Annotated in this window: 102 protein-coding genes, 1 tRNA gene and 1 pseudogene (2 of these 104 cut by a window edge); 48 read left to right on the top strand and 56 right to left on the bottom strand. The window is 70.1% G+C overall.

The features are described 5' to 3' along the window. The 4 genes from recF to dnaA form a co-directional block, all read right to left on the bottom strand. Positions 1–545, bottom strand: partial view of a DNA replication/repair protein RecF gene (gene recF, locus ACWC94_RS06320; RefSeq protein WP_450795213.1) — the beginning only. Its footprint begins 577 nt before the window's first position; the window shows 545 of its 1,122 coding nt (coding positions 1–545); it begins with the start codon at positions 543–545; its stop codon lies beyond the left edge, outside the window. A 92-nt stretch (positions 546–637) separates the two neighbouring features. Beyond that, positions 638–1,513, bottom strand: a complete 876-nt coding sequence (gnd, locus tag ACWC94_RS06315; RefSeq protein WP_450795212.1) for a phosphogluconate dehydrogenase (NAD(+)-dependent, decarboxylating) — start codon at positions 1,511–1,513, stop codon at positions 638–640. Between the two features lie 277 nt (positions 1,514–1,790). Beyond that, positions 1,791–2,921 (bottom strand): DNA polymerase III subunit beta, encoded by a 1,131-nt coding sequence (gene dnaN, locus ACWC94_RS06310; RefSeq protein WP_450795211.1) that lies wholly within the window; start codon positions 2,919–2,921, stop codon positions 1,791–1,793. Between the two features lie 975 nt (positions 2,922–3,896). Beyond that, entirely contained in the window at positions 3,897–5,894 is a 1,998-nt protein-coding gene (dnaA, locus tag ACWC94_RS06305) for a chromosomal replication initiator protein DnaA (protein WP_450795210.1), read from the bottom strand. A 395-nt stretch (positions 5,895–6,289) separates the two neighbouring features. Here dnaA and rpmH point away from each other — a divergent pair, with 395 nt between their 5' ends. From rpmH to ACWC94_RS06260, 9 genes are all read left to right on the top strand, one after another. Beyond that, positions 6,290–6,427: a 50S ribosomal protein L34 gene (gene rpmH / locus ACWC94_RS06300; protein ID WP_015659252.1), complete on the top strand. Its 138-nt coding sequence runs from the start codon at positions 6,290–6,292 to the stop codon at positions 6,425–6,427. Positions 6,428–6,448: 21 nt separating this feature from the next. Next, on the top strand, positions 6,449–6,820 hold the full coding sequence (gene rnpA / locus ACWC94_RS06295) for a ribonuclease P protein component (protein ID WP_078992730.1): 372 nt from the start codon (positions 6,449–6,451) through the stop codon (positions 6,818–6,820). Further along, positions 6,817–7,182 carry a membrane protein insertion efficiency factor YidD gene (gene yidD / locus ACWC94_RS06290; RefSeq protein WP_363214132.1) on the top strand — a complete coding sequence of 122 codons (366 nt, stop codon included), beginning with the start codon at positions 6,817–6,819 and terminating at the stop codon, positions 7,180–7,182. The genes rnpA and yidD overlap by 4 nt, the downstream gene beginning before the upstream one ends. 3 nt (positions 7,183–7,185) lie before the next feature. Beyond that, positions 7,186–8,463, top strand: coding sequence for a membrane protein insertase YidC (yidC, locus tag ACWC94_RS06285; RefSeq protein ID WP_450795209.1), 1,278 nt, complete (start codon positions 7,186–7,188; stop codon positions 8,461–8,463). A gap of 15 nt (positions 8,464–8,478) precedes the next feature. Beyond that, positions 8,479–8,991, top strand: a complete 513-nt coding sequence (locus ACWC94_RS06280; protein WP_450795208.1) for a Jag family protein — start codon at positions 8,479–8,481, stop codon at positions 8,989–8,991. Between the two features lie 117 nt (positions 8,992–9,108). Beyond that, the gene (gene rsmG, locus ACWC94_RS06275) at positions 9,109–9,825 is read left to right on the top strand and encodes a 16S rRNA (guanine(527)-N(7))-methyltransferase RsmG (protein ID WP_450795207.1); all 717 of its coding nucleotides are present in this window, start codon (positions 9,109–9,111) and stop codon (positions 9,823–9,825) included. 343 nt (positions 9,826–10,168) lie between these two features. Next, positions 10,169–11,242 carry a ParA family protein gene (locus ACWC94_RS06270; protein WP_450795347.1) on the top strand — a complete coding sequence of 358 codons (1,074 nt, stop codon included), beginning with the start codon at positions 10,169–10,171 and terminating at the stop codon, positions 11,240–11,242. After that, positions 11,239–12,339, top strand: a complete 1,101-nt coding sequence (locus tag ACWC94_RS06265; RefSeq protein ID WP_450795206.1) for a ParB/RepB/Spo0J family partition protein — start codon at positions 11,239–11,241, stop codon at positions 12,337–12,339. Before ACWC94_RS06270 ends, ACWC94_RS06265 begins: the two co-directional genes overlap by 4 nt. A 320-nt stretch (positions 12,340–12,659) precedes the next feature. After that, positions 12,660–13,277: an N-acetyltransferase family protein gene (locus tag ACWC94_RS06260; protein WP_450795205.1), complete on the top strand. Its 618-nt coding sequence runs from the start codon at positions 12,660–12,662 to the stop codon at positions 13,275–13,277. Positions 13,278–13,351: 74 nt separating this feature from the next. Here ACWC94_RS06260 and trxA read toward each other — a convergent pair whose 3' ends face one another. The 7 genes from trxA to ACWC94_RS06225 all read right to left on the bottom strand — a co-directional run bounded on the left by trxA (position 13,352) and on the right by ACWC94_RS06225 (position 23,303). Next, positions 13,352–13,684, bottom strand: coding sequence for a thioredoxin (trxA, locus tag ACWC94_RS06255; RefSeq protein WP_450795204.1), 333 nt, complete (start codon positions 13,682–13,684; stop codon positions 13,352–13,354). Positions 13,685–13,742: 58 nt separating this feature from the next. Continuing rightward, positions 13,743–14,714: a thioredoxin-disulfide reductase gene (gene trxB, locus ACWC94_RS06250; protein WP_450795203.1), complete on the bottom strand. Its 972-nt coding sequence runs from the start codon at positions 14,712–14,714 to the stop codon at positions 13,743–13,745. Between the two features lie 352 nt (positions 14,715–15,066). Further along, a complete protein-coding gene (locus ACWC94_RS06245; protein WP_450795202.1) occupies positions 15,067–15,936 on the bottom strand; it encodes an anti-sigma factor family protein in 870 nt (289 codons plus the stop codon). After that, complete coding sequence (sigM, locus tag ACWC94_RS06240; protein ID WP_450795201.1) at positions 15,933–16,658, bottom strand: RNA polymerase sigma factor SigM; 726 nt, start codon at positions 16,656–16,658, stop codon at positions 15,933–15,935. Before sigM ends, ACWC94_RS06245 begins: the two co-directional genes overlap by 4 nt. A 26-nt stretch (positions 16,659–16,684) precedes the next feature. Next, positions 16,685–18,406 carry a protein kinase family protein gene (locus ACWC94_RS06235; RefSeq protein WP_450795200.1) on the bottom strand — a complete coding sequence of 574 codons (1,722 nt, stop codon included), beginning with the start codon at positions 18,404–18,406 and terminating at the stop codon, positions 16,685–16,687. Positions 18,407–18,524: 118 nt separating this feature from the next. Beyond that, positions 18,525–20,879, bottom strand: coding sequence for a murein biosynthesis integral membrane protein MurJ (gene murJ / locus ACWC94_RS06230; RefSeq protein WP_450795199.1), 2,355 nt, complete (start codon positions 20,877–20,879; stop codon positions 18,525–18,527). A 45-nt stretch (positions 20,880–20,924) separates the two neighbouring features. Beyond that, positions 20,925–23,303 (bottom strand): DUF6049 family protein, encoded by a 2,379-nt coding sequence (locus tag ACWC94_RS06225; protein WP_450795198.1) that lies wholly within the window; start codon positions 23,301–23,303, stop codon positions 20,925–20,927. 277 nt (positions 23,304–23,580) lie between these two features. Here ACWC94_RS06225 and ACWC94_RS06220 point away from each other — a divergent pair, with 277 nt between their 5' ends. Beyond that, positions 23,581–25,047, top strand: a complete 1,467-nt coding sequence (locus ACWC94_RS06220) for a CCA tRNA nucleotidyltransferase (protein WP_450795197.1) — start codon at positions 23,581–23,583, stop codon at positions 25,045–25,047. Between the two features lie 113 nt (positions 25,048–25,160). On the opposite strand, the gene ACWC94_RS06215 is transcribed toward ACWC94_RS06220, so the two are convergent. From ACWC94_RS06215 to ACWC94_RS06205, 3 genes are all read right to left on the bottom strand, one after another. Further along, a complete protein-coding gene (locus ACWC94_RS06215; protein WP_450795196.1) occupies positions 25,161–26,423 on the bottom strand; it encodes an MFS transporter in 1,263 nt (420 codons plus the stop codon). A gap of 103 nt (positions 26,424–26,526) precedes the next feature. Continuing rightward, on the bottom strand, positions 26,527–27,609 hold the full coding sequence (locus tag ACWC94_RS06210; RefSeq protein ID WP_450795195.1) for an inositol-3-phosphate synthase: 1,083 nt from the start codon (positions 27,607–27,609) through the stop codon (positions 26,527–26,529). A 43-nt stretch (positions 27,610–27,652) separates the two neighbouring features. Then, the gene (locus ACWC94_RS06205) at positions 27,653–28,336 is read right to left on the bottom strand and encodes a helix-turn-helix transcriptional regulator (protein ID WP_450795193.1); all 684 of its coding nucleotides are present in this window, start codon (positions 28,334–28,336) and stop codon (positions 27,653–27,655) included. Between the two features lie 396 nt (positions 28,337–28,732). Between ACWC94_RS06205 and ACWC94_RS06200 the strand changes: the two genes are divergently transcribed. Together ACWC94_RS06200 and ACWC94_RS06195 are read left to right on the top strand one after the other, a co-directional pair. Then, a complete protein-coding gene (locus ACWC94_RS06200) occupies positions 28,733–31,408 on the top strand; it encodes a transglycosylase domain-containing protein (protein ID WP_450795192.1) in 2,676 nt (891 codons plus the stop codon). Between the two features lie 129 nt (positions 31,409–31,537). Further along, complete coding sequence (locus tag ACWC94_RS06195; protein WP_450795191.1) at positions 31,538–33,070, top strand: glycosyltransferase family 87 protein; 1,533 nt, start codon at positions 31,538–31,540, stop codon at positions 33,068–33,070. A gap of 78 nt (positions 33,071–33,148) precedes the next feature. Here ACWC94_RS06195 and ACWC94_RS06190 read toward each other — a convergent pair whose 3' ends face one another. The 3 genes from ACWC94_RS06190 to ACWC94_RS06180 form a co-directional block, all read right to left on the bottom strand. Continuing rightward, on the bottom strand, positions 33,149–34,180 hold the full coding sequence (locus ACWC94_RS06190; RefSeq protein ID WP_450795190.1) for an alanine racemase: 1,032 nt from the start codon (positions 34,178–34,180) through the stop codon (positions 33,149–33,151). Between the two features lie 82 nt (positions 34,181–34,262). Beyond that, complete coding sequence (gene femX, locus ACWC94_RS06185) at positions 34,263–35,384, bottom strand: peptidoglycan bridge formation glycyltransferase FemX (protein WP_031164375.1); 1,122 nt, start codon at positions 35,382–35,384, stop codon at positions 34,263–34,265. Between the two features lie 179 nt (positions 35,385–35,563). Continuing rightward, the gene (locus ACWC94_RS06180; protein ID WP_450795189.1) at positions 35,564–35,881 is read right to left on the bottom strand and encodes a hypothetical protein; all 318 of its coding nucleotides are present in this window, start codon (positions 35,879–35,881) and stop codon (positions 35,564–35,566) included. A 271-nt stretch (positions 35,882–36,152) separates the two neighbouring features. Here ACWC94_RS06180 and rpsF point away from each other — a divergent pair, with 271 nt between their 5' ends. The 4 genes from rpsF (at position 36,153) to rplI (ending at position 37,859) form a co-directional block, all read left to right on the top strand. Next, positions 36,153–36,443, top strand: a complete 291-nt coding sequence (rpsF, locus tag ACWC94_RS06175; protein WP_009189556.1) for a 30S ribosomal protein S6 — start codon at positions 36,153–36,155, stop codon at positions 36,441–36,443. A 75-nt stretch (positions 36,444–36,518) separates the two neighbouring features. Continuing rightward, positions 36,519–37,100, top strand: coding sequence for a single-stranded DNA-binding protein (locus ACWC94_RS06170; RefSeq protein WP_450795188.1), 582 nt, complete (start codon positions 36,519–36,521; stop codon positions 37,098–37,100). Between the two features lie 57 nt (positions 37,101–37,157). Next, a complete protein-coding gene (rpsR, locus tag ACWC94_RS06165) occupies positions 37,158–37,394 on the top strand; it encodes a 30S ribosomal protein S18 (RefSeq protein ID WP_003949403.1) in 237 nt (78 codons plus the stop codon). 18 nt (positions 37,395–37,412) lie between these two features. Then, complete coding sequence (rplI, locus tag ACWC94_RS06160; protein WP_450795187.1) at positions 37,413–37,859, top strand: 50S ribosomal protein L9; 447 nt, start codon at positions 37,413–37,415, stop codon at positions 37,857–37,859. Between the two features lie 155 nt (positions 37,860–38,014). On the opposite strand, the gene ACWC94_RS06155 is transcribed toward rplI, so the two are convergent. Further along, positions 38,015–39,352 (bottom strand): MATE family efflux transporter, encoded by a 1,338-nt coding sequence (locus ACWC94_RS06155; protein ID WP_450795186.1) that lies wholly within the window; start codon positions 39,350–39,352, stop codon positions 38,015–38,017. Positions 39,353–39,834: 482 nt separating this feature from the next. On the opposite strand from ACWC94_RS06155, the gene dnaB reads away from it, so the two are divergent. Continuing rightward, the gene (gene dnaB / locus ACWC94_RS06150; RefSeq protein WP_450795185.1) at positions 39,835–41,316 is read left to right on the top strand and encodes a replicative DNA helicase; all 1,482 of its coding nucleotides are present in this window, start codon (positions 39,835–39,837) and stop codon (positions 41,314–41,316) included. A gap of 122 nt (positions 41,317–41,438) precedes the next feature. Next, on the top strand, positions 41,439–42,824 hold the full coding sequence (locus ACWC94_RS06145) for a serine hydrolase domain-containing protein (protein WP_450795184.1): 1,386 nt from the start codon (positions 41,439–41,441) through the stop codon (positions 42,822–42,824). A 62-nt stretch (positions 42,825–42,886) separates the two neighbouring features. On the opposite strand, the gene ACWC94_RS06140 is transcribed toward ACWC94_RS06145, so the two are convergent. Together ACWC94_RS06140 and ACWC94_RS06135 are read right to left on the bottom strand one after the other, a co-directional pair. Further along, positions 42,887–43,339: a GNAT family N-acetyltransferase gene (locus ACWC94_RS06140; protein WP_450795183.1), complete on the bottom strand. Its 453-nt coding sequence runs from the start codon at positions 43,337–43,339 to the stop codon at positions 42,887–42,889. Positions 43,340–43,348: 9 nt separating this feature from the next. Then, positions 43,349–43,807, bottom strand: coding sequence for a MarR family winged helix-turn-helix transcriptional regulator (locus tag ACWC94_RS06135; RefSeq protein WP_450795182.1), 459 nt, complete (start codon positions 43,805–43,807; stop codon positions 43,349–43,351). A 143-nt stretch (positions 43,808–43,950) separates the two neighbouring features. On the opposite strand from ACWC94_RS06135, the gene ACWC94_RS06130 reads away from it, so the two are divergent. Together ACWC94_RS06130 and ACWC94_RS06125 are read left to right on the top strand one after the other, a co-directional pair. After that, positions 43,951–45,159, top strand: coding sequence for an MFS transporter (locus tag ACWC94_RS06130; RefSeq protein WP_450795181.1), 1,209 nt, complete (start codon positions 43,951–43,953; stop codon positions 45,157–45,159). A gap of 115 nt (positions 45,160–45,274) precedes the next feature. Next, a complete protein-coding gene (locus ACWC94_RS06125) occupies positions 45,275–45,694 on the top strand; it encodes a GlcG/HbpS family heme-binding protein (RefSeq protein ID WP_450795180.1) in 420 nt (139 codons plus the stop codon). Between the two features lie 65 nt (positions 45,695–45,759). Here ACWC94_RS06125 and ACWC94_RS06120 read toward each other — a convergent pair whose 3' ends face one another. Next, positions 45,760–46,626 carry a GNAT family N-acetyltransferase gene (locus ACWC94_RS06120; RefSeq protein WP_450795179.1) on the bottom strand — a complete coding sequence of 289 codons (867 nt, stop codon included), beginning with the start codon at positions 46,624–46,626 and terminating at the stop codon, positions 45,760–45,762. 150 nt (positions 46,627–46,776) lie between these two features. Between ACWC94_RS06120 and ACWC94_RS06115 the strand changes: the two are divergent. Continuing rightward, positions 46,777–47,411, top strand: a pseudogene (locus tag ACWC94_RS06115) (HAD family hydrolase). Positions 47,412–47,441: 30 nt separating this feature from the next. Here ACWC94_RS06115 and ACWC94_RS06110 read toward each other — a convergent pair. From ACWC94_RS06110 to ACWC94_RS06090, 5 genes are all read right to left on the bottom strand, one after another. Further along, a complete protein-coding gene (locus tag ACWC94_RS06110) occupies positions 47,442–47,924 on the bottom strand; it encodes an NUDIX domain-containing protein (protein WP_076089889.1) in 483 nt (160 codons plus the stop codon). Positions 47,925–48,012: 88 nt separating this feature from the next. After that, positions 48,013–48,918, bottom strand: coding sequence for a LysR family transcriptional regulator (locus ACWC94_RS06105; protein ID WP_450795178.1), 906 nt, complete (start codon positions 48,916–48,918; stop codon positions 48,013–48,015). 217 nt (positions 48,919–49,135) lie between these two features. Further along, positions 49,136–50,284: a cystathionine gamma-lyase gene (locus ACWC94_RS06100; RefSeq protein WP_450795177.1), complete on the bottom strand. Its 1,149-nt coding sequence runs from the start codon at positions 50,282–50,284 to the stop codon at positions 49,136–49,138. After that, positions 50,281–50,772 (bottom strand): low molecular weight protein-tyrosine-phosphatase, encoded by a 492-nt coding sequence (locus ACWC94_RS06095; protein WP_450795176.1) that lies wholly within the window; start codon positions 50,770–50,772, stop codon positions 50,281–50,283. Before ACWC94_RS06095 ends, ACWC94_RS06100 begins: the two co-directional genes overlap by 4 nt. Before the next feature lie 7 nt (positions 50,773–50,779). After that, the gene (locus ACWC94_RS06090) at positions 50,780–51,157 is read right to left on the bottom strand and encodes a phage holin family protein (protein ID WP_366752747.1); all 378 of its coding nucleotides are present in this window, start codon (positions 51,155–51,157) and stop codon (positions 50,780–50,782) included. Positions 51,158–51,217: 60 nt separating this feature from the next. On the opposite strand from ACWC94_RS06090, the gene ACWC94_RS06085 reads away from it, so the two are divergent. The 4 genes from ACWC94_RS06085 to ACWC94_RS06070 all read left to right on the top strand — a co-directional run bounded on the left by ACWC94_RS06085 (position 51,218) and on the right by ACWC94_RS06070 (position 53,595). Further along, positions 51,218–51,535 carry a cupin domain-containing protein gene (locus ACWC94_RS06085; protein ID WP_023548672.1) on the top strand — a complete coding sequence of 106 codons (318 nt, stop codon included), beginning with the start codon at positions 51,218–51,220 and terminating at the stop codon, positions 51,533–51,535. Positions 51,536–51,685: 150 nt separating this feature from the next. Continuing rightward, the gene (locus ACWC94_RS06080) at positions 51,686–51,898 is read left to right on the top strand and encodes a DUF5326 family protein (protein ID WP_450795175.1); all 213 of its coding nucleotides are present in this window, start codon (positions 51,686–51,688) and stop codon (positions 51,896–51,898) included. 218 nt (positions 51,899–52,116) lie between these two features. Further along, on the top strand, positions 52,117–53,058 hold the full coding sequence (locus ACWC94_RS06075) for an IclR family transcriptional regulator (protein WP_450795174.1): 942 nt from the start codon (positions 52,117–52,119) through the stop codon (positions 53,056–53,058). Between the two features lie 99 nt (positions 53,059–53,157). Beyond that, positions 53,158–53,595: an SsgA family sporulation/cell division regulator gene (locus ACWC94_RS06070; RefSeq protein WP_351241921.1), complete on the top strand. Its 438-nt coding sequence runs from the start codon at positions 53,158–53,160 to the stop codon at positions 53,593–53,595. Between the two features lie 98 nt (positions 53,596–53,693). Here ACWC94_RS06070 and ACWC94_RS06065 read toward each other — a convergent pair whose 3' ends face one another. Beyond that, complete coding sequence (locus tag ACWC94_RS06065; RefSeq protein WP_450795346.1) at positions 53,694–55,142, bottom strand: YibE/F family protein; 1,449 nt, start codon at positions 55,140–55,142, stop codon at positions 53,694–53,696. A 250-nt stretch (positions 55,143–55,392) separates the two neighbouring features. Here ACWC94_RS06065 and thiC point away from each other — a divergent pair, with 250 nt between their 5' ends. After that, positions 55,393–57,177 carry a phosphomethylpyrimidine synthase ThiC gene (gene thiC, locus ACWC94_RS06060; RefSeq protein ID WP_450795173.1) on the top strand — a complete coding sequence of 595 codons (1,785 nt, stop codon included), beginning with the start codon at positions 55,393–55,395 and terminating at the stop codon, positions 57,175–57,177. Between the two features lie 179 nt (positions 57,178–57,356). Here the strand turns inward: thiC and ACWC94_RS06055 are convergent, their stop codons facing one another. From ACWC94_RS06055 to ACWC94_RS06045, 3 genes are all read right to left on the bottom strand, one after another. Then, positions 57,357–58,217 (bottom strand): hypothetical protein, encoded by an 861-nt coding sequence (locus ACWC94_RS06055; RefSeq protein ID WP_450795172.1) that lies wholly within the window; start codon positions 58,215–58,217, stop codon positions 57,357–57,359. 180 nt (positions 58,218–58,397) lie between these two features. Further along, the gene (locus tag ACWC94_RS06050) at positions 58,398–59,477 is read right to left on the bottom strand and encodes a metallophosphoesterase (RefSeq protein WP_450795171.1); all 1,080 of its coding nucleotides are present in this window, start codon (positions 59,475–59,477) and stop codon (positions 58,398–58,400) included. 280 nt (positions 59,478–59,757) lie between these two features. Continuing rightward, entirely contained in the window at positions 59,758–60,870 is a 1,113-nt protein-coding gene (locus ACWC94_RS06045) for a LacI family DNA-binding transcriptional regulator (RefSeq protein WP_363214085.1), read from the bottom strand. Positions 60,871–61,300: 430 nt separating this feature from the next. Between ACWC94_RS06045 and hisC the strand changes: the two genes are divergently transcribed. Then, entirely contained in the window at positions 61,301–62,380 is a 1,080-nt protein-coding gene (gene hisC / locus ACWC94_RS06040) for a histidinol-phosphate transaminase (protein ID WP_450795170.1), read from the top strand. 11 nt (positions 62,381–62,391) lie between these two features. Here hisC and ACWC94_RS06035 read toward each other — a convergent pair whose 3' ends face one another. Next, positions 62,392–62,769, bottom strand: coding sequence for a cyclophilin-like fold protein (locus ACWC94_RS06035; RefSeq protein WP_450795169.1), 378 nt, complete (start codon positions 62,767–62,769; stop codon positions 62,392–62,394). A 208-nt stretch (positions 62,770–62,977) separates the two neighbouring features. On the opposite strand from ACWC94_RS06035, the gene ACWC94_RS06030 reads away from it, so the two are divergent. Genes ACWC94_RS06030 through cydD form a run of 3 tightly spaced genes read left to right on the top strand, consistent with a single transcriptional unit; the run spans position 62,978 to position 69,222 of the window. Then, positions 62,978–64,486, top strand: coding sequence for a cytochrome ubiquinol oxidase subunit I (locus tag ACWC94_RS06030; RefSeq protein WP_450795168.1), 1,509 nt, complete (start codon positions 62,978–62,980; stop codon positions 64,484–64,486). A 15-nt stretch (positions 64,487–64,501) separates the two neighbouring features. Continuing rightward, positions 64,502–65,521 (top strand): cytochrome d ubiquinol oxidase subunit II, encoded by a 1,020-nt coding sequence (gene cydB, locus ACWC94_RS06025; protein WP_450795166.1) that lies wholly within the window; start codon positions 64,502–64,504, stop codon positions 65,519–65,521. A gap of 59 nt (positions 65,522–65,580) precedes the next feature. Next, positions 65,581–69,222, top strand: coding sequence for a thiol reductant ABC exporter subunit CydD (gene cydD / locus ACWC94_RS06020; protein ID WP_450795165.1), 3,642 nt, complete (start codon positions 65,581–65,583; stop codon positions 69,220–69,222). 230 nt (positions 69,223–69,452) lie between these two features. Here cydD and ACWC94_RS06015 read toward each other — a convergent pair whose 3' ends face one another. The 7 genes from ACWC94_RS06015 to ACWC94_RS05985 form a co-directional block, all read right to left on the bottom strand. After that, positions 69,453–70,340, bottom strand: a complete 888-nt coding sequence (locus tag ACWC94_RS06015) for a Cof-type HAD-IIB family hydrolase (RefSeq protein WP_450795163.1) — start codon at positions 70,338–70,340, stop codon at positions 69,453–69,455. 380 nt (positions 70,341–70,720) lie between these two features. Next, positions 70,721–71,623 (bottom strand): LLM class flavin-dependent oxidoreductase, encoded by a 903-nt coding sequence (locus tag ACWC94_RS06010; RefSeq protein WP_450795162.1) that lies wholly within the window; start codon positions 71,621–71,623, stop codon positions 70,721–70,723. Between the two features lie 42 nt (positions 71,624–71,665). Beyond that, entirely contained in the window at positions 71,666–72,136 is a 471-nt protein-coding gene (locus tag ACWC94_RS06005) for a hypothetical protein (RefSeq protein ID WP_450795161.1), read from the bottom strand. Between the two features lie 23 nt (positions 72,137–72,159). Then, positions 72,160–72,720, bottom strand: coding sequence for an RNA 2'-phosphotransferase (locus tag ACWC94_RS06000; RefSeq protein ID WP_450795160.1), 561 nt, complete (start codon positions 72,718–72,720; stop codon positions 72,160–72,162). A gap of 121 nt (positions 72,721–72,841) precedes the next feature. Continuing rightward, positions 72,842–73,789, bottom strand: coding sequence for a MerR family transcriptional regulator (locus ACWC94_RS05995; protein ID WP_450795159.1), 948 nt, complete (start codon positions 73,787–73,789; stop codon positions 72,842–72,844). A 1-nt stretch (position 73,790) separates the two neighbouring features. Next, complete coding sequence (locus ACWC94_RS05990) at positions 73,791–75,545, bottom strand: SDR family oxidoreductase (protein WP_450795345.1); 1,755 nt, start codon at positions 75,543–75,545, stop codon at positions 73,791–73,793. Positions 75,546–75,553: 8 nt separating this feature from the next. Beyond that, positions 75,554–76,396, bottom strand: a complete 843-nt coding sequence (locus ACWC94_RS05985; RefSeq protein WP_450795158.1) for a M24 family metallopeptidase — start codon at positions 76,394–76,396, stop codon at positions 75,554–75,556. A gap of 255 nt (positions 76,397–76,651) precedes the next feature. Here ACWC94_RS05985 and ACWC94_RS05980 point away from each other — a divergent pair, with 255 nt between their 5' ends. The 5 genes from ACWC94_RS05980 to ACWC94_RS05960 all read left to right on the top strand — a co-directional run bounded on the left by ACWC94_RS05980 (position 76,652) and on the right by ACWC94_RS05960 (position 80,492). After that, the gene (locus tag ACWC94_RS05980; protein ID WP_450795344.1) at positions 76,652–77,635 is read left to right on the top strand and encodes an ABC transporter ATP-binding protein; all 984 of its coding nucleotides are present in this window, start codon (positions 76,652–76,654) and stop codon (positions 77,633–77,635) included. Then, the gene (locus ACWC94_RS05975) at positions 77,625–78,533 is read left to right on the top strand and encodes an ABC transporter permease (protein WP_450795157.1); all 909 of its coding nucleotides are present in this window, start codon (positions 77,625–77,627) and stop codon (positions 78,531–78,533) included. Before ACWC94_RS05980 ends, ACWC94_RS05975 begins: the two co-directional genes overlap by 11 nt. Continuing rightward, positions 78,530–79,441, top strand: coding sequence for an ABC transporter ATP-binding protein (locus ACWC94_RS05970; RefSeq protein WP_450795156.1), 912 nt, complete (start codon positions 78,530–78,532; stop codon positions 79,439–79,441). The genes ACWC94_RS05975 and ACWC94_RS05970 overlap by 4 nt, the downstream gene beginning before the upstream one ends. Positions 79,442–79,451: 10 nt before the next feature. After that, complete coding sequence (locus ACWC94_RS05965) at positions 79,452–80,171, top strand: ABC transporter permease subunit (RefSeq protein ID WP_450795155.1); 720 nt, start codon at positions 79,452–79,454, stop codon at positions 80,169–80,171. 78 nt (positions 80,172–80,249) lie between these two features. Next, the gene (locus tag ACWC94_RS05960) at positions 80,250–80,492 is read left to right on the top strand and encodes an SGM_3592 family protein (protein WP_450795154.1); all 243 of its coding nucleotides are present in this window, start codon (positions 80,250–80,252) and stop codon (positions 80,490–80,492) included. 475 nt (positions 80,493–80,967) lie between these two features. On the opposite strand, the gene ACWC94_RS05955 is transcribed toward ACWC94_RS05960, so the two are convergent. From ACWC94_RS05955 to ACWC94_RS05915, 9 genes are all read right to left on the bottom strand, one after another. Continuing rightward, positions 80,968–81,768 carry an HAD family hydrolase gene (locus tag ACWC94_RS05955; protein WP_450795152.1) on the bottom strand — a complete coding sequence of 267 codons (801 nt, stop codon included), beginning with the start codon at positions 81,766–81,768 and terminating at the stop codon, positions 80,968–80,970. Continuing rightward, positions 81,765–83,042, bottom strand: coding sequence for a serine--tRNA ligase (gene serS, locus ACWC94_RS05950; RefSeq protein WP_450795151.1), 1,278 nt, complete (start codon positions 83,040–83,042; stop codon positions 81,765–81,767). Before serS ends, ACWC94_RS05955 begins: the two co-directional genes overlap by 4 nt. Before the next feature lie 530 nt (positions 83,043–83,572). Then, a complete protein-coding gene (gene pheA / locus ACWC94_RS05945; protein WP_450795150.1) occupies positions 83,573–84,505 on the bottom strand; it encodes a prephenate dehydratase in 933 nt (310 codons plus the stop codon). 82 nt (positions 84,506–84,587) lie between these two features. Beyond that, positions 84,588–85,880 carry an iron uptake transporter deferrochelatase/peroxidase subunit gene (gene efeB / locus ACWC94_RS05940; RefSeq protein ID WP_450795149.1) on the bottom strand — a complete coding sequence of 431 codons (1,293 nt, stop codon included), beginning with the start codon at positions 85,878–85,880 and terminating at the stop codon, positions 84,588–84,590. 8 nt (positions 85,881–85,888) lie between these two features. After that, positions 85,889–87,814 (bottom strand): copper resistance CopC/CopD family protein, encoded by a 1,926-nt coding sequence (locus ACWC94_RS05935; RefSeq protein WP_450795148.1) that lies wholly within the window; start codon positions 87,812–87,814, stop codon positions 85,889–85,891. Positions 87,815–87,831: 17 nt separating this feature from the next. Beyond that, positions 87,832–88,305, bottom strand: coding sequence for a copper chaperone PCu(A)C (locus ACWC94_RS05930; RefSeq protein WP_450795147.1), 474 nt, complete (start codon positions 88,303–88,305; stop codon positions 87,832–87,834). Further along, on the bottom strand, positions 88,302–88,955 hold the full coding sequence (locus tag ACWC94_RS05925) for an SCO family protein (protein WP_450795146.1): 654 nt from the start codon (positions 88,953–88,955) through the stop codon (positions 88,302–88,304). The genes ACWC94_RS05930 and ACWC94_RS05925 overlap by 4 nt, the downstream gene beginning before the upstream one ends. Before the next feature lie 125 nt (positions 88,956–89,080). Further along, the gene (locus tag ACWC94_RS05920; RefSeq protein ID WP_450795145.1) at positions 89,081–89,842 is read right to left on the bottom strand and encodes a YcnI family copper-binding membrane protein; all 762 of its coding nucleotides are present in this window, start codon (positions 89,840–89,842) and stop codon (positions 89,081–89,083) included. 143 nt (positions 89,843–89,985) lie between these two features. Next, complete coding sequence (locus ACWC94_RS05915) at positions 89,986–90,837, bottom strand: hypothetical protein (protein WP_450795144.1); 852 nt, start codon at positions 90,835–90,837, stop codon at positions 89,986–89,988. Between the two features lie 186 nt (positions 90,838–91,023). Between ACWC94_RS05915 and ACWC94_RS05910 the strand changes: the two genes are divergently transcribed. After that, on the top strand, positions 91,024–91,470 hold the full coding sequence (locus ACWC94_RS05910) for an ATP-binding protein (RefSeq protein ID WP_450795143.1): 447 nt from the start codon (positions 91,024–91,026) through the stop codon (positions 91,468–91,470). Positions 91,471–91,477: 7 nt separating this feature from the next. Next, complete coding sequence (locus ACWC94_RS05905; protein ID WP_450795142.1) at positions 91,478–92,041, top strand: GNAT family N-acetyltransferase; 564 nt, start codon at positions 91,478–91,480, stop codon at positions 92,039–92,041. Positions 92,042–92,058: 17 nt separating this feature from the next. Here ACWC94_RS05905 and pdxR read toward each other — a convergent pair whose 3' ends face one another. The 3 genes from pdxR to ACWC94_RS05890 form a co-directional block, all read right to left on the bottom strand. Continuing rightward, positions 92,059–93,429 carry a MocR-like pyridoxine biosynthesis transcription factor PdxR gene (gene pdxR / locus ACWC94_RS05900; protein WP_450795141.1) on the bottom strand — a complete coding sequence of 457 codons (1,371 nt, stop codon included), beginning with the start codon at positions 93,427–93,429 and terminating at the stop codon, positions 92,059–92,061. Positions 93,430–93,577: 148 nt separating this feature from the next. Beyond that, positions 93,578–95,062, bottom strand: coding sequence for an aminopeptidase P family protein (locus tag ACWC94_RS05895; RefSeq protein WP_450795140.1), 1,485 nt, complete (start codon positions 95,060–95,062; stop codon positions 93,578–93,580). Between the two features lie 147 nt (positions 95,063–95,209). Then, complete coding sequence (locus ACWC94_RS05890; RefSeq protein WP_450795139.1) at positions 95,210–96,610, bottom strand: PP2C family protein-serine/threonine phosphatase; 1,401 nt, start codon at positions 96,608–96,610, stop codon at positions 95,210–95,212. A gap of 609 nt (positions 96,611–97,219) precedes the next feature. Between ACWC94_RS05890 and ACWC94_RS05885 the strand changes: the two genes are divergently transcribed. Both ACWC94_RS05885 and ACWC94_RS05880 read left to right on the top strand, forming a co-directional pair. Next, positions 97,220–97,906 carry a bifunctional DNA primase/polymerase gene (locus ACWC94_RS05885; RefSeq protein ID WP_450795137.1) on the top strand — a complete coding sequence of 229 codons (687 nt, stop codon included), beginning with the start codon at positions 97,220–97,222 and terminating at the stop codon, positions 97,904–97,906. Between the two features lie 172 nt (positions 97,907–98,078). Continuing rightward, positions 98,079–98,672 (top strand): hypothetical protein, encoded by a 594-nt coding sequence (locus ACWC94_RS05880; protein ID WP_450795136.1) that lies wholly within the window; start codon positions 98,079–98,081, stop codon positions 98,670–98,672. A 242-nt stretch (positions 98,673–98,914) separates the two neighbouring features. Here the strand turns inward: ACWC94_RS05880 and ACWC94_RS05875 are convergent, their stop codons facing one another. From ACWC94_RS05875 to ACWC94_RS05865, 3 genes are all read right to left on the bottom strand, one after another. Continuing rightward, positions 98,915–99,880 carry a DUF5926 family protein gene (locus tag ACWC94_RS05875; protein ID WP_450795135.1) on the bottom strand — a complete coding sequence of 322 codons (966 nt, stop codon included), beginning with the start codon at positions 99,878–99,880 and terminating at the stop codon, positions 98,915–98,917. Between the two features lie 142 nt (positions 99,881–100,022). Further along, on the bottom strand, positions 100,023–100,661 hold the full coding sequence (locus ACWC94_RS05870; protein ID WP_450795134.1) for an ATP-binding protein: 639 nt from the start codon (positions 100,659–100,661) through the stop codon (positions 100,023–100,025). A gap of 169 nt (positions 100,662–100,830) precedes the next feature. Beyond that, complete coding sequence (locus ACWC94_RS05865; protein WP_450795133.1) at positions 100,831–101,661, bottom strand: glycerophosphodiester phosphodiesterase; 831 nt, start codon at positions 101,659–101,661, stop codon at positions 100,831–100,833. A 223-nt stretch (positions 101,662–101,884) separates the two neighbouring features. Between ACWC94_RS05865 and ACWC94_RS05860 the strand changes: the two genes are divergently transcribed. Continuing rightward, positions 101,885–103,366, top strand: a complete 1,482-nt coding sequence (locus ACWC94_RS05860; RefSeq protein ID WP_450795132.1) for a S1C family serine protease — start codon at positions 101,885–101,887, stop codon at positions 103,364–103,366. 149 nt (positions 103,367–103,515) lie between these two features. Next, positions 103,516–103,600 (top strand) — tRNA-Ser (locus tag ACWC94_RS05855). Between the two features lie 67 nt (positions 103,601–103,667). Here ACWC94_RS05855 and ACWC94_RS05850 read toward each other — a convergent pair. Continuing rightward, positions 103,668–104,540, bottom strand: a complete 873-nt coding sequence (locus ACWC94_RS05850; protein ID WP_450795131.1) for a bifunctional DNA primase/polymerase — start codon at positions 104,538–104,540, stop codon at positions 103,668–103,670. 332 nt (positions 104,541–104,872) lie between these two features. On the opposite strand from ACWC94_RS05850, the gene ACWC94_RS05845 reads away from it, so the two are divergent. From ACWC94_RS05845 to ACWC94_RS05820, 6 genes are all read left to right on the top strand, one after another. Further along, complete coding sequence (locus tag ACWC94_RS05845) at positions 104,873–105,184, top strand: hypothetical protein (protein WP_450795130.1); 312 nt, start codon at positions 104,873–104,875, stop codon at positions 105,182–105,184. A gap of 199 nt (positions 105,185–105,383) precedes the next feature. Next, the gene (locus ACWC94_RS05840) at positions 105,384–106,364 is read left to right on the top strand and encodes a bifunctional MaoC family dehydratase N-terminal/OB-fold nucleic acid binding domain-containing protein (RefSeq protein ID WP_450795129.1); all 981 of its coding nucleotides are present in this window, start codon (positions 105,384–105,386) and stop codon (positions 106,362–106,364) included. Position 106,365: 1 nt separating this feature from the next. Beyond that, positions 106,366–106,776: a MaoC family dehydratase gene (locus tag ACWC94_RS05835; RefSeq protein ID WP_450795128.1), complete on the top strand. Its 411-nt coding sequence runs from the start codon at positions 106,366–106,368 to the stop codon at positions 106,774–106,776. Then, a complete protein-coding gene (locus ACWC94_RS05830; protein WP_450795126.1) occupies positions 106,773–107,939 on the top strand; it encodes a lipid-transfer protein in 1,167 nt (388 codons plus the stop codon). The genes ACWC94_RS05835 and ACWC94_RS05830 overlap by 4 nt, the downstream gene beginning before the upstream one ends. A gap of 248 nt (positions 107,940–108,187) precedes the next feature. Further along, a complete protein-coding gene (locus tag ACWC94_RS05825) occupies positions 108,188–108,781 on the top strand; it encodes a SigE family RNA polymerase sigma factor (protein ID WP_450795125.1) in 594 nt (197 codons plus the stop codon). A 123-nt stretch (positions 108,782–108,904) separates the two neighbouring features. Further along, on the top strand, positions 108,905–110,560 hold the full coding sequence (locus ACWC94_RS05820) for a long-chain fatty acid--CoA ligase (protein WP_450795124.1): 1,656 nt from the start codon (positions 108,905–108,907) through the stop codon (positions 110,558–110,560). Between the two features lie 408 nt (positions 110,561–110,968). Here ACWC94_RS05820 and ACWC94_RS05815 read toward each other — a convergent pair whose 3' ends face one another. Beyond that, positions 110,969–112,198 carry an MFS transporter gene (locus ACWC94_RS05815; RefSeq protein WP_450795123.1) on the bottom strand — a complete coding sequence of 410 codons (1,230 nt, stop codon included), beginning with the start codon at positions 112,196–112,198 and terminating at the stop codon, positions 110,969–110,971. 134 nt (positions 112,199–112,332) lie between these two features. On the opposite strand from ACWC94_RS05815, the gene ACWC94_RS05810 reads away from it, so the two are divergent. After that, a complete protein-coding gene (locus ACWC94_RS05810; RefSeq protein WP_450795122.1) occupies positions 112,333–112,914 on the top strand; it encodes a TetR family transcriptional regulator in 582 nt (193 codons plus the stop codon). A 66-nt stretch (positions 112,915–112,980) separates the two neighbouring features. On the opposite strand, the gene ACWC94_RS05805 is transcribed toward ACWC94_RS05810, so the two are convergent. Next, positions 112,981–114,557 carry the end of a PAS domain-containing protein gene (locus ACWC94_RS05805; protein ID WP_450795121.1) on the bottom strand. Its footprint extends 3,106 nt past the window's final position, so 1,577 of the gene's 4,683 nt are visible here — the last part of the coding sequence; its start codon lies beyond the right edge, outside the window; its stop codon occupies positions 112,981–112,983.

Below are 114,557 nucleotides of genomic sequence, written 5' to 3'. Positions count from 1 at the left end.
GACAGATCCATGGACCGCCCGCCGTGCCGACGTGCGAGAGCGGCCGTCTTGAGCAGCGTGTTGCGCTGCTTCAGGACGCGGTCGTAGTCGGACCGCACACCGGCCATGCGCGGCGACCGGGCCGTGATCAGCTCGTCGAGGAACCGCCGCCGCTCCCCGGGATCCCCCTTGACCAGCGCGAGGTCCTCCGGCGCGAACAGCACGGTCCGTACGATCCCCAGCACGTCCCTCGGCCTGACCTGCGAGGACCGGTTGACGCGGGCCCGGTTGGCCCTGCCGGGGTTCAGCTCCAGCTCGACCAGCTGCTGCCGCTCCCCCTGGCGGACCTGCGCCCGGATGACGGCGCGCTCGGCACCCATGCGGACCAGGGGGGCGTCGGAGGCGACCCGGTGGCTGCCGAGGGTGGCGAGGTACCCGACCGCTTCCACCAGATTGGTCTTGCCCTGCCCGTTCGGGCCGACGAAGGCGGTGACGCCCGCATCGAGCGGAACCTCGGCCCGGGCGTACGAGCGGAAGTCGGCCAGCGAAAGATGCGTGACGTGCATGGTCGTTCCGCCGGCCTTCCCCAGAGTGCTGATGGACTGTGGATCCCGGGGCCCGCGGGGCGGCCCTGTGGATCCCCATGGGTCCTTGTGGACTACTTCTTCTCTACGGCGTGACCGCCGAACTGGTTGCGCAGCGCGGCGATCATCTTCATCTGCGGCGAGTCCTCCTGACGGGAGGCGAACCGCGCGAACAGCGACGCGGTGATCGCCGGCAGCGGCACCGCGTTGTCGATCGCGGCCTCCACAGTCCAGCGTCCCTCACCGGAGTCCTGTGCATAACCGCGCAGGCCCTCCAGGTGCTCGTCCTCGTCGAGGGCGTTGACGGCGAGGTCCAGCAGCCAGGACCGGATGACGGTGCCCTCCTGCCACGACCGGAACACCTCGCGGACGTCCGTGACGGAGTCGACCTTCTCCAGCAGCTCCCAGCCCTCGGCGTAGGCCTGCATCATCGCGTACTCGATGCCGTTGTGGACCATCTTCGCGAAGTGGCCCGCGCCGACCTTGCCGGCGTGCACCGAGCCGAAGTCGCCCTCGGGCTTCAGCGCGTCGAAGACCGGCTGCACCTTGGCGACGTTCGCGGCGTCGCCGCCGTACATCAGCGCGTACCCGTTCTCCAGGCCCCAGACGCCGCCGGAGACACCGCAGTCGACGAAGCCTATGCCCTTGGCCGCCAGCTCCTCGGCGTGCTTCTCGTCGTCCGTCCAGCGGGAGTTGCCACCGTCCACGACCACGTCGCCGGGCTCCAGCAGCTCGGCGAGCTGGTCGATGGTCGACTGGGTGGGCTCGCCGGCCGGGACCATCACCCAGACCACCCGCGGACCGCTGAGCTTGCCCACAAGTTCTTCCAGGCTGTGGACATCCGCGAGGTCCGCGTTGCGGTCGTACCCGATGACGGTGTGGCCCGCGCGGCGGATCCGCTCGCGCATGTTGCCGCCCATCTTGCCGAGGCCGACGAGACCGAGCTCCATCAGTTGTGTTCCTTAGGTCGCTGTGTGGCAGAGAGGCACCTTCGTGCCGAGCCGAGCCTAAACCCGACCACTCCCGCACAGCTGTGGGCATACGCGCTCATGCGATAGGCCTCTGACCTGCGGCTTTACTGGCGCAGCTGCGGGCAGTCGCGCTCCCCGGTGCCTTACGGGCCGGGGAGCACCCGGCCGGGCCGGCAAGCGATCCGGCCCCCGGCCGACACCGGCGCCGGGTACCCACAGCGGGCACCCGGCGCTGTGCACAGCTGTGGACGAACGCTCAGCCGCTGAGCCGCACCGGCATGATCAGGTACTTGTACGCGTCGTCGGCCTCGGCGTCCACGGCAGGCTTCCCGCTGAGCAGCGCCGGCTTGGTGGACGTCGTGAACGACAGCTGGGCCACCGGCGAGTCGATCGCGCTCAGACCGTCCAGCAGGAACGTCGGGTTGAAGGCGATGGAGATGTCGTCGCCCTCCAGCTGGGCGTCGACCCTTTCCACAGCCTGTGCGTCGTCGCTGGACCCGGCCTCCAGGATCAGCACACCCTGCTCGAAGCTCAGCCGCACCGGGGTGTTCCGCTCGGCCACCAGCGCCACACGCTTGACGGCTTCCACGAAGGGGGCGGTCTCGATCACGGCGACGGAGTTGAACTCGGTCGGGAACAGCGTGCGGTACTTCGGCAGGTCGCCCTCGAGCAGACGCGTGGTCGTACGCCGCCCCGCGCCCTCGAAACCGATCAGGCCCTCGCCCGCGCCCGACCCGGACAGCGCCAGGGTCACGCTGTCACCGGCACCGAGCGACTTGGCGGTGTCCAGCAGCGTCTTGGCGGGGACCAGGGCGACCGCGGAGGCGTCCGGGTTCTCCGGCTTCCACAGGAACTCGCGGACGGCGAAGCGGTAGCGGTCGGTGGAGGCCAAGGTGACCGTGTCGCCCTCGATCTCGATGCGCACACCGGTGAGGACGGGCAGCGTGTCGTCACGGCCGGCGGCGATGGCCACCTGGGAGACGGCGGCCGCGAAGACCTCGCCGGGGACGGTGCCGGTGGCGTTCGGCATCTGCGGCAGTGCCGGGTACTCCTCCACGGGCAGGGTGTGCAGGGTGAACCGGGAGGATCCACAGACCACGGTCGCCCGTACACCGTCTGTGGAAATCTCCACCGGCCGGTTGGGCAGGGCGCGGGAGATGTCGGCCAGCAGCCGGCCGGAGACGAGGACGGTGCCCTCCTCGTCGACCTCGGCTTCCACGGACACCCGCGCGGAGACCTCGTAGTCGAAGCTCGACAGGCTCAGCTGGCCGTCCTCGGCCTTGAGGAGGAGGCCGGCGAGGACAGGCGCCGGCGGACGGGCCGGGAGGCTGCGTGCCGCCCACGCCACTGCCTCCGCGAGTACGTCGCGTTCCACCCGGATCTTCACCGTAAGCCGCCTCCTGCTGTTGCTACTGAGTCCTCCGACTCGGTGTCACCGCCCACTGCGACGGGAAGGACACCGGGGACCAGTCTGACGCACCGCACTGACAGTAGGTGCCTGTCGGGGTCAAGTCGCTCCGAGGGGCAGCCGGGCACGGGACAGCGAGTTGTGCACAGGCCCCGCTTCAAAACGATTGCCGAACTCTCTCTAGTCGGGAGTAGTAGTAGGGCCTGTGGATACCGTGGATAACCGCGTTTTCCCAGCTCAGAGCCGGAATTTTGTCCACCGGGCCTGTGGGTGGAGGCAGTGGACAACTGGGGGTATCTGTGGAGAACAGAAAGTTCTGCACACACCGCCCACAGCCCGAGGGCAGTTCTCCCCAGCTGCGTCCCCAGGTTTACCCACGTTTCCCACAAGCCAATCCGGCACCTTCGTGTGACGGCTTTCACTCGACGCGGTGAGTGGGTGCGTCGCGTTGCCGAACAGTGGACAGCCATGTGGAGAAGCCGGGGATCACTGGGGACAACCCGCGTCGGCCTGTGGGTCGTCGGTGGACAACTTCGTGCACAGCCTGTGGATCCTCTCCTTTTCCACAGTCTGTGGAGATCGTTCGTCCACGATTCCACAGGCTGCTGAGCTGGGCGAACGGCGTGTGAACCGGCTGCCTGTGGACGCCGTTCGGGACAACTCCACAGTCCCCAGCATGTGGACGGAAGAAAGTCACCGAATCTGTGGAGAGTGGCCGTAACCCGGCAGAAAATCGAACACACGCTGGCGAGCGGGGAACGCTCCACCCCCCTGCCGGCACCCACGTACAGCTGCCGGCACCCGCGACCCGCGCACCCCTGCCGGCAGCCGCGCCGGGCACCCGCAAGGACACCGGGCCCTTCCTGGCGGCAGCCCCCCATGCCGAAGGGCGCCCCCGGGACAGGTGTCCCGAAGGCGCCCTCAGCGCCGGCGCACGACCGGCGTCAGCTCACGTCAGCCGTTCTTGATGCGGTTGGTCAGCTCGGTGACCTGGTTGTAGATGGACCGCCGCTCGGCCATCAACGCCCGGATCTTGCGATCGGCGTGCATCACGGTCGTATGGTCCCGCCCACCGAACTGCGCCCCGATCTTCGGCAGCGACAGATCCGTCAGCTCACGGCACAGGTACATGGCGATCTGCCGCGCGGTGACCAGCGCCCGCCCGCGCGACGTACCGCACAGGTCCTCCACCGTCAGCCCGAAGTAGTCCGCGGTCGCCGCCATGATCGCCGTGGCCGTGATCTCGGGCGCGCTGTCCTCGCCGCCGGGGATCAGGTCCTTCAGGACGATCTCCGTCAGGCCCAGGTCCACCGGCTGCCGGTTGAGCGAGGCGAACGCCGTCACCCGGATCAGCGCACCCTCCAGCTCGCGGATGTTCCGCGAGATCCGGGAGGCGATGAACTCCAGCACCTCCGGCGGCGCGTTCAGCTGCTCCTGCACCGCCTTCTTGCGCAGAATCGCGATGCGCGTCTCCAGCTCGGGGGGCTGGACGTCGGTGATCAGACCCCACTCGAAACGGTTCCGCAGCCGGTCCTCCAGCGTGACCAGCTGCTTGGGCGGCCGGTCGGAGGACAGCACGATCTGCTTGTTCGCGTTGTGGAGCGTGTTGAAGGTGTGGAAGAACTCCTCCTGCGTCGACTCCTTGTCCGCGAGGAACTGGATGTCGTCGACGAGCAGGATGTCCATCTCGCGGTAGCGCTTGCGGAAGCTGTCGCCCTTGCCGTCGCGGATGGAGTTGATGAACTCGTTGGTGAACTCCTCCGAGCTGACGTAGCGCACGCGCGTGCCCGGGTAGAGGCTGCGCGCGTAGTGCCCGATCGCGTGCAGCAGGTGCGTCTTGCCGAGCCCCGACTCCCCGTAGATGAAAAGGGGGTTGTAGGCCTTCGCCGGTGCCTCGGCGACGGCGACCGCCGCCGCGTGCGCGAACCGGTTGGAGGCGCCGATGACGAAGGTGTCGAAGAGGTACTTGGGGTTCAGCCGTGCCGTCGGTTCGCCGGGACCGCTCGCCGGCGCGGGCTGTGCGGCCAGCGGGCCGGGCGCGCCGGGGCCGCCGGCCGCGGGCAGGTCCGGGCGGCCCGGACCGCCGCGGCGCGCCGGGCCGCCGCCCGCCGGTTGCTCGGGCGGCTCACGGCGGACGGGATCGCGCTGGTCGTACTCGGTGCGCGACGGGTCGTACTCGGGGCGTGCGGAGTCGTAGTCGGGGCGCCCGGAGTCGTAGTCCGCGCGCGGGCTGTCGTACTCGCCGCGCTGCTGCTCGTACGACGGCCGGTCCATGCCCTGCGAGCGGTAGTCCGACGAGGGCGGGCCGTAGGCGTCCGGACCGGAGCCGTAGGTGTCCTGGGACGACGGCGAGGCGTACGGGTCGCGCTCGGGGAAGCCGAGTCGCGGCTGCTGCCAGCCGTACTCGTCCTGCGCGGGACGCGGCCAGGCGCCGGGCTCGCGGCGCTGGTACTCGGAGGGATACGCCGGGCGCACGACCGGAAGCTGCTCGGCGCGGCCGGGGGGCACCTGATCGGCGCGGTGCTGCTGCTCGGCCGACGGCTGCTCGGGGGCGCGGTGGCGGCCGTAGCCCTCGTACGGCCGTTCGTCGTACGCGGGGCCGGACGGCAGCTCGGGCTCCTCGTAGCGGGGCTTCGGCGTCTGCTGCACCGGCGCCGCGGGAGCCGGCGGCTCGCCGGCGGAGTCGTCCACGGTGATCGCGATGCGGATGGGACGGCCGCACTCACGGCTCAGCGTCTCGCTGACGACCGGGGCGAGACGGCCCTCGAGTACGCCCTTCGCGAATTCGTTCGGTACGGCGAGCAGAGCGGTGTCCGCCACCAGCGCGAGCGGCTGGCAGCGCCGGATCCAGTGCTCGTCCTTCGCCTCGACACCCTGTCCGCGGCCCTCTCCGAGGAGCTGCTCCAGTACTCGTGGCCACACTGCGGCAAGATCGGCAGGTACGTCAGCCACAGGGCACGCTCTCTCACAGGTCCCACGAACGTGTGATCGCGGGACGGGTCGGGGGGTACATCGGGTGGTCGGTGGGTCAAACCCGCCGGGGCGGGGGACAAAAGAACGAATCGGAGTTCAGCCACGGTAGTCAGCGCGGCGGGTGCGGTTCAAGTTGTTGTCCCCAGCCTGTGGATAGTGTCTCCCGGCGACCCTCGGTTTGACCGGATGGCGTAGCCCCGCGTACCGTAACCAGGTCGAGTTGTCGATGGCTGCTGCCGCCTGCCTCCGATGGGCACAGGTCACGTCAGGTGATCGGGAAGCGGTGCACTCGGGCGTGACGCGAGCTACTCGTGGGCGCACGGTGACAGCCAAGACGGCACCCCGCCACTACCGATTCTTTCTGGAGCCCCCGAGTGAGCAAGCGCACCTTCCAGCCGAACAACCGTCGTCGCGCGAAGACCCACGGCTTCCGCCTGCGGATGCGCACCCGTGCGGGCCGCGCGATTCTCGCGAACCGTCGTGCCAAGGGTCGCGCCAGCCTGTCCGCCTGATCCTGATCAGGTCATGACGTCGTGCTGCCTACCGAGCATCGGCTGAGGCGGCGCGAGGACTTCGCGACCGCGGTTCGACGAGGACGCCGGGCAGGACGCCCGACCCTCGTCGTCCACCTTCGTAGCGGTGCCACGGACCCGCACGCGCCTGGGGAGAGCGCTCCCCCGACGCGTGCGGGTTTCGTCGTGAGCAAGGCCGTGGGTGGTGCGGTCGTGCGCAACAAAGTGAAGCGCAGACTGCGTCATCTGATGCGTGACCGAGTCGCCCTGTTTCCCCCCGGTAGCCTGGTAGTCGTACGAGCGCTGCCCGGATCGGGCGACGCAGACCACGCACAGCTGGCCCGAGACCTGGATGCCGCCCTTCAGCGGCTGCTGGGAGGGGGCGCGCGATGAAGTACCCGCTGCTGGCTCTGATCAAGCTGTACCAGTGGACGATCAGTCCACTGCTGGGGCCGGTGTGCAAGTACTACCCGTCGTGCTCCCACTACGGCTACACGGCCATCGACCGGCACGGTGCGATCAAGGGAACGGCACTCACCGCCTGGCGCATCCTCCGGTGCAATCCGTGGTCGCTGGGCGGTGTGGACCATGTTCCGCCGCGCAAGCGCCCGCGGTGGCACGAAATGCTGCGCGACGCTTGGCGTGCACGCAGGGGCGGGCCCTCCGCCGCCGAACCGGCCACCGAAGAGAAGCTCTCTTCCGAGCTTCCTCCGAGCCCGGCCGCAGAGACTTCGTCCCATGCCCAAGGAGCATGATTAGTGGACACGATTGCCAGCCTCTTCAGTTTCATCACCTGGCCCGTCTCCTGGGTCATCGTCCAGTTCCACAAGGTGTACGGGGCGATCTTCGGGCCTGACACCGGGTGGGCCTGGGGCCTGTCCATCGTGTCCCTGGTGATCCTGATCCGCATCTGCCTGATCCCGCTCTTCGTGAAGCAGATCAAGTCGACGCGCGCGATGCAGACGCTCCAGCCGGAGATGAAGAAGATCCAGGAGCGCTACAAGAACGACCGGCAGCGCCAGTCCGAAGAGATGATGAAGCTGTACAAGGAGACGGGCACCAACCCGCTCTCCTCGTGCCTTCCCATCCTGGCGCAGTCCCCGTTCTTCTTCGCCCTGTATCACGTGCTCAACGGCATCGCGACGGGCTCGAAGATCGGCGCCATCAACGAGCCGCTGCTCAACAGCGCCCGTCATGCGCACATCTTCGGCGCCCCGCTCGCCGCGAAGTTCATGGACAGCGCGGACAAGGTCGCGGCGCTCAACGCCACGCTGACCGACGTCCGGGTCGTGACCGCGGTCATGATCGTCCTGATGTCGTTCTCGCAGTTCTACACGCAGCGCCAGCTGATGACGAAGAACGTCGACACGACGGTCAAGACGCCGTTCATGCAGCAGCAGAAGATGCTGATGTACGTCTTCCCGGTCATGTTCGCCGTCTTCGGCATCAACTTCCCGGTCGGTGTCCTCGTCTACTGGCTGACCACCAACGTGTGGACCATGGGCCAGCAGATGTATGTCATCCGCAACAACCCGACCCCGGGTTCCAAGGCCCAGGCCGCCTACCTGGAGCGCCTGACCAAGCACGTCACCCACGCCGGGAAGGTCCGCCGCCGCAGCGAGAAGACCATCGTCAAGGCGATCGTCGCCAAGGGCCGCGACCGCAACGAGTTCGAGCGCAAGTTCATCAACGCCCTGAACAAGGCCGGTCTCGCCGCCCAGACCGACGGCACCGTGGTGAAGAGCGTGACCCAGGCGGAGGCGCAGACCGCGGACGGTGCGGAGACCACCTCCGCGGCGGCCGGTACCGCGGCGCGGCGCCAGCAGCCCAAGCGTCAGTCCAAGTCCCAGCGTCAGTCCGGCGGGCCCAAGCAGGCCGACGGGACCACCTCGCTGGAGAAGTCCGACGAGCCGCAGGACGCCAAGCCCGCCGCTGCCCAGCAGTCTCCGAAGCCCGGCTCCGGCACCCGCAGCAAGGCCCAGTCCGGCCAGCGCAAGGGTGGCCCGCAGCGGCCCAAGTCCCCGTCCAAGAAGTAAGAAGGAGCCCATCCCGTGACGGAAGGCACCACCTCCGCCGCTGCCGAGGGTGCAGACACCCTCACCCGCCTGGAGCAGGAGGGTGAGATCGCGGCGGACTACCTGGAGGGTCTGCTGGACATCGCCGACCTCGACGGCGACATCGACATGGATGTCGAGGCCGACCGCGCCTCCGTGTCGATCATCAGTGACACCGGCGGCCGCGACCTGCAGAAGCTGGTCGGCCGGGACGGCGAGGTGCTGGAGGCGCTGCAGGAGCTGACGCGCCTGGCCGTGCACCGGGAGACCGGCGACCGCAGCCGGCTGATGCTCGACATCGCGGGTTACCGGGCCAAGAAGCGGGCCGAGCTGTCCGAGATCGGCGCCAAGGCCGCCGCCGAGGTGAAGAGCACCGGTGAGCCGGTCAAGCTCAAGCCGATGACTCCGTTCGAACGCAAGGTCGTGCACGACGCGGTCAAGACCGCGGGGCTGCGCAGCGAGTCCGAGGGCGAGGAGCCGCAGCGGTTCGTCGTCGTACTGCCCGCCTGATCGGCCCCCACGTTTTACCGGCCCCGTCTGTTGAGCAGACGGGGCCGAACTTTGTCAGCCTGGTAGTTCTGGTGGCCGGTGCGCGAAGCGCCGGCGCTGTACGGAAGGACGGTCCCCGTGACGGAGGCAGCGGAGCTTCCCCCCGCGCCCGAACAGGCGCGGGAAGTGTTTGGTGATCGCTTCGCCGATGCGGTCCGCTATGCGGAGCTGCTCGCAGAGGCGGGCGTGCAGCGTGGCCTGATCGGCCCGCGGGAAGTGCCCCGCCTGTGGGAGCGGCATCTGCTGAACTGTGCGGTGCTCTCCGAGGCCGTCCCCGAGGGAGTGACGGTCTGCGATGTCGGCTCCGGTGCAGGACTGCCCGGTATCCCGCTCGCTCTGGTGCGGGAGGACCTGAACATCACGCTGCTGGAGCCGCTGCTGCGGCGCACCAACTTCCTCACCGAGGTCGTCGAGCTGCTCGGTCTGGATCACGTCACGGTCGTGCGGGGCCGTGCCGAGGAGGTTCTGGGGAAGCTGTCGCCGGTCCATGTGGTGACCGCCCGGGCCGTGGCCCCGCTGGACCGTCTGGCCACGTGGGGTATCCCGCTGCTGCGTCCCTACGGCGAGATGCTCGCCCTCAAGGGGGACACCGCGGAGGAGGAGCTGAAGGCCGCGGCCACGGCACTCAGCAAGCTCGGCGCGGTGGAAACGTCCATCCTGCACGTGGGTGAGGGAGTGGTGGACCCGCCGTCCACCGTCGTGCGGGTCGAGGTCGGCGAGAGCCCCGGCGGTGTGCGGTTCGCGGCGAAGCGGGCGAAGGCGGCCCGGACGGGCCGGGCCCGTCGACGCCGCTGATATCAAGGAGGCGTCCATGCTGGGAGGCATGGGCGCCTCTGATCCGTCCTGACGACGAGACGTACTCCACACAAGCTGCCGAACCTACGCAGGTCGGAGTGTCGCGAAGGTCCGGTCGCCGCCGCTGTGCATCGTGTTTCACGTGAAACGTCGCTCTCTGCTTCACGGCATCATCAGTCGCGGCCGCGCTGCGGCCGAACCGCGCGACCGCAGGCCCCTCGGTTCCCTGAGAGAGGAACCCGCCCCTCCAGGCACTTCGTCCCTCTCCAGAGGCACGGAGTTGTCCACAGAGGTGGATTTCTCCACAGAACACCAGGCCTCACTGGTTCACGACCCCGAAGGCATGGGAGGCTCTGTTCATTGCGAGCCTGAAGTCGAGGAGAGTGAATCCTTGCGGTCCGACGCCAACATCGCGGGACCGATGACCGATCCGGTCCCCGGTCCCCGTACCGAGTCGATGGGGGCGGATGTTTCACGTGAAACACCGCCTCCGATGGACGACACTCCCATCGGTCGTGCGGCCCAACTGGCGGTAGAGGCTCTGGGCCGCGCCGGCGAAGGTCTGCCGCGACCGGAGCAGACCCGAGTCATCGTGGTCGCCAACCAGAAGGGCGGCGTGGGCAAGACGACGACGACCGTCAACCTTGCCGCTTCGCTGGCTCTGCACGGCGGTCGCGTCCTGGTGATCGACCTCGACCCCCAGGGCAACGCATCCACGGCCCTCGGGATCGACCACCACGCGGACGTTCCTTCCATCTACGACGTGTTGGTGGAGAGCAAGCCTCTGGCCGAGGTCGTCCAACCGGTCCTCGACGTGGAGGGTCTCTTCTGCGCTCCCGCCACCATCGATCTCGCCGGTGCTGAGATCGAGTTGGTGTCCCTGGTAGCCCGGGAAAGCAGGCTGCAGCGGGCGATCCAGGCCTACGAACAGCCTTTGGACTACATCCTCATCGACTGTCCGCCCTCGCTCGGTCTGCTGACGGTCAATGCACTGGTGGCGGGCCAGGAGGTCCTCATCCCGATCCAGTGCGAGTACTACGCACTCGAGGGTCTGGGTCAGCTGCTGCGTAACGTCGACCTGGTGCGGGGGCACCTCAACCCCACGCTGCATGTGTCGACCATCCTGCTCACCATGTACGACGGCCGGACGCGTCTCGCCTCCCAGGTCGCGGAAGAGGTGCGCACCCACTTCGGCGACGAGGTGCTGCGGACGAGCATCCCCCGTTCCGTCCGTATCTCCGAGGCGCCGAGCTACGGGCAGACGGTGCTGACTTACGATCCTGGTTCGAGCGGTGCCCTCTCGTATCTTGAGGCGGCCCGAGAAATCGCGCTGAAAGGCATTGGCATCAGCTACGACGCGAGCCAGGCCCACATCGGCGCCCAGAACGACCCGAACATGGTGGAGGGGATCCAGTGAGCGAGCGACGGAGGGGGCTGGGCCGTGGGCTCGGCGCACTGATCCCCGCTGCACCAACCGAGAAGACTCCGGCTCCGGCCGCGCTGGGAGGCGGAGCCTCCACCTCCCCGGCAGCGGTCCCGGTGCTGACGACTGATCGCGGAGTCGCCGCGGCGAAGGTGGCCACGCTGCCGCCTGTTTCACATGAAACCGAGGAGCCCCCGGTAAGCCCGGTCACCGAGATGCCGGCTCCTCCGTTGGGCGCGCACTTCGCCGAGATCCCTCTCGATGCGATCTCCCCCAACCCTCGCCAGCCGCGTGATGTCTTCGACGAGGAAGCGCTTCAGGAGCTGGTGACCTCCATCAAGGAGGTCGGTCTCCTGCAGCCCGTCGTGGTACGGCAGCTGGGGCCCGGTCGCTATGAGCTGATCATGGGTGAGCGCCGCTGGCGGGCCTGCCGTGAGGCCGGCCTGGAGGCCATCCCGGCGATCGTCCGCGCCACGGAGGACGAGAAGCTCCTCCTGGACGCGCTGCTGGAGAACCTGCACCGCGCGCAGCTGAACCCGCTGGAAGAGGCGGCCGCCTACGACCAGCTGCTGAAGGACTTCAACTGCACGCACGACCAGCTGGCCGACCGGATCGGGCGCTCCCGGCCTCAGGTCTCCAACACCCTGCGTCTGCTGAAGCTCTCGCCGACGGTTCAGAAGCGGGTCGCCGCCGGGGTTCTCTCCGCCGGTCACGCCCGAGCCCTGCTGTCCGTGACAGACCCCGAGGAGCAGGACCGGCTCGCTCACCGCATCGTGGCCGAGGGGCTGTCCGTGCGAGCGGTCGAGGAGATCGTGACCCTCATGGGCTCACGGCCCCAGAAGCCTCAGCGCCCCAAGGGCCCGCGCGCCGGCTCCCGGCTCTCGCCGGCACTGAACGAGCTGGCGACCCGCCTGTCGGACCGCTTCGAGACCCGGGTGAAGGTCGACCTCGGTCAGAAGAAGGGCAAGATCACCGTCGAGTTCGCCTCCGTGGACGATCTGCAGCGGATCCTGAGCAGCCTCGCGCCGGGCGAGGGGCCAGTGCTGCAGGGCGATCTGCAGGAGAACGCGTTGGAAGACCAGGACGACTGATCCTGGCTCAACCGACTCGGTCGTACGAGGAATGGGCCGTGTCCGGTGTGTACCGGAACACGGCCCGCTCTTTGCTTTGAGTCGGTATCGAGGGAATCGCATCGTGGATACGATGCGATCGGGTATGGCACTTCCACCGGACAGCGTCTGCATCTCTGATGGGGAGACGGGGCCATGCGATCGATGAGCCGCACCGGACTGGTGAGCGCGGGCCTGGGTCTTGGAGCGGTCGGCGGATTCGTCGGCAGCCTGCTCAGGGAGCGGAGCGCTTTGACAGCCGCTTGTGATGCGGCGGGCGAAGGAAGCGAGGAACAGCCTTCATGGGGCGTCGGCTCGTGCCGCTCACGCTGGACAACCTTCAGGACCTTCCCACACGCTGTCGCTCGTGTGTCTTCTGGGAGCTGGACCCCGTCAGCGGTGAAGCGGCGGTAAAGGCGGGCACCTCCGCGCCGGAGAAGGAGGCCTGGATCTCCGCCGTTCTGCTGGACTGGGGGTCGTGCGGCCGTGTGGTGTACGTCGACGACGTGCCGGTGGGTTTCGCGCTCTACGCCCCTCCGGCCTATGTCCCACGCTCGACGGCCTTCCCCACAAGCCCCGTCTCGCCGGACGCCGTGCAGCTGATGACGGCGTTCATCATGCCCGGTTATCAGGGCCAGGGGCTGGGCCGAGTGCTGGTGCAGACGGTCGCCAAGGATCTGCTGCGCCGAGGCTTCAGGGCGATCGAGGCCTTCGGGGACGCCCGCTGGAAGGAACCCGCCTGCCTGTTGCCGGCGGATCATCTTCTGGCCGTGGGGTTCAAGACGGTCCGGCAGCACCCCACACATCCCCGGCTGCGCCTGGAGCTGCGCTCGACGCTCTCCTGGAAGGAAGACGTGGAGATGGCGCTCGACCGGCTTCTGGGAGCGGTACAGAAGGAGCCTGCACTGCGGCCCCTCTAAAGGAGCCTGTGCTGCGGCCTAAAACGAATGGGCCAACCCCTCGGGGTTGGCCCATTCGTGTTTCACGTGAAACGTCAGTCGGCGATGAACTCATCGAGGTCGCGAACGATCGCGGCCTTCGGCTTGGCGCCGACGATGGTCTTGGCGACCTCGCCGCGCTGGTAGACGTTCAGGGTCGGGATGGACATGACGCCGTACTTGGCAGCCGTGTTCGGGTTCTCGTCGATGTTCAGCTTGACGATCTCGATCTTGTCGCCGTACTCGGCAGCGATTGCCTCGAGGGACGGGGCGATCTGGCGGCACGGGCCACACCAGGCGGCCCAGAAGTCCACCAGGACGGGCTTGTCGTTCTTGAGGACGTCCTGCTCGAAGGAATCGTCGGTCACATTCTTCAGGGTGCCGGCCACGGCGGGCTCCTTAACTCGATCGTGCGGTGAGGCGAGGGGGAAGAGGGAAGACGGAAGGTCAGACGGCGGCGGACTTCTCGGGCTCCGCCTTGTCCTCGTCCGCGAGGGCGGAGAGGAAGCGCTCGGCGTCGAGAGCAGCGGAGCAGCCGGTGCCGGCCGCGGTGATCGCCTGGCGGTAGGTGTGGTCGACCACGTCACCGGCGGCGAAGACACCGGTGACATTGGTGCGGGTGGACGGGGAGGCGACCTTCAGATAGCCCTCCTCATCCAGGTCCAGCTGGCCCTTGAACAGCTCGGTGCGCGGGTCGTGGCCGATCGCGATGAACAGACCGGTCACGGGCAGCTCCGACAGCTCGCCCGTCTTGACGTTGCGCAGCTTCAGACCGGAGAGCTTCTGCTCCCCCTGGATCTCGGCGACCTCGCTGTCCCATACGAACTTGATCTTCGGGTCGCCGAAGGCGCGCTCCTGCATCGCCTTGGAGGCGCGCAGGGTGTCCCGGCGGTGGACGATCGTCACGGACTTGGCGAAGCGCGAGAGGAAGGTGGCCTCCTCCATCGCGGTGTCGCCGCCACCGATCACGGCGATGTCCTGGTCCTTGAAGAAGAAGCCGTCACAGGTGGCACACCAGGAGACACCGCGGCCGGAGAGCGCGTCCTCGTTCGGCAGGCCCAGCTTGCGGTGCTGGGAGCCGGTGGTGACGATGACGGTCTTCGCCTGGTGCACCGTGCCGGCGGTGTCGGTGACGGTCTTGATCTCACCGGCCAGGTCGACCGAGACGATGTCGTCCGGGACCAGCTCGGCGCCGAAACGCTCGGCCTGCGCCCGCATGTTGTCCATGAGGTCGGGACCCATGATGCCGTCGCGGAAGCCCGGGAAGTTCTCGACCTCGGTGGTGTTCATCAGCGCGCCACCGGCGGTGACGGCGCCCTCGAACACCAGAGGCTTCAGCGACGCGCGCGCGGTGTAGAGCGCCGCCGTGTAGCCTGCGGGCCCGGAGCCGATGATGATCACGTTACGGACGTCGCTCACGGCTTGTTTCCTCGTCTCTGGTCTGCGTCGGTCGACCGGGGGGGAGCGCCTTTCAGAACTCTCACCCCACCCAACGGATCCTACGGGGCGCGCATTCCCACTGTGTCGGGGCGCACGCATGCGTCCAGGCCACGGACAGAACTGCCGGAGTGGCTCAGAAGTGCGGGGGAGAGCACGGCCGGGTCGCACGGCTCGCAGCGAGATCGTCTTCCGGTTCAATAGGAACTGTGTTCGATGCGAACCGGTGTCACGGGCGAACGAGGTGGCTGCCACCAAGACAAGTGGGCGACGTGGAAGGCCGCGAGTTCGAGGCTCGTGGCCTTTCATTGTCGACAGGCTCGGCCAAGTCGTTTCAGTGGCGGGGGAAGGACTCTTTCAGGAGGACGGTCCCCGAGGCCGTGGGAGGTTGGCTCATACAGGCCGCGTCGACGACATAGGCCGTGACCCGGGCGCTGTCATGGGTATCGGGCACGACGACGAGGTAGGCGCTCCTCCCGGCGTAGGTGCCCACCTTCGAGGCCAGCGCGTGGTCACTGCGGGGGATGACCCGCCGGATACAGCCGGGTACCGGGATCTCGGTCCGGAGCAGCGTGTTGGCGCTCTCTGTGCCCCCCGGCGTGTCCCGTCCGGAGTCGATGCCGGAGCGTGGTCGCTGACCGGTGTCCTTGTTCGAAGCCAACAGGTCCCGCACCTGGTTCTGGACACTGACACCGGAGAACGCGCTGCTGGACGGACTCGGCCTGCCATGAGCCGTCGGTGTCGACGTCCCACTGCCGAACACCTGGACTACCAGGGCCCCGGCCCCCAGTACGGCCGCAGTCAAAACACCCCCGAGAACGACGGTCCTGCGGCGGCTGCGCCGGCTCTTCTTCCGCCCTGGCCCGGTTGCCCCCTGCGGGCGCCCGGCGGGGCGAGAGGCCGTACCCGGTGTTTCACGTGAAACAAGACCGCTGGTGTCGTCTTCGGAGGCGCTGAGCAGGGCCTCGGCGGCTAGCGTCGCGTCGATACGACCGGCCACGTCGGCCGGCATGCGCACTGCTTCCGATACGGACCCCAGCAGTCCTCGGATCTCATCCAGCGAGGCATGGACGTCCGCGCACAGCTCGCACGAGTCGAGGTGCTGTCGTATGGCGCTGCTGCGGTCCGGAGGGAGAAGGCCTTCGGTGAGGTCGGAGATCTCCTCGACGTCCGGGTGCCCGGCCGTGTCTGTCGTGGACGTCACGCTCGCCCACCTCCGCCCTTCACTACGGCTGAATCGCTCGGTCCCGTGTTTTCGGGGCTCCCGTTCGGAGTCTCCGTTGCCGGTGGGACGGATGTCCCCTCCACCCGGTTCCGTCCCGCGCCGGGTTCCTTTCCGCTTCCGGAGCCTTCGGGCCGTAGATGAGCCAGCAGAGGCAGTAGCCGGGCTCTGCCCCGGGCGCACCGGCTTTTCACCGTCCCCGTCGGTACATCGAGGATCCGTGCGGCCTCGGCCACGGGGTAGCCCTGCATGTCCACGAGGACCAGGGCGGCCCGCTGGTCGTGCGGGAGGGTGCCGAGCGCTTCGAGGAGCTGGCGGTGCACGTCGTTCCGCTCGGCCGGTGCCGAAGCCGACTCATGAGGCTCGAGCAGTTGCTCCAGCCGTTCTGTGTCGTCGACCGGCGACGTCTTCCGTGAGGCCACCTTGCGGGCACGATCCAGGCAGGCGTTCACCGTGATCCGGTGCAGCCATGTGGTGACAGCCGACTGGCCCCGGAAGGTGTGGGCGGCCCGGTAGGCCGACACCAGGGCGTCCTGGACCGCGTCGGCGGCCTCCTCGCGGTCCCCCAGCGTCCGCAGCGCGACCGCCCAGAGCCGATCCCGATGCCGCCGGACGATCTCACCGAAGGCATGGGAGTCGCCTTCCACATGGCGGGCGAGCAGGTCCTTGTCGCTCACTCCGTCGTATCCGGCGTCCTCCGCCATCTGCCCCCTCCGGTCCGGGTGCGACGTCAGCCCGTGAACTTCACTTCGCCGATGGCCTGCTTCCAGCCGGCCCTGGAGTACAGGGTGGAGTCGTACCCCGAGTTCGGCACGGCCGTCAGCCAGACAAGGACGTACTGCGTCTTGACCGACTTGGTGACCTTCACCGTGGCGGTGGTGCCTCTGGTCGTGACGCTGCCGATCTTCGTCATGGAGCTCAGCGACGCCGGCGTAAGCGAGTCCGCAGCGTACAGCTCGACCGTCGTGTGGTCGCCCACGTAGCGCAGGTCGAGGGTGGCGGTGCTGAGCTTCTTCGCCGAGCCGAGGTCGTACACGATGCCGACACCCGGCTTGTACGGCGCTATGGTCGGACCTTCGTTGAAGCTCTTGGTCTTCCAGTACGTCGACGGGTCGCCGTCGTAGGTCTTGGATTCGGCGCCGAGGTTCTGGGAGCCGCCCTCGGCTACGAACTCCTGGCTGTTCTGGATCTTTATGGGTTGCGGCTTCGGCTTCGCGGCGCCCTTGCCGCCGTCGTCCGTCGTCTGGCTCTTGTTGGTGTTCTCCGGCTTGCCATCCTGGTCCATGAGGGCGTCCGCCAGCTGCCAGCTGCCCAGGCCGAGGGCGGCGATGAGGAGGGCGGACACCGCCCACTTCAGGGCCTTGCCGGTGCGGCTCTGCAGCGGGGGCGGCGGGGGAACGATCGGCTGGGCCACGCCGGGGTGCGGCGCCGGGCGGCCGTACGTGCCCTGCTGGTAGGTCGTGCGCTGGTATTCGGGCGGAGCCGTGAACGCCGGCTCCGGCGGGCGGATGCGCGGCATCTCGCCGATCGCCTTCACCAGCTCCTCCGGCGTGGTGCACGGAGCCTCATGACGGGAGGCGGTGGCCCCGTCGTTGGCGAGTGCGCGCATGGCCAGCTCGGACAGACCCCGGTGCACCCCCGCCCGCACCTGGTCCGGCGCGATCAGGCCGACGCCCTTGGGGAGGCCGGACAGACCGTACGCGTCGCTCTCGTACGGCCAGCGCTCGGTCAGCGCCGCGTACAGCAGGGCGCCGATCGCCTCGGTGTCGGTGCGCTGCGGGGTGTCGGAGCTGACGCCGCGCAGCGCGGCGTTCACGGCGAGGCCCCGGATGCGCCACTGGCCGGTCGAGGCGCGCAGCACCGCGTTCGGGTTGAGCCGCAGATGGGCGAGGCCCTCGCGGTGCGCGGCGGCCATGGCGGAGGCGACCTGACTGACCATCTGGTAGGCGTCATGCGGCTCCAGCGGGCCGGTCGCGAGGAGCGTGGTCAGCTCGGTGGCGTCGGGCAGCCACTCGTGCACGACATAGACGAGGTCGTTCTCCTCGACCGCATCCAGGACCTGGACGAAGCGCGGATCGCCGAGCAGCGCGGAGGAACGGGCTGCAGCCAGGACGGAACGGGCCCGTGCGTGGTCCGCGGGAAGGATGTGCACGCCGACGGCACGCCGGAGCTTCTCATCGACCGCACGCCAACTGCTGAATCCGTCCAGACGGGTGACGCACTCCTCCAGTCGGTAGCGTCTGGCGAGCTTGTGACCGCTGTGCAGTTCGGGAGGAGAGGCCTTCTTCCCAGGACTCTCGGTCCCGCCGCTCCCCCGTGCCTCGTCGCTGTCCGTATCCCGCTCCGGGTTCTTGGCCACCCCGTCGGCCGTGGACTGGTCCGCCTTGGCGGTCAGCGGCTGCTCACCGCTGTTGTCTGCCACGTCGACGGCAGCTGTGCTCCGTTCCGCCACCGTCGTCCCTGCCTCCCCATCCGTTGCACGCTGTCCGACGCCGAAACCAATTGTGCCCACAGTCCGCTGCTATGCACGACACACGGGGGCGGACGATGGTTGTGCACCTACCCCCGCCTCAGCGGCCCAGACGTCCGCGAACCATGCCCACGAGCGAGTTCAGCTCCTCGATGCGCATCCGGCGGGCGGCGACGAAGAAGACGCCGAGCAGGACGGCACCGCCGGCGAGCAGCGCGGCGAAGGAGCCGATGACGCCCTGGCCGAGGGTGCGCCCGATGCCGTAGCAGGCCGCACCGCTGAGCAGGGCCGCGGGCACCGAGGCGATGCAGAGACGGGCGTACGTCCGCAGCACCCGGGTGCCGTCCAGATCACCACCGAGCCGCTGGCGCAGCCGCCGCCAGGCGACGCCCACGCCGATCGCGTAGCTCAGACCGTACGCGGCGGCCATACCGGCGACCGCCCAGCGGGCCGGCAGCAGGAAGTAGCACAGGGCGGAGACGCTCGCGTTCACCGCCGCCACGATGACGGTGTTGTAGAAGGGGGTGCGGGTGTCTTCGTAGGCGTAGAAGGCCCGCAGGACGACGTACTGCACCGAGTACGGGATCAGGCCCAGACCGAAGGCCATCAGCATGTAGCCCATATTGGTGGCCGAGCCGGTGCCCGCGGAACCGAAGATCAAGGTGCACATCGGGATTCCGAGCGCGAGGAAACCGAACGCGATCGGGACGATGGCGACGGCGGTGGTACGCAGGCCGTGCGAGATGTCGTCGCGGACGGCACCGGCGTCACCCTCGGCTGCCGCGCGTGAGATGCGCGGCAGCAGGGCGGCCATCAGGGACACGGTAATGATGGCCTGCGGCAGACCCCAGATCAGCTGGGCGTTGGCGTAGGCGGCAAAGCCGGTGCCCTTGACGCCGGAGTCCTTGCCGGCGGCGGTGGACAGACGGGTGACGACCATGGCGCCTGCCTGGTTGGCGAGGACGAACAGGACCGTCCACTTGGCGAGCATGGCGGCCTTGCCCAGGCCATGGCCCTTCCAGTCGAACCGCAGCCGGATCCGGAAGCCGGTCTCGCGCAGGTACGGGATCATCGCCAGGGCCTGGACGACCAGTCCGAGCAGCACACCCACGCCGAGCAGCCGCTGCCCCTGGGGCGGGATGTTGTTGACATCCAGGTGGGAGTTCGCGGCACTGCCGTAGACCCAGATGAACAAGCCGAGCGAGACGATGATGACGATGTTGTTCAGGACCGGCGTCCACATCATCGCGCCGAACTTGCCCCGGGCGTTGAGGATCTGCCCCATCACCACGTGGATGCCCATGAAGAAGATCGAGGGCAGGAAGTAACGGGTGAAGGTGACCGCCACCTCGTTGGCGGCCGGGTTGCTGGCGATGGTGGGCGACAGCAACCGCACCAGCAGCGGCGCCGCGAACATCGCCAGACCGGTCAGCGCAGCCAGGGCCACCATCACCAGGGTCAGCAGCCGGTTGGCGAACGCCTCGCCGCCGTCCTCGTCCTCCTTCATGGACCGCACCAGCTGCGGCACGAAGACGGAGTTGAGCCCGCCGCCGACGGTGAGGATGTAGATCATCGTCGGCAGCTGGTAGGCCACCTGGAAGGAGTCGGCGAGGAAGCCGAGGCCGAGCGCTGCGGCGATCAGCGCGGAGCGGATGAAGCCGGTGAGGCGGGAGACCATCGTGCCCGCCGCCATCACGGCACTGGACTTCAGCAGCCCGGCGGCCTTGCCGCCCTTCTTCGCGGGGGCGGCAGAAACCGCGGGAGCCGCTACCGCCACGGGCGCCGCGTCCTTGTCCGGGCCTGCGGGATCCGGTGCCGGTGCCGGGGCGGGCACCGGAGGCTGCATCGGGTTCGCCGGGGCAGCCGGGTAGGGGGCCTCGGCGTACGGGGCGCCCTGCCCGTTCGCCGGGTACTGGCCGGCGGGACCGTACCCGGTGCCCGGAGCGGCGGCCTGTCCGGAGAAGCCAGGCGGACCCGCGGGCGCCTGCCCACCGCTCTGCTGCTGGTCCTTGAAGAGGTGCGCGAAGGCGTCCGGCTCGTGGTACTCCTCGCCCGAGTGCGTGACCAGGTCGTCCACGCCCACGAACTGGGTCGTGCGCGGGTCGTCGCCGTACGGCATGTACGGGGTCGCACCCTCCGGCTCAGGTGCCGGCGTCTGCGCCCACACCCGCGGGTCGGGCGCGTACGGTGACGGAGCGGGCGGGCCGTACAGCGGCTGCTGCTGCTCGTAGCTGCCCGCAGGGGGCGGCGGGTGTGCGGCACGGTCGTAGAGCGCCTCGGCGACCGGGTCCTGCGCGGCCAGGTCGTGCGCCCGGTAGGGGTCCTGGTCGTAGGCGTCCTGGAGGTACATGTCCGCCGCTTGCTGCGGCGGTACCTGACCGGGCTCCGGCGGCGTCTCGGGGTAGCCCGAGCCGGCCGCGCCCTGGCCGCGATCACCGTCGTACGGCGCGTTCATGCTTACCCCACCTCATCGTCCCTGGCTCACCGGCCACGACATCGCTCAACGGTCCACTCTCTCACCCGTCCCGGACGGGTCGGTGCTTTCCGGTGCGGTGTCCGGCGCAGGGTCACTCGGGTGCTCCGGGTCGTCTGCCCCGGAGGCGGAGCCGGATTCCTCCGGCTTTTCCGGGAGACGATCCGCGGGGGCGTCGGGGTTCCCCGGCTCGTCGGTGGTCTCTTCCGCCGTGCCGGCGCCGTCCTCGTTCCGGCGGGCCGCGGCGCGCTTGCGCTGGGTGTACATCCGGAAGCCGGCGAGGACGAGGAGGAGTACGCCGCCGCCGATGACCAGCATCACGGTGGGCGTGATCTCGGTGACCTTCACGTCGAAGCTGACGGGGTCGCCGTACCTCACGCCGTCCTCGGTGTAGAGCTGGGCGACCACCGTGACCCGGCCGTTGGCGTTGGCCGAGGTGGTGAACTTCACGGACTGGCTGTGCCCGCCGGAGATCTCGACCGGCTGCTCGTAGTACGCCTTGCCGCCGATCTTCAGACGGGTCGGCATGCTCGAGGTGAGGCGCAGGACCAGATGGCCGACGGGCTGGACGAGGTTGTTCTGGACGGTCACCGGGATGGTGGCGCTGCGCCCGGAGAGCTTGGTCTCCGACTTGTCGATCAGCTTGACCTGGTCGGCCAGGTGGCCGAGCCAGCCCTCGACGCCGTCCCGGTAGCTGCCCGCCTCCGCGCTCCTGCCCCGCCACGACGCCGACATCTCCCGGTTTATGGCCCGCCCGAAGGGGGTCACGACGCGGGACTGGTCGGAGAGGATCACCTGGAAGCTGTCGAGCTTGCCCTGGGTGCGCGCGATCTGCTCGAACGCCGCCTGCGGCAGCTCCCGCGAGCGCAGCGAGGACGGATAGGCGGACCCGGACGGGATGCGCGTGGTGGCATCCGGGTCGGGCTTGTCCTTGGCCGCCGCGCCGAGATCCTGGGACTGGGACCAGTTCCCGCCCTGGAGCGCCTTCAGCGCCGCCGCCATCGCCTGCGCCTGGCTCCCCGTGGGCATGCGCTGCGGGGCGACGACGACGCTGCGCTGCTTGTCCGTCTGCGCGTTCACCTCGAGGCTCTGGGCCAGGAACTCCTGCACGGCGAGCGTGGCCGAGTCCGCCTTCGTCAGATCGTCCTCGAAGGCCGTGGAGAGACGGGCGTCGGAGACCACCGCCGTGGTGCCACCGCCGACCGGGCGGGCGGCGGAAGGCGTGTACGACAGCCCGGCCGTCTCCTGGAGGCTGTCACTGCGGGCGATCACACGGTCGGCTCCGGCCGAGGTCGCGACCTTCATGATCGCCGGGTCCACGGCACCCTCCACCGGCCAGGCGAAGTCAGTGCTCGGTGTGACGTGGAGCACGGTGTTGACCGTGGTGGCCGCGACGTCGGTGGCGTCCTTGAGGTGGCTGAGTGAGCCGGTGACGCTGGTGCCGTTGTGCGCGAGGGACGCCAGGTCCGGGTCGCCGAAGGGGAGCGCGACGACCTCCTTGCCCGCCACCGCCTTCTGCAGGTTCGCCAGCCACTGCTTGGCGACGGCCTGGTGCTCCCGAGGGCCTGGCGTGGTGGTGTCCCCGTCCCCCGGCAGCCGGTAGTTGCCGGTCGCCATCCTGTCCACCGAGGCCAGCAGGTCCGGGTCGATCACCCAGGTGACGTCGAGGTCCTTGCCCAGCTCCACCATCTGGGCCAGCCTGCCGCCCGGCGCCAGCTCCTTGGCCAGGTCGTCGTTGAGGAACACAGGCGTCTGGAGTTCGCCGGCGCCCGTCTTGGCCGTCATGTGGACCGTGGAGAGCAGGGGCCACAGGAACGTCGTCCTGGTCTTGGTGTCGGCCTCGGAGGGCTGCCACGGCAGGAACGTCCGCCGGATGCCGAGAACCTGGTCCCAGGGCTGCGCGGCGGTCTGACCGGAGAGGGAGACACCGAACTCGTAGACGCCGTTGTCGCCGAGGTCGAGCTTGTCCACGGGGACGGAGATGCTGAAGTGCTCGGCGACGCCCGGGGACAGCTTGGCGAACTTCTCCTCGTACTTGCCGCCGACCTCGGAGCCGGTGCCGCCCTGCAGGTCGTCGGAGTGCCGGGCGACCGAGTCGATCTCCGAGCGGGTGTTCAGCAGGGGGCCCACCCGCAGACCCACGTGGGCGCCGGTGACGGTCTGCTTGCCGTTGTTGGTCACCGTGCCCGACACCGTCAGCGTGTCCCCGTCGGTGGGGGCGCTGGGGCCGAGCGAGTCCAGGGAGACGGACACCGTGTCCGAGGACGCGGCCTGGGCGGGCGCCGCGGCGGGCAGCTGCAGCAGCCCGGCCAGCAGAGGCGCCCCCGCGAGCAGCGCGCCGGTGCGCCGCAGCCACCGGCGGGCAGGTGAGGCACTGGTCCCCTGGAAGTCTGCCGCCTCGGCCACGCGCTCGCCCGTCCCTCGTCGTCGTCAGTGGTCGTCGGAATGTGCGTCCACGCATGGTAACGATGTGCGCTGAGGGGAAGTGCCGCGGTCTCCTCCACAAGATCGGGGAACCTCGACGGTCCGTCCTCTATATCCAGTATCGAGGCGAGAGCTACCGAACGCCGCGTGAGCAGTGCTTACGGTGGGTATGCCGGAAGCCGTCCACAGCTCCTGCCAGGGCCGCCCCGGGGGAAATGGAGGGCACCCCCGGCCGCCGGGGCACGTACCCTCTTCTGTTGTGCCGAACCCCAACGAAGACACTCCCTCTGCCCTGAGCCAGGCGCAGCAGCGCGCGGTCGCCGAGCTGCTGCGGGTGGCGCCCGTCGCCGACGACCTCGCGCGCCGATTCCAGGAGGCCGGGTTCTCGCTCGCCCTGGTCGGTGGATCGGTGCGCGACGCGCTGCTCGGCCGGCTCGGCAACGACCTGGACTTCACGACCGACGCCCGCCCCGAGGACGTACTGAAGATCGTCCGGCCATGGGCGGACGCCGTCTGGGACGTGGGCATCGCCTTCGGTACCGTCGGCGCACACAAGGGTGCCCGTGTCGGAGACACTGACGGGCACTTTCAGATCGAGATCACCACCTACCGGTCGGAGGCCTACGACCGCACCTCGCGCAAGCCCGAGGTGTCGTACGGCGACTCCATCGAGGAGGACCTGGTCCGCCGGGACTTCACGGTCAACGCGATGGCCGTGGCGCTGCCCGAGAAGGAGTTCATCGACCCGCACGGTGGCCTTGAGGATCTCGCCGCCCGGGTGCTGCGGACCCCGGGTACGCCCGAGGAGTCGTTCTCGGACGATCCCCTGCGGATGATGCGGGCGGCGCGGTTCGCCGCCCAGCTGGACTTCACGCTCGCCCCTGAGGTCGTCACCGCGATGACGGACATGGCCGGACGCATCGAGATCGTCTCGGCCGAGCGGGTCCGGGACGAGCTGAACAAGCTGATTCTCTCCGCACACCCACGCAAGGGACTGAGCCTGCTCGCCGACACCGGGCTCGCGGATCACGTGCTGCCCGAGCTGCCGGCGCTGCGCCTGGAGCGGGACGAGCACCATCGGCACAAGGACGTCTACGAGCACTCCCTGATCGTCCTGGAGCAGGCGATCGCCCTGGAGTCGGACGGCCCCGATCTCACGCTTCGGCTGGCCGCGCTGCTGCACGACATCGGCAAGCCCCGGACGCGCCGCTTCGAGAAGGACGGCCGGGTCTCGTTCCACCACCACGAGGTGGTCGGTGCCAAGATGGCCAAGAAGCGCATGACCGCCCTGAAGTACTCCAACGAGCTGGTGAGGGATATCTCACGGCTGGTCGAACTTCACCTGCGCTTCCACGGCTATGGCACCGGAGAGTGGACGGACTCGGCGGTGCGGCGTTACGTCCGTGACGCGGGTCCCCTGCTGGATCGCCTGCACAAGCTGACCCGCTCGGACTGCACCACCCGCAACAAGCGGAAGGCGTCCGCGCTCTCCAGGGCCTACGACGGCCTGGAGGAGCGCATCGCCCAGCTGCAGGAGCAGGAGGAGCTGGACGCGATCCGCCCGGACCTCGACGGCAACCAGATCATGGAGATCCTGGGGGTGGGTCCCGGCCCTGTCGTCGGCAAGGCCTACCAGCACATGCTGGAGCTGCGTCTGGAGAACGGTCCGATGGACCATGACGCGGCCGTGACGGCTCTCAAGGACTGGTGGGCAGAGCAGAGCTGATCTCTGCCGTGCCGCGGTCGGCGATGTTTCACGTGAAACACCGCGCGGGCTTCTGGCATCGAGGGGCGATGTTTCACGTGAAACATCGCCCTCTTCGTTTCCCGGTCATCGTCTCAGCGACGCTCGAAGCGGGCCAAGGCCGTGGCGACCGCGCCGTAGAGGACGGCGACCAGGACCACCAGGAGTGTCGAGCGGCCGTCCGGCGGCAGCATCAGGGCTGCCACTGCGGCGGCGCCCACGAAGGCCACGTTGAAGAGCACGTCGTACACGGAGAAGATCCGGCCGCGGAATGCGTCGTCGACACAGGCCTGGACGATGGTGTCCGTGGCGATCTTGGCGCCCTGGGTGATCAGACCGAGAATGAAGGCCGCGATCAGGAGGGGTCCGGCGGCGAAGGGCAGCCCGAGGGCAGGCTCCAGTACGGCGGCGGCGCCGGAGCACACTGCGATCCACCGCCCGGGACCGAGGCGCCCCGCTGCCCACGGCGTCACCGCCGCCGCCGTGAAGAACCCCGCCCCGGACACCGCCAGCGCGAGTCCGAGCAGCCGGAGCCCCTCCTCGGACGTCGTGGAGAGGGCGTACCGGCACAGCATGAGCAGAAGGACCAGCAGTGCGCCGTAGCAGAAGCGCATCAGCGTCATCGCGGCCAGCGCCCAGGCGGCTTCTCTCCGCCGGGGTGCGGCCAGGTGGCGGACAGCCGCGATGAGATCGCGTGATGTGTCGGCGAGGGCGGTGGACATCTGCGGGCGTTTGGGCTGCTGGTCGGGACCGAGGAGGGCGGGTGCCATGGTGAGGGCGCTGAGGCCCGCACACAGATAGAGGAAGGCGCCGAGGAGGACCACAGCCGCGTCGGATCCCGACGCCACGAGCCGTACGGCGAAGGCCAGACTGCCGCCCGCGGTCGCGGCGAGCGTTCCGGCCGTCGGTGACAGTGAGTTGGCGAGCACCAGACGCTCGGCGTCCACCACGCGGGGAAGGGACGCGGACAGCCCGGCGAGGATGAAGCGGTTGACGGCCGTGACGCACAGCGCGGAGACGTAGAACAGCCAGTCCGGGACCTGGCTGACCATCAGCGCGGCGGTGCCCGCGGCCAGCAGGGCGCGCAGCAGATTGCCGTACACGAAGACCTGTCGGCGCCGCCAGCGGTCCAGCAGGACTCCGGCGAACGGGCCGACCAGGGAGTAGGGGAGCAGCAGGACTGCCATCGCGGAGGCGATGGCGATGGCCGAGGTCTGTTTCTCCGGGGAGAAGACGACGTACGCGGCGAGCGCGACCTGGTAGACGCCGTCGGCGCCCTGGGACAGGAGGCGGATGTACAGCAGACGTCGGAAGTACCGCAGGCGCAATAGGACGCGCAGGTCACGGACGACGGGCATGGGGCACAGCCTCACACATGCGGAAGGTCCCCGGGTCGGTGAACCCGGGGACCTTCACAGCCCTGGCAGGAGCGTTCTGGCGCGAGCGATTGCCCTCAGGGCCTCAGCGCTCGACCTCGCCGCGGATGAACTTCTCGACGTTCTCGCGGGCCTCGTCGTCGAAGTACTGGACCGGCGGGGACTTCATGAAGTACGAGGAGGCCGACAGGATCGGGCCGCCGATGCCGCGGTCCTTGGCGATCTTCGCGGCGCGCAGGGCGTCGATGATGACACCCGCGGAGTTCGGGGAGTCCCAGACCTCGAGCTTGTACTCCAGGTTCAGCGGGACGTCACCGAAGGCACGGCCCTCGAGGCGGACGTAGGCCCACTTGCGGTCGTCCAGCCAGGCCACGTAGTCGGACGGGCCGATGTGGACGTTCTTCTCGCCGAGGTCCCGGTCGGGGATCTGGGAGGTGACGGCCTGCGTCTTCGAGATCTTCTTGGACTCCAGGCGCTCACGCTCGAGCATGTTCTTGAAGTCCATGTTGCCGCCGACGTTCAGCTGCATCGTGCGGTCGAGGATGACACCGCGGTCCTCGAACAGCTTCGCCATGACGCGGTGCGTGATGGTGGCGCCGACCTGGGACTTGATGTCGTCACCGACGATCGGCACACCGGCCTCGGTGAACTTGTCCGCCCACTCCTTGGTGCCGGCGATGAAGACCGGGAGGGCGTTGACGAAGGCGACCTTGGCGTCGATGGCGCACTGGGCGTAGAACTTCGCCGCGTCCTCGGAGCCGACCGGCAGGTAGCAGACCAGGACGTCGACCTGCTTGTCCTTCAGGACCTGGACGACGTCGACCGGCTCGGCGTCGGACTCCTCGATGGTCTCGCGGTAGTACTTGCCGAGGCCGTCGAGGGTGTGGCCGCGCTGGACGGTGACACCGGAGGTGGGCACGTCGCAGATCTTGATGGTGTTGTTCTCGGAGGCGCCGATCGCGTCCGCGAGGTCGAGGCCGACCTTCTTGGCGTCCACGTCGAACGCGGCGACGAACTCGATGTCGCGCACGTGGTAGTCACCGAACTGCACGTGCATCAGGCCGGGGACCTTCGACGCCGCGTCGGCGTCCTTGTAGTACTCGACTCCCTGCACCAGCGACGCAGCGCAGTTGCCCACGCCGACGATGGCTACGCGAACCGAACCCATTCCGGTTGCTCCCTGTGTGTACGAGTGAGTCCCTGATTGGGACTCACGTGGCGGTGTCGCCGGGCGTATCCGTCCGGGGGGTGTCCCCGGGACGGGGCAGGCCGCCCGTCGATCCAGTGGTGGTGTCCTGCTGAGCGGACCCCCCGGACACGGAACCCCGCAGGTCCCGTCCGGCCCGCTCGCTCTCGATGAGCTCGTTCAGCCAGCGCACTTCGCGTTCCACGGACTCCATCCCGTGGCGCTGGAGCTCAAGTGTGTAGTCGTCGAGGCGCTCCCGAGTGCGCGCCAGAGAGGCGCGCATCTTCTCCAGGCGCTCCTCCAGACGGCTGCGGCGGCCCTCCAGGACGCGCATGCGCACATCGCGCGACGTCTGCCCGAAGAAGGCGAAGCGTGCGGCGAAGTGCTCGTCCTCATACGCGTCGGGGCCGGTCTGCGAGAGCAGGTCCTCGAAGTGCTCCTTCCCTTCCGCCGTCAGCCGATAGACGATCTTGGCGCGGCGTCCGGCGAGCGGAGCGGCGAGGGCGTCCTCGTGCGTGCTGCCCGGTTCCTCGATCAACCAGCCGTTGGTGACCAGCGTCTTGAGGCAGGGATACAGGGTCCCGTAGCTGAACGCCCGGAACACACCCAGGGAGGTGTTGAGCCGTTTGCGCAGCTCATAGCCGTGCATCGGGGACTCGCGCAGCAGGCCGAGCACGGCGAACTCGAGGATGCCGGAACGTCGGCTCATCGTCGCCTCCTCTCGGTCCCGCTGATCGCTCCCGCGGGTCTCGCAGTACCTCTCAGCGTCTTTATCTCGCGCTGATGTATCGACTCGATACATCACGACGATAGAACGGCCTTCCGCAGGCGACAAGAGTGGCGGTGGTGAACGGGATCACATCACCGATTCATACGATGCAGGTTGCACTTTTTGGGGTGAACTTCAGGGCTCGGCAGGTTTTGGGGATGCGTAGTCTGTGCGGCATGCACACCACCGGGAACCGCGTGACGCCCGGGGAGCGTCGTCGTCCCCGGTGCAGTACGGGTGAATGCAGAACCGACCACATCCGTACTTCGGGGGGACCGGAAACCAGCCGCCGTTCCAGGCGCGCAAGGGTGCGCCTGCCCGAGGAGTAATCGTTCGATGAGCGAGCACCGTCGCAAACCGCCGCAGCCGCAGGGAGGCGGACGTGCCGCGGCCCGACGCGACCCGTCCGGCTCGGCCTCCGGTCGCCGTGCGGCACCGCGGGGCGCCACCGGGTCCCCAGCCGACTCCTATGGGTCCAGTTCCTATGGGTCGGGTGCCAAGGGGCCAGAAGGTGACGAGCGTCCCTACAGTGGCCGTGCCGAGGCCCGCCGGGCGGCGCAGAGAGGCAGTCGCCGCAGAGGCGTGGACAACGCCGGCCCGGGCGGCCGGCGCGGCGCTCCCGGCGGCCCGACCGGTCCCGGGCGCGGCAGGGGCCGTGCGTCGACCGCACCCGGCAAGAAGCGGCTGATCGACTACCCCCGTGCCGGAAGGTACGGCTGGCGCCGCTGGGTGCCCTCCTGGAAGCTTGTCTCCGGGCTCTTCATCGGCTTCGTCGGGAGCCTGGTGGCGCTGGTCGGCGTCAGCTACGCGATGGTCTCGATCCCCAACGAGAACGATGCCGCCAAGTCCCAGAACAACGTCTACTACTGGGCCGACGGCAAGCAGATGGTGGCCACGGGCACGGGCGTCAACCGGCAGAACGTCAGCATCGACCAGATTCCCGATGCCATGCAGTGGGCCGTGATCTCGGCCGAGAACAAGAGTTTCTACCAGGACTCGGGCGTCGACCCCATGGGTATCGCGCGCGCCGTGGTCAACATGGCGCGGGGCGGCCAGACCCAGGGTGGTTCCACGATCACCCAGCAGTACGTCAAGAACACCTATCTGAGCCAGCAGCAGACCGTCACCCGTAAGTTCAAGGAACTGTTCATCTCCATCAAGGTGGGGACGAAGCTCAAGAAGAGCCAGATCCTGCAGGGGTACCTGAACACCTCGTACTTCGGCCGAGGCGCGTACGGCATCCAGGCGGCTGCGCAGACGTACTACGGCAAGAACGCGGTGGACCTGACGCCGAGCCAGTGCGCGGTCCTCGCGGCCCTGCTCAAGGGCCCGACGTACTTCGACCCGGCCGGCAACGCGGACCTCGACGCCTCGGCGACCGCGACGGCCAACAAACAACGCTCGCAGGAACGCTGGAAGTGGATCCTCGAGCAGATGCACAACGATCACCACCTGAGCGACTCCGACTTCCAGAAAGCCATCGCCAAGTACCCCATGCCCGACGGCCGCAAGGCGACCAAGGGGATGACCGGCCAGATCAGCTACCTGGTCGACACGGCGAAGAAGTACGTCCTCGCCCACTCCGACATCACGGAGGCGGATTTCGACCGGGGCGGCTACCAGATCAAGACGACCTTCGACAAGAACAAGGTCAACGAGCTGAGCGCGGCCGTGAAGAAGATCCAGAAGGAGCGGATCGATCCGAAGCGCCGCGACCTGGACAAGTACGTCCAGTTCGGTGCGGCGTCGGTGCGGCCCAACAACGGCGCGATCGTCGCCCTCTACGGCGGTGACGGCTACGAGAACGGCCACTTCACGAACAACGCCGACACCTCCGGTGTCCCGGTCGGTTCGACGTGGAAGCCGTTCGTCCTCGCCGCGGCTATGGAGGACGGGACCTACAGGTCCGAGGGGCAGGGCATTTCCCCGCTGAGCAAGTACAACGGCAACGACCACCTCAAGGTGCTCAACCAGGATGGCAGCCCGGTTCTGAAGAAGGACGGCTCGGTCTTCTACCAGCGCAACGAGAGCGAGCACCAGTGGGGCTACATCACGCTGCGCAAGGCGATGGAGCAGTCCGTCAACACTCCGTTCGTCCAGCTCGGCATGGATGTGGGGTTGACGCACGTCCGTGACCTCGCCCAGGCGTCCGGCATCCTGAAGAACAGCTTCTCCACGCTCAACCCGTCCTTCGCCATCGGTACCTCGACCCCGAGCGCCATCCGCATGGCCGACGCGTACGCGACCTTCGCAGCGTCCGGCAAGCATGCGGACCCGTACTCGGTGACCTCCGTGAAGAAGGACGGCGAGGAGATGCAGGGCTTCACGAAGCCGCAGGTCACCACGGCCATGTCGGCCAACGTGGCGAACAACGTCACAGACGTCCTGCAGAACGTGATCCAGAACGGTACGGGTAAGAACGCCAAGGCTCTGGGCCGTACGGCGGCGGGCAAGACCGGTACCACCGACAGCAACAAGTCGGCCTGGTTCGTCGGCTACACCCAGCAGCTGTCCACATCGGTGGCGATGTTCCGTGAGAACCCGAAGGACCACGAGCTGCTGTCCATGAACGGCACGGCCGGCGTCCCGTCGATCCATGGTGGTGATATCCCGACGTCGGTGTGGACCGAGTACATGAAGGCCGCACTGAGGGGCCAGAACGACCCGGGCTTCCCGGACGCCACCGAGATCGGCAAGGTCCAGGACGAGGCCGGTGCCCCGTCGCCGACCCCGACCGTCAGCATCACGCCGAGCCCGACGCCGAGCGACTCACCGAGCCCGTCGCCCAGCGACACGTCCCCGTCCCCGTCCCCGTCGGCGAGCGACACCTGCCAGTGGAGTTGGGGCAACGCCTGCAACGGAAACGGCAACGGCAACGGTGGCACGGACACGGGTGGTGTGGACGGAGGTACCTCTCCGACACCCAGCGTCACCGACACGACCGGGACCGGCGGAAACACGCGAGGCAACGGCAACGGCAACGGCGGCATCTTCGCAGGCCCGACCGGCTAGCCGCCGCCACCGACCGGTTGGCGGCCATTTCGCCCGCCGCGGGTGTTTCACGTGAAACATGGGCCGCCGCACCTACGAGGTGCGGCGGCCCTCGGCGCTTTCCTAGACAGGTACGGCAGGATGTGGCCCATGCCCAGTGCAGAGATGACGCCCGCGAGCATGCACGAGCCCGAACCCGTGCGGCCCGCCACGGCAGAACCGGTGCGGCCGACCAGTGAGGACGAGATCGCCCGGGCAGGCAGTGAGCTGATCGGCGGTCCGCTGGGGCGGCGCGCCCTGCTCGCGACCTCCTGGTGGACCCCCGTACGGGTCGTCGCGCTCGTGGCGATCGGCATGTTCGCTCTCGGCCTGGTCCAGAAGGCGCCCTGCTATCACAGTGCCTGGTTCTTCGGCGCGAGCAGTCAGTACACGCATGCCTGCTACTCGGACATCCCGCACCTCTACCAGGGGCGTGGGTTCGCCGATCATCTCGTGCCGTACTTCGACAAGCTCTCGGGCGACATGGACTACCTCGAATACCCGGTGCTGACCGGCGTGTTCATGGAGGTGGCGTCCTGGCTGACCCCGCACAGCGGCAGCATCCAGCGCCAGGAGCAGTGGTACTGGTTCGTCAACGCCGGGATGCTGATGGCCTGCGCGGCCGTCATCGCGGTCTGTGTGGCCCGCACCCACCGCCGGCGCCCCTGGGACGGTCTGCTGGTCGCCCTGGCACCCGCCTTCGTGCTCACCGCGACCATCAACTGGGACCTGCTGGCCGTGGCGCTCACGGCCGCCGCGATGCTGATGTGGTCCCGGAGCCGTCCCGTCGCCTTCGGCGTTCTCCTGGGCCTCGCCACGGCCGCCAAGCTCTACCCCGTCTTCCTGCTCGCCCCGCTGTTCGTGCTGTGCTGGCGGGCCGGCAAGTGGCGGGAGTACACCCAGGCCGTGGGCGGGGCGGGGATCGCCTGGCTCGTGGTGAACGCGCCGGTGATGCTCTTCGCCTTCCAGGGCTGGTCGAAGTTCTACACGTTCAGCCAGGAACGGGGCGTCGACTTCGGGTCCTTCTGGCTGGTCTGGGCGCAGAACTCCAGCAACCCGCCCGGAATCGGCTTCGTGAACACCGCTGCCCTGGTGCTGGTGGTGCTGTGCTTCCTCGGCATCGCCGCGCTGACCTTCACCGCCCCGCGCAGGCCGCGCTTCGCGCAGCTGGCCTTCCTGATGGTGGCGGCGTTCATCCTCACCAACAAGGTCTACTCACCGCAGTACGTCCTGTGGCTGGTACCACTGGCGGTCCTGGCCCGGCCCAAGTGGCGTGACTTCCTGATCTGGCAGGCCTGCGAGGTGGCGTACTTCCTGGGCATCTGGATGTATCTCGCCTACACGACCAGCGGAGAAGCCCACAAGGGTCTGCCCACGCACGGCTACCAATGGGCGATCGTGCTGCACCTGGTGGGCACGCTGTACCTGTGCGCCGTCGTCGTGCGGGACATCCTCATGCCGGAGCGGGACGTGGTGCGCCGGTCGGGCGACGACGACCCGTCGGGTGGGGTGCTCGACGGCGCGCCGGACGTCTTCGTGTTCGGCGCGGCAGCCCATCCACCGCGGCACGCCGCCCCCTTCGAGGGCTCTCAGGTGGACTGGGGCAGGCCCGTCCCGCCGTCTCCCGAGGACCGTTCGCTCTGAGCGAACAGGTCGGCGGAAGACCATGAAGAAGGCCGTACACGCACCTGCGTGTACGGCCTCTCGCCGTTCCGGTTCGGCTCAGCGGTCCACGAGCCGGTCGAACTGCGTGGTGGTGTGCCGCAGATGGGCCACCAGCTCGTCGCCGACCTGCGGCTCCGGGGCGTCTGACGGAACGAACAGGATCGACACCTGCATGTGCGGCGGCTCGGCGAACCAGCGCTGCTTGCCGCCCCAGACGAACGGAGAAAGGTTCCGGTTGACCGTGGCGAGGCCGGCCCGTGCGACGCCCTTGGCGCGCGGCATGACGCCGTGCAGGGCCTTCGGGGCCTCCAGGCCCACGCCGTGCGACGTTCCGCCCGCCACGACCACCAGGTAGCCGTCGGAGGCTGCCTTCTGCTGCCGGTAGCCGAACCGGTCGCCCTTGGCCACGCGCGTGACGTCCAGGACGGCACCGCGATACTCGGTCGCCTCGTGGTCCCCCAGCCACAGCCGAGTGCCGATGCGGGCGCGGAACCGTGTCTGCGGGAACTGCTGCTGCAGCCGGGCCAGTTCATCGGCCTTGAGGTGGCTGACGAACATCGTGTGCAGCGGCAGCCGGGCCGCGCGCAGCCGGTCCATCCAGCCGATGACCTCCTCGACGGCGTCCGAACCGTCGGTGCGGTCCAGCGGCAGATGGATGGCGAAGCCCTCCAGCCGGACGTTCTCGATGGCCTGGTGCAGCTGGGGCAGGTCCTGCTCGCTGATGCCGTGGCGCTTCATCGAGGACATCACCTCGATGACGACCCGCGCCCCGACGAGGCCGTACACACCGTCGACCGACGACACGGAGCGCACCACCCGGTCGGGCAGCGGCACGGGCTCCTCGCCGCGCCGGTACGGCGTCAGCACCAGCAGGTCACCGCTGAAGAAGTCCTTGATGCGCGCGGCCTCGTACGTCGTGCCGACCGCGAGCAGGTCCGCGCCCAGCCGCGTGGCCTCCTCCGCCAGCCGTTCGTGCCCGAAGCCGTAGCCGTTGCCCTTGCAGACCGGGACCAGACCCGGGAACTGCTCGTGCACGTGCTTGTGGTGCGCCCGCCAGCGCGCGGTGTCGACGTAGAGCGTGAGCGCCATGGCCGGACCTGGAACCTTTCTCGTGGCTGCGGTGAATCAGAGGTGTGAACGCTGTGGAGCCTATGGAATCAAACGCCCGGGCTCAGCGTCGCGACATGTAGATGTCGAGGGCCTTGTGGAGCAGCTTGTTCAGTGGGAAGTCCCACTCGCCGAGGTACTCGGCGGCCTGCCCGCCGGTGCCGACCTTGAACTGGATCAGACCGAAGAGGTGGTCCGTCTCGTCCAGCGAGTCGGAGATGCCGCGCAGGTCGTAGACGGTGCCGCCGAGCGCGTAGGCGTCGCGCAGCATCCGCCACTGCATCGCGTTCGAGGGCCGGACCTCACGGCCGATGTTGTCGGAGGCACCGTAGGAGTACCAGACGTGTCCGCCGACGATCAGCATCGTCGCTGCGGACAGGTTCACGCCGTTGTGGCGGGCGAAGTACAGCCGCATCCGGTTGGGGTCCTCGGTGTTGAGGGCCGTCCACATGCGCTGGAAGTACGACAGCGGGCGGGGCCGGAAGTGGTCGCGCACCGCCGTGATCTCGTACAGCCGCTGCCACTCGGCCAGGTCCTGGTAGCCGCCCTGGACGACCTCGACGCCGGCCTTCTCGGCCTTCTTGATGTTGCGGCGCCACAGCTGGTTGAAGTTCTTGTGGACCTCTTCCAGGGACCGGTTGGCCAGCGGCACCTGGAAGACATAGCGCGGCTGCACGTCGCCGAAACCGGCGCCGCCGTCCTCGCCCTGCTGCCAGCCCATACGGCGCAGCTTGTCGGCCACCTCGAACGCGCGCGGCTCGATGAAGTCGGCCTCCATGTCGCGCAGACGCTTCACGTCCTGGTCCTGGATGCCCTTCTTGATCGTTTCCGCGTTCCAGCGGCGGATGATCACCGGCGGGCCCATCTTCACGGAGAAGGCGCCCTGCTGCTTCAGGTGCGCCAGCATCGGCTGGATCCAGTCGTCCAGATTCGGCGCGAACCAGTTGATGACCGGGCCCTCGGGGAGATAGGCGAGATAGCGCTTGATCTTGGGCAGCTGGCGGTAGAGGACCAGGCCCGCACCGACCATCTCGCCGGTGCGCTCGTCGAACCAGCCGAGGTTCTCCGAGCGCCACTCCGCCTTCACATCGGCCCAGGCCGGGACCTGCATGTGGCTCGCCGACGGCAGGCTCTGGATGTAGGCCAGATGTTGCTCGCGGCTGATGGTCCTCAGGGTCAGGCTCATGTCGGGGCGCTCCTCGGGCTGGTGTGTCCCCATGGGTACAGGGGCTCCGGCTCTCGCGCCGAAGCCTACTGCGCCTTGCGAACGCCCTGACTGGGCGTACGGGCCTTAGCCCCGGCCGGACGGGCGACCGGGGCGGTTCGCGGTGTTCGAAAAGGCGTGGTGCGGACGTCGTCCGGCGGTCAGCTTCCGATGATTCCGCCGAACAGTCCGCCGTGCGCCATGCTGATCAGGAAACCTACTCCCGCAGCGCCGAGGCCCAGGATCAGAACGAAGCGCTCCCGAGTGGTCACCGAGATCCACTGTCCGTAGATGCCGACGGCGAGACCCACCAGCCCTGTCCACGAGCTGAGCAGGTGGAGGCCGGGGAAGAACGACGTGACGAAGGACAGCACGCCGAGGACGAAGGTCACCGCCATCAGGGTGTCCTGAAGCGGACGGGCCTTGCCGTCCGTGGCGAAGAGGGAACCGGCGACGTTGGGATGCATTGTCTGTGCCATGGGCACCTCCTGCGGAAGGCGGCGCATAGTAGCGCCGTACACACCCGACGTGTACAGGGTGACGGCCTTCCCGCCCGGATTTCAACCGGAAGCGGGTGTGCGGGTAGTCTGTACCGTCTGCACTGGTGTCTGCCCACGCCTGCCCAGGTAACACTGCGGGATCCCTCAGGACCCCCGATTGTCAGTGGCGGCCGATACCGTTGCGTACGCATCACAACCCTCCTGCCACGGAACGACCGTGGCCGCTGAGTCCAAAGGAGGTGGGTTCCACATGCGTCACTACGAGGTGATGGTCATCCTCGACCCCGATCTCGAGGAGCGTTCGGTCTCCCCGCTGATCGAGAACTTCCTGTCCGTCGTCCGTGACGGCGGCGGCAAGGTTGAGAAGGTCGACACCTGGGGCCGTCGTCGTCTCGCCTACGAGATCAAGAAGAAGCCCGAGGGCATCTACTCGGTCATCGACCTGCAGGCCGAGCCTGCGGTCGTCAAGGAGCTCGACCGCCAGATGAACCTGAACGAGTCGGTCCTCCGGACCAAGGTCCTCCGCCCCGAGACCCACTGAGCCCTCCCGCTCAGCTGATCTCGGGATTCGAGTAGCAGCAAGCAGCCAGCAGCAAACCCGCCGAGAGGTTCCCCCATGGCAGGCGAGACCGTCATCACGGTCATCGGCAATCTTGTCGACGACCCCGAGCTGCGCTTCACCCCGTCCGGTGCGGCGGTCGCGAAGTTCCGCGTCGCGTCCACTCCCCGCACCTTCGACCGTCAGACGAACGAGTGGAAGGACGGCGAGAGCCTGTTCCTGACCTGCTCGGTCTGGCGTCAGGCGGCGGAGAACGTCGCCGAATCGCTCCAGCGAGGCATGCGCGTCATCGTGCAGGGCCGGCTGAAGCAGCGGTCCTACGAGGACCGTGAGGGCGTCAAGCGCACGGTCTACGAGCTGGACGTCGAGGAAGTCGGCCCCAGCCTGCGCAACGCCACGGCCAAGGTCACCAAGACCGCCGGTGGCGGCCGCGGTGGCCAGGGTGGTTACGGCGGCGGTGGCGGCCAGCAGGGCGGCGGCTGGGGCGGTGGCTCCGGTGGCGGCCAGCAGGGCGGCGGCGCTCCGGCCGACGACCCGTGGGCGACCGGCGCTCCCGCCGGTGGCGGCCAGCAGGGTGGCGGCAGCTGGGGCGGAGGCTCCGGCGGCGGTGGCGGCTACTCGGACGAGCCCCCCTTCTAGGTCCTCGGACCAAGGGCGGGTCGTACCCCAACTTCTTGATCACACAGGAGAAACACCATGGCGAAGCCGCCTGTGCGCAAGCCGAAGAAGAAGGTCTGCGCTTTCTGCAAGGACAAGGTCACGTACGTGGACTACAAGGACACGAACATGCTGCGGAAGTTCATTTCCGACCGCGGCAAGATCCGTGCCCGCCGCGTGACCGGCAACTGCACGCAGCACCAGCGTGACGTCGCCACGGCCGTCAAGAACAGCCGTGAGATGGCGCTGCTGCCCTACACGTCCACCGCGCGCTAAGGGAAGGGTGACTGAGACATGAAGATCATCCTCACCCACGAGGTCACTGGCCTCGGTGCCGCTGGCGACGTTGTCGACGTCAAGGACGGTTACGCTCGCAACTACCTGATCCCGCGGAAGTTCGCTATCCGCTGGACCAAGGGTGGCGAGAAGGACGTCGAGCAGATCCGTCGTGCTCGCAAGATCCACGAGATCCAGACCATCGAGCAGGCCAACCAGGTCAAGGCCCAGCTCGAGGGCGTGAAGGTCCGCCTGGCCGTCCGCTCCGGCGACGCCGGTCGTCTCTTCGGTTCCGTCACCCCGGCCGACATCGCGTCCGCGATCAAGGCTTCCGGTGGCCCCGAGGTCGACAAGCGCCGCATCGAGCTGTCCGCCCCGATCAAGACCCTGGGCGCCCACGAGACGTCCGTGCGTCTGCACCCCGAGGTTGCCGCCAAGGTCAACATCGAGGTCATCGCGGCCTGATCGCTGCGCTCTGCTTGAGCAGCTCTGAAAGGGGCCGCGCCTTCACGGGCGCGGTCCCTTTCGCATGGGCCGGGTGGGACTCGCACAGGCACAAGATGGAGGAGGACTGCTGTTTCACGTGAAACACGACAGCCGGCTTGTTCCACGTGAAACGGTCAGCGAGTGGCTCCTGTGACGATCCAACGACCGGAGCGGGCGCGTAGCCACAGGGTCAGCATGCGGACAGCCATCATGAGTGTCATCGCAGTCCACAGCGTGGTGAGACCGCCGCCGAACGTGGGGACGAGGAGGGCGAGGGGAGCGAACACCGCCAGGGTGACGACCATCGCCCAGGCCAGATACGGTCCGTCACCCGCGCCCATCAGTACCCCGTCCAACACGAAGACGATGCCGCAGACGGGTTGTGAGAGCGCCACCATCAGCAGTGCGGGCAGTGCCGCGTCCTTGACCACGGGGTCGTTGGTGAACAGTGGCAGGAAGAGCGGCCGGGTGGCCACCACGAGCAGGCCGAGTATCACTCCGGTCGCAATGCCCCACTGGACCATGCGGCGGCAGGCCTCACGCGCTCCTTGGGCGTCCTCCGCGCCGAGATACCGGCCGATGATGGCCTGACCAGCGATCGCTATCGCGTCGAGAGCGAAGGCCAGTAGGGTCCACAGGGACAGGATGATCTGGTGGGCGGCGATGTCGGCGTCGCCCAGATGTGCCGCGACCGCCGTCGCGATCATCAGGATCGCCCGTAGCGACAGCGTGCGGACCAGGAGCGGAACGCCTGCCTGAGCCGAGGCCCGGATGCCGGCGGCATCCGGGCGAAGCGAGGCCTCGTGCCGACGGGCTCCGCGGACGACCACCGTCAGATAGACCGCTGCCATACCGCACTGAGCGATGACCGTGCCCCACGCTGAACCGGCGATGCCGAGCCCGGCGCCGTAGACGAGTCCTGCATTGAGTGCGCCGTTGGCTATGAAGCCTGCGCCGGCGACGTAGAGCGGCGTCCTGGTGTCCTGCAGTCCGCGGAGCACACCCGAAGCGGCGAGGACGATGAGCATGGCCGGGATGCCCAGTGAGGAGATGCGCAGATATGTCGTGGCGTACGGTGCCGCGGTCGTGGAGGCACCGAAGAGGTCCACGATGCCGGGTGCCAGCGGAAACACGACGGCGATGACGGTGATGCCGAGCAGCAGTGCCAGCCAGATGCCGTCCATGCCCTGGCGAATGGCCGCTTGCAGATCGCCGGCGCCGACGCGCCGGGCCACGGCGGCGGTGGTCGCGTAAGCGAGGAAGACGAAGACGCTCACCGCGGTGGTGAGGAGGGCCGAGGCAACGCCGAGGCCGGCGAGCTGAGCGGTCCCGAGATGGCCGACGATGGCGCTGTCCGCCATGACGAAGAGAGGCTCGGCGACGAGGGCGCCGAAGGCCGGGACGGCCAGCGCGATGATCTCTCTGTCGTGCCGCCGACGGGTGACCTCGGGTATCGCGGGAGCCTGTGTCATGAGCACTAATCTAATCGTCCACAGGTAAGTGATGCAATGACTTAGTGACCCTTACCTCAGTTCTCCGGGTGTGTCCTTCGGTGCACCGTTCGACGCGATCTTGGTCCGACTGGGGAAGTTTTTCTTCTGCACAGCCGGTGGACGGTAAAGTTGCAGGTCAGCGCGATTCGGGGAAGGAGAGGGAGGGCTTGTTCACAGGGCTGTCCACCGGGTCGTGCACAGGTTTCGGCGAGTTCTCCACAGCATCGGGGCCGTCGTCCACATGGCCTGTGGATAACCAGATTGGCTGACGGTGCCGACGGGCCTACCGTGGTCCGGCGCCCACTCCTTCCCCAGGCCTGGAAAGCGTCCTTCCCTCGGCCCTGGAATCGTCACAAATCCGACGCGCCGGAACCGGAGTTGGGCCTCTCATTTGTCAGTGCCGTGCCGTACAACAGAGGACACGGCGAGGTCCGCCCTGCGGACGGGGAGGAGGTGGCTCGGTGAGCATTTCCGAGCCCTTGGACGATCCGTGGGCCGATGCCGGGCCCAGTGATCGTCTGCCGGCCTCCCGGCGACGCAGTGACGGCGGTGGCCGGAGCCGTGAGGAGCAGCACGACCGGGGCCGGGAGAACGACTCCTGGGACAGCGGGGGCTCCTCCTTCGAGCGGGTGCCGCCACAGGACCTGGACGCCGAGCAGTCGGTGCTGGGCGGCATGCTGCTGTCGAAGGACGCCATCGCCGACGTCGTGGAGATCCTCAAGGGTCACGACTTCTACAAGCCCGCGCACGAGACGATCTACCAGGCGATCCTGGACGTCTACGCAAAGGGTGAGCCGGCCGACCCGATCACCATCGCTGCCGAACTCACCAAGCGCGGCGAGATCAACAAGGTCGGCGGGGCCGCGTATCTGCACAGTCTCGTCCAGACCGTGCCCACGGCGGCCAACGCCGAGTACTACGCCGAGATCGTCCATGAGCGGGCCGTGCTGCGCCGCCTGGTCGAAGCCGGTACGCGCATCACGCAGATGGGATACGCGGCCGACGGTGACGTGGACGAGATCGTCAACCGCGCCCAGGCCGAGATCTACGCCGTCACCGAGCAGCGCACCAGCGAGGACTATCTGCCGCTCGGCGACATCATGGAGGGCGCCCTCGACGAGATCGAGGCGATCGGCTCGCGCAGCGGCGAGATGACCGGTGTGCCGACCGGCTTCACCGACTTCGATTCGCTGACGAACGGTCTGCACCCGGGCCAGATGATCGTCATCGCGGCCCGCCCCGCCATGGGTAAGTCGACGCTCGCGCTGGACTTCGCGCGGGCCGCCTCGATCAAGAACAACCTCCCGAGTGTCATCTTCTCGCTCGAAATGGGCCGCAATGAGATCGCGATGCGTCTGCTGTCCGCCGAGGCCCGGGTGGCACTGCACCACATGCGGTCCGGCACGATGACCGACGAGGACTGGACCAGGCTCGCCCGCCGTATGCCGGACGTCTCGGCAGCACCGCTCTACATCGACGACTCTCCCAACCTGTCGATGATGGAGATCCGCGCCAAGTGCAGGCGCCTGAAGCAGCGCAACGACCTGAAGCTGGTCGTCATCGACTATCTCCAGCTGATGCAGTCCGGCGGTTCCAAGCGTGCCGAGAGCCGTCAGCAGGAGGTCTCGGACATGTCCCGTAACCTCAAGCTGCTCGCCAAGGAGCTGGAGATCCCGGTCATCGCGCTCTCGCAGCTCAACCGTGGTCCCGAGCAGCGCACCGACAAGAAGCCGATGGTCTCCGACCTGCGTGAGTCCGGCTCCATCGAGCAGGACGCCGACATGGTGATCCTGCTGCACCGCGAGGACGCCTACGAGAAGGAGTCGCCGCGTGCGGGCGAGGCCGACCTGATCGTGGCCAAGCACCGAAACGGTCCCACCGCCACGATCACGGTCGCCTTCCAGGGCCACTACTCCCGCTTCGTGGACATGGCCCAGACCTGATCGCCCCACCAGGTGATCCCGGGCGCTCGGACGGTCAGCCTGTCCGAGCGCGTCGTGCTCCTCGGAGGCCGTCCGCGCAATGAACTGGACGGCCGGTGCTCCACCCGGTGGACACTGGGCCCATGACGACACCTCAGGAAGAGCTGCTGCCCACGACCCGGCGAGCCCTGCTGCACCGGATCGCCGTCGCACAGGCCGAAGGACGGTCGCCGTCGCTGGTCGCGGCCGTCGTCCGGGGCGGCCGGGCCGTGTGGCACGGGGCGCGAACCTCGGTGGACGGCCACGGTCCGGACGAGAACGTGCAGTACCGGATCGGATCCATCACCAAGACCTTCACGGCCGTCCTGGTGATGCGGCTGCGCGACGAGGGCCTGCTCGACCTCGGTGATCTCCTGGAGAAGCATCTCCCGGGTACCGGCGCGGGCGAGGCGACGATCGCGGACCTGCTCGCCCACACCGCGGGGCTGGCGGCCGAGTCGCCCGCCCCCTGGTGGGAGCGCACCCCGGGCACCCTCCGTCCGGAACTGACCAATGTGCTCGGCGAACAGCCCCTGCTGCACCCGGTCGGCCGACGGCACCACTACTCCAACCCCGGTTACACGGTGCTCGGAGCGCTGGTGGAGGAGGTGCGTGGCGCTCCCTGGGAGGAAGTTCTGCGCAGCGAGATCCTCGAGCCGCTCGGTCTGCACCGCACGAGTACGCAACCTGAGGCCCCGCACGCCGGCGGATGGGCCGTGCATCCGTGGGCGGACGCGATGTTGCCGGAGCCGCTGGAGGATCTGGGCAGGATGGCTCCGGCCGGTCAGTTGTGGTCGACCACGGGGGACCTGGCGCGGTTCGCCGCGTTTCTGGCCGCGGGCGACGACCAGGTGCTGAGTGCGGAGTCGGTGCGGCAGATGCGCACGCCTGCGGCGCCCGCGGAGACGGCGGATGTGCTGGACGGGGCCACCTACGGCCTCGGAATGCAGATCCAGCGCCGTGACGGCCGACTTCTCGTCGGGCACTCCGGTTCGCTGCCGGGCTTCCTGGCGAACCTCACCATCTGTGTGGAGGACGACGTGGCGGCAGTGGTGCTCGCCAACTGCACGAGCGGACCGCTGCTCGGAGGCGTTGGTGCGGACCTCGTCCGGATCGTCGCGGAGGCGGAGCCGCGGATCCCGGAACCCTGGCGGCCGCTGCGCGAGGTCGACCCGGCGGTCCTGGACCTGGCCGGCCAGTGGTACTGGGGGACCAACGCCTTCGGCCTGCGGGTGAATGCTGACGGTCTGCTCGCGCTCGGCCCGTTGACCGGCAGTGGCCGGCGGGCTCGCTTCCGCTCGAACGGTGACGGCACCTGGACGGGGTTGGACGGCTACTTCGCCGGAGAGCTGCTGCGGCCCGTACGGCGTCCGGACGGGGCTGTGAGCCACCTCGACCTCGGTTCATTCGTGTTCACGCGGCAGCCGTACGACCCTGAGGCGCCGATCCCGGGTGGAGTGGACCCGGAGGGGTGGCGCGGCGTCCGCTAGGCCCTGAACGGTGCGGTGTGTTTCACGTGAAACACACCCCACCGCCTTGCGGCCTGCGGTTGTCAGAGCCGCAGTTTGAAGCCTTCGTGCGTGGCACTGAAGCCGAGCCGTTCGTAGAAGCGGTGGGCGTCGGTGCGTGTCTTGTCGGACGTCAGCTGCACCATCCGGCAGTTGAGCCGCCGGGACGTGTCGATCGCCCACTCGACCAGCAGGCTGCCCAGCCCGCTGCCCCGTTCGTCGGTGTGGATGCGTACGGCCTCGATCAGTGCGCGGGTCGCTCCCTTGTGGGAAAGTCCCGGAATGATCGTGAGCTGGAGGGTTCCGATCACGCGGTCTTCACGGACGGCGACGACGAGATGCTGGTTCGGATCGGCGTCGAGTCGTTCCAGCGCGGTCCGGTAGGGGGACATGTCATCGGGGGACTCGCGCTGGGCACCCAGTGGATCGTCGGCGAGCATCGCGACGATCGCCGGAAGGTCGGCGACCGTCGCACGCCGTATTTCAAGATCTCCCATGCGCGCACCCTATGCCGGTACGTTCAGGGACTCCACGACCCGGACGAGTGGGGCCAGTTCGGGGTTCCTGGACGCTTCGTCCAGAGCCCGACGCAGGGCTGCGTCATTGGTCGGCCGCGCCTCCTCCAGCAGCCTCAGGCCCGCCTCCGTGACGTTGGTGTAGATACCGCGCCGGTCGGTGGGGCAGAGGTAGCGCTCCAGTAGTCCGCGGTCCTCCAGCCGGGTCACCAGGCGCGTGGTGGCGCTCTGGCTGAGAACGACCGCGTCGGCAACCTGCTTCATCTGCAGATGGCCACCCTCGCCGTCGTGCTGACGGCTCAGCACATCGAGCAGGGAGTACTCGCGCACGCTCAGGTCGTGCTGTGCCTGCAGCGCGCGCTCGATGTGCGCCTCGATCCTTCCGTGCAGCGCAGAGAGAGCGCACCAGCCCTGTGCGAGGGCGGTGAGCGCGGGGTCCGTCGCTGTCATGAGCGTTTCCTCCGTCCCGGAGTGGCTGCAATCAAGGATAGGGCAGGACCGAAATAGTGCGCGCTTGCAATTAACCAGCGTCTGCAACTATTGTGAACGCACGCAAAGCGCTCCTGCAATCGTCTGGGAAGGTGTCTCCCTCCATGCCTCTCGCGCTTCTGGCCCTCGCGATCGGGGCCTTCGGAATCGGAACGACGGAGTTTGTGATCATGGGCTTGCTGCCCCAGGTCGCGGACGACTTCGGGATCTCCATCCCCACCGCGGGCCTGCTGGTGACGGGCTACGCGCTCGGTGTGGTCATCGGCGCACCACTGATGACCGTGCTCGGCACCAAGGTCTCGCGCAAGCGGATGCTGATGCTGCTGATGGGCCTCTTCATCGCCGGAAACCTGCTCTCCGCCGTGGCACCCACCTTCGCGATCATGCTGCTCGGACGCGTGGTCGCCTCCCTCGCGCACGGTGCCTTCTTCGGCATCGGGTCGGTCGTGGCCGCCGAGCTGGTGGCGCCCGACAAGAAGGCCGGCGCCATCGCCATGATGTTCACCGGCCTGACCGTCGCCAATGTCGTAGGCGTTCCGCTCGGCACGCTCATCGGCCAGCACGTCGGCTGGCGCGTCACCTTCGGCATCGTCGCCGCTCTCGGGGTCGTCGGCCTCGCGGGCGTCGCCCAGCTGGTGCCGGAGATGCCGCGGCCCCAGGGGGTGCGTCTGCGGCACGAACTGGCCGCCTTCAAGAACGCCCAGGTCCTGCTCGCCATGGCGATGACCGTTCTCGGTTTCGGCGGCGTCTTCGCGGCCATCACCTACATCGCGCCGATGATGACCCACGTCGCCGGCTTCGCCGACGGCTCGGTCACCTGGCTGCTGGTCCTGTTCGGCCTCGGCATGGTCGGCGGCAACCTCATCGGCGGCAAGTTCGCCGACCGGGCCCTGATGCCGATGCTGTACGTCTCCCTGGGCGCCCTGGCCCTCGTCCTGGCTCTCTTCACGCTCACCGCTCACGACAAGATCTCGGCGGCCGTGACGATCGCCCTGATCGGCGCCCTGGGCTTCGCGACCGTACCGCCGCTGCAGAAGCGCGTGCTCGATCAGGCGCACGGAGCCCCGACGCTCGCGTCGGCCGTGAACATCGGAGCCTTCAACCTGGGCAACGCGCTGTCCGCCTGGCTCGGCGGCATCGTGATCGCGGCCGGCTTCGGCTACACCTCCCCCGACTGGGTCGGTGCCGCTCTCGCAGCGGCCGCCCTGGTCCTCGCCGTCCTCTCGGCGGCGCTGGAGCGGCGTGACGGCGCCCGCAGCACCCTGGTCGCCTCCGGGACGCCCGCTGGGCAGCAGACGCCGGTCCACCACTGAGCCTCCGGGACCCCGGGGCGCCTCACTTCCCCTACGCCACCGGTCTCCGTGCCGGGGGACGCCCCGCCGCTCCGGCAAGCCACCCATCTGAGCAATACCCGAGGAGAGAACGTCCATGAGCACCACCGCCGTCGCCCCGCTGTCCATCGAGGACGCCGAACTGCTCGTCGCCACGGCCCGCCGCGCGGCCGAGGGCGACGGAGTCACGGTCAGCGTCACCGTCCTGGACGCCGGCGGCCATCTGCTCGCCTTCCGCCGGGACGACCGGGCCGTGCTGATCTCCGGAGAGACCAGTACGCGCAAGGCCTACACCGCACTCCAGCTGAACGCTCCCACCGCCGACCTGGTCGACGCCGTCCAGCCCGGTGGCCTGTTCCACACCCTGCCCACGGCCCTCGACCGGCCCCTGCTGTTCATCGCGGGCGGTGTGCCCGTCCACCGGGACGGCCGGCTGATCGGTGCGATCGGTGTCGGCGGCGGTGCGCCGGAACAGGACCACGGTTTCGCCGCCGCAGCCGTGCGGGCGCTCACCTGATCACGCGGCCCCAGCCCCGGCCCCCTCGCACGACGCGGCGGGGCCGGGGCTCGTCGTACGAAGGCTCAGCCCGCGGCCACGGTCAGGGGAGCGAACCGCCGGGTCCAGTCCCCCGGTAGCTCCGTGATGCCGTACGTCATCACCGCGTTGAAGGCCACGGAAGCCAGCCCTCGCCCCTTCGCCCAGGCCAGCAGCTCCTCATGGCGCACGTCGATGTCGGTGCGCAGCGGACGGTCCGTGCCGGCCGCCAGCGAGGTGATGAGAGCCTGGGCGGTCGCGGTGTCCCGGGCGATCAGCGGGCCGACGACGTGGGTGTCCATATTGGGCCACGCGGCCGTGTAGCCGATGACGCGGCCGTCCTCCACGGCTACCCGCAACTGGTCGGCGAAGGCGGGCAGCCGGGTGATCAGGGGAGTGCGGTCGGCACCGAAGACCTCCTCGTCGAGCCTCAGGATCGCGGGAAGGTCCTCGGCGGTGGCCGTTCGGGTCAGCACGCCGCTTTCCGGCCCGCCGGGAGAGAAGCGGCCCGTCAGCATCTCCGCCCGGCCTGTCACCTTGAACCCCAGTTCCTCGTACAGAGGACGGCCGTTGGGCGTGGCGTGCAGGGTGAGCGGGGTGGTCCCCATGGTCGAGACGACATGGCGCATCAAGCGGCGCCCGATGCCCTGACGGGCATGGCGTTCGGCCACCAGAACCATGCCGATGGCGCAGAGATCGGTACGGTCCCACGAGCCGTACTCCGTGACGACGCACGCGGCGACAAGACCGCCCTGGGGATCGTCGATGCCGAAGCCCTTTCCGGCCGCGAGGAGGAACCCCCACTTGTGTTCCTCGCGTGGCCACCCCCGGTCTTCGGACAAGTCGGCGCAGGCGGCGAGATCGCGAAGCGTCAGGCGACGGATGGGCAGAGCGGCGAGGGAAGGAGTCGACACGCAGGTCAGGCTGGCCGACCGGCGCCCTCGGCGTCCAGCTGTTTCGACGTAGACACATGTGCTTTTGGCCATGCCGTGGCCATATGCACAGCCCGTGGACAGCAGCCGGTGTTTCACGTGAAACACCGGTAGCCGGTTAGCCTCCAGGCCATGGCGAGACTTCATCTCTTCGATCTTGACGGCACGTTGCTGCACGGAAGCACCGCACCAGTGGAGATTTCCCGTCAGTTGGGGTTGGAAGCGGAGACCGTGGCACTGGATCGGGCGATGGCGGAGGGGCGGATCGGTCCGCCGGAATACGCGGCGCAGGTGTACGACCTATGGGCCGATCTGACCGAGGCGCATGTCAGCGCCGCATTCGAGGGGGCACCTTGGCTGGCCCGCATCCGTGAGGTCTGGGTGGAGATCAGAAACGCGGGCGAATACTGCGCGGTGGTGTCACTCTCGCCGTCCTTCTTCGTGGAACGTCTTCTCGACTGGGGTGCTCACGCGGCGCATGGCTCCCGCTTCCCGGCCGTGCCGTTCACCGAGCCCGTCGATCCGTCCGGAGCGCTCAGCGCCGCGGCCAAGGTGACCATCGCGGACCGGCTCTGCGGGGAGTTCGGAGTCGCACGGGCGGACTGCGTGGCGTACGGCGACTCCATGTCCGACAAGGATCTTTTCGCTGCCGTACCGGTTTCGGTGCGGTCAATGCGGATGCCCACCTGGCCGGACTTGCGACCCATTCCTACACGGGACGCGATCTGTGGGACGCCTATGAACTGGTCGCCCTGCCCGGCACATGAGGGGCTTCCTGCGGTCGGGAGCGGGGAGCGTCACCCGAGGTCGGGCGCGTGCATGGCGCGTACGCCCTCGATGTTGCCGTCCAGGTAGTGGCGCAGCGACAGCGGGACCAGATGGACGGAGGCGATGCCGACGCGGGTGAAGGGGACGCGGACGATCTCGTACTCACCGGCCGGCTCGTCCACTTCGGGGCCGTGCCGCAGGGCTGGGTCCATGGACTCCAGCCGGCAGACGAAGAAGTGCTGCACTTTCACGCCGGTCGCGCCGCCGTCCTCGCCGATGTGTTCCACCGTGTCCACGAAGCACGGGACCACATCGGTGATCTTGGCGCCGAGTTCCTCGGACACTTCCCGGTGCAGGGCGTCCACGACGGTCGGATCTCCGGGCTCGACCCCGCCACCGGGAGTGACCCAGTAGGGATCGACACCGGGCTTGGTGCGCTTGATCAGGATCAGGTCGTCACCGTCCAGAAGAACGGCACGGGCGGTGCGCTTGACCACGGGTCGGACGGTCATGGGAGAAATGTGGCCCGGCTGGTTCCACGTGAAACATCGCAAAGCGTCATCGCGCGACCGCTGTACGTGGTTGGTGTGCCGGAGGGCATCAACACCAGGCCGTGGCCGCCCGCACCAGCCACTCGTGAGCCCGCGCTATGTGGGGCATGGCGAGGCTTCCGGTCCGCACCACCAGGAAGTAGGTGCGCAGTGGTGGTACCGCCGGGTCGTGCAGGGCTGAGACCGTGCCGTCGCCGAGGGCCGCGGCGCACAGATAGCGGGGCAGCACCGCGAGTCCGGCACCCGATGTCGCGCAGGCGAGAACAGCCCGTAGATCAGGGACGATGACCGTACCCGAGGCGACGGGGCGGGAGTCGAACACGGAGGCCCAGTAGCGCGAGACGAAGGGCAGCGACTCGTGGACCTCGACGACGGGCAGATTCTCCAGCGCGGGCGCCCCCTTCAGGCGCAGCGCCTCCGTATCGATCCGCTCGACCCACCGAGGGGCGGCGACCAGGACGTGTTCCTCGTCGCAGAGCGGAGTCGCGGTGAGCAGAGCACCGCGGGGCCGGACCGTGCTGATGGCCAGATCATGGTGTCCGGAGGCCAGTCCCTCCAGCGTTTCCTCCGCAGTGCCGAAGGAGGCACGCAGTGCGAAACCCTGGCCGTCGTCGCCGGTCAGCTCCGTCAGGGCGGGCAGGGCACGTTCGGCCGTGAACTCGGGCGGGCCGGCGAGGTGCAGGGTTCTGAGCGAGGACTCGTCGTCCAGGCCTCTCTCGGCTATCTCCACCAGGGCATCGAGATGGGGCGCGGCCTTGTGCGCGAGTTCGTCACCGATGGTCGTCGGGGTCACTCCGCGCGCCTGGCGAAGGAAGAGAGGCCGGCCCAGCTGCCGTTCCAGCGTGCGGATCTGCGAGGTGACGGCGGGCTGGGAGAGGCCGAGGAGAGCGGCGGCGCGGGTGAAGGAACCTGCCCGGTGCACAGTGACGAAGGTGCGCAGCAAGGCCAGGTCCATGGCGTGCCCTCCTCTGTCCCTGCCCTCCTTCGGCCCCCAGGCAGGCCCCAACTATAAATAAGTCGATAGGTCTCTGTCGCTAGCGTGATTGGACACTGACACAGAGTCAACTAGCCTTGTTCGCGCGGTTCTTCGCACGCGGAACCGATGACGGTCCGAGCCACGAGGGGGGAGGCTCGGACCGTTCCGCGACATCACCGGGCGGAAGGGGACGGGCTCACTCGGCGGACTCGTCCAGGGCACGCAGCAGGTCGGCGATCAGGTCCTCGGGGTCCTCGGCGCCCACGGACATGCGGATGAAGCTCTCCGGGACCGCGTCCCCGCCCCAGCGGCGGCGGCGCTCGGCCGTGGAGCGCACACCGCCGAAGCTCGTCGCGTCCTCGACAAGGCGCAGGGCCTCGAGAAAACGCTCGGCACGCGCGCGCGTGGGCAGCGTGAAGGAGACCACGCAGCCGTAGCGGCGCATCTGCTCCGAGGCGATCTTGTGCGAGGGGTCGTCGGGCAGCCCGGGATAGCGCAGGTCCGACACCTCGGGTCGCTGCCGCAGAGCCTCGGCGACCGCGAGGGCGGTGGCGTTCTGCCGGTCGACGCGCAGCTGGAGTGTGGCGATGGACCGGTGTGCGAGCCAGGCCTCCATGGGCCCGGAGATCGCCCCGGCGATCTTGCGCCAGCGCCTTACGGCGGCCATCGCCTCGGCATCGCGGCCGGTGACGTAGCCCAGCAGCACGTCGCCGTGGCCGGTGAGCTGCTTGGTGCCGCTGGCCACGGAGAAATCGGCGCCCAGGTCCAGCGGTCGCTGCCCGAGCGGGGTGGCGAGGGTGTTGTCGACGGCCACCAGGGTGCCCTGTGCGTGGGCCGCCGCCACCAGCCGCCGGATGTCGCACACGTCGAGCCCCGGGTTCGACGGGGACTCGATCCACAGCAGCCGGGCTCCCTCGAGGACCTCCAGCTGGGCGTCACCGCCGGTGGGGGCGGTACGCACCTCGATGCCGTACGCCTCCAGCTGGGCGCGGACCAACGGCAGGACCTGGTAGCCGTCGGAGGGCAGCACGACCGCGTCTCCCGTGCGTAGCTGGGAGAACAGCACGGAGGAGATCGCCGCCATGCCGGAGGCGAAGACCAGCGTCTCGACGTCGTCCCGCCCGGGTGCCTCCAGTTCACCGATGGCACGCTCCAGCAGCGTCCAGGTCGGGTTGTCGTCACGGCCGTACGAGTAGGGGCCCGTCACATCGCCGGGCAGGTGGAAGTGTGCCGCGAACACCGGTCCGGGCAGGGTCGGCTCATGCTTGACCGGCTCGGGCAGACCCGCGCGCACCGCGCGCGTGCCCTCGCCGGCACGACCCTGGTCCCTGGTGGTGTCGCTCATGCGGCCCGTCCTTCCAGCTGCTCGCGTACGGCGGTGAGCAGGCCGACGCTCGCCGTCTCCACCATTTCAAGACACTCCTCGAAGCCGTTCCGGTGTCCGTAGTACGGATCCGGCACGTCGAGGTCGTCGCCCGCGGCGGGGGCGTACGAGCGCAGGAGGCGGATCTTGTCCGCGTCCTCCTCGGTGGGCGCGAGGCGGCGCAGGGCCTTGAGGTGGCCGGTGTCGAGGGCGATCACGAGATCGAGGCGGGAGAACCACGACGGCTGGAACTGGCGGGCGACATGAGCGCTGTCGTAGCCGTGCTCTTCGAGGACCGAGACGGTTCTGGGGTCGGCGGGTTCGCCCTCGTGCCAGCCGCCGGTGCCGGCGCTGTCGGCCTCCACCCGGTCCTGGAGGCCGGCCTCCGCCACGCGCGCGCGGAAGACGGATTCGGCCATCGGGGAGCGGCAGATGTTGCCGGTGCACACGAAGCAGACGCGGTAGGTCATGACCCGCTCAGTCCTCGTCGGGCAGGACCACGTGCAGGGCCCAGGAGACGACCGAGATGATCAGACCGCCGACCACGGCCGTCCAGAAGCCGTCCACGTGGAAGCTCAGATCGAGCTTGCCGCACACCCAGGAGGTCAACAGCAGCATCAGCGCGTTCACGACCAGGGTGATCAGGCCCAGGGTCAGGATGAACAACGGGAAGGTGAGGACCTTCACGATCGGCTTGACCAGCCAGTTCACCAGGCCGAAGATCAACGCGACAACGATCAGCGTGCCGGCCTTCTTGGCCGTGCTGTCACCCGTAAGGGTGATCTTGTCCAGCAACCACACGGCAACCGCCAGAGCGCCCGCGTTGGCGATCGTCTTGACTACGAAATTCTTCATGTGTCTGATCGTGGCAGACCAGACCGACGATGAGCAGAGTGGTAAGGGCGGACAACGGCGATGAAGGCATTCCGGCTGGACGAACTGGAGGCGGAGCGCGCCGCCAACGAGGGGGCGTACCTTCAGTTCCTGCGGGAGCGGAACATGTCCGTCGGCCTGTACGCCCTCAACGCGGGCGAGCACGACCCGCAGAAGCCGCACAACCAGGACGAGGTGTACTTCGTCGTGAGCGGCCGGGCATCGATCACGGTCGGACTGGAGACGACCGAGGTGGCACGGGGCAGCGTGGTGTACGTGCCGGCCGGTGTCGCCCACAAGTTCCACCACATCAGCGAGGATCTGAGGGTTCTCGTCGTCTTCTCTCCGCCCGAGGCGTGAGCCCGGACCCCCAAGTTCCCTAGGGGACGGGTCAGGGGAGGACAAGGGACGCGAGGCCCCCGCCGGGCCCCGTGCCAGCCCTAGCATCGAGTGCAGAACAACGACGCTGTACCGAGAACACAGACGTACGAGACGCAAAGGACGAGGGCGATGCGAGAGATCTTCGCGGGACTGCCGTGGTGGGTGAAGTGGGTCGCGGTGCCGGTCATCGCCCTGGTCGTGTTCGGCGGCCTGATAGCGACCGTGGTCGGCTTCGTGATCGACCTGCTGTTCAAGGCCCTGGTCTTCGTGGCCCTGGTCGGCGGACTCATCTACCTCGTGCGCAAGCTCATGGCGAGTTCCTCGTCACGCAGCGACTGGTGACGGACGCGGGAACTGGTGACCGCTCACGGGATCACCGGTTTCCGGCAAGGTGATCACCGGCTTCCCTCGGGGGAGGGAAGTTTCCCCGGGAGGCCGTCTGTGGTCGGGGCGGGCGGTTAGAGTCCGGAACTCCCGCGGGGACCGGCCCCGCGGGCGGCGCAGATCCCCTCCGTGCCCTCCTCCGCACGGGCTGCCCCTCGCGCTCCGGGAGTAACCCCTTGGCCACGGTTGACACCACACCGGCAGAGCCCCACGCACCCCCCGCCCCACCGCGCACCTGCGCACCCCCCGCCCAGCGACCACCGGCCGTCGCGGTCCCCGAACAACCGCACCCCGCCGGCGCCTCGGGCCCACCGCACCGCACCGGTGCCTCAGAGCCGTCGCACCCCGCCGACACCCCCGGATCACCGGCCGCCGCGACGCTCATCGGATCCGTCCAGCGCGCCATGCGCCTGCTGGAGACCGTGGCCACACACGGCTACGGCGCCCCCGCCAAGCAACTCGCGCGGGAGACGGGCCTGGCTCTTCCGACGACGTACCACTTGCTGCGCACCCTGGTGCACGAGGGCTATCTGCGCCGTGAGAAGGGGCTGTTCTTCCTCGGCGAGGCAGTTGAGCGGCTGAGCAGCAGCGGAGCCCAGCAGAAACGTCGCAGCGCGGTGGCCGACACGCTCGCACACTGGCGCGATTCCATCGGGGTGCCGGTGTACTACGCGATGTACCGGGAGGGCGAGATCGAGGTCATGTGCGTCTCCGACTCCCCCGCGGCGCCGGCGGTCGAGGAGTGGGCCGACTTCCGCGAGACCGGCCACGCGCACGCCGTCGGGCAGTGTCTGCTCTCCCAGCTGGACGAGGACGCCCGCCGCGACCACCTCGCCCGCTACCCCGTGCAGTCCCTCACGCCGTACACGGTGCGCGACAACGATGCCCTGTTGCGGCGGCTGGCCCGGATGCCGCGCATGGAGCCGGTGGTGGAGCGTCAGGAGTACGCGCTCGGGACGGTCTGCGCGGCGGTGCCGATCACGGTCGGCGCCACCGTGGCCACGATGGCCATGTCGTTGCCGGCCGACCAGGCCGACCGGCTGATGCCCGCGGCCCGTCGGCTGCAGGCGGAGATCGGGCGGCATGCGGGGACCCTCGCCCTCTCTATCAGTATCTGAAAACTTACTCCTTGTGATCTCCCGTGTACGTTCAGCAAGATTTGACCACGGTTACAGGGATCAATCCCGGCCAGTCGATGTCATATGACGGGGTAGACGATGCGCGAGTCCGTACAGGCAGAGGTCATGATGAGCTTTCTCGTGTCGGAGGAGCTCTCCTTCCGTATCCCGGTGGAGTTGCGCTACGAGACCAGTGATCCCTATGCCGTGCGGCTCACCTTTCATCTGCCCGGTGATGCCCCGGTGACTTGGGCGTTCGGGCGTGAGTTGCTGATCGACGGCGTAGGCCGGCCGTGCGGAGAAGGGGATGTGCACATCGCTCCCGTCAGTTCCGATGTGCTGGGTGAGGTGCTGATCAGGCTTCAGGTCGGTTGTGACCAGGCTCTGTTCCGCTCCTCCACCCCTCCGCTCGTGGCCTTCCTGGACCGTACGGACAAGCTCGTGCCGTTGGGTCAGGAGGGCGCGCTGGCCGACTTCGACGCCCATCTGGACGAGGCCCTCGACCGCATCCTGGCCGAGGAGCAGAGCGCGGGCTGAAGCGTTACGGCAGGGGAGCCAGGCGTTCCGCCATGCCGCGTGGATGCATGCAGGAACGCTTCTGCGTGGCACTGTGTCCCGGGCCGTTCAACTCGGGCTCACCGCTTCCGGCGGCGGCCGCTGCCACCGCGTGCCGGGACGGGCTGTGTCCCTGCCGCGGCGGGGGTGTCCGGTCCGGGTCGGTCGGCCGCGACCACCAGGGCGGCGAGCGCGGTGGTGACCGGGACCGAGGCGACGAGACCGATCGAACCCACCAGCGTGCGCACGATCTCCTCGGCCACCAGTTCGCTGTTGGCCACGGTCCCGACACTGCTCTGCGCGATCGAGAACAGCAGCAGCAACGGCAGCGCGGCACCGGCATAGGCGAGGACAAGGGTGTTGACCACCGAGGCGATGTGGTCGCGGCCGATACGGATGCCGGCCCGGTACAGCCCCCGCCAGCCCATCGACGGATTGGCCTCGTGCAGCTCCCAGACGGCTGACGTCTGTGTCACGGTCACGTCGTCCAGGACACCGAGCGAGCCGATGATGACGCCCGCCAGCAGCAGACCGCTCATGTCGATCGACGGATACAGGCCGTGGATCAGGCCGGTGTTGTCGTCCGTGTTGCCGGTCAGGGTGGCCCAGCCGATGAAGAGGGAGCCGAGCGCACCGATCAGCGACAGGGAGATCAGTGTGCCGAGTACCGCCACCGACGTGCGCGCCGACAGACCGTGGCACATGTACAGGGCGATCAGCATGATGGCGCTCGCCCCGACCACTGCTACGAGCAGAGGGTTCGAGCCCTGCAAGATCGCGGGCAGGATGAACAGGGTCAGCACCAGGAAACTCACCGCCAGTGCGATGAGCGCCATGACGCCACGCAGCCTGCCGACCACCACGACGGCGAGCGCGAAGATCCCCGCGAGCAGTGTCATGGGGAACTTCCGGTTCACGTCGGCCACCGAGTACTGCAGGTTTCTCGGCGCCGAGGGTTCGTAGGCGACCACGACCTTCTCGCCCTGGTGCAGCTGCCGGGTCTGGTCCGGCTGCACGATCTCGGTGAACGTACGGCCCTTGTCCTTCCCGGTGTCGACCCGGACGGTCGCCTTCTTGCAGGTTCCCTTCGCCTCCTGTTGCGCCGAGGTGCCCTCGACGGTGGAGGTGTCGCCGGTCGGGGTGTCACCGGAGGCGTTCACCGACTGGCAGCTCACCTCGACGACCCTGCTGACCGTGGCCTGCTGTGTCTCCCGGTCGAAGCCCACGCCGGTGCGCTGGTGGGGCGGGGCTCCCCCAGGCCAGAGCACCAGCAGCCCGACGACGACCGCCGCGGTGAACGGGACCAGGATCGCGGCGATGACCTTGCGCAGGTGCTGGGAGACCGGGGCAGCGGGACTGTGGCTGTGGCTGTGGCCGTGCGTGTGACTGTGGCTTCGGCCGTGACCGCGGCCGTCGTTCCCACCGGATCCCCGCTCGGGGCCCCGGCCGTCGTCCCAGCCGAAGTCGGCCCCCTGCACCGAGTCCTCTCGATGGCGCGGCTCAGGGGGCTGATACGGGTACTGCTCCATCCTGGTCACCGCCCGATCATTGCAACAACGGTGGGGGCCCACTGTTCACCGCGCCACATATGGCGCTAGCGTGGAGGCACCTTTGCACACGCGGGAGCTCGGAGCACCGGGCTGAGAGGGCGCTGACCTCCGTACACGCGATGTTTCACGTGGAACAGGCGATGTTCCGCAGGAAACGTCGGCAGACGGAAACCGCTGCGTCGACCGCCGAACCTGTTACCGGGTAATGCCGGCGTAGGGAGTAGGTCTCATGACCAACAAGGACGCACGCACGCCTGCCTCCGTTCAGGACGAGAAGTCCCAGGAGGCCGGGAAGTCCATCGGCTGGCACAAGGCGTACGTCGAGGGTTCGCGCCCCGACCTGCGCGTGCCGGTCCGCCAGGTGCACCTCACCAACGGGCAGTCGGTCACGCTGTACGACACGTCGGGCCCGTACACCGATCCGCTCGTCGATACCGATGTCCGCAGGGGCCTGCCGCCGTTGCGGGAGAACTGGATCATCGCCCGCGGCGACACCGAGGAGTACGCGGGCCGTCCCGTCCGTCCCGAGGACGACGGGATCAAGCACACCTCGCCGCGTGGCGGGCTGCGCAACCTGGACGCGGTCTTCCCCGGACGCCCGCGTCAGCCGCGCCGGGGTCGCAGTGGCCAGGCGGTGACGCAGCTCGCGTATGCGCGCCGGGGAGAGATCACCCCCGAGATGGAGTACGTGGCCGTCCGGGAGAACGTTTCTCCCGAGGTGGTCCGCGAGGAGATCGCGGCGGGCCGGGCGGTGCTGCCGGCCAACGTCAACCACCCGGAGATCGAGCCGATGATCATCGGTAAGCGGTTCCTGGTGAAGGTCAACGCCAACATCGGCAACTCCGCGGTGACTTCCTCCATCGAGGAGGAGGTGGAGAAGATGACCTGGGCGACCCGCTGGGGCGCCGACACGGTCATGGACCTCTCCACCGGCCGCAACATCCACACGACGCGCGAGTGGGTGCTGCGCAACTCCCCCGTCCCCATCGGCACGGTGCCGCTCTACCAGGCCCTGGAGAAGGTCGACGGCAGGGCCGAGGAACTGAGCTGGGAGATCTACAAGGACACCGTCATCGAGCAGGCCGAGCAGGGCGTGGACTACATGACCGTCCACGCGGGCGTGCGGCTGCCGTACGTCCCGCTCACCGCCAACCGCAAGACCGGCATCGTCTCGCGCGGCGGCTCGATCATGGCGGCGTGGTGCCTGGCCCACCACAAGGAGTCGTTCCTGTACGAGAACTTCGAGGAACTGTGCGAGATCCTCGCCGCCTACGACGTCACGTACTCGCTGGGTGACGGTCTCAGGCCGGGCTCGATCGCGGACGCCAACGACGAGGCACAGTTCGCGGAATTGCGAACCCTTGGGGAACTCAACCGGATCGCCAAGCGTTTCAACGTACAGACGATGATCGAGGGCCCGGGACATGTCCCGATGCACAAGATCAAGGAGAACATCGACCTTCAGCAGGAGATCTGCGATGAAGCTCCGTTCTATACGCTCGGCCCGCTGACCACGGACATCGCGCCGGCGTACGACCACATCACCTCCGGTATCGGCGCCGCGATGATCGCCTGGTGGGGCACGGCGATGCTCTGCTACGTCACGCCCAAGGAGCACCTCGGCCTGCCCAACCGGGACGACGTCAAGACCGGCGTCATCACCTACAAGATCGCCGCGCACGCGGCCGATCTCGCCAAGGGGCACCCGGGCGCCCAGGAATGGGACGACGCGTTGTCCGACGCCCGCTTCGAGTTCCGGTGGGAGGACCAGTTCAACCTCGCTCTGGACCCGGACACGGCACGGGAGTTCCACGACGAGACCCTGCCGGCCGAGCCCGCCAAGACGGCCCACTTCTGCTCCATGTGCGGGCCGAAGTTCTGCAGCATGAAGATCTCGCAGGACATCCGCCGTGAACACGGCGGCAGCCGGGCGGAGGTCGAGGAGGGCATGGCCCAGAAGTCGAGGGAGTTCGCGGCGAGCGGCAACAGGGTGTACCTGCCGATCGCCGACTGAGACAGGTGGGACCGAATCGCCGCGCCGGGTCGCCCGCTTGAGGCGGCCGGTGCGGTCTCGGCACCGGCGGGAGTGCGGCTGACCGGGTGGTGACGCCACGCCGGTTGGCCGCTCGGTCCGTCCGGTCGGGCGCCCTCGGTCCGGGAGCGCGATCCGGGTTGTTCGGGTGGTGGTGCGGGTCAGTCGGGCTGGTGCTCCGGGCCGCCGAAGTCCGGGCTCGTGTAGTCCGGGCTGGTGAAGCTCGGGCGGCCGGACTCGGTGCCGTCGTCGGGACTGCTGAAGCCGGGGCGGTCGTACCCGAGGCGGGGCATGCGACCGCTCGGGGCGGGCGGCGTCGTGCGGTGCAGGCCGGCCGCTCCGGGCTCGGCGAGCGCCTCGCGCAGGAACGGCAGGATGCCTCGCTCCAGCAGGGCGTTCCGCCAGGCCTCTCTGGCCCTGTCCAGTTCCCGGTGCGCCGCGTCCAGTGCCTGGGCCTGGGGCGAGCTGCTGTTGCGCAACGCGGTGAGGAGCAGTCCGACGGCGGCGACGAGGACCGCGGCCGCGGTCAGCGCACCGAACACCCAGCCGGCGGTGAGCATGGTCTGGGCGAAGGCCTGTCCGGGGCTGAGCGTCTTCAGGATGTAGCCGACGAGGAGGAAGATCGCCGCGGCGGTTCCGGAGAGGACGGGAGCCAGGACGGCGATGACGGCGATGGCGCCCGCACCGGTGCTCTCGGCGGCCTCGCCGAGGGTGGTGGCGAGCCCCGTCGTGGCCGAACCCGGGTCCACGGCGGCGGAGTCGCCGACGGCCGACGGGGCCATCGCCGGATGGCGCATTTCCTGGCGGACCTTCACATAGTGCTGGTATTCGGCCGCTGCGGCGGCCGTGATCAGGGCGCTGGCGTTGAGGGCCATGGTGCGCAGTTGTTCGGGATTGAGCCGCTGTCCGACAGCGGCCAGTTCCGGCCGCTGTGGTGCGGAGCGCAGCGCCTCATGGAGGAGCCGCTCGAATTCCTGGCGGTCCTCGCTCTGCAGGTGCTGCGGAACGCTGTTCATGTGCATCCCCCGATGCTCCGTAGGGCTTGGGGCTCGCACGCCGGCGAGCCGTCGGGCAGAAACGGAGGGGAGCCTGCTACGGATAAGCCGATGGTAGAGCCGTGACGGCACACGGTGACAGGGGGTTGCCGGAAATTGCCCCAGGCGGGCGTGTGCTCCTCCGGGAGACGCCTGCCCGCGGGAGGGTCAGGTAGTCAGGGGGAGTTGCCGGACCAGTAGCTTTCCGGCCATGGTCACCCCACCGTCCATCGCGATGGCGAGCCCGTCGGCGTAGACGTGCGGGCCCTCCACGACCGGGCCGGTGCTCTCCTCGCCGTCCTCGGAGCCGACCTCGCCGAGGAGGTAGGGGATCGGGCTGTGGCCGTGAACGATGCGTGTGCCGCCGTACGTACCGAGGAGGGAGCGCACGGCGTCGGCGCCGCCCTCGTCGCGGAAGGAGAAGCGCTTGGTGAACTTGCGGAACAGGTCCCAGCACTCGTCCGCGTCATTGCGGGTGAGGGTCTCGCGCACGGTGTCGTTGACCGCCTCGATGGAGTCGCCGTAGTCGAGGTAGGCGGTGGTGTCCGAGTGCACGAGCAGGTAGCCGTCGACCTCCTCGACGGCGTCGAGACGGGCCATCCACTGCAGATGGTGGTCCTGGAGGCGGTCCATGTCGGTCTTCTGGCCGCCGTTGAGCAGCCAGGCCGCCTGGAAGGTGGCGGTGCCCGCACCGGAGTTGACGGGCGTGTCGCCGAACCGCTTGGCGCCGAGCAGCAGCAGTTCGTGGTTGCCCAAGAGTGCCTTGCAGTAGCCGCCGGCCGCAGCGGCCTCGGCGGACAGCCGCATCACGAGGTCGATGACGCCGATGCCGTCGGGTCCGCGGTCGGTGAAGTCGCCGAGGAACCACAGCCGGGCGGTGCCGGCGCACCACTGTCCCGAGGCGTCGATCAGACCCTGTTCCTGCAGGGCGGTCACCAGTTCGTCGAGGTATCCGTGGACGTCTCCGACGACGAACAGCGGTCCGGGCCCGGTCGCGGGCTGCGGGGCGGGAGCTGCGGGTGCCGGTTCAGCGGGGGCCTGGAGGGTCTCCGGCCGCTTGATGACGGGGAGGTCGCGCTGGGTGGGCGTGTAGCCGTCGGGGTAGGCCTCGTCGGCAGGCGGCACGGTGTCGCCCGGAGGGGCGGTGCGGACGTAAGGACCGGTCTCGTGGACGTACGCCGGTACCCGGAAGTCGCGCAGCGTCGCCGTCCGCTCCACTTCGGGTCCCTGACCGGCCCCCTGAGTCATCAGACCCCTCCACCATCGCGCCGCAGCTGCACCGCTTCGGACTGCCTGGTCGCAGCGGTCCGCGGTGTCGTGGGCCCATCATAGGAATGCGCGTCGCGCCGTGTGATGACCCAGGGGTGGTGAATCGGAACAAGACTCCAGTTCACTGCGGCTTTCGCCCCGTTTGGGCAGGTGTTCGGCCGGCTCCACGCCGACCGAACATCCGGCTCGCCGGTCGCCGGCCCGCCCTGCCTCCTCCACCGGCCGAGGAAGGTACGGGGTGGGCGCCCCGCTTTTGGCGCTATTTCCCGTCCGGCGACCGAGGCGGGCTGACCGTGGTGCGCGGCGGGCGCCGCTGGGAGGAGGTGCGCACGATCAGCTCGGTCGGTATCACCTGCTCGACCGGCTGGTTCGACTCCACGCCCTCGATGGCGTCGATGAGGAGCTGGACCACCGCGGTGCCGATGCGGCGGGGTTTCAGGGAGAGCGTGGTGATGGGCGGCTCGGTGCTGGCGTACACCATGGACTCGCTGCAGCACACGAGCAGCAGGTCGTCGGGGACGCGGAGCCCGTAGCGGCGGGCGGCGGCCAGCAGGTCCGTGCCGTTGGGGTCGAACAGTCCGTAGACCGCGTCGGGCCGGTCGGGGCGGGCGAGCAGCCGGTCGGCGGCGACGGCGCCCGCGCACGGGTCGTGCGCCGGGTAGGCCTCGTAGACCGGGTCCTGGCCGACGCGCTCGCACCAGCGCAGGTAGGCGGTGGTCGACAGGTGGGTGTACGTGTCCGTCGTCGTGCCGGTGAGCAGGCCGATGCGGCGGGCGCCGGCGGCGGCGAGGTGGTCGAGGATGCCGAGGACGGCGGCCTCGTGGTCGTTGTCGACCCAGGCGGTGACCGGCAGCGATCCGGCCGGGCGGCCGTCGGAGACGACCGGGAGGCCCTGCCGGACCAGCTCGCTGACCACCGGGTCCTGGTCGGACGGGTCGATGACGACCGTGCCGTCCAGGGCGACGTTGGACCACACGTCGTGGCGGGAGGTCGCGGGCAGGATGACGAGGGCGTAGCCGCGGGCGAGCGCGGCAGAGGTGGCGGCCCGGGCCATCTCGGCGAAGTACGCGAACTCGGTGAAGGTGAAAGGTTCATCCCCGTACGTCGTCACGGTCAGGCCGATCAGACCCGACTTGCCGGTACGGAGGGTGCGGGCGGCGGCCGAGGGGCGGTACCCCAGTCGGTCGGCGACCTCGCGGACATGGCGGCGGGTGGCATCCGGGAGCCTGCCCTTGCCGTTGAGAGCGTCGGAGACGGTCGTGATGGAGACCCCGGCGGCGGCGGCCACGTCTCTGATGCCCGCCCGGCCCGGCCGACTGCCTCGACGTGAGGTTTCCGCGCGGCTCACCTGGTGCTTCCCTGCTGCTGTCATGGCGAGCCGATAGTAGGGCTCATACGGTGGGGTAGTGCGGACGCATATGCACGCGTTGACAGGCACGTTTCTGCATGGTCGCCATGGGTCAACTCCCTTGGAAGTGAAGGTAGTTAAGCGATCCGGCAGTAGGACGTGACTTGTCGGCGCGTATGGACCTGCCAAGTGCCCGATGTTTCGAAGAGGTCTCAACTCACCTGCACGGGGGATGCGCGCCACGGCGCGAGCCACCGGCGCGTAGATATATGTATGGCGCGCCCCCTGATACGTACGCCTTCGTACGGTGATGCCCGTGATGGCGCCGGCTCGGATGCGGTTCGCGTATTGCCTGCCCGCAGCCTGTACGCACCGGGGCCGAATCCTCATAAGGTGAGGAGTATTGGAAGCCGGCGGCGTCGACGGTCCGCCGGTGATCGCGAGGAGGACTGCGGTGAGCGAGACGAGCCCCAAGCTGCGCGCCGAGCTGGAGGGTATCCCCACCTACAAGCCGGGCAAGCCCGCTGCGGCCGGCGGGCCGGTCGCCTACAAGCTGTCCTCCAACGAGAACCCGTACCCGCCGCTCCCCGGTGTCATGGAGAGCGTCACGGCGGCCGCCTGTGACTTCAACCGCTACCCGGACATGGCGTGCACGGGGCTGATGGAGGAGCTGTCGGAACGCTTCGGTGTTCCGCTGTCCCACCTGGCCACCGGCACCGGCTCGGTGGGTGTCGCCCAGCAGCTCATCCAGGCCACCAGCGGTCCCGGCGACGAGGTGATCTACGCCTGGCGGTCCTTCGAGGCGTACCCGATCATCACGCAGGTCAGCGGCGCCCGGTCGGTGCAGGTGCCGCTCACGCCCGGTGATGTGCACGACCTGGATGCGATGGCGGACGCGATCACCGACCGGACGCGTCTGATCTTCGTCTGCAACCCCAACAACCCGACCGGAACGGTGGTGCGGCGGGACGAGCTGGAGCGGTTCCTCGACCGGGTTCCCGGCGATGTCCTGGTGGTGTTGGACGAGGCCTACCGCGAGTTCATCCGTGACCCGGAGGTGCCCGACGGCGTCGAGCTGTACCGGAACCGGCCCAACGTCTGTGTCCTGCGCACCTTCTCCAAGGCCTACGGGCTCGCCGGCCTGCGCGTCGGCTTCGCGATCGCCCATGAGCCGGTCGCGGCGGCGCTGCGCAAGACGGCCGTGCCCTTCGGGGTCAGCCAGCTCGCCCAGGAAGCGGCGATCGCCTCGCTGCGGGCTGAGGACGAGTTGCTCGGCCGGGTCGGCTCTCTGGTGTGCGAGCGCAAGCGCGTGGTCGACGCGCTGCGCGCCCAGGGCTGGACGGTACCGGAGACGCAGGCGAACTTCGTCTGGCTGCGGCTGGGGGAGCGTACGGTCGCGTTCGCTCAGGCCTGTGAGCAGCACGGTGTGGTGATCCGGCCGTTCCCGGGCGAGGGTGTGCGGGTGACGGTCGGAGAGACCGAGGCGAACGACATCTTCCTGAAGGCGGCGGAGGCGTTCCGCAAGGAGCTGTAGCCCGGCGGGCTTTACTCGTCGATCAGTTCCACCCGGACGGGGTCGCCGTTTCGTACGGTCGCCAGTGCGCGGGCGTCCCCGTCCAGGCTTCCGAGGACATTGCACGGGCTCGCGAGGCGGCACTCGTCCCCTCGCGAGATCGGTGTCGGGCCGTAGGGGAGGGCGAGTGCGTCGCCGTCCGTCCAGAAGGCCACGGTGCCCGGCTCCACGATCTGCCGGGCGTCCGTTTCACGTGAAACAGAGACTCCTGTGTCGAAATAGACCTCCTCGCCCCATGTGCAGGCGTTGGAGGTGAGCGGCAGTGCGTGGGCGAGGGCCTGCGCGGTCGGTGTGTCTGCGTCGAGGGTCGCGGTGATGCTGCCCGCGGGCCAGGAAATGCGTATCTGCATGGCGCGCAATTCAACAAGATGTTGAAGTTGCTGCCAAGGTCCTGACGTCATGGCGAAGGGGGGACCCCCCGTTCGTTGCCGAAAATCAGTGCGTCATAATGGCTTGTGAATGTGAACGCGTTCACAAGCGCGTCCCGATTGTCCTGTATGTGCGCGATAAGCAGGGCAAACCGCCGCTGTACCACGGCGTAGTAAGGAGAGTGACGACGTGGACCTGGCTCTGGCGCCGGAGACACTGGCGCGCTGGCAGTTCGGCATCACCACCGTCTACCACTTCCTGTTCGTCCCGCTGACCATCTCCCTGGCCGCCCTGACGGCCGGGCTGCAGACGGCCTGGGTGCGCACGGAGAAGGAGAAGTACCTCCGGGCGACGAAGTTCTGGGGCAAGCTCTTCCTGATCAACATCGCCATGGGTGTGGTCACCGGCATCGTGCAGGAGTTCCAGTTCGGCATGAACTGGTCCGACTACTCGCGCTTCGTCGGCGACATCTTCGGCGCGCCGCTCGCTTTCGAGGCGCTGATCGCGTTCTTCTTCGAGTCCACCTTCATCGGCCTGTGGATCTTCGGTTGGGACAAGCTCCCCAAGAAGATCCACCTGGCCTGCATATGGATGGTCTCGATCGGCACGATCCTGTCGGCGTACTTCATCCTGGCCGCCAACTCGTGGATGCAGCACCCGGTCGGCTACAAGATCGACAAGGCGAAGGGGCGCGCCGAGCTGACCGACTTCTGGGCCGTGCTGACCCAGAACACGGCGCTCAGCCAGGCCTTCCACACCCTCTCCGCCGCCTTCCTGACCGGTGGGGCGTTCATGGTGGGTATCGCCGCCTACCACCTGGCCCGCAAGAAGCACATCCGCGAGATGAAGACCTCGCTGCGGCTCGGTCTGGTCACCGTGGTCATCGCCGGCCTGCTCACCGCGGTCAGCGGCGACACCCTCGGCAAGGTCATGTTCAAGCAGCAGCCCATGAAGATGGCCGCCGCCGAGGCGCTGTGGGACGGGCAGAAGCCGGCGCCGTTCTCGATCTTCGCCTACGGAGATGTGGAGAAGGGGCACAACACCGTCGCGATCGAGATCCCGGGCCTGCTGTCCTTCCTCGCCAACGACGACTTCACGTCGTCCGTCCCCGGGATCAACGACGTCAACAAGGCCGAGCAGGAGAAGTTCGGGCCGGGCGACTACCGGCCCAACATCCCGGTCGCCTTCTGGGGCTTCCGCTGGATGATCGGCTTCGGTATGGCCTCCTTCGCCATCGGCCTGGCCGGACTGTGGCTGACCCGCAAGAAGTTCATGCTGCCGCAGCATCTGAGGGTCGGCGAGGACGAGGTGCCGCACCTGGTGCTCTTCAAGAACAAGGCGCTCAGCCCGAAGCTGACGTCCTGGTACTGGCGCATCGCGACCTGGACCCTGGCCTTCCCGCTGATCGCCAACTCCTGGGGCTGGATCTTCACCGAGATGGGCCGTCAGCCGTGGGCCGTCTACGGAGTCCTGCAGACCCGGCACGCGGTCTCCCCCGGTGTCTCCCAGGGCGAGGTCCTCACCTCGATGATCGTCTTCACCTCGCTGTACGCAATCCTCGCCGTGGTCGAGGTCAAGCTGCTCGCGAAGTACGTCAAGGCCGGCCCGCCCGAGCTGACCGAGGCCGACCTCAACCCGCCCACGAAGATCGGCGGCGACACCCGTGACGCCGACAAGCCGATGGCCTTCTCGTACTAGGCCGGGGGAACAGTCATGGAACTTCACGACGTCTGGTTCGTTCTGATCGCCGTCCTGTGGACCGGCTACTTCTTCCTGGAAGGGTTCGACTTCGGGGTCGGCATCCTCACCAAGCTGCTGGCCCGCAACCGGCCGGAGCGGCGGGTACTGATCAACACCATCGGACCCGTCTGGGACGGCAACGAGGTGTGGCTGCTCACGGCCGGCGGCGCCACCTTCGCCGCGTTCCCGGAGTGGTACGCCACCCTCTTCTCCGGCTTCTACCTGCCGCTGCTGATCATCCTGGTGTGCCTGATCGTCCGGGGCGTCGCCTTCGAGTACCGGGCGAAGCGCCCCGAGGAGAACTGGCAGCGCAACTGGGAGACCGCGATCTTCTGGACCTCGCTGATCCCGGCGTTCCTGTGGGGCGTGGCCTTCGGGAACATCGTGCGGGGCGTGAAGATCGACCAGCACTTCGAGTACGCCGGCAGCGTCTGGGACCTGCTCAACCCCTACGCCCTGCTCGGCGGGCTGGTGATGCTCACGCTGTTCACCTTCCACGGAGCGGTCTTCACCGCGCTCAAGACCGTCGGAGACATCCGGGTGCGGGCACGGAAGCTGGCTCTCCGGGTCGGCCTCGTCACAGCCGTCGTGGCGCTCGGCTTCCTGCTGTGGACGCAGGCCCACAGTGGTGACAGCAAGAGCCTGGTGGCCCTCGTTGCGGCGGTCGCCGCCCTGGTGGCCGCTCTGGTGGCCAACCAATTCGGCCGTGAGGGATGGGCGTTCGCACTGTCCGGCGTCACCATCGTGGCCGTCGTGGCGATGTTCTTCCTGTCGCTCTTCCCGAATGTCATGCCGTCGACGCTCAACGGGGACTGGAGCCTGACGGTCACCAACGCCTCGTCGAGCCCGTACACCCTGAAGATCATGACGTGGCTGGCAGCCATCGCCACGCCGTTCGTCCTGCTCTACCAGGGCTGGACCTACTGGGTGTTCCGCAAGCGGATCGGCACGCAGCACATAGCTCCTGACGCTGCGGCCGGCGCCGCACACTGAGTCCGCCGAGGGTGTGTTTCACGTGAAACACACCCTCTGGACCGAAGGACACGTTTCACGTGAAACCAATCGATCCCCGTCTTCTGCGCTACGCCCGCGCCACCCGGCTCTTCCTGGTGGCGGTCGTCGGTCTGGGAGCCGTCGGTGCGGTGCTGGTCATCGCCCAAGCGATGCTCATCGCCGAGGTTGTCGTCGGAACATTCCAGCACGGGGATCCCGTCGGTGGACTGCGTACGCCGCTGCTGCTGTTGGCGGCCGTGGCCGCAGGACGGGCGGTTGTCGCGTGGCTCACCGAACTCGCCGCCCATCGGGCGAGCGCGGCGGTGAAGTCCGAACTGCGCGGACGGCTCCTGGACCGGGCGGCGGCGCTCGGTCCAGGGTGGCTGGCCGGGCAGCGCACCGGTTCGCTGGTCACGCTGGCCACGCGGGGGGTCGACGCCCTCGACGACTACTTCTCGCGTTATCTGCCGCAGCTGGGGCTCGCGGTGGTGGTACCGGTGGCGGTGCTGGCGCGGATCGTCACCGAGGACTGGGTGTCGGCGGCGATCATCGTCGGCACCCTGCCCCTCATCCCGCTCTTCATGATGCTGATCGGCTGGGCCACCCAGTCCCGGATGGACCGTCAGTGGCAGCTGCTGTCGCGGCTGTCCGGACACTTCCTGGACGTGGTCGCCGGGCTGCCCACGCTCAAGGTCTTCGGCCGGGCCAAGGCACAGGCCGACTCCATCCGCCGGATCACCGGTGAGTACCGCCAGGCCACCCTGCGGACCCTGCGGATCGCCTTCCTCTCGTCCTTCGCGTTGGAGCTGCTCGCCACGCTGTCGGTCGCCCTGGTCGCGGTGACGATCGGGATGCGGCTGGTGCACGGCGACATGGACCTGTACACCGGCCTGGTGATCCTGGTGCTGGCGCCCGAGGCCTACCTGCCGTTGCGTCAGGTAGGTGCGCAGTACCACGCGGCGGCGGAGGGGCTCGCCGCTGCGGAGGAGATCTTCGGTGTGCTGGAGACACCGGTTCAGGCGTCGGGTACGGGCGCGGTACCTGCGGGGGCGGTGGCCTTCGACGGGGTCACCGTGCGCTACCCCGGGCGTTCCCTGGACGCCGTGACGCAGGTGTCGTTCAGTGTCGAGCCCGGGGAGACGGTCGCGCTGGTCGGGCCGAGCGGGGCGGGCAAGTCGACGCTGCTGAACGTACTGCTGGGGTTCGTCCAGCCGGGCGAAGGTCGGGTGCGCGTCGGGGGAGCGGATCTTGCGGACCTCGACCTGGAGGAGTGGCGGTCGCGGATCGCGTGGGTGCCGCAGCGGCCGCATCTGTATGCCGGGACCATCGCGGAGAACGTGCGGTTGGCCCGGCCGGACGCGGACGACCGTGCCGTACGCGCGGCGCTGCGGGATGCGGGCGCCCTGGAGTTCGTGGACGCGCTGCCCGAGGGGGTCGACACCGTGCTCGGGGAGGACGGGGCCGGGCTGTCGGCGGGGCAGCGGCAGCGGTTGGCTCTGGCTCGGGCCTTTCTCGCGGATCGGCCCGTGCTGTTGCTGGACGAGCCGACGGCTGCGCTGGACGGGGTGACGGAGGCGGAGGTCGTGGCGGCGGTGCGGAGGCTGGCCGCCGGGCGGACGGTGCTGCTTGTTGTGCATCGGCCGGCGTTGCTGGGGGTCGCTGACCGGGTGGTTCGGTTGGAGGATGCGGGGCTTGTGACGCACCGGTGCGGCGGTGAGCATTCCAGGGGGCTCCGCCCCCTGGACCCCCGCCTTTGCGCTCCCGCCACCCGACTCGGCCGGCTGGATGGTGACCGCGCGGAGCTGAGCCCGGCGGGGCAGGGCACGGCCGGGTCCCGACTCGGTGGGCTGGGAAGTGACCCTTCGGCCTCCCGGTTCGATGGGGTGGAGAGCGGCTCCTCGCCCTCTTGGCCCGGTGGGCTGGGAAGCGATCCCTTGGTCTCGGGGCGGCCCCGGCGTGTGCTTGCGTGGGTTCGGGGGCTTGGTGGCGCCCGGCGGGGGCGGTTGGTGCTTGCTCTGGTGCTGGGGTGTCTGGCGCTCGGTAGTGCCGTGGGGCTGATGGCGACCTCCGGGTGGCTCATCTCGCGGGCCTCGCAGCAGCCCCCGGTGCTGTATCTGATGGTGGCCGTGACAGCCACGCGGGCCTTCGGGATCGGGCGAGCCGTCTTCCGGTACGCCGAGCGGCTGGTGTCGCACGACGCCGTGCTGCGGATGCTGGCCGACACCCGGGTCGCCGTATACCGGCGTCTGGAGCGGCTGGCGCCCGCCGGACTGCGGACCGCCCGTCGCGGTGATCTGCTGACCCGGCTGGTCGCGGACGTCGACGCGCTCCAGGACTACTGGCTGCGCTGGCTGCTGCCCGCGTCGGTCGCCGTCGCCGTGTCGGCCGTCTCCGTCGGGTTCACGGCCTGGCTGCTGCCCGAGGCCGGTGCCGCCCTCGCGGCGGGCCTCGTGGCGGCCGGGGTCGGTGTCCCGCTCGTCACCGCGACCGTGGCCCGGCGGACCGAGCGAAGGCTGGCTCCGGCCCGGGGCGCCCTCGCCACCCGCGTCACCGACCTGCTCACGGGCACCGCCGAGCTCACCGTCGCAGGTGCGCTGCCCGCCCGTACGGACGCGGCACGGCGAGCCGACGGCACCCTCACCCGGATCGCCTCGCGCGCCGCCGCCGTCACGGCGCTCGGCGACGGGCTCACCGCACTGATCTCGGGCCTGACCGTCACGGCGACCGCGCTGTTCGGCGCCCAGGCGGTGGCAGCGGGCCGGCTCCACGGGGTTGCGCTGGCCGTGGTCGTCCTCACTCCGCTGGCCGCCTTCGAGGCCGTACTGGGGCTGCCGCTCGCCGTGCGGTACCGGCAGCGGGTGCGGCGGAGCGCCGAGCGTGTCCACGAGGTGCTCGACACTCCGGCGCCCGTGCGTGAGCCCGAGCGGCCCCGACAGGCGCCCGCCTCGCCGTTCCCGCTGGTGGTCAAGGGGCTGGCCGCGCGGTATGAGGGGCAGCGCCGGGAAGCGCTGGCCGGCTTCGACCTCACCCTGGAGGAGGGGCGGCGGATCGCGGTGGTCGGGGCGTCGGGTTCCGGCAAGACGACTCTCGCCCAAGTGCTGCTGCGCTTCCTCGACCCGAGGGAGGGCTCGTACACCCTCGCCGATGTGGACGCCTACGCGCTGGCCGGTGACGACGTTCGGCGGCTCGTCGGACTGTGTGCGCAGGACGCGCATCTCTTCGACAGCTCGGTGCGCGAGAACCTGCTGTTGGCCAAGAAGGACGCCACCGAGGCCGAGTTGCGGCGGGCGCTGGACCGGGCCCGGTTGCTGGACTGGGTGGACGGGCTGCCCGACGGCCTGGACACGCTCGTCGGCGAGCACGGGGCGCGGCTGTCCGGCGGTCAGCGGCAGCGGCTGGCGCTGGCCCGTGCGCTGCTGGCCGACTTCCCCGTCCTGGTCCTCGACGAGCCCGCCGAGCACCTGGACCTGCCGACGGCCGACGCGCTGACCGCCGATCTGCTGGCCGCCACGGAGGGCCGTACGACGCTGTTGATCACCCACCGGCTGGCCGGTCTGGAGGCGGTGGACGAGGTGGTCGTCCTGGATGCGGGCCGGGTGGTGCAGCGGGGCACGTATGCGCAGCTGCTCGCGGCGGACGGGCCGCTGCGGGCGCTGGCGCGCAGAGAGGCGGAGGCGGAGGCGTTGGCGGAGGTGGGGTGACCGGCACCGGTTCCCCGCCTCGGTCCCGGTGGGGAAAGGGACGTCGGCCGGCTCCCGGACGGACACAAAGGGCCGCTGACCGAGAAGCGCGACGGTGAGCACTTCGACGACGGTCCCGCCATGGTGCCGGAGAGCCGGATCGTCACCGAACTCCTGGCAGGTCGGGTGGTGTTCGTCCAGGTCCCGGACACCGGCTCACGGGTGCTCACGCACACCAGTGGCCGGTGCGGTCAGAAACTTCCTGCCAGCAGTTGTTCGATGACGACCGCGACACCGTCCTCGTTGTTGGCGACCGTACGGCCCGACGCGGCGGCGACGACGTCCGGGTGGGCGTTGCCCATCGCGTACGAGTGGCCGGCCCAGGTCAGCATCTCGACGTCGTTGGGCATGTCGCCGAAGGCGACGACCTCCTCGTGCGAGATGCCGCGCTCGGCGCAGCACAGGGCGAGGGTGCTGGCCTTGGAGACGTCGGGACCGCTCAGTTCGAGCAGGGCGCTGGGGCTGGAGCGGGTGACGTTGGCGCGGTCGCCGATCGCGAGCCGGGCGAGGGTGAGGAAGGCGTCCGGGTCGAGGTCCGGGTGGTAGGCCAGGATCTTGAGCACGGGCTGGTCGGCGTCCGGGCCCTGGGGGGCGAGGAGTTGCTCGGCCGGCAGGAGGTTGTCCGGTATCTCCAGGTGCAGCTTCGGGTAGTCCGGCTCCTGGTGGAAGCCGTAGGTCTGCTCGACCGCGAACACCGTGCCGGGTGCCGCCTGGCGCAGCAGCCGTACGGCGTCCAGGGCGTTCTCGCGGGCCAGTTCGCGCACCTTCACGAAGCGGTGGGCGCCGGGGCCGCCGTGCAGGTCGACGACGGCGGCGCCGTTGCCGCAGATGGCCAGGCCGTGGCCGTGGACGTGGTCGCTGACGACGTCCATCCAGCGGGCCGGGCGGCCGGTGACGAAGAAGACCTCGATGCCCGCCTCCTCCGCGGCGGCCAGCGCGGCGACCGTGCGCGGTGAGACCGACTTGTCGTCGCGCAGCAGTGTGCCGTCGAGGTCGGTGGCGATCAGCCGCGGACGTATGGCGGCGGACGGGGTCCCGGGCTGTCTGGTCGCTGAGGTCACCCGGCCATTCTCACGCATATGCCAGCACGGCCGTGCGCGACTGCGCACAGATGAGACACAGATGACGCTCAGCACCCGTCAGCCCCGACACCCGTTGGACCGAGACGCTCGCCCGGGCTCAGGTGTTCGTCGGGCTCAGGCGCCCCTCAGCCCAGGCACGCGTCGGCTCAGACGCCCGTCAGGCGCGGCGTTCACCAGCTCTGGCGTTCACCAGCTCTGGGCCCGCCAGGCTCGGCCGGCCCCAGCCGCTCGTCAAGGCCGAGCCGCTCGTCAGGCCACCGAGCCCATGGGCCCGGGCACCCGTCAGCCCAGATGCCCGTCAGCCCAAACGCCCATGGGCCCAGACGCCCGTCGGCCCCGGTGTTCGTCCGCCGGGTAGCCGTTGACCCGGGTGTCCGTCAGCTCAGCTGGGCCACGGCCTCCATCGCGATCTGCTCGAAAACCTTCTCGTCGGCGGCGAAGTCGGAGTCCGGGATGGGCCAGTGGATCACGATCTCGGTGAACCCCAGTTCCTGGTGGCGCCCGGCGAAGTCCACGAAGGCGTCCAGGGACTGAAGCGGCCGGGCGCGGTCCGGGGTGAAGCCCGTGAGCAGGGTCTTCTCCAGGTCGGCCGTGTCCCGCCCGGCGTCCGCGCAGGCCTGGGACAGCTTGGTCATCTGTCCGCGCAGGGCCTCGACGGACTGCTCCGGCGTGCCGGACTCGTACAGCTTCGGGTCGCCGGTGGTCACCCAGGCCTGCCCGTGCCGCGCGGCGAGCTTCAGGCCGCGCGGGCCGGTGGCCGCCACCGCGAGCGGCAGCCGGGGCCGCTGCACACAGCCCGGGATGTTCCGGGCCTCGTGCGCCGAGTAGAAGCGGCCCTCGTGCGTCACCGCGTCCTCGGTGAGCAGCCGGTCCAGCAGCGGCACGAACTCGGCGAACCGGTCGGCCCGCTCACGCGGGCTCCACGGCTCCTGGCCCAGCACGCTGGCGTCGAAACCGGTGCCGCCGGCGCCGATACCGAGGGTGATCCGGCCGCCGGAGATGTCGTCGAGGGAGATCAGTTCCTTGGCGAGGGTCACCGGGTGCCGGAAGTTCGGCGAGGTCACCAGCGTGCCGAGGCGCAGCCGCTCGGTGACGCCTGCGGCGGCCGTCAGGGTCGGGACCGCGCCGAACCAGGGCCCGTCACGGAAACTGCGCCAGGACAGGTGGTCGTAGGTGTACGCGGTGTGGAAGCCGAGCTGGTCGGCCCGCACCCAGGCCGAACGGCCGCCTTCGCTCCAGCGGCGGTACGGCAGGATCACGGTGCTCAGGCGCAGAGTCATGCGTTCGAGAGTACGGGGCCCCACGGACGACGGACCAAACGGTTATCGAACGTGGCTGCTCAGCCACGGACTGAGCAGGACCAGCGGGACGTATTCCTTGTGTGTGCGGTCGCCGGGCAGCGGGACGACCAGGCGGTAGCCGGGCGGGAAGCGGCGCGCCTTGACGTGGGCGAGGCCCTCGAAGACGGAGCGGAGGAAGGCGGGCACGTCGTCGCGCGGGACGTCGTGGCACTCGACGCCCTCGACCGTGATCAGCGCGTCGTCCTCCGGGTAGAGCCGTACGCTCACCCGGGGTACGCCGCCGAACTCGACGTACGCCTCGTGCGGCAGGGAGCCGTCGGGATCCGTGGTCGCCCCGACGCCCGCGGCGCTGCGGCGGGAGGTCTGGTCGGCGCCGATGTCGTGGGTCACCTCGATCTCGCGCGCGTAGTGGGCGGCGAGGGCGCGCAGCGTGGTGACGGCGGCCTCGGTGGTCGGCAGGTGCTCGGCCCAGTGGTCCATACCACCGATCATGACCCGTAGACCGGCTCCCCGTGTCAGCGGGGCCCTGGAAAGCGCAGATAGCGAGGGGGTACGGCCTTCGTCAGCCAGACCCCGTTGGCGCTGACGCGGAAGACGTGGCCGTCGCGGTGCATGGCGCCGGCGTCGACGGCGAGCACCACGGGGCTGCCACGGCGGGCGCCGACCCGGGCGGCGGTCTCACGGTCGGCGGAGAGATGGACGTCGTGCCGGCTCATGGGCCTGAGACCGTCGGCGCGGATCGCGTCCAGGTTCCGGGCGACGGTCCCGTGGTAGAGGTACGGCGGCGGGGTCGCCGGGGGCAGGCCGAGGTCGACGTCGATGCTGTGGCCCTGGCTGGCCCGGATCCTGGTGCCCTCGATCGCGAAGCGCCGCTTGTCGTTGGTGGCCACGACGTGGTCCAGTTCCTCGCGTGTGAACCGGAAGCCGTGCGCGGCGGCCGCGGCGATCAGCGTGTCGATCTCCACCCAGCCTGCCGGGTCCGGAGTGAGCCCGATCCGCTCGGGCTGGTGGCGCAGGTGTTTGGAGAGGTACTTCGACACCTTCACGGTGCGTCTTTCGTCGTATCGTCCGTTCATGCACCCAGCGTGCGGGAGAGGCGCGGATCACGCAGGTTTTTTTGAGTCGTAGGTTTGATCCACAACCAAGTGAGGTTATCCACAGGTGAATTGATGAAACTGTGGACAAGTAGTGTCCTGTTTAAGCTGGTTCACCAACTTCCCGAGTGGTTATGGAGCCTGTGGCCAGATCGTCCAAAGCGCGTGCTCTCACCTCGCGTTCGGCCGCCAGCGCGATGAACTCGGAAGCGTGGGCGCGCCCAACAAGCCCTTCCACGGCGTCGATCGTCCTTGCGGGAAGGGTCACCGAACGAGAGCCGGACTGCTCTTCTCGGGGCTTCTCCGCACCGAGACGGGTGCGCAGATGCCGTGTCGCCAACGACCGCATGGCACGGGCCAGTTCGGCGTCCATCGTCTGCCGGGCCAGTGGACGCAACCGGCGCACCAGGGAGGCCGCCTCCGCCGCGTGCGCGTCCGTGCGGTGTTCCGGATCGTCCAGGTAGCGTGCGAAGACGTGCTCGGTGGTGAACTCCAGGAAACGGGCGGCGATGTACTCGACCTGCCCTCTCAACTCCCGTAGATGGACGGAGAGAGCGGACAGCGGAACGCCGGCGGCGTGCAACTCCACGGCCACCGACAGCTCTTGGGGGCTCGGCACCAGGAAGGTGTCGGGGTCGCCGTCGATCCGTTCCAGCACGCCCAGTTCGACCGCCTCGCTCACGGCGTCGTCGTCGGATGTGCCGCCGAAGCGGGCGTCCAGTTCGGCGCGCGTGACGCGGTCGGGGCGCTCGTCCGTCCACGGCCCCTCCACCTCGGTGACCAGGCCGAGTATCCCGCCCAGGCCGCGGCCGGTGTCCCAGGCGTCCAGCAGCTCCTTGATCGAGGCCAGTGTGTAGCCGCGGTCGAGGAGATGGGCGATCTGGTGGAGCCGGGTGACATGCGCCTCGGAGTAGACGTTCGCCCTCCCCCGGCGCTCGGGCCGGGGGAGCAGACCACGGTCCTGGTAGGCACGGATGGTCCGGACCGTGGTGGCGGTGTGGTGGGCGAGGTCCTCGATGCGGTAGGTCCGCGGTGGTGGCGGGCCGGTCATGTCACAGCCTCGGCTCCACCCGCGCGAGCCGCCGCAACGCCCCCGGCAGGAAACGGGACATGAGGTGGGCGCCCCGGGCCTCCGGGGTCACCGGGACGACCGCCCGGTTGCGGGCCACGGCGTCCAGGACCGCCTCGGCCACCTTCTCCGGCGGGTAGTTGCGCATGCCGTACAGGCGGGCCGAGTTCTTCTGGCGGCGGCGTTCCTCCGCCTCGTCCACGCCGGCGAAGCGGGCCGTGGAGGTGATGTTGGTGTTGACGATGCCGGGGCAGATCGCCGTGACACCGATGCCCTGCCCGGCTAGTTCGGCGCGCAGGCACTCGGAGAGCATCAGCACGGCCGCCTTGGAGGTGCTGTAGGCGGGCAGGGCCCGGGAGGGCTGGAAGGCCGCCGCCGAGGCGATGTTGACGATGTGGCCGCCCTGGCCGCGCTCGGCCATCCGCCCGCCGAAGAGCCGGCAGCCGTGGATCACCCCCCACAGGTTCACGTCGAGGACCCTGCGCCAGTCGTCGGACGTGGTGGCGAAGAACGAGCCCGACAGGCCGACGCCCGCGTTGTTGACCAGGACGTCCACCACGCCGTACGCGCGGTGCACCTTTTCGGCGAGTTTCTCCATCGCCTGCTCGTCGGAGACGTCGGCCGTCTCCGCCCAGGCCTCGGTCGCGCCGATCAGCCGGGACAGCTCGGCGGTACGGGCCGCGGCCTCGGTGTCGCGGTCGACGGCCACCACGCGCGCGCCTGCCTCCGCGAAGGCGAACGCCGTGGCCCGCCCGATGCCGCTGCCCGCGCCGGTGACCAGCACCAACTGGCCGCCGAACCGGTCGGCGTGGCGGCCGGTGGCCTTCGGCTCGGGGCGGCCGCCTTCCACGGCCATGACGAATTCCTCGATCCAGGAAGCGAGTTGATCGGGCCGGGTGCGCGGGACCCAGTGCTTGGCCGGGAGCGTACGGCGGGTCAGATGAGGCACCCACCGCTCCAGGCCGTCGTAGAGGCGCTCGGAGAGGAACGCGTCCTCCTGGGGCGTGATGAGCTGCACGGGCGCGTGCGCGTACGCGTCGGGGCGCGGCCTCGTCAGCCGGGCGCGGACGTTGTCGCGGTACAGCCAGGCGCCGTGCGCCGCGTCGGAGGGCAGCGAGGAGGTCGGATAGCCGTCGGCGGGGACCTGCTCCGCCCGCTGGAGGATCTTCGGCCAGCGCCTGCCGAGCGGGCCGCGCCAGGCCAGCTCGGGCAGGCCCGGTGTGTGCAGCAGGTACACGTACCAGGACTTGGCGCCCTGGCCGAGGAGCTGGCCCACCCCGCGGGGCGTCGGGCGCTTCACGCGCGCGTTGATCCAGTGCCCGAAGTGGTCCAGGGAGGGCCCGGACATCGACGTGAAGGAGGCGATACGGCCCTCGGTCCGGCCGACCGTGACGAACTCCCAGGACTGCACCGAACCCCAGTCGTGTCCGACCAGGTGGACCGGGCGGTCCGGGCTGACCGCGTCCACGACGGCGAGGAAGTCGTCGGTGAGCTTGGCCAGCGTGAAGCCGCCGCGCAGCGGCCGGGGCGCCGTCGAGCGGCCGTGGCCCCGGACGTCGTACAGGACCACGTGGAAGTGGTCGGCGAGGCGGGCGGCTACCTCCGACCAGACCTCCTTGCTGTCCGGGTAACCGTGCACCAGCACCACCGTCGGTCGCTGCGGGTCGCCCAGCTCGGCCACGCACAGTTCGACCCCGCCGGTCGCCACCCGGCGCTCCCGCGCACCCTTCAGCGTCACGTCCGCCGTCACTTCTCCTCCGCCCAGCGCCGCACGTGCGGCAGATCGTCGTCCAGCCAGAAGGCGCTCTCCTCGGGGTCCGTCGAGTCGGTGACCACGAGGATCTCCTCGAACTTCGCGCCCGTCCCACGGAAGCCGAGGTGCGGTTCGACCGCCCACAGGCCCGGCTGCGGCGGGTGGTCCGAGAAGCGGTACGGGGACCACAGCGGCGACCAGCCCTCGCGGTGGCCGTGCAGCGCGTCGGCGGCCAGGCCCTTCAGGGACTGCGTGCCGAACCCGAAGAGACGGAAGGGGAAGCGGCTCTGCCTCACGCGGTCGACCTTGTGGGCGATCACGCCGAACGGGTACGCGCGATGCCGGTTGGCATAGCCCTGGCGGACCATGAGCCGGTCCACGTCCTCATAGATCTCGCGCAGCGGGCGCCGCTCGCGCACCTCGCGCAGGATCAGCTCCCGGTGCGCCTCCAGGTCGGCCATCAGCCGGTCCTGCACCGGGTTCACACCGAGCGAGCCCGCATAGCCGATGTCCGCCGTGTATCCCTCGTACACCGGCGCCATGTCCAGGATGAACGGCATCCCGGGCGCCAGGGCGCGGTCGGTGGGGAAGAACTGCAGCGGGATGCGGAAGTTCACGAACGCCGTGCGGTCGCCGAACCAGGCGAAGGGCAGGTGGAACCAGTCCCGCACCCCGCGCTCACGCAGCCACTGCCGCTGCATCCGCGCCGCCTCGCGCTCGGTCACACCCGGCTCCAGCCGCGCCGCGACCGCCTCCGCGCACTCGTAGGCGAGGCGCTGCACCCGTCTGAACCCGCCGAGTTCCACGGAGAGTTCGCTGCTCACTGCCGTCGTCATGCCGCCCCGTCCCGTCGTGCCGTCGACTCGGCCGCCCGTCCGGTCGACCGCGGTACGCGTCCGTAACTTGACACTGGTGAATGTGACAGTTGTTAGAGGCGGCGTCAATAGGCGGGTCCGCAGCCTGTGGACAACTCGCCGTAACCCTGAGGCAGGGCATCCCCTAGGGCCCCGTAATACCTGGGTCTGACGCGAAGACGGCTCTGAGGTCTGACGCCCGGCGCGGCCCGGATCACTACCGTCATAGGCGTGACTGTGATCGCGACCGAAAGCCTGAGCAAGCGGTTCCCCCGGGTGACCGCGCTCGACCGGCTGTCCGTGGACATCGGACCCGGTGTGACCGGACTCGTCGGAGCCAACGGCGCCGGCAAGTCCACCCTGATCAAGATCCTGCTGGGTCTGTCCCCCGCGAGCGAGGGCCGCGCCGAGGTGCTCGGCCTCGACGTCGCCACCAAGGGCGGCGCCATCCGCGAGCGCGTGGGCTACATGCCCGAGCACGACTGCCTGCCGCCCGACGTCTCGGCCACCGAGTTCGTCGTGCACATGGCGCGCATGTCCGGCCTGCCGCCCACCGCCGCCCGCGAGCGCACCGCGGACACGCTGCGCCACGTCGGCCTCTACGAGGAGCGCTACCGCCCCATCGGCGGCTACTCGACCGGCATGAAGCAGCGCGTCAAGCTCGCCCAGGCGCTGGTGCACGACCCGCAGCTGGTGTTCCTGGACGAGCCGACCAACGGCCTCGACCCGGTCGGCCGCGACGAGATGCTCGGCCTGATCCGCCGTATCCACACCGACTTCGGCATCTCGGTCCTGGTCACCTCCCACCTGCTGGGCGAACTGGAACGCACCTGCGACCACGTCGTCGTCATCGACGGCGGCAAGCTGCTGCGCTCCAGCTCCACCACCGACTTCACCCAGACCACGACCACCCTCGCGATCGAGGTCACCGACAGCGACACCCACCCGGACGGCACCCGCGCGGTCCGCGACGCGCTCCACGCGCGCGGGGTGGTCACGGAGAACGAGGGCGCAGGCCTCCCCGGCGCCGGGCACATCCTGCTGCTCACCGCCCAGAGCGAGGAGACCTACGACCTGATCCGGGACGTCGTCGCCGACCTCGGGCTCGGCCTGGTGCGCATGGAGCAGCGCCGGCACCACATCTCCGAGGTGTTCACCGGCACGGACGAGCAGAACAGCAACGACGAGCAGCGGAAGGAGGCCGTCGGCCATGGCGGTTGAGCAGCCCCTGACCTCGCCCGCGGGCGACCAGACCCGCATCCACGACATCGGCTACCGCGGCTACGACGGCCCCCGCCTCGGCCGAGCCTACGCCCGCCGCTCGCTGTACTCGCAGTCCCTGCGCGGCGCCTACGGACTGGGCCGCTCGGCCAAGACCAAGGTGCTGCCGATGCTGCTGTTCGCGGTGATGTGCGTGCCCGCCGCCATCATGGTGGCCGTCGCGGTCGCCACCAAGGCGCACGAACTGCCGGTGGCCTACACCCGCTACGCGATCATGCTGCAGGCCGTGATCAGTCTGTACGTCGCCGCGCAGGCACCCCAGGCCGTCTCCCGCGACCTGCGCTTCAAGACCGTACCGCTGTACTTCTCGCGGCCCATCGAGACCGCCGACTACGTCCGCGCCAAGTTCGCCGCTCTCGCCTCGGCGATCTTCATCCTCACCGCCGCCCCCCTGCTGGTGATGTACGTCGGCGCGCTGCTGTCCAAGCTGGGCTTCGCCCACCAGACGAAGGAATTCGCCGAGGGACTGGTCTCCGTGGCCCTGCTCTCCCTGCTCTTCGCCGGCATCGGCCTGGTCATCGCCGCCGTCACCCCGCGCCGGGGCTTCGGCATCGCCGCGGTGATCGCCGTCATGATCATCTCCTACGGCGCGGTCAGCACGCTCCAGGCCATCGCCGATGTGCAGAACCACTCCAGCGCGATCCCGTGGATCGGCCTGTTCTCGCCCGTCACGCTCATCGACGGCGTCCAGTCGGCCTTCCTGGGCGCGACCGCCCGCAACCCCGGAGCGGTCGGCCCGTCGGCCGGGCAGGGCGCGGTCTACGTCCTGGTCGTGCTCGCTCTGATCGCCGGCAGCTACGGCCTGCTGATGCGCCGCTACAAGAAGGTGGGCCTGTGACCACGCTCAGCATCGACCACGTCTCCCGCTGGTTCGGCAACGTGGTCGCCGTCAACGACATCACCATGACCATCGGCCCCGGCGTCACCGGCCTGCTCGGCCCCAACGGCGCCGGCAAGTCCACCCTGATCAACATGATGGGCGGCTTCCTCGCCCCCTCCACGGGCACCGTCACCCTCGACGGACAGCCGGTGTGGCGCAACGAGCAGATCTACCGGCACATCGGCATCGTCCCCGAACGCGAGGCGATGTACGACTTCCTCACCGGCCGCGAGTTCGTCGTCGCCAACGCCGAGCTGCACGGCCTGGGCGCCAAGGCCGCCCAAAGGGCCCTCGCCACGGTCGAGATGGAGTACGCGCAGGACCGGAAGATCTCCACGTACTCCAAGGGCATGCGGCAGCGCGTGAAGATGGCGAGCGCGCTCGTGCACGACCCGTCGCTGCTCCTGCTCGACGAGCCGTTCAACGGCATGGACCCGCGCCAGCGCATGCAACTGATGGACCTGCTGCGGAAGATGGGCGACGAGGGCCGCACCGTGCTGTTCTCCTCGCACATCCTGGAGGAGGTCGAGCAGCTCGCCCGGCACATCGAGGTCGTCGTCGCCGGACGGCACGCGGCCAGCGGCGACTTCCGCAAGATCCGCCGGCTGATGACCGACCGCCCGCACCGCTACCTGGTCCGCTCCAGCGACGACCGCGCCCTCGCGGCCGCGCTGATCGCCGACCCCTCCACGGCCGGTATCGAGGTCGACCTGACCGAGGGCGCGCTGCGCATCCAGGCCGTCGACTTCGGCCGCTTCACCGCCCTGCTGCCGAAGGTCGCCCGGGACCGCGGCATCCGGCTCCTCACGGTCTCGCCGTCCGACGAGTCCCTGGAGTCCGTCTTCTCGTATCTGGTCGCGGCGTAGGAGGCCGAAGATGTACGACCCCACCGTCGCCCGGCTCACCTACCGAGCCCTGCTCGGCCGCCGCCGGGCCCTCATCCTGGGCGCTCTGCCGCTGCTGCTGATCGTGCTCGCCGTGGCCGTGCGCGGCCTGACGGGAGCCGACGACCAGACCGCCGCGAACGTGCTCGGCGGCTTCGCGATCGCCACGATGGTGCCGATCATCGGCGTCATCGCCGGCACGGGCGCGATCGGCCCGGAGATAGATGACGGCTCCGTCGTCTATCTGCTGTCCAAGCCGCTGAAGCGTCCCGCGATCATCTTCACCAAGCTGATCGTCGCCATCGCCGTGACCATGGTCTTCTCGGCGCTTCCGACCCTGATCGCGGGCCTGATCCTGAACGGCAACGGCCAGCAGATCGCCGTCGCCTACACGGTGGCCGCACTGGTCTCCTCCATCGCGTACTCCGCGCTCTTCCTGCTCCTCGGCACGGTGTCCCGGCACGCGGTGGTCTTCGGGCTGGTCTACGCCCTCGTCTGGGAGGCCCTGTTCGGCTCCCTGGTGCCCGGTGCACGCACCCTCAGTGTCCAGCAGTGGTCGCTGGCCGTCGCCCACAAGGTCGCCGGCGGGGACCTGGTGACCTCGCAGGTGAGCCTGCCGACGGCCACCGTGCTGCTGGTCGCGGTCACCGTGCTGGCCACCTGGTACGCCGGGCAGAAGCTGCGGACGCTGAAGCTGGCGGGCGAGGAGTAGGCCTCCAGCGGATTGACGAGGAGTTCACACCGGTCCGGGCACACTGGGCACAGCGGATGAACGGCTAGGAGGCCGCTGATGGCAGAGGAGACACGGGGGGACGACGGGCACGGGCGGCCCGAGGGCGAGGTCTGGGACGGGCTGGTCCTGGACGAGGACTTCATACGGGCCGCCGAGACCTCCGAGCCGTCCGCCCGGGCCCGGATGCTCGCGGCCCGCTGGCGGGCCGAGGACCCGGAGCCCCAGCCGTGGCGCTCCGACGAGCCGCCGGCGGGCTGGTTCTTCAGCAAGGCGCGGCGCCGCAGGTGGCGCCGCCGGTAATTCGGTGGCGCCCGACTCGGCGGCGGGGCAGAGTGGTTGTGCCCCATCCGCCGGGAGTGTCCCGGCGTCACGGACCGGGAGTGGAGGTGGGCGATGTCCATGCACGGCAGTACGCCCAGCTCCCGACAGGGCGGCCCGAGGCCGGCTCCGGTGTAGTTACCCCACCGTCGAGCCCGAAGGGCAGCCCGGGGCGGCCGCTTCGAGCACGTGAGCGCTGCGCTTGCGTGGGCCGCCTTCCCTGTGGCCCCCTCTTGCAAGGGGGCCCCTACGCTGGGGCGGCCGGACGAGTTGCGCAACTCGGCGCTCACCAGGTGCCGCTGCGCCCACCCGTGCCGCCCCAGCGGCACGACCGCCCGCAGCGGCGGCGGTGCTCCGACAGCAGGCGGAACCGCACCCCCCAGGGGCGCGGGGAACTGCGCGACCAGCTCACCACGGACCGCACCCGGCAACGGACCGCGGGTCCGACGGCGCAGCCCTACGCCAGCAACCGCTCCAGCACCACCGCGATCCCGTCGTCCTCGTGGGAAGCCGTCACCTCGTCGGCCACCGCGCGGAGCTCCTCGTGGGCGTCTCCCATGGCCACCCCGTGAGCGGCCCAGGCGAACATCGGGATGTCGTTGGGCATGTCGCCGAAGGCGATCGTCTCCGCGGCCTTCAGGCCCAGCCGGCGGGCGGCGAGAGACAGGCCCGTGGCCTTGGACAGGCCCAGCGGGAGCAGTTCCACGATGCCCTCGCCCGCCATGGCGACCGTGACGAAGCCGCCGGCGGCCTGCCGGGCGGCCTCCGCCAACTCGTCGTCACCCATCGTCGGATGCTGTACGTAGATCTTGTTGAGCGGGGCCGCCCAGAGGTCGGACACGTCGGTGAACGGGGTGGCCGGGAGGCTGCCCGTGACCGCGTACCCCGGGCCCACCAGCACCTCGCCGTCCAGACCGTCCCGGCCGGCCGCCAGATACAGCGGGCCCACCTCGGCCTCGATCTTGGCCAGGGCCACCCGCGCCAGCTGCCGGTCCAAGGTCACGGACGTCAGCAGGCGGTGCGCGCCGGCGTCGTAGACCTGCGCGCCCTGGCCGCAGACGGCGAGGCCGTCGTAGCCGAGGTCGTCCAGGATGTGCCGGGTCCACGGGACCGCGCGGCCGGTGACGACGATGTGGGCCGCGCCCGCCGCGGTGGCCGCGGCGAGCGCGTCACGGGTGCGCTGCGAGACCGACTCGTCGGAGCGCAGGAGCGTCCCGTCGAGGTCGGTCGCGATCAGCCGGTAGGGGAAGCCGGTCACCTGGCGGCCGGCTCCAGGACCTCCCGGCCGCCCAGGTACGGGCGCAGCACCTCGGGGACCCGGACGGAGCCGTCGGCCTGCTGGTGGTTCTCCAGGATCGCCACGATCGTGCGCGGTACGGCGCACAGCGTGCCGTTGAGCGTGGCGAGCGGCTTGACCTGCTTTCCGTCGCGGACGCGGATCGACAGGCGGCGGGACTGGAACTCGGTGCAGTCCGAGGTCGACGTCAGCTCGCGGTACTTGCCCTGCGTCGGGATCCACGCCTCGCAGTCGTACTTGCGGGCGGCGGAGGAGCCGAGGTCACCACTGGCGACGTCGATGACGCGGAAGGGCAGCTCCAGCGAGGTCAGCCACTGCTTCTCCCACTCCAGCAGCCGCTGGTGCTCGGCCTGGGAGTCCTCCGGCGCGACGTAGGAGAACATCTCGACCTTGTCGAACTGGTGCACACGGAAGATGCCCCGCGTGTCCTTGCCGTGCGAGCCGGCCTCGCGGCGGAAGCAGGGCGAGAAGCCGGCGTACCGCAGCGGCAGCTTGTCGGCGTCGATGATCTCGTCCATGTGGTACGCCGCCAGCGGGACCTCGGAGGTGCCGACCAGGTACAGGTCGTCCTTGTCGAGGTGGTAGACGTCCTGCGCCGCCTGGCCGAGGAAGCCGGTGCCCGCCATGGACTGGGGCCGGACCAGCGCCGGGGTGAGCATGGGGGTGAAGCCGGCCGCCGTGGCCTGCGTGATCGCCGCGTTCACCAGGGCCAGCTCCAGGAGTGCGCCGACACCGGTGAGGAAGTAGAAGCGGGAGCCCGAGACCTTGGCGCCGCGCTCGACGTCGATCGCGCCCAGCAGCTGGCCCAGTTCCAGGTGGTCCTTGGGCTCGAAGCCCTCGGCACCGAAGTCACGGATGGTGCCGTGCGTCTCCAGCGTGACGAAGTCCTCCTCGCCGCCGACGGGCACGTCGGGGTGGACGAGGTTGCCGAGCCGGAGCAGCAGCTCCTGGGTCTCGGCGTCGGCCGCGTCGCGCTCGGCGTCGGCGGCCTTGACGTCGGCCTTCAGCTGCTCGGCACGCTTGAGCAGCTCGGCCTTCTCGTCGGCGGTGGCCTTGGGGATCAGCTTGCCGAGCTGCTTCTGCTCGGCGCGCAGTTCGTCGAAGCGGACGCCGGAGGACCTGCGCCGCTCGTCGGCAGACAGGAGAGCGTCGACGAGCGCGACGTCCTCTCCACGGGCGCGCTGGGACGCGCGCACACGGTCGGGGTCCTCACGGAGCAGGCGAAGGTCAATCACGAGGCCAAGGCTACCGGTGCCCGGTTGCCGCTCACGAATCTCTATTCCGACGTGTTCTGATTCGCGACTTACGTTCCGTTATGCCGTAATTGCCGAGCGTGTCAAGGAAAAGTGTCTCACTCCCTGGGACGGGGCATGCCCAGGGCCTCGGGTTGACTGGATTCCCTTGTGGAGAACGGGACTTGGCAGGCCGGTTGTCCACAGAAATCCACACCCTTCGAAGAGTTATCCACAGGCTGTGTGGAAGGTCTGTGGACGCCGGAATTGATCACTCCGGAAGTGAGGAACGGAGGGAAGAATTCCCGGGTCAAAACGCCTCGACACCTGCCATCGGGTGGAAAAAGGTCGCCCCGAAAGATGAACCAAAGGAAACGGGCGGACGAAGGGTGACCCAGGTCGCGGTGACCCGATCTGGGGGCCGCAGGGCGATTTGTCGACCTGGTCGCCCTTGTCTGTCGACTTGTCCCCAGGTCGAGAAGGGCACCTGTGGATAACCTCTGTGGATAACGTTGATATGCAGAGAGGACTGGCTAGAACCGGCCGTCCTGGCAGCGCGCCATCCAGTCCGCCGCCGCCACGAACTCCTCGTCCGAGGTACCCGGCCGCGCCGCCGGAGCCTCGCCCGGCTTGATGTCCGCACGCGGATAGGAGCCGAGGAAGCGCACCTGGAGACAGATCCGCTTCAGCCCCATCAGCGCCTCCGCCACCCGCCGGTCGGAGATATGGCCCTCGGCGTCTATGCAGAAGCAGTAGTTGCCGATGCCGGCGCCGGTCGGCCGGGACTGCAGCACCATCAGGTTGATCCCGCGCGAGGCGAACTCACCGAGCAGGTCGCGCAGGGCACCGGGGTGGTCGTCGCGCTGCCACAGCACCACCGAGGTCTTGTCGGCGCCGGTCGGCGCGGCGGGCCGGGCCGGGCGGCCGACCAGCACGAACCGGGTCTGCGCGTTCTCCGCGTCGTGGATCCCCGTCTCCAGCGCCTCGAGGCCGTACCGGGCGGCGGCGAACTCGCCGGCGAACGCGGCGTCGTAGCGGCCCTCCTGGACCAGGCGAGCGGCGTCCGCGTTGGAAGCGGCCGATTCCCAGGTCGCGTCCGGAAGGTGCCGGCGCAGCCAGTTGCGTACCTGCGGCTGGGCCGCCGGGTGGGCGGAGACCGTCTTGATGTCCGTGAGGTCCGTGCCCGGCCGGACCAGCAGCGCGAAGGTGATCGACAGCAGCACCTCGCGGTAGATCATCAGCGGTTCACCCGCGACCAGTCCGTCCAGGGTGGTGGTGATGCCGCCCTCGACGGAGTTCTCGATCGGTACGAACGCCGCCTCGGCCTCGCCGGCCCGCACCGCGTCCAGCGCGGACTGCACCGACACGTACGGGATCAGCTCCCGGGTGGCCGCTTCCGGGAGTGTCCGCAGGGCGACCTCGGTGAAGGTGCCCTCGGGGCCGAGATACGCATAGCTCGCTGGCATGTCCTCACCCTAATGGGCGCAGGGCACAGCGGCTTGGGTGTCCCATGAACACCACACGACCGGGTGGTTTGAACCCGGATGGTCACCCTTCCAGCAGTCGCTGCCCCACATACTCGCCCTTCGCCGCCCCGCCCGGCACCGCGAACAGACCGCTCGCCTCGTGCCGGATGAACTGCGACAGCGCGTCGCCCCGGTCGAGCTTGCGCTGCACCGGTACGAAGCCGCGCAGCGGGTCCGCCTGCCAGCAGATGAACAGCAGACCGGCGTCCGGAGTGCCGTCCGTGTCGAAGCCGTCGTGGTAGGAGAAGGGGCGCCGCAGCATGGCCGCGCCGCCGTTCCTGTCGGGCCGGGTGATCCGGGCGTGCGCGTTCAGCGGGACGACGTACTCGCCCTTGGCGTCGGCCTTCTCCAGGTCCATCGGGGTGGTCTCGTCGCCCCCGGACAGCGGTGCCCCATTGGACTTCCGGCGCCCGATGACCGCCTCCTGGGCCGGCACCGACAGCTTCTCCCAGTCGTCCAGGAGCATGCGGATGCGGCGTACGACGGCGTAGGAGCCGTTCGCCATCCAGGCGGGCTCGCCCGTGGCGGGCACGAAGATCCGCCGGTCGAAGTCGGAGTCGGCCGGCTTCGGGTTGCGGGTGCCGTCCAGCTGGCCCATGAGGTTGCGGGCCGTCATGGGATGCGCGGTGGCGCCCGGGGTGCGGTTGAAACCGTTCATCTGCCAGCGCAGCCGGGCCGCCCCGCCGGCGTCCTTCTGGATGGCACGCAGGGCGTGGAAGGCGACCAGGGCGTCGTTCGCACCGATCTGCACCCACAGGTCGCCGTCGCTGCGCGCCTTGTCGAGGTGGTCGGAGGAGAAGTCCGGCAGCGGATCCAGCGCGGTCGGCCGCTGCTTGTCCAGACCGGTCCTGCCGAAGAAGGAGTGCCCGAAGCCGAAGGTGATCGTCAGCGAGGACGGCCCGGCGTCGCGGGCCACATCGGTGTCGTCGTGCGGTGCGGCCTCGCCCGCCATCAGCCGCTCGGCCGTCGTCGACCAGCGGCGCAGCAGGGCCGCCGCCTCCTTGCGGCCGGCGCCCGCCACCAGGTCGAAGGCGACGACATGGCCGCGCGCCTGGAGCCCCTCGGTGATACCGGGCTGATGTTTCCCGTGAAACATCGCCCGGTCGGAGCCCACCGAGGTCAGCGGGGTGGCGCGGTCGGGGGCGGCGGCGTAGCCCACGGCCCCGCCCGCCGCGCCGAGCACGAGACCGGTGGCGCCCGCGGTGCCGAGCAGGGCGCGCCGGGAGATGCCGTGTCCGCCGGCGGGCTCGGACGCGTCGGACGCCTCGTACGCCTCGGCGGAGGTGCGGGCCTGAGGGATGGACTGGTCGGGCATGGTGTCGTTCAGCCGATCTGCGCGTTCTTGGAGACGGTCACCTGGTCGATGTCGGAGGTCCGCACGGTCACGTCGATCTTCCAGTCGCCAGCCATGGGGATCTGCACTCCGCTCGCCGACCAGTGGCCGGTGGTGATGTGGTCGGGGGTCACGGGAAGCGGGCCGATCTTCTTCGCCTCGAGGGTGAAGGCGACCTTCACCTCCGGGATGTCGAAGGCCCGGCCGTTGGGCCGCTGGACGTACACGTGCATCTCGTTGCCGCCCACCCGCGCGGGGTCGAGGTCGATGCTGACGACGCCCTTGCCGTCGGTGCCGCCGGTGTCGAAGGGCATGTCCAGGGTCAGCGCGCCGTTCGAAGGCGCCGTGGCCGAGGTGGAGGAGGACGTGGCGGCGGCCTTGGCGTCCAGCTCGGTACGGCCCGGCTCGGTCTGGGTCAGCCAGGTGGTGACGGCGAGCAGGACGACCGCGACACCGGCCTCGGCGAGCACCGAGCGGCGCAGCCCGAAGCGGTTCGGGTCGCCGTCCCGCAGCCGCTTCTGCCGGGCGGCGTCCATCGCGGCCCGCTGCCGGGCGAGCTGGGCGGCGCGCGGGGAGTCCCCGGAGCCGCCGCCCTTCCCGGCCGTCTTCGACGCGGTGACGCGCTCCTTCTCGCGTTCCTTCCCCGACTTCTTCCCGGCGGCGGCGACCGTGTCGGCGAGCCGGCCCGTCCACCGCCGCGACACCGACGCGATGCCGACCAGCAGCGCCACCAGCCCGATCTTGACCAGCAGCAGCTGTCCGTACCGGGTGTCGGTGAACGCCGCCCACGAGCCCAGCTGGCGCCAGGACTGGTACGCGCCGGTCGCGACGAGCGTGATGACGGAGCCGAAGGCCACACGCGAGAAACGGCGCACCGCGGCGGCCTGGACCGGTGTCTCGGCGGGCGCCCGGTACAGGGCGACGAGCAGGGCGGTGAGCCCGCCCAGCCACGCGGCGACCGCGAGCAGGTGGATGACGTCGACCGGCATGGCGATGCCCGGCTGGAGGCCTACCGAGGCGTGCTCGGCCATGGCCCAGCTGGTCGCGAGCCCCGCCGCGACGACCACACCGCCGACCGCGAGCCCGAACGTCAGATCGCGCTTCTCCTGGCCCTCCTCCCGCTTGGTGTACGCGCCGAAGAGGACGGCGATGAACAGCGCGGCGGCGGCGAGCAGCAGCAGCCGGGAGACCAGCGCCGCACCGGTCTTGGTCTGCAGCACCTGGCCGAGCAGGCCGAGGTCGAAGACGTCGGCGAACTTCCCGGAGGTGGTGTACGCGCCGCGCAGCAGCAGCAGCCACAGGGTGGCCGCGGTGAGGGTGAGCCAGCCGCCGACGACCAGCCGCTGCAGGGCCCGTACGCCCGCCCCCCGCTGCCAGCAGGCGAGCACGAAGGCCGCGCCGCCCGCGAGCACGATGAACCCGGCGTACGAGGCGTACCGCCCGAAGGCGTAGAGCCCGCCCACGACTCCGCCGCCCGCGACCGGGCCGGTGCCGGAGACCACGGTCTGCGAGGGCGCCCCGATGGAGAAGGTGTAGGCGCCGGAGACGGGATGGCTGTCGGCCGAGACGACCTGGTAGGTGACCGTGTAGGTGCCCTTGCCCAGGCCGCTCCTGAGCCGCACGGCGTACGTCGTCCCGCTCAGGTTGGCGGGTTTGCCGGTCTGGACCGGCTTGCCCTTGGGGTCGAGGACGCGCAGGGAGTCGTCGTTCATCGCCACCTTCTCGGAGAAGGTGAGCGCCACCTGGCTGGGTGCCTGTTTGACCACCACCCCCTGCGCGGGGTCGCTGCCGGTCAGCGCCGCGTGGGCGGAGGCCGGTCCGGCGCCCGCGAGCAGTGCGCCGGTGACGGCGAGGAACAGCAGCGCCAGGGTGCGCAGGCTGCCCCTGTGTCGTGTGGGGGTGATGGTCCGCGTCACGGTGGTCGGTCCCTCCGTCAGTGGCCGGTCGACGGGTTGTACGTGGCGGACTTCACCGGCATCTCGACGGTGAGGGGCCCGGACTTGGCGAAGGTGAGCTTCACGGCGACCGTCTGGCCCTGCTTCGGCTTGCGCTTCAGCTCCTCGAACATCAGGTGGTTGCCGCCGCTTTTGAACACGAGTTGACCATGGGCGGGTATCGCGAAGGAGGTCTTCTCCCGCATGGCGCCGCCCATGGTGCTGTGCATGGTGACCTGGCCGGCGGCGTCACTGCTCACCGCGGTCAGCTCGTCCTTCGCGCCGCCCTTGTTGGTGATCGTCAGAAAGCCCGCGGCCATGTCGGCGGAGACCGGCTGCGGCATGTACGGGGCGTTCACCGACAGCTCGGCCTTCGCCGACCCGGAACCGGAGCCGGACCCCGAGTCCGAGCAGCCCGCCAGGGCGAGGGCACCGGTGCAGACAGCCGCCGTCACAAGGGTGTGGCGCCTCACGGCTTCTCCCCCTTGACGATCTTGGGCAGGCCCTTGGCGTAGTCGTCGACCGTGGCGCTCTCGCCGTAGTAGACGTAACCGCCGTCCGTCTTCGGTGAGAAGGCGATGACCTGGGTGCCGTGGACGGAGACGAGCTTGCCGTTCTTGTCCTTCGTCGTCGGCTCCACGGTGATGCCGACCGAGCGGGCACCGGCCTGGATGGTGGGGAAGTCCCCGGTCAGGCCGATGAACTGCGGGTCGATGCCCTTGAGCCACTTGCCCAGCCCGGCCGGGGTGTCCCGGCCCGGGTCGGTGGTGACGAACACGACCCTCAGGTCGTTCTGCTCGGCCTTGGGCAGCGCCTTCTTGGCGACGGCGATGTTGCTCATCGTCGTCGGGCAGATGTCGGGGCAGTGGGTGTAGCCGAAGTACAGGAGGGTCGGACGGCCCTGGGTCTCCTTGCGGAGGTCGTACTTCTTGCCGTGCGTGTCGGTGAGGACGAGGTCCGGCTTCTCGAAGGGCTTGTCGAGGACGATGGCGGCCTTGCCCGAGTCGGACTCCTCCGAGACCACGGCGATCGGTGAATTGCCGTCGTTCCCGCTGCCGCAGGCGGAGAGGGTCAGGGTGGCGGCGGCGAGCAGCGCGGCCGCGGCGAACGTCTTCTTGCGCATAGAAAAATGTCCCAGATGGTGAGTACTCCGGCGCGCACCGGGGTCGTACGACAGCCATGACGACGGCCATGACAGCGTCGCACGAGTCGTACGACCCCCGTGCGCGGTCCGGAAGCGGTGGGGGCTCAGGCGGTGCGGCGGCGGCCCGCGAGGACGCCGTAGGCCACACCCGCGACGCCGACGGCGATGCCGACCACGCCGAGCACGCGCGCGGTGGTGTCGGTGCCGGAGCCGGAGTCGGTGGCGGCCGCGTTCCCGGTCGTGTCGGAGGCGTCCTCGGCGCTCGCCGTGCCGTGGTGTTCGTCGGTCGCGGCGGACAGCTCCAGCACCGGCGCCGGGTTCTCCGGCTCGTCCTGGCCGGCCCGGGGCACCTCGATCCAGCGGACGACCTCCTTGTCGGAGTACGTCTGGACCGCCTTGAAGACGAGCTGGTCGGTGTTGTCGGGCAGGGCGCCGAGGGACAGCGGGAACTTCTGGAAGTAGCCGGGCTGGATCCCCTTGCCGTCGGCGGCGGTCCAGGTGACCTTGGTGACGGCCTCGTCGATCTTCTCGTGGTGCACGGTCAGCGGCTTGGCCAGCTTGGACTTGGTGACCTGCACGTTCCAGCCGGGGACCGGCTGGGCCATGACCGAGGCGATCGGGTGGTCGGCCGGGAGGCTGACCTCGACCTTGGTGGTCGAGGTCTTGTCGCGCTCGTTGGGGACCTTGAAGTCGACGACGGCGTAGCCGCCCTTGGCCGCGGGGGTCTCCGGCTGCACGGTGACGTGCGCGAAGGCGGGGGCGGACAGCGCCAGTACGGCCGTACCCGCGACGGCGCCCGCGGCGGCGACACGGGAGGAGGTACGGCGAAGGACGGCGCGACGGGACGCGGTACGAGAAGCCTGCATGGCAGGAGCACTCCACTCTGAGAGTCCGGTGACGAAGAGAGGGACGCGGGTGCGGGCCGTGCCACTCGGTGGGTGCACGGGTACGCACGCGCGTGTGCCGCGCGACGGCGGCAGCCTCTCCTGGGAGTGGCGCGCGCGTCGCGTCAGGCGGCGAGGAGGAGGCCGGCGGCGGGCGGGCCGCGCCGGATCACCGTGTGCTGGAGGGCCGTGGTGTGCGGTGCCGGCGCCTCGTCCCGCGCGCTACGACGGCCGCGCGGACCGGGCACGGAGGCGGGCAGCAGCCCGGCGCACAGGGCGTGCGCCAGCGCGAGAGCCGCCCGCAGGGACCGTACGAGCGCCCCCTCGGCGACTCCGTGCGCCGACAGCTCGATCAGCCGCAGCAGGGCCAGATCACCGCGGCGCAGCAGCCAGCCGGCGGCGACGGCCGCGAGGACGTGGCCGAGCAGCATCGGCAGCGGTCCCGCGGCGGCGCCGGTGGCGTCCGGGGCGTGGTACATGCCGCGCAGGACGGTCACGGGCCGGCCCGAGCGGTCTATGAGGTGGGCGGCGAGCAGGACGTGGAAGGCGCGTCCGGGGGTGAGGGCGGTGGGGTTCGACCCGCACAGGAAGCGCGCGGCCTGCTCCACGAGCGCGGTGTCGCTGAGCGAGGAGCCGCGCGCACCCGGTGCCGCCATCGCCATGCCGCCCGGTGCCGTCCCGCCCGAGGCCATGGCGGCCCCGTGCTGGCCCAGCCCGAACAGCGCGTGCAGCGCGGTCTGGCCGAGGGCGAGGAGCGCGGCGATGCCCGGCAGTGAGCGGGCCCGCCCGGCGAGCGGCACCACGAGCAGCAGACAGCCGAGGAAGCCCGCACCCAGCGTCCACAGCGGCACACCCGCGCAGGAGGCGAGGGTGTGCCCGCACGCGGCCAGCGCGACACAGACCGCGGCGAACACCGCGGCCCGCAGGATCCGGAGCCCGGCTCCGGGGCGCGCCGTGCGCGGGTGGGGGGCAGTCATGGCGGCCTCATCATCGCACTGGGCCTGTCCATGTCCTACGGCAGGGCCGCGGGAACGTCCCTCATACACCGATTCCTCCCCCGGCGCATCGGCTGTATGGGCGGAGTCACGTCAACGATGTGCTTACGGCCCCCTATGGGCGGCAATACGTATCGGTATGTCGAGCCGCGGCCAGGAGGCTGGAGCATGAGCATCTGGTGGTCACTCCATCTGCGCCGCGAGGCCGCGAGCGTGCCGCTCGCCCGGCGTCTGCTGATCGGCACCATGGAGACGGCGGGCGTCGACCCCGAGATCTCCTACGACCTCTCCGTCGCCCTGAGCGAGGCCTGCGCCAACGCAGTAGAGCACGGCGGTGACGTCCCGAACGGCGGCTCCTCGGAGGCGTACCGGGTGACCGCGTACCTCGACGGCGAGAAGTGCCGTATCGAAGTGACCGATTCCGGACCGGGCTTCTTGCGCGCCCACGAGATCCGGCCCGCCCGCCCGGACGCCGAGCACGGCCGCGGTCTCTGTCTCATCCGCGAACTCGCCGACCACGTCCACGTCGGCGCCAAGCCCGGCCGCGGCGGCACGGTGGTCAGCTTCGACAAGATCCTCAAGTGGAAGAAGGATCCTTCACTGCTCACGGCATAGTGAGGGAATGGAGATCGAGAGCGCCGGCATAGCGCCCGGTGTGACACTGCGGCTTGTGACGCTCGCCGACGCGGACGCGCTGTGTACGGCCTACGTGGACAACCGCGAGCATCTGCGGCCGTGGGAGCCGCGCCGGCCGGAGTCCTTCTTCACCGGGGCGGGGCAGCGCGAGCGGACCGAGGGGCTGCTGCGGCTGTTCTCGGCGGGTGCGGCGGTCCCCCTGGTGCTCGAGGCGGCGGACGGCCGGATCGCCGGGACCATCACCCTGACCGGGATCGTCCGGGGTCCCTTCTGCAGTTCCTCCCTCGGCTACTGGGTGGCCGCGGACCGGCAGAGCCGCGGTCTGGCCACGGCCGCGGTGGAGCGGGTCTGCCGGATCGCGCGGGACACGGTGGGGCTGCACCGGATCGAGGCCTCCACGCTGCTCGCGAACACCGGCTCACAGCGGGTCCTGACGAAGACCGGTTTCGAACCGGTCGGCCTGGCCCCGAAGTACCTGCACATCGACGGGGAGTGGCGGGACTGCCGGCTCTTCCAACGGATCCTGCACGACCGCGACCCGGTTCTGTGAGGCTGCACCGGACGCGCTCAACCCCTGTCCAGGACCTTGGCCAGGACCTCCAGCGCCTCCGGGTACGCCCGTTCGCGGGGCGTCCCGTAGCCGACGACCAGGCCCTGCGGGCGGCCGGGTCCGGGGGTGTGCCAGTGGTCGCCGAGGGTGCCGAGGGCGAGGCCCTCCGCCTCCGCGCGGGCCAGCACCTCGGCCTCGTCGGGCACGTCGATCAGCGCGTGCAGGCCGGCCGCGATGCCGTGCACGCCACGGGCCGTGCCCAGGCGGTCCAGCAGCTGGTCGCGGCGGCGCCGGTAGCGCAGCCGGCACGCGCGGACGTGCCGGTCGTAGGCATGGCTGTCGATCAGTTCGGCGAGGGCCAGCTGCCCGATGGTCTCGGTGTGGTGGTCGCTGTGCAGCTTGGCGTCGGCGACCGCGTCGACCAGGTGCGGGGGCAGCACCATCCAGCCGAGCCGCAGTGCCGGGCCGAGCGTCTTGGAGGCCGTGCCGAGGTACACCACCTGGCCGGGCGCCATGCCCTGCAACGCGCCCACCGGCTGGCGGTCGTAGCGGAACTCCCCGTCGTAGTCGTCCTCGACGATCAGCCCGCCACGCGCGCGTGCCCAGTCGCCGAGCGCCCGCCGCCGCTCGGGACGCAGGGTCACCCCGGTCGGGTACTGGTGGGCCGGGGTGACCACCACCGCGGCCGCCCTGTCCAGCTCCTCGGGGCACACCCCGTGCGCGTCGACCGGGACCGGCAGGACCGTTCCGCCATTGCGCCGCACCACCTCCCGGTGGAAGGGCAGTCCGGGGTCCTCCATGGCGACGGCGGCGCCGTCCAGCACGCGGGTGAGGAGCGCGAGGCCCTGCACGTACCCCGAGGTGACGACGATCCGTTCCGGCGGCGCGAGCACCCCCCGCGCCCGTCCCAGATAGCCGGAGAGCGCCGTGCGCAGTTCGATCCGGCCGCGCGGGTCGCCGTAGTCGTACGCCAGTGAGGGCGCCGTCGCTATGGCCCGGCGCAGCGCGCGCAGCCAGGCCGCGGCCGGGAACGCGCCGACGTCCGGGCTGCCGGGGCGCAGATCGAAACGCGGGGCGCGCGTGCCTGTCGCCGTGCCGGGTTCCGCCGACTCGACGGCCGGCAGTTCGGCGACCCGGGTACCCGAGCCCTGACGTGCCGTCAGATACCCTTCGGCGACGAGCTGGTCGTAGGCGGCCTTGGCGGTACCGCGCGAGATGCCGAGGTCGGCGGCGAGCCGCCGAGTGGCGGGCAACCGGGTCCCCGGCGCGAGCCGCCCGTCCCGTACGGCGTCCCTGAGCGCCCGTTCGAGCCCGGCCCGGCGCCCGTCCACCGAGTCCGGCTCCAGATGCAGATCGACGCCGAAACCGGCCCAGAAGCCGTCGTCCACGTGTCCACCCCCCGTGAGTGCGGCGCCCCGTGCGGGGCGCGGGACTGTGCCGGTATGCGGCTCGGCCGCGCGGGCGCGACCAGTCACGGACCACCCGCGGACGAAAACGGCCGGGCACCTCCCCGGTACCCGGCCATTGAATCTCAGATCAGCCCTTCAGCGAGGCCATCCATGCCTCAACCTCGCCGGACCGCCGAGGCAGCGCAGCGCTCAGGTTCCGGTTGCCGTCCTCCGTCACCAGGATGTCGTCCTCGATCCGGACGCCGATCCCCCGGTACTCCTCGGGCACGGTCAGGTCGTCGGCCTGGAAGTACAGGCCCGGCTCGACGGTGAGCACCATGCCCGGCTCCAGCGTGCCGTCCACATACGTCTCGGTCCGCGCGGCGGCGCAGTCGTGGACGTCCATGCCGAGCATGTGGCCGGTGCCGTGCAGGGTCCAGCGGCGCTGCAGGCCCAGCTCCAGGACGCGCTCGACCGGGCCCTCGACCAGGCCCCACTCGACGAGCTTCTCGGCGAGCACGCGCTGGGCGGCGTCGTGGAAGTCGCGGTACTTGGCTCCCGGCTTGACCGCCGCGATCCCGGCCTCCTGGGCCTCGTACACGGCGTCGTAGATCTTCTTCTGGATCTCGCTGTACGTGCCGTTGACCGGCAGCGTGCGGGTGACGTCGGCGGTGTAGAGGGTGTGCGTCTCCACGCCGGCGTCGAGCAGGAGCAGGTCGCCGGAGCGCACCGGGCCGTCGTTGCGCACCCAGTGCAGGGTGCAGGCGTGCGGGCCGGCGGCGCAGATGGAGCCGTAGCCGACGTCGTTGCCCTCCACCCGCGCGCGGAGGAAGAACGTGCCCTCGATGTAGCGCTCGCTCGTGGCCTCGGCCTTGTCGAGGACCTTCACGACGTCCTCGAAGCCGCGGACCGTGGAGTCGACGGCCTTCTGCAGCTCGCCGATCTCGAACTCGTCCTTGACCAGCCGCAGCTCGGAGAGGAAGACGCGCAGCTCCTCGTCGCGCTCGGCGGTGACCTTGTCGGTCAGGGCGGCCTCGATGCCGGCGTCGTACCCGCGCACCACGCGGACCGGGCCGGTGGCCTCGCGCAGCCTGTCCGCCAGCTCGCGCACGTCGGCGGCCGGGATGCCGTAGAGCGCCTCGGACTCGGTGAGGGAGTGGCGGCGGCCCACCCACAGCTCGCCCTGGCCGGAGAGCCAGAACTCGCCGTTCTCCCGGTCCGAGCGGGGCAGGAGGTAGATCGTTTCCTCATGGCCTTCGCCCGTGGGCTCCAGGACCAGGACGCCGTCCTCGGTCTGGTTGCCGGTGAGGTACGCGTACTCGACGGAGGACCGGAAGGGGTACTCGGTGTCGTTCGAGCGGGTCTTCAGGTTCCCCGCCGGGACGACCAGGCGCTCGCCCGGGAAGCGGGCGGAGAGGGCGGCACGGCGGCGTGCGGTCTCGGCGGCCTGCGGGACGGGCTTCAGGTCACGCAGCTCGGTGTCGGCCCAGCCGGACTTCATGTTCTCGGCCAGCTCGTCGGAGACGCCCGGGTACAGGCCGTTCTTCCGCTGCTTGACGGTCTCCTCGGACTCGGTCTCGGGGCCCTCCGCGGTAGCGGAATCGGGCACAGCCGGGTTGAGCTCGTCGGACACGTGATCCTCCTCGATACGCCTGGTGATCTCCCCCGGGGCCCGCGACGCTCCTGCTTGTGGCCGAGCGGGGACCTCCATCATCGTACGGTCGTACCAGGAGCGGGCCGGGGCCGGATGCCCTGTTATGCCCGGTCATTCCAGGTGGGCTCAGTCGAAGCGGGCCGCCAGCAGGACGACGTCCTCGTCGCTGTCGGCCATGTCCGGGCCGTCCGGCAGGACGGTGCGCAGGACGTGGTCGGCGACGGCGCCGGGGTCGTGGCGCACCGCCCGCGGGATGCTCGCGGCGGCCGAGTGCAGCCGGGCGAAGGCGCGGTCCATGGAGTCGCCGGTACGGTGCAGCAGCCCGTCGGTGTACAGCAGAACCGTCTCACCGGCCTCGGCCTGGATCTCCACGCTGGGCGCCTCCCAGCAGGCGAGCATGCCGAGCGGCGCGGAGACGGAGGTCTCGGCGAACTCGGTGCGCCGGTCGCCGATCAGCAGGGGCGGGCTGTGTCCGGCGCCGGCCAGGGTGATCTTGCGCAGGGCGGGCTCGCAGTAGGCGAACAGGGCGGTGGCCGAGCGGGCGGGCTCGGTCAGCCGCAGCAGCAGCTCCAGGTCGGACAGGACGGCGACCGGGTCCTCGCCCTCCATCACGGCGTAGGCGCGCAGCGAGGCGCGCAGCCGGCCCATGGCGGCGACGGCGCTCGGTCCCGAGCCGGTGACCGAGCCGACGGAGAGGCCGAGCGCGGCGTCCGGCAGCGGCAGTGCGTCGTACCAGTCGCCGCCGCCGCGCGGGCCGGTGCGGCGGCGGGCGGCGAGCTGCATGCCGGGCACGCGGGGCAGCCGGGTGGGCAGCAGTTCCTCGGCGAGGGTCGCCACGCACGCGCGCGTGCGTTCCACTTCCAGCAGTCGGGCGAGGTGCTCGGTGGCGTGCCGGACGTAGAGGCCGACGAGGTGGCGCCGGCGCTCGTGGGGTTCGGCCGGCTCGTCGTAGAACCAGACGGCGGCGCCGAGGCGGCCGGCGGATTCGGTGGCGAGGGGCAGGGCGTAGCTGGCGGCGTAGCCGAGGCGGGCGGCCACCTCGCGGTGCCGGGGGTCGAGGCCGTCCTCGGCGAGCAGGTCGGGGTGGACGATCTCGGCGGTGGCGCCGGTGTCGTACGGCAGTGCGCCGCGCGGGACGGTCTCGATGTGGCCGAGGTCGGCGCGGCCGAGGCCGAGACCGAGGGTGGTGCGGGGGCCGCGTCCGTCGCCGGGCTCCAGGACGACGAGGCCGCGGCGGGCGCCGACGAGGGCGGCTCCGGCGCGCAGCAGCTCCTGGAGGGTGCCCTCCAGCGTGTCCGTGCGGGACAGGTGCTCGGTGAACTCGTGGAGGGTGGTGAGGTCCGAGACCCAGCCGGCCAGCCGGTCCTGGAGGACGGCACCGGGGGCGGGGGCGTGCGGGGCGGGGACGGAAGGGGTCTCCGGGGAGGGACCGGCGCCGGGGGCGGGGGGAGCGGGCGCGACAGTGTGTGCGGGCGTGGGAACCGTGGGATCGATTCCGGCCACTTTCGCAGGGTGCGGGGCGGTCATGGCGTCCGGCCCTCAGACCGGTGCGTATTGCTGAAAAGCATCGCAAACCCCCATGTCATTCTGCGCCGCTAGCAGTGTCTCCACATGTACACGCACTCGTGAGGGGATGTCCAGCATTGTCCTGCGGGGATTCCTGGTGTCCATGGGGTTCACGAGGGTTTCTTCCGAACCCCTTGCCTTACTGCCAAGTTGGCTTGAAACTGCCTCGGGGATCGGTTCATTGCGGTCGACTGGCCCTGCTCCACGGAGCGTCACAGCGGTCGTGATGGGTACGTACTCGGAGAAGGCCAGGGGTGGTTGGGGGCCACCCGGAACCTGGCGACGGACCCGGGCGTCTTAGCCACCGACGGCCGAGCCCCATCCTCCCTGGCGGAGGCGGAGAGAAACACGCGCGACGGCAAAACGCCATACTTCGCCACCCCCGCGCCGCACCCGTGCTTTTGCTGGACCACCAGGACGCGGACGCGACCCATGCTCGACCCCTTGGGGTTCCCCCTGCCGTACGCAGGGGTGTGATGCGCCAACAGGTACGCACAGTGAAGTGATCGACACATGGTGTGATGTGGACCACGGTGTTGCCAGCGGTGCAACGGAAAGGAACGAGCGCTCATGCGCGAGATCCTCGGAAGGCGACGCAGGCTCCTGTCCAGGCGGAACGACGGGAAGCCCAGGCGGAACGACGGAAGGCCTGAGCTGATCGGCGCGGCCCTGGCCTTCGCGACCGAGTGGCAGTGGCCCGTACTCCCGGGCGTGGCCCCCGACCCCCAGGGGCGGGCCCGCTGCGCCTGCCCCGACCCCGAGTGCGCGGTACCCGGTGCGCACCCCTTCGATCCCGGCCTGCTCACGGCCACGACCGACGCGCGCATGGTGCGCTGGTGGTGGACCAACCGGCCGAGCGCGCCGATCATCCTGGCCACCGGAGGCGGGGCGCCCTGCGCGGTCAGCCTGCCGGCACTCGCCGCCTCGCGCGCCCTCGCCCTGCTCGACCGGCGGGGCATGCGCCTCGGCCCGGTGATCGCCGCGCCGAACCGCTGGGCGCTGCTCGTCAAGCCGTACTCCATGGAGCAGTTGGGCGAGCTGCTCTACGCCAAGGACTTCGTCCCCGGCTCCCTGCGCTTCCACGGCGAGGGCGGCTACCTCGCCCTGCCCCCGTCCGAGACCGGCCAGGGCGCCGTCCGCTGGGAGCGCGCCCCGCTGCCGGGTTCGGCCGCGCCCTGGGTGCCCGATGTGGAGGCCGTGGTCGACGCCGTGGTCGACGCCCTCACTCGTACGGGTGTGATCGCACCCGAGTTGTAGGAGTCTCCGGCACGGTCGCGGCGGGCGAGCCCCGCCCGGTCGTTATCTTCCGCACATGCTGCGAATTTCTGGGGGACATGGCCGTCGACACTCTGGGCGGCACGGCCGCAGATCGCCACAGCGCGGCGGACCGGAATCCCACAGGCTGCGGCTGGTCGCGCTCTTCGGTGGCGTGACGGCCGCGGTCGTGCTGCCGCTGGCGGTGGCGTCCGCGGTGCAGGTGGGCGAGGCGGCCCGGCACACGGCGGCTGCAAAGCCGCACGGCGGGGAGAAGTCAGGGCCTCAGAAGGCCTCCGGGGGCGAGAACGACGCCGGCTCCCGCGCGGACGGCACCGGGTCCGCGGACGGCAAGATCGCGCCGTCCGACCCGGCACCCCGGCTGCTCGGGCTCGGCCTGGACACCGCCGCGCGGTGCGGCCCCCAGCTGACCTCCCCGGACGGCATCGAGGCGCAGACCTGTGTGCTGACCCAGGGCCAGGACACCTGGGCCCGCACCTACTACCGCAACGCCACCGGCAAGCCGCTGGACTCCGTGCTGAGCCTGATGGGTCCGGACGGCCGCACACTGCAGATGCGCTGTGTCACGAGTACGGACGACGAGCCCGCCACCTGCGAGACACCCCGTCGGCACACCAAGGGGGGACCGGACGCCTACACGGCGGTCACCGAGTTCGCCTCGCGCGGGGCCGACGGTGCCCTGCTGCTGCGCTCGGGCAGCGACTCGGCGGACGTCGACGGCAACTCCGTTATCCAGAAGGGGAGTTGACGGTCCGCGACGCGTCGCACGCCGTACGCGGAGATGCAAAGACCCGGTTGCTGGCGACGGGGGATGCACCAGCAACCGGGCTATTGGAACGGTAACAAGAGATCGGCGGTTCGCAAATTCCGCCTCGGTCATTCAGCCACCGATTTCCCTGTCAGAACGGGGAGTTGTGACAGGAGTCACCTGTTGTGCGGGCCGCGGCCGCGCCTTACCGACCGTTCAGTCGCGGCCCCGCGCGCGTGCCGTCAGCTGAGCGTGACCTGCCGGTTGGTCAGTCCGCCCCGCGCCCGGCGTTCGTCCGCCGTGAGCGGCTCGCCGGCGGTCAGGGCGGCGGCGAGGCGCTCGGCGAACTCGGCGGCCGGCTTCTCCACGTCCTCCGCCGTGACCCCGCTCGGCAGGTCCCAGACCGGCACCGTGAGGCCGTGAGCACGGAAGGAGCCCACGAGCCGGGTGCCCTCGCCCAGGCTGGAGCGGCCCGCCGCGTGCAGCCGCGCGAGAGCGTCCAGAAGCTGCTCCTCCGGATGCGGCATCACCCAGCGCAGGTGGTTCTTCTCCGGGGTCTGGCACCAGTACGCGGCGTCCACGCCGGTGAGCTTGGCCGTCGGGATGGCGGCGGCGTTGGCCCGCTCCAGGGAGGCGGTCACCTCCGGCGTGGCGTTCTCCGCGTCCGGCACCCAGAACTCGAAGCCGCTGTGCACGACCGGCTCGAACGGCCCCTCGGGGTCGAGCAGGTCCTGGAGTCGCGGGCCGCCGGCCGGTGCGCGGCGGCCCTGCACCGGCGTGCCGGGGTCGGCCTGGAACGCGCGCTGGAGGATGTCGGCGAGGTCGCGGCTGAGGTCGCCGGACGCCGTGTCGTTCTGCAGGCCGAGCAGCACCGAGCCGTCGTCGCGGCGCAGTGCGGGCCAGGCCATCGGCAGCACCGTGGCGAGCGTGACCGAGGGAACGCCCTCGGGCAGGCCCTCCTTGAGGGTCAGCTCGACCGTCGCGGCCGGCACCAGCTCGCGCAGCGCCACCCAGTCGCACTCACCCGGCAGTCCCTCGAACGGGCGCTGCACCAGCTCGGTCGCCGCGTGCGCCGCGGCCCGGCCGTGGCACGCCTTGTAGCGCCGGCCGCTGCCGCAGGGGCAGGGCTCGCGGGCGCCGACCACCGGGACCTCCGCATCGCTGAGCTGCGGCCGCTCGGCCTTCGTCTGGGGTCGCTTCTTGGCCATCGTGGGGTCTCCCGGTTACGGCTCTTCTCGTACGGGCGGGAGCCTAGCCGTTCGTGCCGTGACCGGCGGGAAGCTGTGGACAACCCACGCCCACCCGGCGCCAGGGGAGTGAACCTGTGGACAACTTCCCGGCCCACGAAGGTCAGTCCAGGTCCTCGAAGGCCTTGGTGAAGTCCAGACCGGCCAGGTCCGGGAGCGCAGGGGCTGTGACGCGCGTAGCGAAACCGTCCGGGCGGCCCCCGGCATCGGGATCGTGCACGTCCTCGTGGACCACCGCCCAGACCGTCACCTCGCCGTGGACGTCGTCCCGGACGCCCCAGTCGTCGGCGAGGGCGGTGATGATGTTCAGCCCGCGGCCGCCGTGGGCGGTCACCGACGGGGTGGCCGGCGCCGGCCGGGTCGGACCGCCGCCGTCCGTCACCTCGACGATGAGCCGGCCGCGCGCGTCGACCCGCCAGGCGGCGCGCACATCACCGTCGCCCGGCAGCGCGTCACCCAGGGGCCGCCCGTGCTTGCAGGCATTGCTCAACAGTTCGGAAAGGATCAGTACGGCGTCGTCGACGACCGATTCGGCCACACCACCGCTGCGCAACTGCGCACGCATCCGGTGCCTCGCCTTCCCCACGCCCGCAGGGCCATGGGGTACGGCCATGCTCGACGACGTGGGCACCTCCTGTGCCACCACCAACGCCACCCCCGAGACCTCCTTTGCCCCACGCCACGGTGTGGATGCCCCATTGGCCTGTACCGGAAACCGGCCAATCCCCTTCCGGTGACGCACTCGCAACGGCCCTGTACGGAGCGAACGCGCCGGAGCACTCCCTGTGACGAAGGCCCTTTCCCTCTGGTCGTCGCATGGCTGGATTTCAATGGTGTGGCCGAGAGGGAGAATTCAGCAGCCGCACAGCGGGGTCAAGGTGTGTGCACAGGTCTTTACCGGTCTCTTGAGGTCACATCCGTCCCAGCTGGCGCAGGACGGCGCCCGGCCGGTTGGTGATGACGGCGTCGACGCCCAGCTCCACGCAGAGGTCGACGTCCTCGGGCTCGTTCACGGTCCACACGTGCACCTGGTGGCCGGCGCGTTTCAGCCGTTCCACATAGGCGGGGTGGTTGCGCACGATGCGGATCGAGGGCCCCGCGATCCGCACGCCCGCGGGCAGCCGCCCGTCGCGCAGCCGCGGGGTGAGGAACTGCACCAGGTAGACGGTCGGCAGGGTGGGCGCGGCGGCACGCACGCGGTGCAGCGAACGCGCGGAGAAGCTCATGATCCGGACCGGGGACTCCGCGGCGGAGGCCGGTGCGTCCAGGCCGAACCGCTTCAGCAGCGTCAGCAGCCGCTCCTCGACCTGGCCGGCCCAGCGCGTGGGGTGCTTGGTCTCGATGGCCAGTTCCACCCGCCGCCCGGCGTCCGCGACCAGCTCCAGCAGTCGCTCCAGGGTGAGCACGGAGGTCTCCGCGGGGTCTTCGGGGCGGGACACCCAGTCGGGCTCCTCGTCCCGCCCGCGCCAGGCGTCGCGTGTCTTCCAGGAACCGAAGTCGAGGGTGGCGAGATCGGCCAGTTCCAGCGCGGAGACGGCGCCGCGGCCGTTGGAGGTACGGTTCACCCGCCGGTCGTGGACGCAGACCAGATGGCCGTCGGCGGTCAGCCGTACGTCGCACTCGAGGGCGTCGGCGCCGTCCTCGATGGCCTTCTTGTAGGCGGCCAGGGTGTGCTCGGGCGCGTCTTCGGAGGCGCCCCGGTGGGCTACGACCTGCAGGGAGCGGTGTGGTGCGTGGGTCACCGCGTCATGGTGCCACCGTCGCGGGGTACGCGTGGCGGCGCGGGCGCGTCCGTGCGACGAACGACGCCATCCGCTCCGTTCATTTATATAACTTTTGCCTCAATGGTCTTATATAAAGAGAACCCCCGGACCCACAGCCACCGCTTATCGTGCTCTGACGGCCCGTGGGAAAAGCTGACTGCATACAACGGGACACAACAGCCGTGGATCGAGGAGAAGAGCTGTGAGCACCGAGAACGAGGGCAACGAGGTACCCCCGGCCCCGTCCGCGCCTCCCGTGCCGGTGGCCTCTCCCGCCTCCCCGCAGGGGCCCGCGCCGGAGGGGAACGCGCCGACGGCTCCGCTTCCGCCGGTGCCCCAGGACGTTCCGGCGGCCGCCGAGGCCCCGGCGGGCCCGGCCGGCGCCCCGCACGCACCCGGCCCGGCCCCCGACGGCTCCTGGCCGCCTCCGCCGCCGGCCACCCCGCCGTACGGCGACGGCCCGGCGTACGGCGAGGGCGGTGCCGCCGGTTTCGGCGGCGCGGGTGGCGCGGGTGGCGCCGGCGGCTGGGGCGCGTCGTACCAGCAGCCCGCCCCCAAGCCCCGCAGCGGACGCGGCGGCCTCGTCGCCGCGGTCCTGGTGGCCGCGCTGGTCGCGGGCGGCCTGGGCGGCGGCCTCGGCTACACCCTGGCCAAGGACCACGACAGCAGCGGCTCCACCACCGTCTCCGCCTCCGACAGCAGCGCCGCGCAGGTCAGGCGCGCCCCCGGCACGATCGCCAACGTGGCCGCCAGGGCGCTGCCCAGCACGGTCACCATCGAGGCCGAGAGCACCAGCGGCGAGGGGGGCACCGGCACCGGCTTCGTCTTCGACAAGCAGGGTCACATCGTCACCAACAACCACGTGGTGGCGGACGCGGTGGACGGCGGCAAGCTCACCGCCACGTTCCCCAACGGCAGGAAGTACGACGCCGAGATCGTCGGCCACGCGCAGGGCTACGACGTCGCCGTCATCAAGCTCAAGAACGCCCCGTCGGACCTGCAGCCGCTCGCCCTCGGCGACTCCGACAAGGTGGCCGTCGGCGACGAGACGATCGCCATCGGCGCGCCCTTCGGCCTGTCCAACACGGTGACGACCGGCATCATCAGCGCCAAGAACCGCCCGGTGGCCTCCAGCGACGGCAGCTCCACCAGCAAGGCGTCGTACATGAGCGCCCTGCAGACCGACGCGTCGATCAACCCGGGCAACTCCGGCGGCCCGCTGCTGGACGCCGCCGGCGCGGTCATCGGGATCAACTCCGCGATCCAGTCGAGCAGCAGCGGCAGCTTCGGATCCGGTCAGTCCGGCTCGATCGGCCTGGGCTTCGCGATCCCGATCAACCAGGCCAAGTACGTCGCCCAGCAGCTGATCAAGACCGGCAAGCCGGTGTACGCCAAGATCGGTGCCTCCGTCTCCCTGGCGGACTCCAGCGACGGAGCGAAGATCACCGACCAGGGCGCGTCCGGCTCCGCCCCGGTCGAGTCGGACGGCCCGGCCGCCAAGGCGGGCCTCAAGCCCGGCGACGTGATCATCAAGCTGGACGACATGGTGATCGACAGCGGCCCGACCCTGATCGGCGAGATCTGGACCCACAAGCCGGGCGACAAGGTGACGATCACCTACAAGCGGGACGGCCAGGAGCACACGGCGCAGCTGACGCTGGGGGCGCGGACGGGCGACAGCTGACCCTGACGCGGGGCACGCGCGCGGAGAGGGTCCCTTTCGGAACAGGGGCGCGCCCCGCCCCGGTTCCCGGGGCCCGGACGGACCACGCCGCCCACCGGACGCCCGATCCCGGTACGCTGTACCCGCTCCGGCCAGGTGGGCGGGAGCGAGGTGGGTTGCCCGAGCGGCCTAAGGGAACGGTCTTGAAAACCGTCGTGGCGCGAGTCACCGTGGGTTCAAATCCCACACCCACCGCGGACATTGAGAAGGGGCGCCTCCGAAGGGGGCGCCCCTTCCGTGTGCTCGGACGGCTGTCCGGGGGTCATGGCCGGTGCCCCGTCATCCGTGCCGCCGAGGCGATCGTCGCCCGGGCCTCGCGCTCCGACAGGCCGGTGCCGACAGCCGCCTCGGTCAGCGGGTCGACCAGGGCGGGGCCGATGCCGTTCTCGTAGGCGCGGCAGGCCGCCCAGAACAGCCGGGTGTTGCGCTGGCCCTCGTGCGCGGAGAGGACGAACTGGACCAGCCCGCGGCCGTGGTCGCCGGGGGCGGGCGGGGCCGGGTGCGGGGGCCGGGGCGGGGGCACGAGCAGGCGCAGCAGGGAGGGCGGGCAGGGGGCCGGCGCCAGGTGCGCGGTGCCCGGGGCGGTCGTGTACACGCCGTGGTCGGTACGGGAGCCGGGGCCCACGAGGTAGCCGCCGGCGCCGCGGATGTCGATACCGGGGGCGAGACGTCCGGCGGAGTTCGGTACGACGACGTCCGGCGGGCCGGTGAGCCACAGGTGCCGCCCGCCGCTCGGGGTGCGCACGACGACCGTCTCCGGAATCGTGAACAGGTGACGCAGGGCCAGTTCGCGCAGCGCGGTCGAGGAGTCGGTGCCGGACTTGGTGTCCAGGTCGACACCGATCAGGTGGTACGGCGGCAGCCCGCAGGCGATGCCGTAGCCGGTGGCCCAGGGGGCGGCGGCGAACAGCTCGCGGATGCGGGCCGGGTCGGTCGAGGCGTCGTACACGCCGTGGCCGAGGCGGCCGCACGCGCCGTGGCAGCGCGCTCCGGCCGGGTCGGGGTCGTCGCGGTGGGGGGAGCGCAGGGCCGGGAGCTTCGTCCGGGACAGGGGGATGACGGCCAGGCCGCGTTCGGCGGCTGACAGGGCGTGCGCGAGGGCCAGCGTCGTGGCCTGCCGGTCGGTGGTGGCCATGCTTCTATGTTCGTACGCATGTTCGAAAAAGGGAAGAGGGAGCCCGGGCGGCACGCCGGATGGGGAGAAATTGGCCCGATGTGCGAAGGAACGATTCACCTCTTGCGCCACTTGAGGGTTGAAATGTCCTCTCCACCCCTCTCTGGGGTGAATGTGATCAAAGGTGGAGATAGGGGTTTATCTACTTGTCATCACACTTGCGTGCGAATGGCGTCTTCCGGGGTGGTTCGCCGGGGATTCGGTGGGCAACTCTGGTCTCGCGACGTCGTCCACGACAGTCAGGGCGGCCGGCCAACTGCCCTGACACAAGCCGCAGTTCACGGAGGAACAACATGGCAAGCATCCGTACCGCCCGCGTTCTCGCCACCGTCGCCGCACTCCCGCTCGCAGCCGCCCTCTTCGGCGGGGTGGCGGCCGCCGACAACGGTGCCTTCGCGGACAGCGGATCGAACGCGGGTGTGGCGTCCATCATCGGCAGCGGAGTCGGTCACGACAACAACGGCAACTCGTCCACCGGGCAGCAGAGCGCGGTCGGTGCCGGGGCCTCGAACCAGAGCAATACAGCCCAGGTCGATCATTCGCCCTTCACAACCGTCCAGCAGGGCAACGAGAACGCCGCGGTCCAGTTCGCCGAGCTGTGGTGAGCCTCTGCGGGGGCCCCTTCGGCTGAGGGCCCTCGTGGGGTGTGCTTCGGGGTCGTCACACGTCCGCGCGGTGGTGCTTCGGTGCCGCCGCGCAGGCGTTTTCCGGACCTTGACACCGGACCCTATCTGACGGACAGTCAGAAACTGGTCCGGGAGCGGCCGGACAGGACGGCGTGGACCGACAGGTTCGGGGGCGGCTGTGAGCAAGGCAGATGGGGTCTTTGACCCGCTCGGCACACGGCTCGTGGCGTACGAGGGGCGGCCGGCCGCCATCGCCGGGGTGGGCAAGGACCCGGTGAACACGCCGATGATCCGGCACTGGTGCGAGGCCATGGGCGATGCCAACCCGGCCTATCGCGGCCCGGATGCCATCGCCCCGCCCACCATGCTGCAGGCCTGGACGATGGGCGGTCTGTCCGGACACGAGGGCCGCACGGGTGCGTACGACGAGCTGCTGGCCCTCCTCGACGCCTCGGGCTGTACGTCGGTGGTGGCCACCGACTGCGAGCAGGAGTATCTGCGGCCCCTGCGCCCGGGCGACCAGGTCACGTTCGACTCGGTGATCGAGTCGGTCTCCGGCCGCAAGACGACGAAGCTGGGCACCGGGTACTTCGTCACGACCCGCACGGACGTCCGGGTCGACGGTGACCTCGTGGGCACGCACCGCTTCCGCATCCTCAAGTACGCCCCGGCCCGCCGCACACCCCGGGCCCCGCGTCCCCGCCCGGTGGTCAACCGGGACAACGCCGGCTTCTGGCAGGGTGTGGCCGAGCACCGGCTCCTCATCCAGCGCTGCACGGGCTGCGGCACCCTGCGCCACCCCTGGCTGCCGGGGTGCAACGCGTGCGGCTGCCTCGACTGGGACACGGTCGAGGCGGGCGGCGAGGGCACCGTCTACTCGTACGTGGTGATGCACCACCCGCCCTTCCCGGCCTTCGCCGAAACCGAATCCGAAACCGAATCCGTATCCGATCACGCGGCCGGGGCCGCGGGTCCGTACGCGGTCGGCCTCGTCGAACTGGCCGAAGGCGTGCGGATGGTGAGCAACGTGGTCGGGGTGCCGTACGACAAGGTGCGCATCGGACTGCCGGTCCGGGCGGAGTTCCGCACCTACGAGGACGCGGAGGGCGCGCTGGTCCTGCCGGTCTTCCGGGCCGTCGACGGCGAGGGCGAGGACTGACATGGACGTGACGCCGACACCGGCGGCGGGCACCGAACTGCCCCCGCTGGAGATCCCGGTCACACGGACGCTGATCGTGGCGGGGGCGATCGCGTCGCGGGACTACCAGGACGTCCACCACGACGCCGAGCTGGCCAGGCAGAAGGGCTCACCGGACGTCTTCATGAACATACTGACGACGAACGGCCTGGTCGGCAGGTACATCACGGACCACTTCGGCCCGACGGCGGTGCTCCGCAAGGTCGCCATCAGGCTGGGCGCGCCCAACTATCCGGGGGACACGATGGTGCTGACGGGCAGGATCGAGGCGGTCGACGGCGACACCGCGACCGTACGGGTCGTTGGCGACAACGCCCTCGGCAGACATGTGACGGGCACGGTGACGGTCACGGTCCCCGAGGGCCGCTCATGAGCGTGCGCAGCCGGGACACCCTGGCCGGACGCGCCGCGATCGCCGGCATCGGGGCCACCGAGTTCTCCAAGGACTCCGGGCGCAGTGAGCTGCGGCTCGCCGTGGAGGCGGTGCGGGCCGCGCTCGACGACGCGGGGCTGGCGCCGGCGGACGTGGACGGGATGGTGACGTTCACGATGGACACCAACCCGGAGATCACGGTGGCCCAGGCCTGCGGGATGGGCGAACTGTCCTTCTTCTCGCGGGTCCACTACGGCGGCGGTGCGGCCTGCGCGACGGTCCTGCAGGCGGCGCTCGCCGTGGCGACGGGCATGGCGGAGGTGGTGGTCTGCTACCGCGCCTTCAACGAACGGTCGGGCCGCAGGTTCGGCGTGGGCGTGCGGCACCGGGAGCCCTCGGCGGAGGGGGTGGCGCTCGGCTGGGTGCTGCCGTTCGGGCTGCTCACCCCGGCCTCCTGGGTGGCGATGGCGGCCCAGCGGTATCTGCACGCGTACGGGCTGACGCCGGACGTGTTCGGGCATGTGGCCGTGGTGGACCGCGCGTACGCGGCGACGAACCCGGCGGCGTACTTCCACGGCCGCCCGATCACGCTCGCCGAACACGCGGCCTCCCGCTGGATCGTGGAGCCGCTGCGGCTGCTGGACTGCTGCCAGGAGACCGACGGCGGGCAGGCGATCGTCGTCACGTCCCTGGAGCGGGCCCGGGACCTGCCGCATCCCCCCGCCGTGATCGCGGCGGCCGCCCAGGGCGCCGGCCGGGCGCAGGAGCAGATGACCAGCTTCTACCGGGACGATCTGACCGGCCTGCCGGAGATGGCCGGGGTGGCCCGCCGGCTGTGGCGCGACTCCGGTCTGGGCCCGGCCGACATCGATGTGGGGATCCTCTACGACCACTTCACACCCTTCGTGCTGATGCAGCTGGAGGAGTTCGGGTTCTGCGGGAAGGGGGAGGCGGCGGGCTTCGTGGCCGAGCGGCGGCTGCCGCTCAACACCCACGGGGGCCAGCTCGGGGAGGCGTACCTGCACGGCATGAACGGCATGGCGGAGGCGGTACGCCAGCTGCGGGGCACCGCGGTGAACCAGATACCGGGAGCGGCCCGGACCCTGGTGACGGCCGGCACCGGGGTGCCGACATCGGGACTCGTCCTGACGGGGGACGGCTGAGCCGAGGGCCGGGCCGCCCTCCGGGGCCGCGCCGGCCGACGGACCGGACCCGCACCCGGGTCGGGGTCGGGCCGGTGGGCGGAGCCGGAGGTGACAGGTGGGGAGTCGGGGTCGTACCCGCAGACGGGGTGCGTCCGCCGTCCACCTTCAGGAGGTGGAGTCAGCCCCACCCCTACAACCTGAGGGGGACTCCGCTTCGGGACCTGCGGGCGATCCGCCGGAGGGGGAGCCGCTCCTAGCGTGGAGCCATGACCACACCCGTCTGCACCAGCGCCTCGGCCGCCGCCGCACCAAGGCGGCAGACCCTCCCGCACGCACGGCTCAGGGCGGGCGGGGAGACTCCCGCCTACCCGTCGTTCGCGTCGTACGTGCGGGCCCGCCAGCCGGTCCTGCTGCGCACCGCACGCTCGCTGACCGCGAACCTGAGCGACGCCGAGGATCTGCTGCAGACCGCGCTCGCCAAGACCTATGTGGCGTGGGAGCGGATCGAGGACCAGCGGGCGCTCGACGGCTATGTCCGCCGGGCGCTGCTGAACACCCGGACCTCGCAGTGGCGCAAGCGCAGGGTGGACGAGTTCAGCTGCGACGAACTGCCCGAGCCGGAGCCCGTGCCCGGGGACGGCGACCCGGCCGAGCGGCAGGCGCTGCACGACGCCATGTGGCAGGCGGTCATGAGGCTGCCGGCGCGGCAGCGGGCGATGGTCGTCCTGCGCTACTACGAGGACCTCAGCGAGGCCCAGACCGCCGAGGTGCTCGGGGTGTCGGTGGGCACGGTGAAGTCGGCGGTGTCGCGTGCGCTCGGCAAGCTGCGTGAGGACCCCGAGCTGGAACTGATCCGCTAGACCGGAATTTCCTTCCGTTTTCCTCCCCGGTGACCCATCCCCTAGTGACATACCGCGCGGTATGTGAGCAGAATCAGCGCTACCTCTACCACCGCGTAGGCAACGCCGCCCCGGGAGGACTCCGTGCTGAGCACCATGCAGGACGTACCGCTGACCGTCACCCGCATCCTCGTGCACGGGACGCTGGTGCACGGGCGGTCCCAGATCACCACCTGGACCGGTGAGGCCGAGCCCCAGCGGCGCAGTTTCGCCGAGACGGGGCTGCGCGCCGTACAGCTGGCCAACGCCCTGCGGGACGAACTCGGCGTCCGGGGCGACGACCGGGTGGCGACCCTGATGTGGAACAACGCCGAGCACGTCGAGGCGTACTTCGCGATCCCGTCCATGGGCGCGGTGCTGCACACGCTCAATCTCCGGCTGCCCGCCGAGCAGCTGGTGTGGATCGTCAACCACGCGGCCGACAAGGTCGTCATCGTCAACGGTTCCCTGATCCCGCTGCTCGCGCCGCTGCTGCCCAAGCTGCCGACGGTGGAGCACATCGTCGTCTCCGGCCCCGGCGACCGTACGCCGCTCGCGGGCGCCACCGCGCGGGTGCACGAGTACGAGGAGCTGATCGCGGGCCGGCCGACCAGGTACGACTGGCCGGAGCTGGACGAACGCCAGGCAGCCGCCATGTGCTACACCTCCGGCACGACGGGTGATCCCAAGGGCGTGGTGTACAGCCACCGTTCGATCTACCTGCACTCCATGCAGGTCAACATGACCCAGTCGATGGGCCTGACCGACGAGGACACCGCGCTGATCGTGGTGCCCCAGTTCCACGTCAACGCCTGGGGGCTGCCGCACGCCACCTTCATGACCGGCGTGAACATGCTGATGCCGGACCGTTTCCTGCAGCCCGCGCCGCTCGCCGAGATGATCGAACGCGAGAAGCCCACCTACGCGGCGGCCGTCCCGACCATCTGGCAGGGCCTGCTCGCCGAACTCACCGCCCGCCCCCGGGACACGAGGTCCCTCACCCAGGTCACCATCGGTGGCTCCGCCTGCCCGCCCTCCCTCATGGAGGCCTTCGACCGGCTCGGCATGCGCGTCTGCCACGCCTGGGGCATGACGGAGACCTCGCCGCTGGGCACGGTGGCCCGCCCGCCGGCCCACGCGGCCGGTACGGACGAGGAGTTCGCCTACCGCCTCACCCAGGGCCGCTTCCCGGCGGGCGTCGAGGCCCGCCTCACCGGTCCCGGCGGCGAACGCCTGCCCTGGGACGGCGAGTCGGCGGGCGAGCTGGAGGTGCGCGGCCCGTGGATCGCGGGCGCGTACTACAACGGACCCGACGCCGAACCCCTGCGCCCCCGCGACAAGTTCAGCGAGGACGGCTGGCTGAAGACCGGCGACGTCGGGACCATCTCTCCCGACGGCTTCCTCAACCTCACCGACCGTGCCAAGGACGTCATCAAGTCGGGCGGCGAGTGGATCTCCTCGGTGGAACTGGAGAACGCGCTGATGTCCCACCCGGACGTCGCCGAGGCCGCGGTGGTCGCCGTGCCCGACGAGAAGTGGGGTGAACGCCCGCTGGCCACGGTCGTCCTGCGGGAGGGTGCCACCGCCGACTTCACGACCCTGCGCGCCTTCCTCGCCGAGGAGGGCCGCATCGCCAAGTGGCAGCTGCCCGAGCGCTGGACGATCGTCGAGGCGGTGCCGAAGACGAGTGTGGGCAAGTTCGACAAGAAGGTGCTGCGCAGGCAGTACGCGGACGGCCACCTGGACATCACCCACCTCTGACCGGGAGCGGCGCTCGCCGCGGGGCGCTCACCGCGGGGCGTCCGCCGAGCGGTGAGCGCCGTGGGACACCGGCCGGGTATCCGGGGTGCGGCTTGCCGCGCGGCGTGTGTTCGTGTGTCGTGTTGCGCGGGCTGCCTGGTGCCTGACATGGGGCACTCGCCGGGGCGCGTCGGCTGGGGCGTTCGTCGTGCGTCACCTGCCACGTGGCGCGTGTCGTGCGACAGCGGCCGTGCGGCACGCGCTGTTCGGCCCCGGCCCCGGCCCCGCGGCCCGCGGTACCGGTCGCCCGGCTCCGGCCCTGCGGTACCGGTCGCCCGGCCCCGCCCCGCCGCAGCGCGCCCCGCGATACGGGCTCTGCGATAACAGGCTCCGCGGCGGGCGCTCTGCGGTCCGGTCCTGCGACGTTCCTCACCCGCGCCGCAGTGTGGTCGTCCAGCCCAGCAGCAGCCACAGCGCGGCCACCGCGCACACCCCAGCCCAGCCCCAGTGGCCGAAGGCGGGGCCCGCGGCGGCCGAGGCGAGGGCGCCGCCGGCGAAGCCGGAGACGACGTAGGCGGTGTTGGCGGTGGCCGGGGCGGACGTCGTGGTCAGCGCGAGGGTCTGGTTGGCGACGTGCGAGGCGACCAGCGCCGCGTGGACGGCGATCGCTGCGGCGAACAGCGCCACCAGGACGTGCCCGCCGAGCCAGAACAGCGGCACGGCCACGGCCGCGAGCAGATACGCGGTGCCGACGACCCGCCCCGCGCCGAAGCGGTCCACCAGGCCCCCGGCCAGCGGCGCCACCGCGCTGGAGGTCAGCCCGAAGAGGCCGAAGAGGCCGGCGGTCGCCGTGGACAGGCCGTAGGAGGGGCCGGTCAGCAGCAGCGTCAGCGACGTCCACAGCGCGCTCCAGGCGCCGAACATGCCCGCCTGCCTGAGGCACGCCCGCCACAGGTCGGGCGAACGGCGCACCAGCCCCGGCAGCTCGGCCAGGCCCGAGAACAGCCCGCCCCGCCGGGCCCGCCGCTCCGACGGCAGAGCCAGTGCGGTGGCCAGACCCAGCGCGAGGGTCAGTACGGCGGACCCGGCGAACACCCAGCGCCAGCCGAAGACCTGTCCGGCCAGGCCGCCGACGACACGGGCGGCCACGATCCCGGTGAACAGCCCGGCGATGACGGCCGCGACATGCCGGGCGCGCCGGTGTGCGGGGGCCCGTTCGGCGACCAGCGGGACCAGCAGCTGCGGTACGACGGTCGCGGCGGCGGCCAGGAACACGGCGGCGGCGAGGGCGGCGGTGCCGGGGGCCGCGGCGGCGGCGACCAGCGCCACCGTGGTGGCCACGGACAGGCCGGCGACGAGCGGGCGCCGGTTGACGCGGTCGCCGAGCGGGGCGAAGAAGAGCAGGCCGGCCGCGTAGCCGAGCTGGGCGACGGACGCGATCCAGGTCACGGCTGCGGGGACGGTACCGAAATCGTGGGCGATCAGGGGGAGCAGCGGGGCCGCGAGGTAGATGTTGGCGGCGGTGACGGCCGTGCAGACGGCGATGAGCAGGAGGAACGGGCCGCCCGACGTGCCGGATGCGGCGGAGGGCCCGCGGGCGGGGACTCGGTCGCGGACACGGATCCGGTGTGCCGGGCGGGTGCTGGTGGCTGACGGCATGAGCGGTGACACTCCTTGGAGCCGACTCTGGCAACTAACTCGTTGGTTGGTAACCGTCAACAGGGTGCCCCAGGCCCTCATTCCCGTCAACCAAATAGTTGGTTACTTGCCTGGCCGAGCCCTACCCTGTCCCCATGGCAGCAGTCAGGGACCCCGAGGCCACCAAGGCCCGCATCTTCGAGGCGGCGGTCGCCGAGTTCGCCCGGCACGGCATCGCGGGCGCCCGCATCGACCGCATCGCCGCCGAGGCCAAGGCCAACAAGCAGCTGATCTACGCCTACTTCGGCAACAAGGCGGAGCTGTTCACCCAGGTCCTCGGCACCTGCATGGTCGACCTGGCCGCCGCCGTCCCCGTCGACCCCGACGACATCGAAGGCTGGGTCGACCGCCTGCTCGACTACCACGCCACCCACCCCGAACTGCTGCGCCTGCTGTTCTGGGAGGGCATCGAGTACGGCACCGCCGAGCTGCCCGACGAGCCGACCCGCCAGGAGCACTACGCCCGCAAGGTGGCCGCCGTCGCCGACGGCCAGGCCCGGGGCGTGATCACCGACGCGTTCCCGCCCGGCGACCTCCTGCTGCTGCTGACCGCCCTGGCCAACTGGATGGCCGTGGTCCCGCAGATGCGGCGCATCCTCACCGGCACGGAGGACCCCGACCGCGACCGCCTGCGAACCTCCATCAAGGAGGCGGCCCGCAGGCTGGTGGCACGCTAGGCGACAGCACTCCTGCGCGAAGCTCCCCGAACCCGCGGTCCCTGGGGACCGGCGCCCCGAAACCCCCTAGTTCGTGCCGATCCTGGCCAGCAGATCCACGATCCGGTCCTGCACCTCGGCGCTGGTCGACCGCTCCGCGAGGAACAGCACCGTCTCGCCCGAGGCCAGCCGGGGCAGGTCGGCCTGGTCGACGGCTGCCGTGTAGACGACCAACGGTGTGCGGTTGAGCTGCCCGTTCGCGCGGAGCCAGTCGATGATCCCGGTGGAGCCGGCCTGCCGCCGCTGCACCCGCATCAGGTCCATCACCACGAGGTTCGGCCGGAACTGCCCGGCGAGCGTCACCGCGTCGTCGTCGCTCGCGGCCCGCGCCACCTGCATCCCGCGCCGCTCCAGCGTCGCGGTCAGCGCCAGCGCGATCTCCGCGTGCTCCTCGATGAGCAGCACCCGCGGCGGATGCTGCTCACTGTCCCGCGGCGCCAGCGCCTTCAGCAGAACGGCGGGATCGGCGCCGTACGCCGCCTCGCGCGTCGCCTGCCCGAGCCCGGCCGTCACCAGGACCGGCACCTCGGCCGCGACCGCGGCCTGCCGCAGCGCCTGCAGGGCCGTCCGCGTGATGGGCCCGGTCAGCGGGTCCACGAACAGGGCGGCCGGGAACGCCGCGATCTGCGCGTCGACCTCCTCACGGGAGTGCACGATCACCGGCCGGTAGCCACGGTCGCTCAGCGCCTGCTGGGTCGTCGCGTCCGGCGCGGGCCACACCAGCAGCCGGCGCGGGTTGTCCAGCGGCTCCGGGGGCAGCTCGTCGTCGAGCGGCTGCGGCAACGGCGCGTCCGAGACCTCGACCGCCCCACCGGGACCGTCCAGCGGCTCGGGCCCCTCGGCGGCATCGGCGTCCGGCGCGCCTATGGCGTACGACCGGCCCGCGCCCTCGGTGACCGGGGCGAGCAGGGACTGCCCGGCGAGCGACGGCTGCGCCTGCGCGGGGACCGGCTGTCCGCCGGGTGACGGCTGCGCGAGGGACGGCTGCGCGGGCGCCGGTTCGGCCGCCGGATGCGGCAGGGCCGCCTGCTCCGGCTGCTGTTCCGCGCGCTGGGCCGGGTCGGGGGGCGTGCCCAGCTTGCGCCGCCGCCCGGATCCGCCCGGCGCGTGCGGCGGCGGGGTCGCCGTCGGCTGCTGCACCTGCGCGGCCTGCCGCGAGAACGGCACGCCCTGCCCGAGTGTGCGGACACTGATCGCCCGGCCCTGCGTCGAGTTCGGGTCGGCCGCGGCATCCTCGGGGGGCAACGGCTGCGCGGCCCGCGGCGCCTGGGCACCGGTGTGTTCCACGGGGAGCGGGGTGCCCGGGACGGGCGTGCCGGTCTGCGGTACGGGCGTGCCCGCGCCGGAGGTGTCGTCGGTGCCGGGCCACTGCTGGGGCACACCGGGCGTCTGGACGGCCGTCGGCACCTGCCCGGTACCCGCCCCGGCCGGCGAGGGCCCGCCGCTCGGGGTACCACCGGGCGGAGTCGCGGCCGGGACCACCGGAGGCTGCTGACCGGGCGCGGACACACCGGCCCGGGCACCCGGTCCCGCCTGCGCGGGAGCCGGAGTCTGCGCCGCGGCCGGCGCGGGACCGGCCTGGGCGGGGATGCCCTGGCCGGCCG

This window comes from Streptomyces sp. NPDC001135, assembly GCF_053598395.1.
This window is presented reverse-complemented; position numbering and strand designations above follow the sequence as displayed.

Coding starts and splice junctions, on each gene's coding strand:
- ACWC94_RS05850 (WP_450795131.1), bottom strand. CDS start 104,540: ATGGCCACCACCGACCGGCAGGCCACGACGCTGGCCCTCGCGCACGCC.
- ACWC94_RS06145 (WP_450795184.1), top strand. CDS start 41,439: ATGACGACACCTCAGGAAGAGCTGCTGCCCACGACCCGGCGAGCCCTG.
- ACWC94_RS05915 (WP_450795144.1), bottom strand. CDS start 90,837: ATGACTGCCCCCCACCCGCGCACGGCGCGCCCCGGAGCCGGGCTCCGG.
- rpsR (WP_003949403.1), top strand. CDS start 37,158: ATGGCGAAGCCGCCTGTGCGCAAGCCGAAGAAGAAGGTCTGCGCTTTC.
- ACWC94_RS06210 (WP_450795195.1), bottom strand. CDS start 27,609: ATGGGTTCGGTTCGCGTAGCCATCGTCGGCGTGGGCAACTGCGCTGCG.
- ACWC94_RS05910 (WP_450795143.1), top strand. CDS start 91,024: ATGAGCATCTGGTGGTCACTCCATCTGCGCCGCGAGGCCGCGAGCGTG.
- pheA (WP_450795150.1), bottom strand. CDS start 84,505: ATGCCAGCGAGCTATGCGTATCTCGGCCCCGAGGGCACCTTCACCGAG.
- ACWC94_RS06135 (WP_450795182.1), bottom strand. CDS start 43,807: ATGACAGCGACGGACCCCGCGCTCACCGCCCTCGCACAGGGCTGGTGC.
- ACWC94_RS05925 (WP_450795146.1), bottom strand. CDS start 88,955: ATGCGCAAGAAGACGTTCGCCGCGGCCGCGCTGCTCGCCGCCGCCACC.
- ACWC94_RS06010 (WP_450795162.1), bottom strand. CDS start 71,623: ATGACTCTGCGCCTGAGCACCGTGATCCTGCCGTACCGCCGCTGGAGC.
- ACWC94_RS06070 (WP_351241921.1), top strand. CDS start 53,158: ATGCGCGAGTCCGTACAGGCAGAGGTCATGATGAGCTTTCTCGTGTCG.
- ACWC94_RS06190 (WP_450795190.1), bottom strand. CDS start 34,180: ATGGCGCTCACGCTCTACGTCGACACCGCGCGCTGGCGGGCGCACCAC.
- rpsF (WP_009189556.1), top strand. CDS start 36,153: ATGCGTCACTACGAGGTGATGGTCATCCTCGACCCCGATCTCGAGGAG.
- ACWC94_RS06015 (WP_450795163.1), bottom strand. CDS start 70,340: ATGCGTGAGAATGGCCGGGTGACCTCAGCGACCAGACAGCCCGGGACC.
- ACWC94_RS06105 (WP_450795178.1), bottom strand. CDS start 48,918: ATGGACCTGGCCTTGCTGCGCACCTTCGTCACTGTGCACCGGGCAGGT.
- ACWC94_RS05835 (WP_450795128.1), top strand. CDS start 106,366: ATGGACGTGACGCCGACACCGGCGGCGGGCACCGAACTGCCCCCGCTG.
- ACWC94_RS06045 (WP_363214085.1), bottom strand. CDS start 60,870: ATGACAGCAGCAGGGAAGCACCAGGTGAGCCGCGCGGAAACCTCACGT.
- femX (WP_031164375.1), bottom strand. CDS start 35,384: ATGAGCCTGACCCTGAGGACCATCAGCCGCGAGCAACATCTGGCCTAC.
- ACWC94_RS06140 (WP_450795183.1), bottom strand. CDS start 43,339: ATGGGAGATCTTGAAATACGGCGTGCGACGGTCGCCGACCTTCCGGCG.
- ACWC94_RS05875 (WP_450795135.1), bottom strand. CDS start 99,880: ATGGCCAAGAAGCGACCCCAGACGAAGGCCGAGCGGCCGCAGCTCAGC.
- ACWC94_RS06050 (WP_450795171.1), bottom strand. CDS start 59,477: ATGACTCAGGGGGCCGGTCAGGGACCCGAAGTGGAGCGGACGGCGACG.
- ACWC94_RS06195 (WP_450795191.1), top strand. CDS start 31,538: ATGCCCAGTGCAGAGATGACGCCCGCGAGCATGCACGAGCCCGAACCC.
- ACWC94_RS06205 (WP_450795193.1), bottom strand. CDS start 28,336: ATGAGCCGACGTTCCGGCATCCTCGAGTTCGCCGTGCTCGGCCTGCTG.
- ACWC94_RS05995 (WP_450795159.1), bottom strand. CDS start 73,789: ATGACCGGCCCGCCACCACCGCGGACCTACCGCATCGAGGACCTCGCC.
- ACWC94_RS06000 (WP_450795160.1), bottom strand. CDS start 72,720: ATGAACGGACGATACGACGAAAGACGCACCGTGAAGGTGTCGAAGTAC.
- ACWC94_RS06155 (WP_450795186.1), bottom strand. CDS start 39,352: ATGACACAGGCTCCCGCGATACCCGAGGTCACCCGTCGGCGGCACGAC.
- ACWC94_RS05830 (WP_450795126.1), top strand. CDS start 106,773: ATGAGCGTGCGCAGCCGGGACACCCTGGCCGGACGCGCCGCGATCGCC.
- thiC (WP_450795173.1), top strand. CDS start 55,393: ATGACCAACAAGGACGCACGCACGCCTGCCTCCGTTCAGGACGAGAAG.
- ACWC94_RS06125 (WP_450795180.1), top strand. CDS start 45,275: ATGAGCACCACCGCCGTCGCCCCGCTGTCCATCGAGGACGCCGAACTG.
- ACWC94_RS06100 (WP_450795177.1), bottom strand. CDS start 50,284: ATGAGCGACACCACCAGGGACCAGGGTCGTGCCGGCGAGGGCACGCGC.
- ACWC94_RS05815 (WP_450795123.1), bottom strand. CDS start 112,198: ATGCCGTCAGCCACCAGCACCCGCCCGGCACACCGGATCCGTGTCCGC.
- cydB (WP_450795166.1), top strand. CDS start 64,502: ATGGAACTTCACGACGTCTGGTTCGTTCTGATCGCCGTCCTGTGGACC.
- rplI (WP_450795187.1), top strand. CDS start 37,413: ATGAAGATCATCCTCACCCACGAGGTCACTGGCCTCGGTGCCGCTGGC.
- ACWC94_RS06055 (WP_450795172.1), bottom strand. CDS start 58,217: ATGCACATGAACAGCGTTCCGCAGCACCTGCAGAGCGAGGACCGCCAG.
- ACWC94_RS06080 (WP_450795175.1), top strand. CDS start 51,686: ATGCGAGAGATCTTCGCGGGACTGCCGTGGTGGGTGAAGTGGGTCGCG.
- ACWC94_RS06005 (WP_450795161.1), bottom strand. CDS start 72,136: ATGATCGGTGGTATGGACCACTGGGCCGAGCACCTGCCGACCACCGAG.
- ACWC94_RS06095 (WP_450795176.1), bottom strand. CDS start 50,772: ATGACCTACCGCGTCTGCTTCGTGTGCACCGGCAACATCTGCCGCTCC.
- ACWC94_RS05965 (WP_450795155.1), top strand. CDS start 79,452: ATGTACGACCCCACCGTCGCCCGGCTCACCTACCGAGCCCTGCTCGGC.
- ACWC94_RS06200 (WP_450795192.1), top strand. CDS start 28,733: ATGAGCGAGCACCGTCGCAAACCGCCGCAGCCGCAGGGAGGCGGACGT.
- ACWC94_RS05975 (WP_450795157.1), top strand. CDS start 77,625: ATGGCGGTTGAGCAGCCCCTGACCTCGCCCGCGGGCGACCAGACCCGC.
- gnd (WP_450795212.1), bottom strand. CDS start 1,513: ATGGAGCTCGGTCTCGTCGGCCTCGGCAAGATGGGCGGCAACATGCGC.
- ACWC94_RS05885 (WP_450795137.1), top strand. CDS start 97,220: ATGCGCGAGATCCTCGGAAGGCGACGCAGGCTCCTGTCCAGGCGGAAC.
- yidD (WP_363214132.1), top strand. CDS start 6,817: ATGAAGTACCCGCTGCTGGCTCTGATCAAGCTGTACCAGTGGACGATC.
- ACWC94_RS06130 (WP_450795181.1), top strand. CDS start 43,951: ATGCCTCTCGCGCTTCTGGCCCTCGCGATCGGGGCCTTCGGAATCGGA.
- ACWC94_RS06215 (WP_450795196.1), bottom strand. CDS start 26,423: ATGCCCGTCGTCCGTGACCTGCGCGTCCTATTGCGCCTGCGGTACTTC.
- ACWC94_RS05845 (WP_450795130.1), top strand. CDS start 104,873: ATGGCAAGCATCCGTACCGCCCGCGTTCTCGCCACCGTCGCCGCACTC.
- ACWC94_RS06180 (WP_450795189.1), bottom strand. CDS start 35,881: ATGGCACAGACAATGCATCCCAACGTCGCCGGTTCCCTCTTCGCCACG.
- ACWC94_RS05810 (WP_450795122.1), top strand. CDS start 112,333: ATGGCAGCAGTCAGGGACCCCGAGGCCACCAAGGCCCGCATCTTCGAG.
- ACWC94_RS05985 (WP_450795158.1), bottom strand. CDS start 76,396: ATGACGACGGCAGTGAGCAGCGAACTCTCCGTGGAACTCGGCGGGTTC.
- ACWC94_RS06270 (WP_450795347.1), top strand. CDS start 10,169: ATGGGAGGCTCTGTTCATTGCGAGCCTGAAGTCGAGGAGAGTGAATCC.
- ACWC94_RS06170 (WP_450795188.1), top strand. CDS start 36,519: ATGGCAGGCGAGACCGTCATCACGGTCATCGGCAATCTTGTCGACGAC.
- sigM (WP_450795201.1), bottom strand. CDS start 16,658: ATGGCGGAGGACGCCGGATACGACGGAGTGAGCGACAAGGACCTGCTC.
- ACWC94_RS06085 (WP_023548672.1), top strand. CDS start 51,218: ATGAAGGCATTCCGGCTGGACGAACTGGAGGCGGAGCGCGCCGCCAAC.
- efeB (WP_450795149.1), bottom strand. CDS start 85,880: ATGCCCGACCAGTCCATCCCTCAGGCCCGCACCTCCGCCGAGGCGTAC.
- ACWC94_RS05920 (WP_450795145.1), bottom strand. CDS start 89,842: ATGCAGGCTTCTCGTACCGCGTCCCGTCGCGCCGTCCTTCGCCGTACC.
- ACWC94_RS06065 (WP_450795346.1), bottom strand. CDS start 55,142: ATGGAGCAGTACCCGTATCAGCCCCCTGAGCCGCGCCATCGAGAGGAC.
- ACWC94_RS05905 (WP_450795142.1), top strand. CDS start 91,478: ATGGAGATCGAGAGCGCCGGCATAGCGCCCGGTGTGACACTGCGGCTT.
- ACWC94_RS06035 (WP_450795169.1), bottom strand. CDS start 62,769: ATGCAGATACGCATTTCCTGGCCCGCGGGCAGCATCACCGCGACCCTC.
- ACWC94_RS06260 (WP_450795205.1), top strand. CDS start 12,660: ATGGGGCGTCGGCTCGTGCCGCTCACGCTGGACAACCTTCAGGACCTT.
- ACWC94_RS06090 (WP_366752747.1), bottom strand. CDS start 51,157: ATGAAGAATTTCGTAGTCAAGACGATCGCCAACGCGGGCGCTCTGGCG.
- ACWC94_RS06110 (WP_076089889.1), bottom strand. CDS start 47,924: ATGACCGTCCGACCCGTGGTCAAGCGCACCGCCCGTGCCGTTCTTCTG.
- ACWC94_RS05825 (WP_450795125.1), top strand. CDS start 108,188: ATGACCACACCCGTCTGCACCAGCGCCTCGGCCGCCGCCGCACCAAGG.
- ACWC94_RS05960 (WP_450795154.1), top strand. CDS start 80,250: ATGGCAGAGGAGACACGGGGGGACGACGGGCACGGGCGGCCCGAGGGC.
- murJ (WP_450795199.1), bottom strand. CDS start 20,879: ATGAACGCGCCGTACGACGGTGATCGCGGCCAGGGCGCGGCCGGCTCG.
- ACWC94_RS05890 (WP_450795139.1), bottom strand. CDS start 96,610: ATGACCGCCCCGCACCCTGCGAAAGTGGCCGGAATCGATCCCACGGTT.